A 113814-nucleotide genomic window follows, 5' to 3' on the forward strand; every position below is an offset into this window, starting at 1 on the left:
GAACCACATCGTTTTCTCCTCGAGCCTTTTGAGGCTCGCCGCTTCGCCAATCTGTGCGGGCAATTCGACGAGCATTTGCGCTTGATCGAACAGCGCCTGGCCATCGAGATCCGCAATCGCGGAAACCAGTTCGAGTTGATTGGCGATCCAAAACTCACCACGTCCGCGGAAAACCTGCTGCGCCGCCTGTACCGGGAAACCAAGGGTACCGAGCTGTCGCCAGACCTGGTGCACCTGTTCATTCAGGAATCAGCAGATATCGACAACCCGGCCCCTGCCGAAGCGACAGTCGCCCTGCGCACCAAGAAAGGCATGATTCGCCCGCGCGGCTTGAATCAGCAGCGCTACGTGAAGGAAATCCTCGGCAACGACATCAATTTCGGCATCGGCCCGGCCGGTACCGGCAAGACCTATCTGGCCGTGGCCTGCGCGGTGGATGCGCTGGAGCGCGAGCAGATCCGCCGCATCCTGCTGGTGCGTCCGGCAGTCGAAGCGGGAGAAAAGCTCGGCTTCCTGCCCGGCGATCTGTCGCAGAAGATCGACCCGTACCTGCGCCCGCTCTACGACGCGCTGTACGAAATGCTCGGTTTCGAATACGTCGCCAAGCTGATCGAGAAACAGGTGATCGAAGTCGCGCCGCTGGCCTACATGCGCGGTCGTACGCTGAACAACAGCTTCATCATTCTCGACGAAAGCCAGAACACCACCGTCGAGCAGATGAAGATGTTCCTCACGCGCATCGGCTTCGGCTCCACCGCCGTGATCACCGGTGACATCACCCAGGTCGACCTGCCGCGCGGCACCAAGTCCGGGCTGCACCATGTGATCGAAGTGCTCAAAGACGTGCCGGGCATCAGCTTCACCCACTTCCAGCCCAAGGACGTCGTGCGCCACCCGTTGGTGCAGCGGATTGTCGAGGCCTACGAGCGCTTCGAAACCCGTGCCGAAGCCGCGAAGGAAGCCTCGCGCGATGCTTGAGCTGGATCTGCAAATCGCCACTGAGGCCAGCGCGCCGAGTGAAGCCGAGTTCCGCCAGTGGTGCGAACTGGCCCTGCGCCAGCGCACCGCTGATTCGGAAATGACCATTCGTCTGGTCGACGAGGAAGAAGGCCGCGAGCTCAATCACACCTGGCGCCACAAGGACTACGCGACCAACGTGTTGTCGTTCCCGGCGGAAGTGCCTGACGAGTTTCTCGATATCCCGCTGCTCGGCGATCTGGTCATCTGCGTGGCCGTGGTCGAACGCGAAGCCGCCGAGCAGGGCAAGGAACTAAAGGCGCACTGGGCACATCTGGTCATTCACGGCTGCTTGCATCTGTTGGGTTACGACCATATAGATGACGACGAAGCCGAGGAAATGGAAGCACTGGAACGCGAGTTGCTTGCTGAACTGGGCTATCCCGATCCGTACGCGGACGACGAAACCGAACACTCCCCCATCGTTACAACAAAGGATTCAGAGTAATCGCTATGAGCGAAGATCGATCGAGCAACGGGCAGAAGTCATGGCTGGGTAAACTGACCCAGGCTTTTGCCCACGAGCCGAAGAACCGTCAGGAGCTCCTCGAGCTGCTGCGTGATGCACATCAGAACAAACTGCTGGACAGCGAAGCGCTGGCCATCGTCGAAGGCGCCATCCAGGTGGCTGACCTGCAAGTGCGCGACATCATGGTGCCGCGCTCGCAGATGGTCAGCATCAAGGCGACCCAGACACCCCGCGAATTCCTCCCCGCCGTGGTCGACTCGGCCCACTCGCGCTATCCGGTCATCGGCGAAAGCCATGACGACGTGATGGGCGTGCTGCTGGCCAAGGATCTGCTGCCGCTGATCCTCAAGGAGAACGGCGACAGCTTCAACATCAAGGACCTGCTGCGCCCGGCCACCTTCGTGCCGGAGTCCAAGCGTCTGAACGTGTTGCTGCGTGAGTTCCGCGCCAACCACAACCACATGGCCATCGTCATCGACGAATACGGCGGTGTGGCCGGTCTGGTGACCATCGAAGACGTGCTCGAGCAGATCGTCGGCGACATCGAGGACGAGCACGACGTCGAAGAAGACAGCTACATCAAGCCGCTGCCCAGCGGTGATTTCCTGATCAAGGCGCTGACGCCGATCGAGAACTTCAATGAGTTCTTCGACAGCGAGTTCTCCGACGACGAATTCGACACCGTCGGCGGCCTGGTGATGAGCGCGTTCGGGCACTTGCCAAAACGCAACGAAACCACTGAAATCGGCGCTTATCGTTTCCGCATCCTGAACGCCGACAGCCGTCGGATTCATTTGCTGCGACTGACGCCTATCGCTCGTTAATTCTAAGGACTGAAATGCGCTGGACAACCCGCCCCGGCTGGCCCGGTAACCTGCTGGCCGTGGCGGCCGGTGCAATCACCACATTCGCTCTCGCACCGTTCGACATCTGGCCGCTGGCATTGCTGGCGGTTGGTCTGTTCTATGCCGGTTTGCGTGAGCTGAGCCCGCGTCAGGCGCTCGGCCGTGGCTGGTGCTTCGGCTTCGGCCTGTTCGGTGCCGGCACCAGTTGGATCTATTACAGCATCCACCACTTTGGTGGCGCTTCGGTGTTGCTCGCCGGGTTCCTGATGCTGCTGTTCACCGCGGCGATTGCCTGGTTCTTCGCCCTGCCCGCGTGGCTGTGGGCACGCTGGTTGCGGCGTAACGAAGCACCGCTGGCGGATGCCTTGGCGTTTGCGGCGTTGTGGGTCGGCCAGGAAGCCTTTCGCGGCTGGTTCCTCACCGGTTTCCCATGGCTTTATTCCGGTTACAGCCAGCTCGACGGCCCGCTGGCCGGGCTGGCGCCGGTGGGCGGGATGTGGCTGGTCTCGTTTGTTCTGGCACTGACCGCAGCGCTGATCTACAACGCGCCGCGCTTGTTGCAGGCTCGTCGCAAGGTTTTCATCGCGGCCGGTGTGGTACTTCTGGCGGGGCCTTGGGTAGCAGGCATCGCCCTCAAAGGCCACGCGTGGACCAGCCCGTCCGGCGCACCGCTGACCGTGGCCGCAATTCAGGGCAACGTCGCGCAGAGCATGAAATGGGACCCGGCCGAGCTCAACGCGCAACTGGCGCTGTACCGTGATCTGAGCTTCCGCTCCAAACCGGTCGATCTGCTGATCTGGCCGGAAACCGCCGTGCCGGTGTTGAAGGAGTCCGCCGAGGGCTACCTGACGATGATGGGCAACTTCGCCGCCGAGCGTAAATCAGCGTTGATCACCGGTGTGCCGATCCGCCAGACCGTGCATCACGAACGGCGCTTCTTCAACGGCATCACCGTGGTCGGCGAAGGCGACGGCACTTACCTGAAGCAGAAACTGGTGCCGTTCGGCGAGTACGTGCCGTTGCAGGACGTGTTGCGCGGCTTGATCGCGTTCTTCGACCTGCCGATGTCGGACTTCGCCCGCGGCCCGTCGGATCAAGCGCTCTTGCAAGCCAAGGGTTACCAGATTGCACCGTTCATCTGCTACGAGGTGGTCTATCCGGAATTCGCCGCCGGGCTGTCGGCACGCAGCGACCTGCTGCTGACGATCAGCAACGACACCTGGTTCGGCACGTCGATCGGCCCGCTGCAGCATTTACAGATGGCACAGATGCGCGCGCTGGAAGCCGGACGCTGGATGATCCGCGCGACCAACAACGGCGTTACTGGCCTGATCAACCCGTTCGGGCAGATCACCGAACAGATTCCGCAGTTCGAACAAGGTGTGCTGTACGGCGAAGTGGTACCGATGCACGATCTGACGCCGTATCTGCAATGGCGCTCGTGGCCGTTGATCGCGTTGTGCCTGCTGCTGTTTGGCTGGGCGCTGATGGCCAGCCGGATGTCGAAGACCCTCTGAGAAATATGACGAGGGGATTTATCCCCGCTGGAGTGCGCAGCAGTCCCCTCTTCTGAAGGTAAGAGAGGGGTCGCTACGCGCCCCATCGGGGATAAATCCCCTCGCCACAATGATCTTCAGCGGTAAAACAACGAGTACCCCACCTGCCCCACCGCTTCATTGAGCAATTGCCCGCTCTGCCAGATCGACTTGAATTCCGGCAACCAGCCGCCAAACGGGCGAGCGTTATCCGTACCGAGGAAACCCACCGGCGCCGGCACCACCTCGAAACCCGCCTGCTCAAAGCTCCACACTGCACGCGGCATGTGCCACGCCTGCGTCACCACGACGACCCGCTTGATCCCCTGCGGCAAGAGGATATCTGCCGTCATCTTCGCGTTCTCCCATGTGGTGCGGCTCTCGCCTTCCTGCCAGCGCACCGTTACGTCGAAATCATCACGCAACGAATCTGCCATCAATTTCGCTTCGGTCGGCGGCGTGCCGTAGTGCAGGCCGCCGCTGGTCAGGATCGGCAAGCCCGAGGCCTTGGCCAGGCGCGCCGCGTAACGCTGCCGCTCCAGTCCGATGCCGGTTGGCTGGTCTTCGCCCCAGGCGATGTCACCGCGCTCGCGTCCCGAGCCCAGCACCACAATCGCATCGGCACGTTGCGCCAGGGTCGTCCATTCTGACCGCGCCAGCGGCGGCTCACGCTCCAGCGCCTTGGCGCTCCACTGCACGACCACCGGCAGGCTCATCAGCAGCAGGCCACCAAAACCGACGGCAAAACACACGCCAGCCAGGCGTGGCCGCGAACGGCGCAGCCACCAGGCGACCAGCAACAGCAGCAAAAGAATGCCGGGCGGCAATAAAAGTTGTTTGATGAAATAGCGAAAGGGCATCGGGCATCTCCAAAGATGCCCGAAGCCTAAAAGTGTTGATTACGCGTTACAACCATTAGGCGGGATCCTGTTGCAAAAGATCCGTTTCCTGACCTGCCATGTGCTTACTTGGCCTGTACAGAGCGCACCTTGCCGGTGTCTCTGCGCGGCGCCTTGTCCTTGAGCCAGATGACCTTGGCCGAATGTGCTGCATCGAGTTGCTTCACTGCTTGAGACAGGCATCCCTGCGTTTCACGTTCACTGCGATCCAGATAGGCCTTGACCAGTTTGAACTCGGCGGGGCTCAAGCCACGCAATTCCAGTTCCAGGGGGCGCTCGTCGCGCAGCCGGTCAGCGGTTTTCACGGCGTCCAGCGCCATGCCCAGACGATCGATCAACCTTTCATACAACTCGGGTTTCGTTACGTTCTTTTTCCGTTGCTCCACCATCCCTCACCTCATTGAAGATAAGACTCACTCCCCAATTAGAGCTTAGCTTCGCTGCACGAACCGGCTACACGCCGCGACCAACGGCCCTCGTCGTCCAAAAGGTCGGGCAAACAGCTGTAATCAGGGTTTCCCTCGGCCAAGCGCGGTCATGTATGCTACGGCGCTTCCTGTCATTCCACTTCCAGCGCACCCGGGCCATCCCGGATGCTGCCGTCGAAGAGGATTAGGCCACCCCTATCCAGTACAAAAGTAGCCATGCACGAACAATATCAGCCACGTGAGATCGAAGCCGCCGCCCAGTCGTTCTGGGATGAGCAAAAGTCCTTTGAAGTCAGTGAACAGCCAGGCAAGGAAACCTACTACTGCCTGTCGATGTTCCCTTACCCCAGCGGCAAGCTGCACATGGGCCACGTGCGCAACTACACCATTGGCGATGTGATCTCGCGCTACCAGCGCATGCAGGGCAAGAATGTTCTGCAGCCAATGGGTTGGGATGCGTTCGGCATGCCGGCGGAAAACGCCGCAATGAAAAACAACGTAGCGCCCGCCAAGTGGACCTACGAGAACATCGCCTACATGAAGTCGCAGCTGCGCAGCCTCGGCCTCGCGGTGGACTGGTCCCGTGAAGTGACCACCTGCAAGCCGGACTACTACCGCTGGGAACAATGGCTGTTCACGCGCCTGTTCGAAAAAGGCGTGATCTACCGCAAGAACGGCACGGTGAACTGGGACCCGGTCGACCAGACCGTTCTGGCCAACGAGCAAGTCATCGACGGCCGTGGCTGGCGCTCCGGCGCGCTGATCGAAAAGCGCGAAATCCCGATGTACTACTTCAAGATCACCGCTTACGCCGACGAGCTGCTGGAAAGCCTCGACGAACTGACTGGCTGGCCTGAACAGGTCAAGACCATGCAGCGCAACTGGATCGGCAAGTCCCGTGGCATGGAAGTGCAGTTCCCGTACAACGTCGATTCGATCGGCGAAGCCGGCACCCTGAAAGTCTTCACCACCCGTCCGGACACCCTGATGGGCGCGACCTACGTCGCCGTCGCTGCCGAGCACCCGCTGGCCACCCTGGCCGCGCAGAACAATCCTGAGCTGCAAGCGTTCATCGCTGAATGCAAGGGCGGCAGCGTCGCTGAAGCCGATGTCGCCACCCAGGAAAAGAAAGGCCTGCCGACCGGCCTGTTCGTCGAGCACCCGCTGACCGGCGAAAAGCTCCCGGTGTGGGTCGCCAACTACGTGCTGATGCATTACGGCGACGGCGCAGTCATGGCGGTTCCGGCGCACGACGAGCGCGATTTCGAGTTCGCGCACAAGTACAACCTGCCGGTGAAATCGGTGGTACGCACCAGCTCCGGTGACACCAACCCGGCGCCGTGGCAGGACGCCTATGGCGAGCACGGCACGCTGATCAACTCCGGCGACTTTGACGGCCTGGACTTCGCCGGCGCGTTCGACGCCATGGAAGTGGCCCTGATCAAGAAACAACTGGGCGCCTCGCGCACCCAGTTCCGCCTGCGCGACTGGGGCATCAGCCGCCAGCGCTACTGGGGCTGCCCGATCCCGATCATCCATTGCGCCGCGTGCGGCGACGTGCCGGTGCCGGAAGATCAACTGCCGGTCGTGTTGCCGGAAGACGTGGTGCCGGACGGCGCCGGTTCGCCGCTGGCGCGCATGCCCGAGTTCTACGAATGCAGCTGCCCGAAATGCGGCGCGCCGGCCAAGCGTGAAACCGACACGATGGACACCTTCGTCGAGTCGTCGTGGTACTACGCCCGTTACGCCTCGCCGCATTTTGAAGGTGGCCTGGTAGAAAAATCCGCAGCCGATCACTGGCTGCCGGTGGATCAGTACATCGGTGGTATCGAACACGCCATTCTCCACCTGCTTTACGCGCGCTTCTTCCACAAGCTGATGCGTGACGAAGGTCTGGTCAGCTCCAATGAGCCGTTCAAGAACCTGCTGACCCAAGGCATGGTGATCGCCGAGACCTACTATCGTCGCGAAGCCAACGGTGCTTACACCTGGTTCAACCCGGCAGACGTGGAACTGGAGCGTGACAGCAAAGCCAAGGTGATCAGCGCCAAGCTGAAATCCGACGGCCTGCCGGTGGAAATCGGCGGTACCGAGAAGATGGCCAAGTCGAAGAACAACGGCGTCGACCCTCAGTCGATGATCGACCAGTTCGGCGCCGACACCTGCCGCCTGTTCATGATGTTCGCCTCGCCGCCTGACATGAGCGCGGAATGGTCCGATTCCGGCGTTGAAGGCTCGCACCGCTTCCTCAAGCGCGTCTGGCGTCTGGCGCAGGCCCACGTCACCCTGGGCTTGCCGGGCAAACTGGATATCGCCGCGCTGAGCGACGAGCAGAAAACCGTGCGTCGTGCGATCCATCTGGCGATCAAGCAGGCCAGCCATGACGTCGGCCAGAACCACAAATTCAACACCGCCATCGCCCAGGTAATGACGCTGATGAACGTGCTGGAAAAAGCCGCCCAAGGCAGCGAACAGGACCGCGCGCTGCTGCACGAAGGCCTGGAAGCGGTGACCCTGCTGCTGGCGCCGATCACTCCGCACATCAGCCATGAACTGTGGAAGCAGTTGGGTCACGCCGATGCGGTGATCGATGCAGGCTGGCCGGCCGTGGACGAAAGTGCCTTGGTGCAGGACAACCTGACCCTGGTCATTCAGGTCAACGGCAAGCTGCGCGGGCAGATCGAAATGCCGGCCAGTGCCACTCGCGAAGAGATCGAAGCCGCCGCGCGCATCAACGAGAACGTGCTGCGTTTCGTCGATGGCCTGACCATTCGCAAAGTGATCGTGGTGCCGGGCAAACTGGTCAACATCGTCGCCAGCTAAATTGGATCGGGTGCCGGGCTCGCCTGGCACCCAGTAAAACCTTTCGGGCCGCAGAGTCGGCTCACCTGGTTTCAAGGGGAGCAACACAATGATCAAACGCAATCTGCTGGTGATGGGCCTCGCCGTTCTGCTGAGCGCCTGCGGTTTCCAGTTGCGTGGTACCGGCACCAACGAACTGTCGATCAAGGAAATCGACCTGAGCGCGCGTAACGCTTATGGCGAAACCGTAAGACAGCTGCGTCAGACGCTGGAGTCCAGCGGCGTCAAGGTTTACAGCGGCGCGCCGTACAAGCTGTATCTGGCTGACGAGCAGGAAAGCCAGCGCATCCTCAGCTATGCCGGTGCCGGGCGCACAGGCGAGTATCAGGTCAACACTGTGCTGAGCTATGACATCCGCGGCGACAAAGACCTGTCCCTGCTTAGCGATAAGCTCGAAGTGCAGAAGGTGTTCATTCACGACGGCAACAACCTCGTCGGCTCCGATCAGGAAGCCAACGACGCCCGTCATGAAATCCGTCGCGAGCTGGTGCAGCGCATGATGCTGCGCCTGTCGCAGCTGACCCCGGGCCAGTTGCAGCAACTGCAGCAAACCGCCAACGACCGCGCCAAGGCTGAAGCCGATGCGCTGGAAGCGGCGCAGAAGGCTGAGGCGGAAACTCCGCGTCAGTCGCCGCTCGAAATCCCGCAGCAGTAAGACGGCCGGGGCGCTCAGGCGCCCCGCTCGCCCTTTCTTATGAAGCTCGCTCCCGCGCAACTCGGCAAACACCTGCAAGGCGCACTTGCGCCGGTCTACATCATCAGCGGCGATGATCCGTTGCTGTGTCAGGAAGCCGCCGACGCCATCCGCACCGCTGCTCGCCAGCAAGGTTTCGACGAACGTCAGGTCTTCGCCGCCGACGCCAATTTCGATTGGGGTACGTTGCTGCAGGCCGGCGCAAGCATGTCGCTGTTCGCCGAAAAACGCCTGTTGGAACTGCGCCTGCCGTCCGGTAAGCCTGGCGATAAAGGCGCCGCCGCGCTGATCGAATATTGCTCACGTCCTGCGGAAGACACGGTTCTGCTGATCAGCTTGCCGAAGCTCGATGGCAGCGCGCAGAAAACCAAGTGGGGCAAGGCGCTGGTCGAAGGCCAACAGACCCAGTTTGTGCAGATCTGGCCGGTGGATGCCAATCAACTGCCGAGCTGGATTCGTCAGCGCCTGTCCCAGGCAGGTCTGTCGGCCAGTCAGGACGCCGTCGAATTGATTGCCGCGCGTGTCGAAGGCAACCTGCTCGCCGCCGCACAGGAAATCGAAAAGCTCAAGTTGATGGCCGAAGGTGGGCAGATCACCGTCGAAACCGTGCAGGCCGCCGTGGCCGACAGTGCCCGGTTTGACGTGTTCGGCCTGACCGACGCGGTGCTCAACGGCGAACCGGCGCACGCGTTGCGCATGCTTGAGGGCCTGCGCGGCGAAGGCGTCGAGCCGCCAGTGATTCTCTGGGCATTGGCGCGGGAGTTGCGCCTGCTGGCCAACATCTCCCTGCAATACAGTCAGGGCACGCCACTGGACAAATGCTTCAGCCAGTCGAAACCGCCCGTCTGGGACAAGCGCAAGCCGCTGATGAGCAAGGCGCTGCAACGTTACTCGGCGCAACGCTGGGCGCAGTTACTACTTGAAGCGCAGCGCATCGATGCGCAGATCAAGGGCCAGGCGGCGGGTTCACCGTGGATGAGCCTGAGTCGGTTGGCGCTGTTGATGGCTGGCCAGCGACTGTCTTTGCCTGCCGAGTAAGGCAGTCGACCGCGTAGCGTCCATTCGCGAGCAGGCTCGCTCCCACAGCTGACCGCGTACCAATGTGGGAGCGAGCCTGCTCGCGAAAGCGCCAGAATATTCCTACGCATTAGCTACTGGACAGATGCGCCACATCGGCAGATTATTCCCGGCGCAAAACCCACCACGCCGAGAGAACCCTCATGAGCAAAAAGCCAGCAAAGCATGGCCCCAACAAGGCCAAATCCATCGTCGCCCAGCCCTTGTTCCGCAGCCGCCAGGAACGACCAGCCAAGGGCAAAGGCAGCTACCGCCGCGAAGCCTTCCGGTCTGACAACCGGGAGGCTTTTTACTTTCTGGCTGCCTGAAGCGCACTACCCCTCGCTCATGTTAAGGTCTGCACCTGATTCGTTTCCCCTGGAACTGTGCATGCCCACAAGTCTTTCCCGTCGTTGGCCCGTGCGCCAATTGATCGCTGCCTCCAGCTTCATCCTGCTTGTCGCCTGCGCGGAAAAACCCACCGCCGCCGATGCACAACCGCTTCAAGCCGCCCCGGTCACCACGGCCCCAGCGATCATTCCGCCGGTAGTGCCGTCCGCCGACCCGCTCGATATTCAACCGACCCAGACCTTTGCCGAATGGCAGGCGGGTTTCCGCAAGGACGCCCTCGCCGCCGGGATTCGCCCCGAGCTGTTCGATCAGGCATTTGCCAATATCAGCTTCGACGCCAGCGTGATTCGCGCCGATCGCAGTCAGCCGGAGTTTTCCCGCCCGGTGTGGGAATACCTCGACGGCGCACTGTCACCGCTGCGCGTACGCAAAGGCCAGGCGTTGATCATCCAGTACGCCGACATTCTGCAAAGCATCGAGCAGCGCTATGGCGTTGATCGCCAGGCGCTGGTGTCGGTGTGGGGCATGGAAAGCAATTTCGGCCAGTTCCAGGGCAGCAAGTCGGTGATCAATTCGCTGGCCACACTCGCCTACGAGGGGCGTCGTCCGGGCTTTGCTCACGCGCAACTGATCGCCGCCCTGCAGATTCTGCAACAGGGCGATATCACCCCGGAGAAGATGCTCGGTTCCTGGGCCGGCGCGATGGGCCAGACCCAGTTCATTCCGACCACTTACAACACCCACGCCGTGGACTTTGACGGTGACGGCCGCCGCGACATCTGGGGCAGCCCGGCCGATGCGCTGGCCTCGACCGCCCATTACCTGCAAAGCTCGGGCTGGCAGCGTGGCCAGCCGTGGGGTTTCGAAGTGCAATTGCCGAGCGGCTTCAACTACACCCTGGCCGATGGCGCGATTCGCAAAAGCGTCGCCGAATGGCGGCAACTGGGTGTGAACCTGCCCAATGGTGCGCAGGTGCCAGCCGGCTCCGAACATCTGTCCGCTGCCCTGCTGCTGCCAGCCGGTTATCGCGGCCCGGCGTTCCTGATCCTCGACAACTTCCGGGCGATTCTCAAGTACAACAATTCGTCGTCGTATGCGCTGGCGGTGAGCCTGTTGTCCGAGCGTTTCGAAGGAGCGGGCCTGATCAATGGCGACTGGCCGAAAGATGATCTGCCGCTGAGCCGCACCGAACGCATCGAACTGCAGACGCTATTGAGCGCGCGTAATTACGACGCTGGCACGGCGGACGGGATTATCGGCGCCAATACGCGCAAAGCGATTCGCAGTGCCCAGCAGGCGCTGGGCTGGCCGGCGGACGGGTATCCGACGCACAAGTTGCTTGAGAGCCTGCGCGCCCAATAGAGCAAATCAAAAGATCGCAGCCTTCGGCAGCTCCTACAGGACGATCATCAATCCCATGTAGGAGCTGCCGAAGGCTGCGATCTTTTGCCTCCCGAATTATCGGATGACCACATCCTGCTCCAGCAGCAACTCCTGCTTCCCTGCATCCAGGCGCACCAGCGCGCCCAACGGCAGTGTCAGGTTCGGGTCGCAATGGCCACTGCGCCAACCCGACAGCACCGGAATCCGCAACGGCTCAAAGGTTTGCTTGAGCAGGCGATTCAGCGCGTCGACCTCCACCCCGGCGATATCACCGACCAGCACACCGCGCAGTCTGGCCAGCTTGCCGGCCAGACGCATCTGGGTCAGCAGCCGATCAATCCGATACAGCGGCTCGTTGATGTCTTCGATAAACAGAATCACCCCTTCGACATCAATCTCGTAGGGCGTGCCGAGGGTTGCAGCAATCATCGCCAGATTGCCGCCAAGCAACCGCCCGTGAGCGATGCCCGGTTCGACGGTTGATAATGGATAAGCCGCCGGATGGCTCAGCACACTCCCTGACTTCATTTGCCCGCGCAGCATGGCGAAGAATGACGTGACGGTCGGCGGCTCCTTGTCGCCCAGCAGGTCGGCGTTGAGCAGCGGCCCGTGAAAGGTCACAAACCCGGCGTAGCGACTGATGGCCAGGTGCAGCGCGGTGATATCGCTGTAGCCGATAAAGGGTTTGGCGTGCCGGCTGAGCAGGTCGTAATCGATTCGGTCCAGCAGGCGCGGCGTGCCGTAGCCGCCGCGCAGGCAAATGATCGCGTCGACTTCAGGATCAGCGAATGCCGCGTGCAGATCGCGCAGGCGTACGTCGTCACTGCCCGCCAGATAGCCGTCCTTCTCATAGACACCGGGAAACACCTTCAGCCCATAGCCGCGCGCGCGCATCCATTGCAGCGCTTTCTCAGTATCGAGAGTGCCGGGACCGGCAGGCGCGATGACGCCGATCGTCCCCTCAGCGGGCAGTGCCGGTACGGGTCGGTGGGCAACGAGGGTGTGGCTTGGTCGAACGGTCATCCTTGGGCTCCATCGGTAAAGTCATGCACACACAGTAGTCAGCTGAAGAGGCAAACAAAAGGCCCTTGTCTCAGGCAAAAAAATGCCCGCCGAGGAGCCGTCCTCGGCGGGCATTTTTACATCAGCAGTGAATCAGGAACCCAGCAGCTCGGCCTTGACCAGCTTCGCCTGCTCGTCGGCGTGGTACGAGGAACGTACCAGCGGGCCAGACGCAACGTTCTTGAAGCCCATCTTGTAACCTTCTTCGGCGAACCAGGCGAAGGTGTCCGGGTGCACAAAACGCTGCACCGGCAAGTGGCTGCGCGACGGCTGCAGGTATTGACCGAGGGTCAGCATGTCGATGTCGTGTTCGCGCATGCGCTTCATGACTTCGATGACTTCTTCGTCAGTCTCGCCCAGACCCAGCATCAGGCCGGATTTGGTCGGGATATGCGGCATCATCTGCTTGAAGCGTTGCAGCAGGGTCAGCGACCACTGGTAGTCCGAACCCGGACGCGCAGCCTTGTACAGGCGTGGCACGGTTTCCAGGTTGTGGTTGAACACATCCGGCGGCTCGGCAGCGGTGATTTCCAGGGCGATGTCCATGCGGCCACGGTAGTCCGGGACCAGGGTCTCGAGCTGCACGTTCGGCGACAATTTGCGGATTTCGCGGATGCAGTCGGCGAAGTGCTGGGCACCGCCATCACGCAGGTCGTCGCGGTCCACCGAAGTGATCACCACGTACTTGAGCTTGAGGTCGGCGATGGCGATGGCCAGGCTTTCCGGCTCGTTGACGTCCAGTGGCTTCGGACGACCGTGGCCAACGTCGCAGAACGGGCAACGACGGGTGCAGATGTCGCCCATGATCATGAAGGTTGCGGTGCCGCCGGAGAAGCATTCGCCGAGGTTCGGGCAGGACGCTTCTTCGCAGACACTGTGCAGCTTGTGCTTGCGCAGCAGGCTCTTGATGCGGTCGACTTCCGGCGAAACCGGGATGCGCACGCGGATCCAGTCGGGTTTCTTCGGCAGTTCGGTAGTCGGGATGATCTTGACCGGGATGCGTGCAACCTTCTCGGCGCCGCGCAGCTTGACGCCGGCTTCAACCTTGGGACGCGGGGCCGGGCGCTCGGTCACGTCGAGCGTCGGGATCATGGTTTGCACTGCATCAGTAGTCATATCAGTCGATTCCGCCCGTAAGGGTCGTCTGCTCAGCATAGTCGAGGTGTTTGACGAGCTGCGCGCGCAGCCGGGCACTTACCTCGGCAAATTCAATCGATCCTGCGTGATCGCTCAGCTGGGTCATGGCCAGCCCGGCGTAGCCGCAGGGATTAATCCGTCGAAACGGTTCCAGGTTCATATCCACGTTCAGGGCCAGGCCATGAAAGGAACAACCGTGGCGAATGCGCAAACCCAGAGAAGCGATTTTCGCTCCATCGACGTACACGCCGGGAGCATCTGGCTTGGCGGCGGCGCTAACGCCGTAGCTGGCCAGCAGTTCGATGAGGCAGGCTTCCATGCGGCTGACCAGATCGCGCACGCCGAAACCCAGCTTGCGCACATCCAGTAACAGATAGGCCACCAGTTGCCCGGGGCCATGATAAGTCACTTGGCCGCCACGATCGACCTGCACCACCGGAATATCTCCCGGCAGCAACAGATGCTCGGCCTTGCCGGCCTGGCCCTGGGTGAACACCGGCGGGTGTTCGACGAGCCAGATCTCGTCGGCTGCAGCATTGCCGCGTTCGTTGGTAAAGCGCTGCATGGCATGCCAGACCGGCTCGTAAGCCATCTGGCCCAGCTCGCGAAAGCCCAGCGTGCCGTGCATCACAACACCATGTGCACGATGCCGGAAGCCCGCAGTTCGCTGTTGATGTTGTACAGCTGATCCTGGTCGGTGGCGACGATGTGCAACTGGATGGTGGTGTACTTGCCGTTGCTGCTTTGACGCTCGTCGATGCGCTCATCATTGATGGTCGCGTGTTTCAGGACGATCGCGATGATCTTGTCCTTGTTGCCAACACCCGTATCACTGATCACCTTGATCGGATAATCGGTCTGGGGAAATTCGATCTTTGGCGCCTTTACTTCGGTATCGGTCATGGCGTAACGGCCTCTATAGCGCAAGCCGTGGTAACGCACATGGCCCCGCACCGGATCGGGGCGGGGCCATGCAGGTCAACACAAAATCAGTTGAACAAGCCGTAGAAGAATAGACGGATGCTATCCCACATGCGGCGGAAGATACCACCCTCCTCGACGCCATCCAGAGCGATCAGGTCGGCGCTGTGCACCACCTTGTCTTCCAGTTTGACTTCGACTTTACCGATCACGTCGCCCTTGGCGATTGGCGCAACCAGTTGCGGGTTCATGGTCATGCTGGCAGCGAGCTTCTTCAGCTGGCCTTTTGGCAGAGTCATGGTCAGGTCTTGCGCCAGACCGGCCTTGACCTGGCTGGTGGTGCCTTTCCATACCGGCGCCTGCGCCAGTTCAGTGCCCTTCTGGTAGAAGGTCTGGGTTTCGAAGAAGCGGAAACCATAGGTCAGCAACTTCTGGGTTTCAGCGGCGCGAGCCACTTCGCTGTTGGTGCCGAACACCACGGCGATCAGGCGCTGGCCATCACGTACCGCCGAGGACACCATGCAGTAGCCGGCTTCATCGGTGTGGCCGGTTTTCAGACCGTCAACGGTCTTGTCGCGCCACAGCAGCAGGTTGCGGTTAGGCTGCTTGATGCCGTTCCAGAAGAACTCTTTCTGCGAGTAGATCGCATAGTGAGCCGGGTCTTCGTGGATGATCGCACGGGCCAGAATCGCCATATCGTGCGCCGACGAGTAGTGCTCAGGGTTTGGCAGACCGGTCGGGTTCATGAAGTGGGTATTGGTCATGCCCAGTTCGGTGACGGTCTTGTTCATCAGATCGGCGAACGCGTCTTCGCTGCCGGCGATGTGCTCGGCCAGGGCGACGCTGGCGTCGTTACCGGACTGGATGATGATGCCGTGCAGCAGGTCGCTGACAGTCACCTGCGAACCGACCTTGATGAACATCCGCGAACCGCCGGTGCGCCAGGCGTTTTCGCTGACGGTCACCGGATCGTTTTCACCGATCTGACCGCGACGGATTTCCAGGGTTGCGATGTACGCGGTCATCAGCTTGGTCAGGCTGGCCGGTGGCAGACGCTGGTCGCCGTTGTTTTCGACCAGCACGTTGCCGCTGCTGGCGTCCATCAGAACATAGGCCTTGGCGGCCAGTTGTGGTGGCGACGGCATCATCTCGGCCGCGAAGGCGGCTGGCGAGAGGAGCAGCGGGACTAGCAGACACAGGCGTTTGGCAAAGGTGGTGATGTTCATCCGTCTCTCGAAATCGCTAATGGAAACTTGCCCGAAGGCAAAACTTATTCAGACAGCCTTCTAACGGGCCATCGCGTGTTCAGTTGCTCACTCCAGTCACCCTTGCCGGGCTTTTGTTCTTCGACGAGCCAACAACCTGGTTCACCCCCCGAATACCGCAAGTGAACCGTCAATCAAGGTCTACGTGTTACTCGGTGACCACGCTGGGCGAACCCAGATTGGCCAGCCGCACACTGTTCTGCACCTGGGCGATCTCACCCGGCGAGCCGATCGGCCCCAGGCGTACCCGGTGCAGGGTCTGCTGATTGCGCACGATCGAGCTGATGAACACCGGCGCGCTCACCATCCCGCTGAGCTTCGACCTCAGCAGCTCGGCAGCGTCCGGGTTGGCGAACGCGCCCACCTGCAGATACTGGCCAGACGCTGGTGCAGAAGCGTTTTTTTTTGCATCGATCTGCACGGGCACCACGGCCGCGGCGTGTTGCTGCGGCGGCGGCGTCCATTGCTCGACGGTACCGGCCGACGCGGTGATGACCGGGGCGCTATTCTGCGCCACTTGCGGCTCATTGAGCATCAGCGGCGCCGGACGGCCCTTGGCCGCCCACCACTGCTGCGGATCGATGCCTTCGACCTTGACCCGTGCGGTGCCGGTTTCGGCATAGCCGAGCTTCTTCGCCGCAGCATAAGACAAGTCAATGATGCGATCGGAATAGAACGGCCCACGGTCGTTGACGCGCAGGATCACGGTCTTGTTGTTGTCCAGGTTGGTCACCCGAACGTAACTTGGCAGCGGCAAGGTCTTGTGCGCGGCACTCATGCCGTACAGGTCATACACTTCGCCGTTGGCGGTGTTCTGGCCATGGAACTTGGTGCCGTACCAGGACGCTGTGCCCGAAGCCACGTAGGTCTTGGATTCCTGCAACGGAAAGTAGGTCTTGCCCAGCACGGTGTACGGGTTGGCCTTGTACGGGCCGGTGTGCAGGGTCGGTGTCGCATCCGGGATGCGCGAAACATCGACATCCCACCAAGGCGCGCCGTCTTTGTGCGCGCGGTTGATGTCCAGGCCCGGTTGGGCGCGGACAGCGGTGGACGGGGTTTTCTGCGTCGGCGTGCGGCTGGTCGTGCAACTGGCGACCAGGACTGCCAACGCAGCGAAAGCCACCAGCTTCAGGGGTTTATTGTTAGGCAATGCCTGCATTACTTGACGCCCCGTGCTTGTACCAGCTGTTCAGACAGTTGATGTACGGCCATGGCGTACATCACGCTGCGGTTATAACGCGTGATCGCGTAGAAATTCTGCAGGCCCATCCAGTATTCAGGGCCGTTGTCGCCTTCGAGGCGAAATGCGGTAACCGGCATATCATCGCGCAGCGCATCATGACTTGACCAGCCCAGCGCCCGCAACTCTGCGACCGTTTTCACCGGTTCGATACCAGTAGTCAGGCCTTCATCAACCTGCTCGCCGCGTACATCGGCACGGCTGACCACCGGTTCGCCGGCGACCCAGCCGTGACGCTTGAAGTAGCTGGCGACGCTGCCAATGGCATCGTCCGGGTTGTTCCAGATATTGATGTGGCCGTCACCGTCGAAATCCACCGCGTAGGCGCGAAAGCTGCTCGGCATGAACTGCGGCAGGCCCATGGCCCCGGCGTACGAGCCTTTCAGGGTCAGTGGATCGACCTGCTCTTCGCGGGCCAGCAGCAGGAACTCACGCAGTTCCTTGCGGAAAAATTCGGCACGGGGAGGATAGTCGAAGCCGAGGGTCGATAAAGCATCGATCACGCGGAAATTACCGGTATTACGTCCGAAAAAGGTCTCGACGCCGATGATCGACACGATCACTTGTGCCGGCACGCCGTATTCCTGCTCGGCACGGGCCAGGGTCGCCTCGTGCTGACGCCAGAAGTCGACACCACGGGCGATGCGCGCGTCGGTGATGAACATCGGACGATATTCGTTCCACTGCTTGACCCGTTCGGCGGGTCTGGAGATGGCGTCGAGAATCGACTGCTTGCGTTGCGCCTCGCGGAACACACCCATCAGTTGTTCACCGGCGAAACCGTAGTCGCGGGTCATTTCGCCGACGAATTCGGCCACCTGCGGCGAGCCTTCATAGTCGCCGGCCAGCGCTTCCTGCACGCTCCCCAGCAGGCCCACCAGGCCAACCAGCGGCGCGCATCGAGTCGCCCAGCCACGCATTACTTGCATTGCACTCTTCACCTTATTCAAACCTGTGCGATCCACTTGCGATGGGTATGGATCGACATCAAAACCCCAAACGCTGACAGCAGCGTCACCAGCGAAGTTCCTCCGTAGCTAATGAACGGCAACGGCACCCCCACGACCGGTAACAGGCCACTGACCATACCGATGTTGACGAAAACGTAAACAAAAAAAGTCATGGTCAACGCGCCGGCGAGCAATTTGCCGAACAGCGTTTGCGCCTGAGCGGTGATCACCAGCCCGCGACCGATCAACAACAGATAGATCAGCAGCAGCGCGCAAATCCCCACCAGACCGAACTCTTCGCCAAGCACGGCAATGATGAAGTCGGTGTGGCTTTCCGGGAGAAAGTCCAGGTGTGACTGGGTGCCGAGCAGCCAGCCTTTGCCGAATACGCCACCGGAACCGATCGCGGCTTTGGACTGGATGATGTTCCAGCCGGTGCCGAGCGGATCGCTTTCCGGGTCGAGGAAAGTCAGGACACGCTGCTTCTGATAGTCGTGCATGACGAAGAACCACATCGCCACCGACACCGGCACCGCCGCCGCCAATACGCTGAGAATCCAGCGCCAGCGCAGGCCGCCCATGAACAGGACGAAGGCGCCACCGGCAAGAATCAGCAACGAGGTACCGAGATCCGGCTGGCGCACGATCAGAATGAACGGCACGCCAATCAGCATCAGGCTGATGCCGACGTGCTTGAGCTGCGGCGGCAAGGTGCGTTTGGACAGATACCAGGCGATGGTCGCCGGCATCAGGATCTTCATGAACTCCGAGGGCTGGAAGCGGATCACCCCGGGGATGTTGATCCAGCGCGTGGCGCCCATGGCATTGTGGCCCATGATGTCGACAACGATCAGCAAGACCACGCCGATCACATAACCGAGCGGCACCCAACGCGCCATGAAACGCGGCTCGAACTGGGCGATGACAATCATCGCCACCAGGCCGATGCCGAACGACGTGGCCTGCTTGCCGAGCAGATCCCAGCTCTTGCCGCTGGCCGAATACAGCACGAACAGGCTGCCGGCGGCGAGGATCAGCAACAGGATCAACAGCGGGCCATCGATATGCAGTCTTTGCAGCAACGTCGCGCGGCGACGCATCACATCCTCGCTGGAGAGCATGCGATCGAAATTATTCATCACGGGCCGGGGCCTCCGCAGTGATAGGGCTGGCGTACTCGGCTTTCAGGTGGCCGTCCTGGTCGAGCAACCAGGCGTCCATGACCTGGCGCACCACCGGCGCGGCAACGCCGGAACCGGACTCACCGTTCTCGACCATCACCGACACGACGATTTTCGGATCATCGGCCGGGGCGAAGCCGACAAACAACGCGTGGTCGCGGTGGCGTTCCTGGACCTTGGAGCGGTCGTATTTCTCGCCCTGCTTGATCGCCACCACCTGCGCGGTACCGGACTTGCCGGCGATGCGGTATTGCGCGCCGATCGCCGCTTTGCGCGCGGTACCACGGGCACCGTGCATCACCTGCTGCATGCCATGGTTGACCTTGTTCCAGTCGGACGGGTCGCGCAGGATGATGTTCGGCATCGGGTTTTCATCCACCGGCTTGACCCCGTCGAGGGACTTGGCCAGATGCGGACGGTTCCAGATGCCCTTGTTGGCCACCAGCGCCGTGGCCTGGGCCAGTTGCAGCGGCGTCGACTGCATGTAGCCTTGGCCGATCCCGAGAATCAGGGTTTCGCCGGGGAACCACGCCTGTTTGCGCGTCGCCCGTTTCCATTCGCGGGACGGCATCAGGCCCGGGGACTCTTCGAACATGTCCAGCGAGACCTTCTGGCCGATGCCGAACTTGTTCATATAGGTCGACAGCCGATCGATGCCGAGCTTGTGCGCCAAGTCATAGAAGTAGGTGTCGTTGGAACGCATGATCGCCGTGTCGAGGTCGACGAAGCCGTCACCAGTGCGATTCCAGTTGCGATACTTGTGGTCGTAATTGGGCAGCATGTAATAGCCCGGGTCGAACACCCGGCTCGAAGCCGTGACTACGCCAGCGTCGAGACCGGCAATTGCCACCGCCGGTTTGATCGTCGAGCCCGGCGGATACAGACCACGCAGCACGCGGTTGAACAGCGGCCGGTCGATGGAATCACGCAACTCGGCGTAGGCCTTGAAGCTGATGCCGGTGACGAACAGGTTGGGGTCGAAACTCGGCTGACTGACCATCGCCAGCACTTCTCCGGTTTTCGGATCGAGCGCCACCACCGCGCCACGTCGCCCGCCCAGCGCGGCCTCGGCGGCTTCCTGCAACTTGATGTCGAGGCTCAGGACGATGTCCTTGCCGGGAATCGGATCGGTGCGCTTGAGCACGCGCAATACGCGGCCACGGGCGTTGGTCTCGACTTCCTCGTAACCGACCTGACCGTGCAATTCCGGCTCGTAGAAACGCTCGATGCCGGTCTTGCCGATGTGGTGGGTGCCGCTGTAGTTGACCGGATCCAGCGACTTCAGCTCTTTCTCGTTGATCCGCCCCATGTAGCCCACCGAATGCGCAAAATGCGCGCCCTGCGGGTAATGTCGGACCAGTTGCGCGACCACTTCCACCCCGGGCAGGCGGAACTGGTTCACCGCAATGCGGGCGATCTGCTCTTCGGTCAGCTCGAACAGGATCGGCACCGGCTCGAACGGCCGACGGCCCTGACGCATGCGTTTCTCGAAGATCACCCGGTCCTCGGGCGTCAGCTCCAGCACCTCGACGATGACGTCGAGCACCTGTTGCCAGTCGCCGGAGCGCTCGCGGGTCATGCTCAGGCTGAAGCTCGGCCGGTTGTCGGCCACAACTACGCCGTTGCGGTCGAAAATCAGCCCGCGCGTCGGCGGAATCGGCTGCACGTGGACGCGGTTGTTTTCCGACAGGGTCGAGTGGTACTCGTACTGGATCACCTGCAGGTAATACAGACGCGCGATCAGCACACAGATCAGCGCCACGATCACGATCGCACCGAACACGACACGGCTGCGCACCAGACGGGCGTCCTTTTCGTGGTCCTTGATGCGGATCGGCTGAGACATGAGGGCAGGCTTACTTGTGGTAAGGGTGGCCGGACAACACGGTCCAGGCACGGTACAACTGTTCGCCGATCAGGATCCGCACCAGCGGGTGCGGCAAGGTCAGCGGCGACAACGACCAGCGCTGGTCAGCGCGGGCACAGACTTCCGGTGCCAGCCCTTCCGGACCGCCGACCATGAAGTTGACCGTGCGCGAATCCAGGCGCCAGCGATCGAGTTCGACCGCCAGTTGCTCGGTGCTCCACGGCTTGCCGTGAACCTCCAGCGTGACGATCCGCTCGTTGTGCCCGACCTTGGCCAGCATGGCTTCGCCTTCCTGGCGGATGAAACGGGCCACGTCGGCATTCTTGCCACGGGTGTTGAGCGGAATTTCCACCAGTTCCAGCGCCAGCTCGGACGGAAGACGCTTGGCATATTCATGCCAGCCTTCTTCCACCCACTTGGGCATGCGTGAACCGACGGCGATCAGGCGCAGTCGCACAGCAATCCCTTAGAACTGGTCTTTGTTGAGCTTGGTGAAATGCTCGTGGGTGTTTTCCGGGCTGTGGTGCTTGGCATCGGCCGCACGGCTTTGCTCGGCACCGGCCCACAGGCGCTCTAGGTCGTAGAACTGACGCGCCGAGGCAGTCATCATGTGCACGATCACCAGATCGAGGTCGAGCAGTACCCAATCGCTGTCGCCCTTGCCTTCTTCGCCCAGCGGCTTGGCGCCCTGCTTTTTCACTTCCTCGCGGACCTTGTCGAGCATCGCGTTGATCTGGCGATTGGAGGTACCGGTGGCGATGATCATGTAGTCAGTGATGCTCTGCTTGTCGCGCACATCGATGATCTGGATGTCCTGGGCCTTGACGTCTTCCAGCGCGGCGACGGCAATCTTGACCAGTTCGTCGCCTTTGAGCGGCTCGTTGGTGTTGACGGCTTCCGGCAGTGGTGCGCTCTTGAACGTGCCTTTGCGCTTTACTTTCGGTAGATCTTTATCAGTCATATGTAACTCGTTTTGCTCATGTATTCGGCGGCTTGGGGATACGGTGATCCGTATCGGTGAAGCACGCCTTGTTCAGTTCGACGCACGGTACAGACCGTGCGCATCGATGTAGGCCAGGACCGCGTCGGGCACCAGGAAACGTACCGACTTACCGCTGGCCAGCAGTTGACGGATCTGGGTGGCGGAAACCGCGAGCGGTGTCTGCCAGACGAATGCAATCTGTCCGCTCGGCCCTTTCAGGGCCAGCGGGTCGCTCACCGAACGCGCTGCCAGCAGGTTGCGCAAGGCATCCGGCGGTTCGCTGTCGGCGTCCGGGCGCTGTAGCACCAGGATGTGGCAATGCTGGAGCAACTCTTCCCAGCGGTGCCAAGTGGGCAGGCCGCAAAATGCGTCCCAGCCCAAAAGCAGAAAAACCTGGGTCTCGGCGGGCATCTCTGCGCGCAGCGACTCCAGGGTATCGATGGTCCAGGACGGTTTGTCCCGCTGCAATTCGCGGGCGTCCACCACCAGCGGCGGCAATCCGGCCACCGCGCACTCGACCATCGCCAGCCGATCCTGCGCCGACACCTGGGGTGTACCGCGATGTGGCGGCCGCGCGTTCGGCATCAGGCGCAACTCATCCAGCGCCAGCGCTTCGACAACTTCCAGCGCGCCACGCAAATGACCGATGTGCACCGGGTCGAACGTACCGCCCAGCACGCCAATGCGTTGCGGGCGCGACTCGCTGCCGGTGTGCGGCGCTGTCAGGTCGAGGTCGGTCAAGTCAGACCGTCGCCTGGCCGCGCAACTGGCCATCGCCGACCACGATGTACTTCTCGCAGGTCAGCCCCTCGAGCCCGACCGGGCCGCGGGCGTGCAGCTTATCAGTAGAAATGCCGATCTCGGCACCCAATCCGTATTCAAATCCGTCGGCAAAGCAGGTCGGCGTGTTGATCATCACCGAGGCCGAGTCGACTTCCGCCACGAACCGGCGGGTGTCGGCGAGGTTTTCGCTGACGATCGAGTCGGTGTGATGGGAGCCATAATGGTTGATGTGTTCGATCGCCTGCTCCAGACCGTCGACCACGCGGATCGACAGAATCGGCGCCAGGTACTCGGTGTGCCAGTCGTCTTCGCAGGCCGCGACCGCTTCGATGATCGCCCGGGTGCGCTCGCAACCACGCAGTTCGACGCCTTTGTCGCGGAACTGCGCGGCCATCGAAGGCAGGAAATCCCTGGCAACAGCCTGATCGACCAGCAGGGTTTCCATCGCGCCGCAGATGCCATAACGGTAGGTCTTGGCGTTGAAGGCGATGCTTTGGGCTTTGGCCAGATCGGCATGTTCACTGACGTAAACGTGGCAGATGCCGTCCAGGTGCTTGATCACCGGTACGCGAGCATCGCGGCTGATGCGTTCGATCAGGCCACGACCGCCACGGGGCACGATGACGTCGACGTATTCCGGCATGCTGATCAGCGCGCCGACGGCGGCACGGTCGGTGGTTTCGACCACTTGCACCACGGCGGCGGGCAGTTCGGCCTCGGCCAGACCGCGCTGAATGCACGCGGCAATCGCGCGATTGGAATGAATTGCCTCGGAGCCACCGCGCAGGATGGTCGCGTTGCCGGACTTCAGGCACAGACTGGCGGCATCGATGGTCACGTTCGGACGGGATTCGTAGATGATCCCGATCACGCCCAGCGGTACACGCATCTTGCCGACCTGAATACCCGACGGACGGAAGCTCATGTCGCGGATCGCACCGACCGGATCCGCCAGTGCAGCAACCTGACGCAAGCCGACGATCATGCCGTCGATGCGTGCCGGGGTCAGTTCCAGACGCTCCAGCAGCGCCGGCTCCAGACCGTTGGCGCGACCGGCAGCCAGATCCAGCTCATTGGCGGCGGCCAGCTCGGCGCGCGCAGCGTCCAGAGCATTGGCGGCAGCCTGCAAGGCGCGGTTTTTCTGCGCGGTGCTGGCGCGACCGATGACCTTGGAGGCAGCGCGGGCGGCGCGACCCAATCGGGTCATGTAGTCAAGAACGGACTCAGTCATGGTCTGCTGGGGTCTTGGCAAAGAGGAAAGCGGCAGATTATAGCTGTCGCGTCCCGGGACTAACAGCGGTGACGGGCGGATGGTCGAAATGAGCTGCGTTTGGCCGGCGTTCAGACGTAATTAAGCTCAGCGTTGTTATCATCACGACCTCTTGAGCCTGGATAAACCTTGCCCATCATGACCAACGTGCCCCTTTGCCCCGAGTCCGCGCGCCTGCCCGTGGGCCTGCCGGACAGTTTTTTCGACCGCGACGCCCAGGTGCTGGCGCAGGCGCTGCTCGGCAAAGTCATCCGCCATCGCGTCGGCGATCTGTGGCTGAGTGCGCGAATCATCGAAACCGAAGCCTATTACTGCGCGGAAAAAGGCAGCCACGCCTCGCTCGGCTATACAGAAAAGCGTAAGGCTTTGTTTCTGGATGGCGGCCACATCTATATGTACTACGCACGCGGCGGTGATTCGCTGAACTTCAGTGCGCAGGGGCCGGGCAACGCGGTGCTGATCAAATCCGCCTATCCGTGGGTCGATGAAGTGAGCGGTCCGGCAAGTCTGGCGCAGATGCTGCTGAACAATCCCGATGCCCAGGGCCGACCGCGTCCGACACAGAAGCTCTGCGCCGGACAGACCCTGCTGTGCAAGGCGCTGGGTTTGAAAGTGCCGATGTGGGACGCCAAGCGTTTCGATCATGAACTGTTGCTGGTCGAGGACCCGGGACCGCCACCCGCGCAGATCATTCAAACCACCCGGTTGGGCATTCCGCTGGGCCGTGATGAACACTTGATGTATCGCTTCGTTGACGCTGCGTATGCGCAATGGTGCACGCGGAACCCGCTGCGACGGGGTCAGGTCGAAGGCCGGGATTATTTCCTTCTGTAAACGCTTACCCCTGTAGGAGCTGCCGCAAGCTGCGATCTTTTGATTCTGCTTTAAAGAAACAAGATCAAAAGATCGCAGCCTGCGGCAGCTCTTACCGGAATCATCAATAGTCTGGAGTTTTTCTGTATGGGCCCATGGCTCGATAGCATCACCGGATGGCTCGGCGCCAATCCGCAGTGGTTGGCCGCAGCGGTGTTCATCGTTGCGTGCGTGGAATGTCTGGCGATCGCCGGGCTGATCGTGCCGGGCACGGTGCTGTTGTTCGGCGTGGCGGTACTGGCCGGCAGTGGCGCGCTGTCATTGAGCGAAACGCTGCTGCTGGGCTTTCTTGGCGGCATCCTCGGCGACTTGATTTCGTACTTCCTGGGGCGGCATTTCCATCAGAACATCCGCCGCCTGCCGGGCCTGCGCCATCACCCGGAATGGATGGCCGGCGCCGAGTCGTACTTCCAGCGCTATGGCATCGCCAGCTTGCTGGTCGGGCGTTTCATCGGCCCGCTACGACCAATGCTGCCAATGGTCGCCGGGATGTGCGACATGCCCTTCCCGCGTTTTTTCGCCGTCAGCCTGTTGGCCGCTGCTGGCTGGAGCCTGGCTTATCTGCTGCCGGGCTGGGCCACCGGCGCGGCGTTCCGTCTGCCATTGCCTGAAGGGTTCTGGCTGGAGGCCGGGATTGTCGCCGCCAGCATCGCGGTGATGGTCGGCCTGAGCGTCAACAGCAGCGTGCGCCGCCATCGTCGCGCGACGATCTGGATCGGCGGCATGAGCCTGCTGATCCTGATCGGTCTGTTCATCGGCTATCCATACCTCACCGCGCTCGACAACGGCGTGATGACCCTGGTGCAGGAGCACCGCCAGCCAGCGCTGGACGAAATCGCCGTGACGCTGACCCTGATCGGCGAATTCCGCAACATGCTGCTGTTCAGCGCCCTGCTCGTCATATTGCTGTTGCTGTGCAAGCAGTGGCGCCAGGCAGTGTTCGCGGGCGCCACCATGCTGATCACCGCCATGGCCAACACCGGCACCAAGTATTTTTTCGCCCGGGTGCGCCCGGAAGTGCTCAGCGATCCATTGACCACCTACAGCATGCCCAGCGGCCACGCTTCTGGCGCATTCGCCCTGTTCCTGACGCTGGGTGTACTCGCCGGACGCGGTCAGCCGCCGCGCATGCGCCTGACCTGGCTGCTGATTGCCTGCATCCCGGCACTCTCTATCGCCCTGTCGCGGGTGTATCTGGGCGCGCACTGGCCAACCGACATATTGGCCGGGGCGATGCTCGCCAGTTGCGTGTGTGCTGCGATGCTGTGGTTGAGCCAACGGCAGGCGTCCCTTAATGCGATGCCGTTCAAGATCTGGTGGCTGATCCTGCCATCGATGGTTGCTCTGTTCGGCTTCTTCGTACTGCGCCACTTGCCACATACATTGTTGCGTTACGCCTACTAAAACAGACAACTCACAAGCCAGATTTTTTATACGCCGCTCTTTTGGAATATTCCGACAAGAGCGGCGTTGATTACCTACGCAAACTTCCCCTCCTGCGGTTAACTTTCCTGGTTATAAAACCGACGTTTCCGCATTCCCAATCGACGCCAAACTAGCGTTACATAGTCCAGCCGGTACACGGTGGCGAAGTATTTCGCGCAAAAGAAAATCCGTGAGTTCAATCCGCCCGGCTTGAGCACTTGCCAACAATCAATATTTATCCGGACCCGGCATTGAAGTTCTGCCGAGGCATTTATCAATTCATTCTTTGTCGAGTTATTCATGAGTCCAAAGATACCCCGCAAGACGCCTGTTACAACGCCGCATCAAACTGATCCGCACGCACCGGCACCACATCGCCCCTTGATCGATGCCAGCGCCGTTGAAATATCGAGAAGGACCGGTGGTCACGACCAGACGCTGCCCACAACAACTTCCGGCAGCCCCCTCGCCGATGCAAACCCGAGACTTTCGGCGATCGAAATCTTTCAGTTACCGACACACGGCGCTTATCGTTCGGAACATTCCACTTCAATAAACGATTACTGGTTGTCAGAGGCTTTTCTGCGTGGGATGAAGCCCGCTGACCCCGATGGATTTCGCTGGGTCGTTGGCAGAAAGTTCGTCGACGTCGAATATCAGGGCGCTTTGCAAACCACTCACGTCGGCGTGGATGAAACCGGCGCATGGCGCAGCAAGTTGCTGACCGAGCGCGTGCCCTCCGGACCGCTTTTGTATAAAAACGCAGACAGCCCCACCTGGCGCCTGACCGAACATCCAGCGCCGAAGCGAGCACGGCTCGCCCCCGCGACAACGCCCATCAATCAAAGCCGTTACAGTCCATCGGGGCGTTCGCCGGATGCTCAGGGTTACTACGAAATGCATCCGCTTTTTGCAGCGCGCACAGACGCCCCCCTGTTCGCCTTCAGGGATTCATTTGGCAATTTCATTCCGGTAGATCCTCCGTCGGGGGGATTCGCGGCGTCGCCGACCCACCTCAAACAGTGGACCGATCATGAGATCTGGCAGCTATATGGCTTGCAGGGCCAGGACATCGCGCGCTTTCGTGTCGAAGCTCAGGCCAGCGGCATGCCGCCACAGTGGGCACATCCCACAACCACCGGAAATCCGCTGACCGATCTGCTGCGCGACTCACTGCGCTGGCTGCATCCGCAGATGAGCCGTGCAGAGCGCGAAGCCTTTCTGCAATCGTTCAATCTGCTGCCCAGGCAATTGACCCGCTTGCAGCAGGAGATGAGCGACCATCTGGCGATTCCAGCCTGGGCACTGGCGCACAAGCGCCTGTTGGATGACGTCACCCACCCGCGACGCTTCGAGCAATTGGCCAAGGATGCGGTCGAGCAGCTCAACCTCAAGCACAATGCCCGCCACGACTGGTACGACGCCGAACAAGGCCTGACCCCCGAGGTCCGCGAGGCGCTGTTGAAACAGCTCGGTTACCTGCGCAACAAACACAATTGCCTGTATCGCACGGACATCCCGGCACTGTTTCGCGGTGACGAGCGCACGCCGTTCGAGCTGGCGAATGACGGCACCATGCTGCCCCGCTACCACCACAAACCCGGCGCCACCACGCACAAGCCGATCAGCGCGACGTTCAGTCTCGAGCAGGGCCAGATGTATGCCAGCGCCCCCGATCCCGCATACCTGCGCTTCAACAGCCAGACCCACAAATATCCGGGGCGCGACGCGGGTGACAGCAGCTCAGACAGCGGCGCAAGCGACGCCGATGATTCAAGCAGTTCCTCATCCGACTGGTCTGATCCTGAGAGTCCCGTAGCCTGGGATCACGAGCGGGGTTATCGGTCCTCGCGCACGCGGCAGACAGAAATGTTCATGTACGCCCTCGACACGCGCAATCTGGAAGTCGTCCCGCACGAAGAGAACATGGCGTTCAATTCCGCTGCGCGTGAGAACCCGCCGACCTGGTTTCCCTCCGACGATTTCGAGGGGCTGATTTCGGTCACCCGCAGCGGAGTTCCAGCCGAGCGTATCTGGTTACTGAACACAGACCTGAGCAAAGGCGCCAGAGTCGCAGACATCAAGGAACAGGCCGGCGCGGACGCTGAGCGTATCGAGGCGGCGACCCATGCCGGGCACGCCAACAAATTCCAATACGACCGACTGATCGACAAAGTGGAAGCGGCAGGACTGCCAATCCTCAGGCTGTCAGGCAATAAAAACGAGTTTGCATACGACATCGCCTGGCCCTGAACCGGGCACGCCCATACAACGCCGGAGAGGAGACCGGCATCCTCATGCACACCATTAAAGGATTAATACGTGTCGAAACTCATCGTCCCTGCGACCCATATCGCCCACGTTCGCGCACTTGAAGTTACCCCCATCGACGTCTCGGCGAATCCCCATGCGCCGCCCACCCATATGCGCAATCAGACGCAGGCGCCTGACATTGATCCGTCGCTTCGCAAAACCCTCAAAGCCCTGGACAAGCATCTGGGCCTGCTACGCATCGGTGAGATCATGATCAGTCGGGTCGAATTGCAAGCGCTGGGGGCGACCATTGACGGTCAACCGGTCAGTGCGGCGAACGCCCACATCAAGAGCGTGGATCAGGCATTTCTCGACGGACTCAATTTTCAATCGGCGCAGGTGCAGTCGCGCTTGCAGGCCGTGGATTTCCCAGACAATGACATGGCGGCAATGCTGTTTTACGAAATTGCCTGCAAGCGCTCGGTGGATGCCGGCCCACTGTTCATCAGTGATACGCCGCTGGTTTCCGGCAGCGCCATGGATCGCCTCAACAAGCTGGGCAAGGCTGCGCAAAAGCTGGAAATCCACCGCGCGGACGCGTTTGAAAACACACCGGGCTGGATCAACAAGAGCAAAAGCTATTTGATGAGCGGCGCGGGAGTCGGCATGCAAGCCTTCGGCATCTACAGCAGCTACATGGCGCTGACCGATGCGATCAAGAAAGGCGAGGCACTGGAAATGCTGTACTACGGCGGATCCATCGCTGCAGAACTCGGCTCGCTGATCATCGAGCAGGGCCTGACCAGAACAGGCCAGGCGATGCTGACTCAGGGCAGCAACGTGCTGAGGGGTTTTGCGCTGACCTCAATCGGCAAATACATGAGCCGTGGTGCGGGACTGTTCGCCAGCGCGATTACCTTGCCGTTCGACATCGTTGACGCGATCAAATCCTTCAACGCCGCCGCCGCGACATCGGGCAAACAAGCTCAGGATCATTATTTCAGCGGTGCCCTGAGTGTAGCGGGCGCGGGTATCAGCCTGGTGCTGGGCGTCGCCGCGCTGGCCGGCTTCGGCAGCGTTGCCGGCCCGCTCGGCCTTGCGGCCGCTGCGCTGCTCATCGGCGGATCGATGGTTTATCAGGCCGCCAGGGTCGTCGACGATATCGACGACTACATCGAACTGACGACACTCGAGCGCCTGCGCTCGGGATGGTTCGCCTTCACCGGCAAGGAACTGGACACCGAGGTGATGGATCGCTTCAAACTGTCCAGGCTTTACAGTGACTATGGAAAACAGCTCGAACTGTCGGCGAAAGACATGCTGGCCGGTGCTTACAAGGACTCCATCGCACAGGTAGTCAATGGCGCGTTTCGCGCTGAACTGCGCCCTGTCGAACTGTGGCGTTACCAGTGGGACGAAAGCGCCGGGCAGTTGCCGTTCAGACTCGACAGCCAAGCGGTGATCGTCGGCGGCGACGATGCAGTCGACGCAAGCCTCGGATTACCCGACAACCTCAAAGGCATGGTCAGCGGCAGCCCAGGCGAAGGCAAAGGCGTGTTCTGGCGCCTGGGTGATGGCAACGATCGCGTGGTTGGCGTCAAGGCGCGGCCCAACCTCTTCACCTACCGCGACGGCCATAAGGCACTGACGGGCGGCGACACAAATGATGCGTTCTACCAGGAAGTCTCTGATCAGGAACTGGATCGATCGAGCAAACCGCCGCACATCAATGTGCTGGATGGCGGCTCGGGCAACGACCTGGTTGCGTTCGAAGGCGTCCGCCCGATTACCGACACGCGTTACATCGGTCACGACGTCAACCTGCAAACCGGCAAGGTCTCACTTCGCAGCCCGGACTCTGCGAACGACACCCTCGAAGTCGCCCACCTGACCTCCATTGAAAACGTTGCGACCTTGCGCAAAGGCACGAGCACTATCACGGGCAATGAACAGCCCAACCAGATTTCCGCCAACGGTTACGACCGCATCAGCGCCGGCGACGGCAACGACACGATCGCAATCACTGGTACCGAGTGCACGGTTGAGGGCGGCGGCGGCGAAGATCGCTATTACATCGCCGACACCAATGCACGTACAACGATCATCGAATGTGGCGACCATTCGAGCCTGATCGAACTCGGCTGGCCGATGGCGGTCATTCAACGCTGGCAAATCATCGGCACCTCACTGGTGGTCAACTCCTTGCGCGGCAGGGACGGCAGCGACCCCGACCATGTGCTGACCCTTGAAAACGTCTACCAGACGGTCAACGGTCAGCGTCAATTGAGCAATGCTCGGTGGGTGTTCCGCACTCTCGATGGCTATGAACTGCGCGCGCAACTGCCCACTCGGCCTGGTGAAGCATTGAGTCAGGACATCGAGGTTGCCGTCACTGTCAGCGGACGGCCGGCACCCGCCCCGGCAATCGTCAACGGTGGCACGGTGGCGCTGGACGGTCAGGGCGTGCAGCGCCACTTCGTCGCACGTACCGAGCACAGGGTCGAATTCGTCGCCACAGGCAACGCTACCGGCGCCCGCACCATTTACCTGGATTACCAGGACAGCGAGATTGTCGACGTGGTGGTCAGCTATGGCCTGGAAGTGCGCCAGGGTGTTTCGGGCAATACGCACCTGACCTACAACAACATCAGCCTGTCGATTCTGCTGCCATCCAAGGTGCTGGCCTTCAAAGGCGTGATCCAGACGATTGCCGCCGCGACGGGCTACAGTGGCCAAAACAGCCTGAAGGTCACGACACCGCTTCTGGCCCGGGACATCATGCTGGTCATGCAGGATGACGTTTCATACCGCGTGCAGGTGCCCGCGTTCGATTACCGGGACGACGCCAGAAATCCCGGCATCCGAGTGCTCAGCTCGCGGAGCTGGTTGAAGCGGCGCAACGGAAAATATCCATTCATCCGTCCGCTGGTCAGCGAGAAACCATCACTGGGCACCCAGAACAGCAAAGTGGTCATCGAATCGCGGCCGCACACCGGGATTTATCTGCTCGAAGGCAAAAGCGCGACCTACGACGTTTATCTCGCCAGCAACAGCATCCTGCGTCTGGCCACACCGGGCGCTGCGGCAAAAACGGCCAATGCATCGAGATGGAATCTGTTCACCCGTGCCCTGACAGAAACCGTCACGCGCGCCGATATTCAGCTCCAGGGCAACCGCCTGCGCATTGCCAGCGTCACGGTGGAGTTGCCGGACATCTTGGATGACACTCCGGTGGAGTGCATCGGTGTGGTGACGTCAGCCGGCAACATTTATGAAGTGTCGCTGCTGTTTGAGGTGTTGCAGCTGTATGTGATCGATGCTCGTGGCTACGCCAGTGTCGAGGCATTGCTGACGGATATCGACAAGCACAAACAACGCCACGAACTGGCCGCGCGGGTCTACGTCACCCACATCGGCTACAAACCCGAGACAGTGGGCACGCTGGTTTACAACTCGGTGAGCAATCAATGGCGCCTGCTCAATGATCCGCAAGAGCGCGTCAACCGCGAAGGTCTGTTCATCCCGGTCAACATGAGCTGACGGTGCGCTGCCGGTTTCAACATCGTGCCAGGGTGGGCCTGCGCTGATCTTCGTTTGCGCCTTGAGTCATGCGTTTTGCAAGTGAAACTAGGCGAACAGTTCGCCCTGCAACTCGTCGAGTAATGCCTGGATCGCATCCAGCCGTTGCTGAGGGTCGTCGAGTTGCAGCAGATCGATCTTGTCTTCTTCGGCGAACGGCAACAGGTAGGCAAGCTGATTGGCCAGTGACTGTTGACCGGCGGCTTCAGTGCCCATGTCCAACGCTTCGACCATCGGGTGTTCGGCCAGCGCCTTGAGCAGCGCGACCAGATCGGCGTCCTCGTCCTGCAACGGTTGCTCAGGCTCATCGTCCAGCCATTCGACGTCGGCGACAATCAACTGATCGCGCTGCACTTCGGTGCGCAACACCGTGAAACGCCGCCCGCCCTGGACACGAATGCCGAGCAGGCCGTTGTCCTGTTGCTGGAAATCGGTGATCCGCGCTTCGCAGCCAACCAGCGCAAAACCTTCCGGCGCGACGCCGACTTCGCTGCCCTCAAGGATGCACACCACCCCGAAGCCGACGCCCTGTTTCATGCAGCGGCCGATCATGTCGAGGTAGCGCGCCTCGAAGATCTGCAGATCGAGGTTGCAGCCGGGGAACAGCACTGTGTTCAGCGGAAAAAGCGGCAGACTCATAGACATTTCCTTACACCACCATCGACACCGCCAACGGCAGGAACACCGCCGTGGCCACACCCATCAGACTCATTGCCAGCGCGGCGAACGCGCCGCACTCATCGTTTTCCTGCATCGCCACCGCCGTGCCGACCGCATGCGCTGTCATGCCCAGCGCCATGCCGCGCGCTTCAGGGCTGTGCACACCGAGGCGGGTCAGCAGCGCCGGGCCGAAGATCGCGCCGATGACCCCGGTGATCAGTACAAACACCGCTGCCAGCGCCGCCACACCGCCGATCTGCTCGGCAACCAGCATGGCGATCGGCGACGTCACCGATTTAGGCGCCATGGTCATCAGGATCATGTGATCGGCACCGAACCACCAGCCCAGCGCCACGCCCATGCCCGTTGCGACCACCCCGCCTATCACCAGCGTAGTAAAAATCGGCCAGAACAATTGCCGGATGCGGCGCAGATTCAGGTAGAGCGGCACCGCCAGCGCCACCGTGGCCGGCCCCAGCAGAATGCTGAGGATTTCGGTGCTCTTGCGATACTCCGCGTAGGTCAGGCCGCAGCCGACCAGCACACCGATCACCAACAACATGGAGACCAGCACCGGTTGCAGAAAGATCCAGCGGGTTTTCTCGAATGCCGCCAGCACCAGTTGATAAGCGCCTAGCGTGATGCCAATGCCGAACAGCGGATGATGAATCACCGAGGTCCACGCGCCTTGCCAGTCGAACAGCATCAGGATTCCTCCGCCGGCGGCGCATGACGTTTGACCAGCCGTTGCATGAGCACGCCGGCAAACGCCATCGACAGGATCAGCGAGACCACCAGCGCGCCGACGATCGCCCAGAAATCGGCGGCAATCGCCGTGGCATACACCATCACGCCCACCGCTGGCGGCACCAGCAGCAACGGCAGATAACGCAGCAGGCTGCCCGCCGCCTGATTCAGCGGCTCGCCGACTTCACCGCGAATGATCAGGAACACCAGCAACAGCAGCAGCCCGATGATCGGCCCCGGCAATATCGGCAACAGCAAATGATTGAGCGCCGTGCCGAGCAGTTGGAACAGCACCAGCAGGGTCAGGCCACGTAACAACATCTGACATCTCCGTCTTCTATTTCACCCAGCAGGGGCTCGGCATTATAAGCATGCCGGCGCTATGGACCGGCATTCGCCAAAAGCATGGTCGGTTGACCTGAGCAAATCGCCATGATGATCTACAGTGGTTCGCAGGCCGGTCAAATCCGCCCCCTGAAAAACTATAAAACCGATGAACCCAAGGAGAGTCTCAATGCCCTATGTTCCCGTTGCAGAGCTCAAAGATTATGTCGGCAAGGAACTTGGACGTTCCGAATGGCTCACCATCGATCAGGAGCGCATCAACCTGTTCGCCGAAGCCACTGGTGATTTTCAGTTCATTCACGTCGATCCGGTCAAGGCTGCGCAAACGCCGTTTGGCAGCACGATTGCCCATGGTTTCCTGTCGCTGTCGCTGATGCCGAAACTGATGGAAGACATCCTCGTGCTGCCCGAAGGCGTGAAGATGGTCGTCAACTATGGCCTGGACAGCGTGCGTTTCATCCAGCCGGTCAAGGTCAATTCGAAAGTCCGACTGAAGGTCGACATGGTCGAAGTGACCGAGAAAAAACCCGGTCAGTGGCTGCTCAAGGCCACCGCGACACTGGAGATAGAAGGCTCGGACAAACCGGCCTACATCGCCGAGCCGCTGTCACTCTGCTTCGTCTGATCATCCCGGATGCGAAGCAGCGCACGCTGTTTCGCGTCACGTCTGTATATATGCGACGCATAGCTGCGGCATACTCGGTCGCCTAATTGCCCGGATCCCGCTATGCGCTCAATCGCTCGACTTGCACCCCTTGCCCTGACCCTGATGCTCACCGCTTGCGGCGACGGCGAATCGCTGTTGCCGCCGGATGCGCGCCTGCCCGATGGCGGACGCTATCGCGGTGAACTGGTCGACGGCTTGCTGCAAGGTCAGGGCCGCGTCGACTACCCCAACGGCAGCTGGTACGCCGGGGAGTTCGACAAGGGTCAGTGGCACGGGCAAGGCGAATGGCATGGCAGCAACGGCGAGGTCTATCGCGGCCAGTTCCAGCAAGGTCTGTTTGATGGACAGGGCAGCCTGAGCACCAATGCCAGCAGTTATGCCGGTGGTTTCAAGCAGGGCCGGCGCGATGGCGAAGGTACGCTGAAAGAAAACGGCATGACCTATCGCGGCGAGTTCAAGGCTGACCAGTATTCCGGCCTCGGCCGCCTGGAAATGGACGACGGCAGCTCCTATCAAGGCCAGTTCGCCCACGGCAAACCCAACGGCGAAGGCCAGCGCGGCGATGCCAGCGGCAATTCGTTCACGGGTCATTTCGTCAACGGTCAACTGGAAGGCAACGGCACTTACAACAGCGCCGACGGCGATATCTACGTCGGCGGCTTCAAGAACAATCAATTGCACGGCAAAGGCCGCTACGAGAACGCAGACGGCGACGTCTGGCTCGGCCAGTTCAAGGAAGGCGCGCTGACCGGCAAGGGCGAACTGATCGGCGCTGATGGCAGCCATTACATCGGTGTATTCAATGACTGGCGCTTCACCGGCCAGGGCCGTTTGAACCTTGCCGATGGCAGCTTCTACATCGGCGGCTTCGACAACGACAGCTATTCAGGACGCGGTACTCTGGTGCTGACCGATGGCAGCGTGCTCAGCGGCACCTGGATCAACGGCCAACGCGTACGCGACGCCGACGGCAAATTACTCCCCGACACTCTCGAACTCGGTTTGCTCGCCCAGGGTCGTCTGCTCGACGAGGCACTGGCGGCGATCCCCGCTTCGACTCCGGCAGTCGAGTTGTACACCCTGACCCTCGGTGGCGACGGCAAGCAAAGCGTGTTCCTGCGTGAATCCGATTACGTCGCCAACATGCTCAGTACGCGCTTCGGCGCCTACGGCCAGATCCGCCTGGTCAATCATCGCGATCATCTCGGCGACCGGCCGATGGCCACCCGCGAAAACCTGCGCCGCGCCGCGCAAGCCCTTGCCGAACGCAGCGGGCCGGAAGACCTGCTGTTCATTTATCTGACCAGCCACGGCACCGCCGAACATGAACTGGTGCTCGATCAGCCACGCATGGAACTGGCCGACCTGCCAGCCGATGAGCTCGCCGCCGTGCTCGCGCCGCTGAAGCATCGCGACAAGGTCATCGTGATTTCTTCGTGCTATTCCGGCGGTTTCATCCCGGCGCTGAAAGACGAACGCACGCTGATCATGACTGCCTCGCGCGCCGATCGGGTGTCGTTCGGTTGCTCGGAAGAAGCCAACTTCACTTATTTCGGCGATGCGCTGTTTGCCCAGGCACTGAACCAGACCGACGACCTTGAGCAGGCATTCAAACTGGCCAAGGCCACCGTTGCCGAACGCGAGCTGGCCGACGGTTTCGAAGCCTCGGAGCCGCAGATCTGGGCGCCGAAAACCGTGCTGTCGCATTGGCAACTGCTGCGCAAACAGCAAGCACGCAAAGCGTTGCAAAGCAGCGCATTGAACGACGCGGCGAAAAAAGGCAACTAAGCTGAACAGTATCAAGGGAGAGACACTATGTACTTGACGCCTCAGCACGTATTGCTTGCCGGAGCCACCGGACTGACCGGTGAACATCTGCTCGACCGTTTGCTCAACGAGCCAACCATTACCCGTGTCCTCGCCCCTTCGCGCCGGCCGCTGGCCGAGCATCCGCATCTGGAAAACCCGGTCGGTGACCCGCAGGCGTTTCTGCCGCAGCTCAGTGGCCGGGTCGATATCGCCTACTGCTGCCTAGGCACCACGATCAAGCAGGCCGGCTCCGAAGAAGCCTTTCGCGCAGTCGATCTGGACATGGTCGTGGCGTTCGCCAAGCGCGCGCGGGAGATGGGCGCGCGGCACCTGATCGTGATCAGTGCGATTGGCGCCGATCCGAATTCCTCGGTGTTCTACAACCGGGTCAAAGGTGAAATGGAACAGGCCCTGCGCGCGCAGAACTGGCCGCAGCTGACCATTTGCCGACCTTCGCTGTTGCTTGGCGAACGCACCGAACCACGCCTGGTCGAGCAACTGGCCGGGCCGTTATCGAAGCTGATTCCGGGGAAATATCACGGCATCGAAGCGTGCCAGTTGGCGCGAGCGATGTGGCGCCTGGCGCTGGAAGAACAGGATGGGGTGCGGGTGATCGAATCGGATGAACTGCGCAAGTTAGGCAAATAACTCCGGGACTTTCAGAACCAAAAGATCGCAGCCTTCGGCAGCTCCTACAGAAGCCCCCATTCCCCTGTAGGAGCTGCCGAAGGCTGCGATCTTTTGACCTTTACAATCCACCAGTCGCCTGAAAGCCCACGCCAATCACGGTGAGCAATGACAACGGCAACAACAGCGTATCGAGCAACGCGCTGGCCGGCAGGTCCACTCCCGGATAGCTCGGCGCCTCGGCACCGAACCGGTCCATCGCACAACACCCGCCGTTCAACGCATACAAATCCAGCCGCGTCCCGGCATACACCACCGGCGCGCCGGGTTTGGCCGCATCCAGCGTGCGCACGGTAGCGCATCCACCCAATTGCAGCGCCAGCACAAGCACCAGCAGCTTATTCATCGCTGCTCAAGTGATGCTCGCCCCAACGCGGCAGCATGTCCTGCGGGATGCCGAGCAGATTGAGAATCCGCGCCACAACGAAGTCGATCAAATCATCGATGGTCTGCGGCTGGTGATAGAAGCCCGGCGAGGCCGGCAGAATCGTCACGCCCAGATTCGACAGCTTGAGCATGTGCTCCAGATGGATGCTCGAGTACGGCGCCTCGCGCGGCACCAGAATCAACTGGCGGCGCTCTTTCAGCGTAACGTCCGCCGCGCGTTCGATCAGGTTGTTGCAGGCGCCGGTGGCAATCGCCGACAGCGTGCCGGTCGAACACGGCACCACTACCATGGCTGCCGGCGCGCCGGAGCCCGAAGCCACCGGCGACATCCAGTCTTCCTTGCCATACACGCGAATCTGCCCGGCAGCGGCGCCGGTGTATTCGGTCAGAAACGCCTGCATCATCTGCGGCTTGTTCGGCAGGGACACGTCGGTCTCGGTGGCCATTACCAGTTGCGCAGCCTTGGAGATCAGGAAGTGCACTTCGCGATCCTCGCGCACCAGGCAATCGAGCAGGCGCAAGCCGTACTGCGCGCCCGAGGCGCCGGTCATCGCCAGGGTGATGCGTTCCGGGCCGCCGGCCTGGGAAAAACTGTTCATTGCAGTGCCTCGGCGAGCTTGCCGTGCAGGCCGCCGAAGCCGCCGTTGCTCATGATCACCACGTGAGTACCGGGCTGCGCCTGGCTCTTCACGCGCTCGATGATGCCTTCCAGCGAATCGCTGACGATGGACGGCACGGTGCATAACGCTGCGGTGGCGCCGAGGTCCCAGCCGAGGTTGGCCGGGGCGTACCAGATCACCTGATCGGCATCGACCACGCTGTCCGGCAGACCGTCACGGTGGGCGCCGAGCTTCATCGAATTGGAGCGCGGCTCGATGATCGCAATCAGTGGCGCGTCGCCGATGCGTTTGCGCAGGCCATCAAGCGTGGTGGCGATGGCGGTTGGGTGGTGAGCGAAGTCGTCGTAAATGGTGATGCCGCGCACCTCGGCGACTTTCTCCATACGCCGTTTGACGTTCTTGAACGCGCTCAACCCGGCGATGCCCATGGACGGCACCACGCCAACGTGACGCGCTGCGGCCAGAGCAGCCAAGGCGTTGGCGACGTTGTGTTGACCGGTCAACTCCCACTCGACGGTGCCCTGGGACACGCCTTCGAACATCACTTCGAACGCCGAGCCGTCCTCGCTCAGTAGTTTGACCTGCCACTGACCGCCGGCGCCGGTGGTTTGCACCGGCGTCCAGCAGCCCATTTCGATCACGCGCTGCAACGCTGGCTCGGTGGTCGGGTGGATGACCAGACCTTCGCTCGGAATGGTGCGCACCAAATGGTGGAACTGACGTTCGATTGCTGGCAGATCGGGGAAGATGTCGGCGTGATCGAACTCAAGGTTGTTCAGGATCGCGGTGCGCGGACGGTAGTGGACGAATTTCGAGCGCTTGTCGAAGAAGGCGCTGTCGTATTCGTCAGCCTCGATCACAAAGAACGGCGTACCGCCCAGGCGCGCCGACACCGAGAAATTCTGCGGCACGCCGCCGATGAGGAAACCCGGGCTCATCCCGGCATGCTCCAGCACCCAGGCGAGCATGCTGCTGGTGGTGGTCTTGCCATGCGTACCGGCCACGGCCAATACCCAGCGACCTTGCAGCACGTGGTCAGCCAGCCACTGCGGGCCGGAGACGTACGGCAGGCCTTTGTTCAGCACATATTCCACCGCCGGGTTGCCACGGGACATGGCATTGCCGATCACCACCAGATCCGGCGCCGGATCGAGCTGTGCCGGGTCATAACCCTGCGTCAGCTGAATGCCCTGGGCCTCGAGCTGCGTGCTCATCGGCGGATAGACGTTGGCGTCGGAGCCGGTGACGTGATGACCCAGCTCTTTGGCCAACACTGCCATCGAGCCCATGAAAGTCCCGCAGATACCCAGAATATGAATGTGCATAGTCGACCTCGTAAAACATGGCCGCAGGTTAGCGTAGGGAGGGGGAAATGGCACTCTTTAGCTGAAGGATGGAGACGGGTTGGCGGCTACATCTGCGCACGGCTTCAGACCGCAGCCCCTCACCCCAGCCCTCTCCCGAGGGAGAGGGAGCCGATCTCGGTCGCTTTCAAATTTTTAGTTCGGCTCGATATTTCAGGTCGGCGTAAATCGCCAAAACACCTCGGTCAGTCCCCTCTCCCTCTGGGAGAGGGCTAGGGTGAGGGCCTTCTAGCTGACACGCCGTTCAATTCCATGCTTGCGAAGCTTTCTGTACAGCGTGTTGCGGCTGACGCCCAACTGTTCAGCGGTACGGGTCATATGCCAGCGCGTCTGCTCCAGCGCACTGAGCAAGGCCAGTCGTTCGGCATCTTCCAATGGCTGCGCCGCCACAACCGCCGGCCGCGCCTGCCGAATCATCACCGGCAAATCCTCAACGCCGACCCGCCCGCCATCACACAACGCCGCCAGGGTGCGCAGGACATTGCGCAACTGCCGCACATTGCCCGGCCAGTTGAATGCCAACAACGCCTGCCGCGCCGGTTCGTCGATCAGAATCGTTTCGCCCCCTGCCTCCTCGGCCAGGAGAAAATCCAGCAACTGCGATTTATCACTGCGCTCACGCAATGCCGGCAACGCCACTTCCAGCCCGTTCAAGCGGTAATACAGGTCTTCACGGAAACTGCCGTCCTCGACTCGTTCGAGCAAATTGCGGTGCGTCGCACTGATGATGCGCACGTCCACCGCTTGCGGTTCACCGCCAATCGGCACCACTTGCCGATCTTCCAGCACCCGCAGCAAACGCGTCTGCAACGCCAGTGGCATGTCGCCGATTTCGTCGAGGAACAAAGTGCCGCCATCGGCCTGTTGCAGCTTGCCGCGCATGCCGTCCTTGCGTGCGCCGGTGAAGCTGCCGCCGCGATAGCCGAACAGTTCGCTCTCGATCAGGCTTTCCGGAATGGCCGCGCAATTGAGTGCGACAAAGGCGTTGCCGGAGCGCTGGCTGGCCTGATGCACTGCCTTGGCAAACGCTTCCTTGCCCGAGCCGGTTTCGCCGTTGATCAACAGCGGCACGTCGCGCTCGAACACGCGCAGGGCTTTGCGAAACTCCGCCTGCAACGCTTCGTCGCCGAGGCAAATGCCGGACAGGCGGGGCGCTGGAGCAGTGATTGGCGTTGGAACAATGGCAGTAGGTTTGCGCGATTCACCGCGCAACACGGCAAACAGATGCCGGCCATCACGGGTGCGCAGCGGCCAACTGGCGCTGGCGTTGGCACTCGCGCGACCAAGCAGGTCATCCAGCGAACAATCGAAAAACGCTTCCACCGATTTACCGAGCAAACCGCCGCGAATATGCCCGAGCAGGTTCAGCGCACTCTGGTTGACTGCGCTGATCCGCCCTTCGCCGTCAAACGCCAGCAGCCCTTCACTGAACAGGCCGACGGACTCGGCCTGCAGATGAAAACGCAGCAACCACTGATTGTCGAAACAGCGCAGGAAGTAGCAGCTCTCGATCATTTTCGCCGACAGGTTGACCAGCGCCATGGTGTGGAACTGGCTCTGCCGCGAGACGTCCGGCCGCGCCGAAGACACATCGAGTACCGCCAGCAATTCACCATGGGGATCGAACACCGGGCTCGCCGAGCAGGTCAGCCCGGTGTGGCGGCCGCGAAAATGCTCGTCCTGGTGAATGGTCAGCGCCTGACGCTCGACCAGGCAGGTACCGATGCCGTTGGTGCCTTCGCAGGCTTCGCTCCAGTCAGCGCCGAGCCAGAGACCGGCGCGCTCGAAAATCTTCCGTTCGGCCGGCGCGGTCACGCAATTGAGGATCACACCGCGCGCGTCAGTCAGCAGCACCGCATGGCCGGCGCCGGACAGTTGCTGATGCAGGCTGCTCATCTCGGTGCCGGCGATTTGCAGCACTTGTTGCAGACGTTCGCGACTTTCCAGTACTCGGCCATGCTCGAGCACGGTCGGCGCCATGGTCACAGAAGGATCGAGGTGATAGTCCTCAAGGCAACGCAGCCACGAACGGGCGATCGATGGATCGGCGCCGGGGCCGTGCAGGTGCGGTTTGCCCTGGGTGACGGTGAGAACCTGGCGGGCATGGCGACTCAAATGGTTGTCGTGCATTTCTTATTGTTCTCCCCGGGGCGCGATGGCCCAAAGCATGAGGTGACGCCCAGCATCCTCCAGCGGCTCCGGCATTGCAATGCCGGCAAGACCGTCCGGTCAAGGGCTGTGCCGCAAGCGGTACAAACTGTCACTCGCGCTGTACCGAAACCGTCACAGCGCCACTCCATTCGTCCGAGACAAACCGGCCAAGCCCTTGATTTGCCTGACCTGCACGGCAGTGGCCCGAGCCTTGCTCTACGCTTATAGCAAGCGCACTTGCGCGTTTCTCTAATAAGTACAAAGCCAAGGAGAACATCATCATGCGTTACGCCCATCCCGGTACCGACGGCGCCAAAGTCTCGTTCAAGAGCAAGTACGGTAACTACATCGGCGGCGAATTCGTCGCGCCGGTCAAAGGTCAGTACTTCACCAATACCTCGCCAGTCAATGGCCAGCCAATCGCCGAATTCCCCCGCTCCACCGCCGAAGACATCGACAAAGCGCTGGATGCTGCCCACGCCGCTGCCGATGCGTGGGGCGCCACTTCCGTGCAGGCACGCTCGCTGATCCTGCTGAAAATCGCCGACCGCATCGAAGAGAATCTCGAACTGCTGGCGATCACCGAAACCTGGGACAACGGTAAAGCCATCCGCGAAACCCTCAACGCCGACATCCCCCTGGCCGCCGACCATTTCCGTTACTTCGCCGGTTGCCTGCGCGCCCAGGAAGGCAGCGCTGCGGAAATCGACGGCAACACTGTGGCCTATCACATCCATGAACCGCTGGGCGTGGTCGGCCAGATCATTCCGTGGAACTTCCCGCTGCTGATGGCCGCGTGGAAACTTGCGCCAGCGCTGGCCGCCGGTAACTGCGTGGTGCTCAAACCTGCCGAGCAAACCCCGCTGGGCATCTGCGTGCTGATGGAACTGATCGGCGACCTGCTGCCGCCGGGCGTGCTCAACGTCGTGCAAGGCTTCGGCAAAGAAGCCGGCGAGGCGCTGGCGACCAGCAAGCGCATCGCCAAGATCGCTTTCACCGGCTCGACTCCGGTCGGCTCGCACATCATGAAATGCGCAGCGGAAAACATCATTCCGTCGACCGTGGAACTGGGCGGCAAGTCGCCGAACATATTCTTCGAAGACATCATGCAGGCCGAGCCGAGCTTCATCGAAAAAGCCGCCGAAGGCGTGGTGCTGGCGTTCTTCAACCAGGGCGAAGTGTGCACCTGCCCTTCCCGCGCGCTGGTGCAGGAATCGATCTACGACGAATTCATGCAAGCAGTGATGAAGAAAGTCAGCCAGATCAAACGTGGCGACCCGCTGGACACCGACACCATGGTCGGCGCCCAGGCATCGGAGCAGCAATTCGACAAGATCCTCTCGTACCTGGAAATCGCCAAGGGCGAAGGTGCGGAGCTGCTGACCGGCGGCAAGGTGGAAAAACTCGAGGGCAGCCTGGCCACCGGTTATTACATCCAGCCGACCCTGCTCAAGGGCACCAACAAGATGCGCGTGTTCCAGGAAGAAATCTTCGGCCCGGTGGTGAGCATCACCACCTTCAAGGACGAAGCCGAAGCCCTGGCGATTGCCAACGACACCGAGTTCGGCCTCGGCGCCGGCCTGTGGACCCGCGACATCAACCGCGCCTACCGGATGGGCCGGGCGATCAAGGCCGGTCGCGTGTGGACCAACTGCTACCACCTGTACCCGGCGCATGCCGCGTTCGGCGGTTACAAGAAGTCCGGCGTCGGGCGTGAAACCCACAAAATGATGCTCGACCATTATCAGCAGACCAAGAACCTGCTGGTGAGCTACGACATCAATCCGTTGGGATTCTTCTGATCCTGCGATGCTGATCGTTCCCACGCTCTGCGTGGGAATCCAGCCCGGGACGCTCCGCGTTCCTTCAAAGCCGAACGCGGAGCGTCCGTTGATACATTCCTATGCTGCGCGTGGGAACGATCAGGTTCCTGGCTGTAGCCGGGCCAATAAAACAATAAAAATGGTGAACCCTATGCCAAGCGAATCCCCGGCCGGCGCTCCGGCGACCGGCTCCTCCGTCGACTTCGAAAAAGTCGGCACCGATTACTTCCAACAACGCGAACTGAAAAAAGGCGCCGCCGGCTGGGTCCTGCTGGTGGGCCTCGGCGTCGCCTATGTGATTTCCGGCGACTACGCCGGCTGGAACTTCGGCCTCGCCCAAGGTGGCTGGGGCGGGATGTTTCTCGCCACGCTGCTGATGGCGACCATGTACCTGTGCATGTGTTTTTCCCTGGCCGAATTGTCGTCGATGATTCCCACCGCTGGCGGCGGCTACGGTTTCGCCCGCAGTGCGTTCGGGCCGTGGGGCGGGTTTCTCACCGGCACCGCGATCCTCATCGAGTACGCCATCGCCCCCGCCGCCATCGCGGTGTTCATCGGTGCCTACTGCGAGTCGCTGTTCGGTATTGGCGGCTGGATGATCTATCTGGCGTTCTACATCATCTTCATCGCCATCCACATTTTCGGGGTCGGCGAAGCGCTCAAGCTGATGTTCATCATTACCGCCGTCGCCGCGCTGGCGCTGGGGGTGTTTCTGGTGGCGATGGTGCCGCACTTCGACGTTGCCAACCTGCTCGACATCCCGGTGACCACTGCGGTCGGTGCCAGCCCGTTTCTGCCGTTCGGCTACGTCGGCGTGTGGGCGGCGATTCCCTATGCGATCTGGTTTTTCCTCGCCGTCGAAGGCGTGCCATTGGCCGCAGAAGAAACCAAAAACCCCAAGCGCGATCTGCCGCGTGGCCTGATAGGGGCAATGCTGGTGCTGCTGATGTTTGCCCTGCTGATTCTGATCGTCGGTCCCGGCGGCGCTGGTGCGAATTCGCTGCTGACCTCCGGTAATCCACTGGTCGAAGCATTGAGCAAGGCCTACGGTGGCTCGACCTGGATGGGCAGCTTCGTCAATCTCGTCGGTCTGGCCGGGCTGATCGCCAGTTTCTTCTCGATCATCTACGCCTACTCGCGGCAGATCTTCGCGCTGTCGCGGGCCGGTTACCTGCCGCGCAAACTGTCGCAGACCAACAAGAGCAAGGCACCGGTGCTGGCTCTGGTGATTCCCGGCATCATCGGCTTTGGTCTGTCGCTGACCGGCCAGGGCGATTTGCTGATTCTGGTCGCGGTGTTCGGCGCGACCATTTCCTATGTGCTGATGATGGCCGCGCACATCACCCTGCGTATCCGGCGCCCCAAAATGGACCGGCCGTATCGCACGCCGGGCGGCATTTTCACCTCGGGTGTGGCGCTGGTATTGGCGTGCATCGCCGTGGTGGCGGGTTTCCTCGTCGATCCACGGGTGGTGATCGGCGCCGCGATCATCTATGGAGTGTTAATTGCTTACTTTGCTTTCTACAGTCGGCATCACTTGGTAGCGGGCACGCCGGAAGAAGAATTCGCGGCGATTCAAAAAGCTGAACAAGCCTTGCACTGATTGTCGAAAACCACGGCGCAGAGCTGTTCTGCGCCGTCACGGAGAACGCTGAATGGCCAGTTTTGCTCACACGGTCGGCGCGCAGACTTACCGCTTCGACAGCCTCAAAGACGTCATGGCCAAGGCCAGCCCCGCCCGCTCGGGGGATTTTCTCGCCGAGATCGCCGCGCTCAACGACGGCGAACGGGTGGCTGCGCAAATGGCCCTGGCGGACATCCCGCTCACGCACTTCCTGCAGGAAGCGCTGATTCCCTACGAAGCCGACGAAGTCACCCGGCTGATCATCGACACCCACGACAAACAAGCCTTCGCCGTGGTCAGTCACCTCACCGTTGGCGGCTTTCGCGACTGGCTGCTCAGTGACGCGGCGGACGAAACCAGCCTGCGTGCCCTCGCCCCCGGCCTGACCCCGGAAATGGTCGCCGCCGTGTCGAAAATCATGCGCGTGCAGGATCTGGTGCTGGTCGCGCAGAAAATCCGCGTGGTCACCCAGTTTCGCGGCACCCTCGGTTTGCGCGGGCGCCTGTCGACCCGCCTGCAACCCAACCACCCGACTGACGAGCCGTCCGGCATCGCCGCGAGCATTCTCGACGGCCTGCTCTACGGCAACGGCGATGCGATGATCGGGGTCAACCCGGCCACCGACAGCATCGCTTCGATCTGCGCGATGCTGGAGATGCTCGACGCAATCATCCAGCGCTACGACATCCCGACCCAAGCCTGCGTGCTGACCCACGTCACCACCTCGATCGAGGCGATCAACCGTGGCGTGCCGCTGGATCTGGTGTTCCAGTCGATTGCCGGCACTGAGGCGGCCAATGCCAGTTTCGGTATCAATCTGAATGTCTTGCAGGAAGGCTACGACGCCGGGCTCAGTCTCAAGCGCGGCAAACTCGGGCAGAACCTGATGTATTTCGAAACCGGTCAGGGCAGCGCGCTGTCGGCCAACGCCCACCACGGCGTCGATCAACAGACTTGCGAGACACGGGCCTACGCCGTGGCGCGACATTTCAAGCCGTTCCTGGTGAACACCGTCGTAGGATTTATCGGCCCGGAGTACCTCTACAACGGCAAGCAGATCATCCGCGCCGGCCTTGAAGATCACTTCTGCGGCAAGCTGCTCGGCGTGCCGATGGGCTGCGACATCTGCTACACCAACCACGCCGAAGCCGACCAGGACGACATGGATACCCTGCTGACGTTGCTCGGCGTCGCCGGGATCAACTTCATCATGGGCATCCCCGGCTCCGACGACATCATGCTCAATTACCAGACCACTTCGTTTCACGACGCCTTGTACGCCCGCCAGACCCTGGGCCTGAAACCGGCGCCGGAGTTCGAACAATGGCTGGCCAACATGGGCATCTTCACTCAGGCGGACGGCAAGGTTCGCTTCGGCAACAACCTGCCGCCGGCCTTCCGCCAGGCCTTGGCGCACTTGGGATAAGTCTTATGGAAAAACCACCGGTCGATCCGCAAAACCCCTGGCTGGAACTGCGCCGCCTGACCCCGGCGCGGATTGCCCTGGGCCGCACCGGCACCAGTCTGCCGACGCGGGCGCAGCTGGATTTTCAGTTTGCCCACGCCCAGGCCCGTGATGCCGTGCACCTGGCCTTCGATCACAGCGAAATCCGCGCACAACTGAGCGAGCGCGGGCGGGAAACCTTGGCACTGCAAAGCGCCGCGCCGGACCGACACACCTATCTGCAACGCCCGGACCTGGGGCGCAAGCTCAGCGATGCATCGGCGCAGGTCTTACGCGATTACGCCAGCGAACACCCGGGCGGCGTCGATCTGGTGATGGTCGTCGCGGATGGCCTGTCGGCGCTGGCGGTGCATCGGCACACGCTGCCGTTCCTGACGCGCCTGGAAGAGCAGATGAGCGGCGACGGCTGGTCCGTGGCACCGGTGGTGCTGGTGGAACAGGGCCGCGTCGCCATCGGTGACGAGATCGGCCAGTTGCTAGGGGCGAAAATGGTGGTGATGCTGATCGGCGAGCGCCCGGGCTTGAGTTCACCGGACAGCCTCGGGCTGTATTTCACCTACGCGCCGAAGGTCGGCCTCACCGACGCGTATCGCAATTGCATTTCCAATGTTCGGCTTGAAGGTTTGAGCTACGGCATGGCGGCGCATCGCTTGCTGTATCTGATGCGCGAGGCCTGTCGGCGCCAGCTGTCGGGGGTCAACCTGAAGGATGAAGCTCAGCTGCACACATTGGAGGCGGACGACGCTGTCGACATGAAAGGCAACTTCCTGCTCGATCCACCGCCAGCCTGAACCGTTTCCGCATTGCCTTTCTGCGCTGCTTTCAGGCAGGATCGACGCACGGCCGCCCGGGTTTCCCATCGCCGTCAGAGCAGTTGAAGACAGCCACTTGAAGACGAGACCTATCATGCGGATTATTCAAGCGACCCTCGAACATCTGGATTTGCTGACTCCTTTGTTCGTCAAATATCGCGAGTTCTACGGCTCCCTGCCTTACCCGGATTCCTCCCGCGCGTTCCTCGAAAAGCGCTTGCGCCGCAAAGAGTCGGTAATCTATCTGGCCCTGGCCGACGATGACGACAAGAAACTCATGGGTTTCTGCCAGCTCTATCCGAGCTTCTCTTCGTTGTCGCTCAAACGCGTGTGGATTCTCAACGATATCTACGTTGCCGAAGATGCGCGCCGGCAACTGGTCGCTGACAACCTGATCCGCACCGCAAAGAAAATGGCCAAGGAAACCCAGGCCGTGCGCATGCGCGTCTCGACCAGCGCGAACAACGAAGTGGCGCAGAAAACCTACGAATCGATCGGCTTCAAGGAAGACACCGAGTTCAAGAACTACGTACTGCCGATCAGCGACGAGCTCTGACTCCAACGGCTTCGGTGATGAGGGAGTTCGCTCCCTCGCCACGGCCACCTTTTCCCTGACAATTGCTCACTTCGCGACACTCCCCGCTACAAAACCGACGCGCTTTTCATCGCTCAGACCGTATAATCCCGATCTTTCCGGCTTGTAAGAAAAACTACACCCCGCTGTAGGCTTACACGAAGTCATCCGCACAGGCCTGCCGAGTCGGGCCGTCATACAGGTGCCCCCATGGATTTCAACCCGCTCGACCTTATCCTGCATCTCGATGTGTATCTCGATTTGCTGGTGAACAACTATGGGCCATGGATCTACGCCATCCTGTTTATGGTGATCTTCTGTGAAACCGGGCTCGTGGTGATGCCGTTCCTGCCGGGTGACTCGCTGCTGTTCATCGCTGGCGCAGTGGCGGCCGGCGGCGGCATGGATCCGGTGCTGCTCGGTGGCCTGCTGATGCTGGCGGCGATCATGGGCGACAGTACCAACTACGTGATCGGACGCACGGCCGGGGAGAAGCTGTTCAGCAACCCGAACTCGAAAATCTTCCGTCGCGACTACCTGCAAAAAACCCACGATTTCTACGACAAGCACGGCGGCAAAACCGTGACCATGGCGCGTTTCCTGCCGATCATCCGCACCTTCGCGCCGTTCGTCGCGGGCGTGGCGCGGATGCCGTACCCGCGTTTCTTCGGCTTCAGCGTGCTCGGCACCATCCTCTGGGTCGGCGGTCTGGTCACTCTGGGTTACTTCTTCGGCAACGTGCCGTTCATCAAGAAAAACCTCTCGCTGCTGGTGGTGGCAATCATTCTGCTGTCGCTGGTGCCGATGATCATCGGCGTGGTGCGCAGCCGGTTCGGCGGCACCAAAGTGCAATCGCACTGATCCGATGTGGTCACTGAGCGCCTGGCGACGCCGGCGCCTCTTGGCCAGGCACCCGATTGCCGACGACCTGTGGCAACGGGTGCGCCATCAACTCTCCTTCCTCGATGGCATCAGCGCTGCTGAAGACCAGTGGTTGCGCGAAGCCTGCGTGCTGTTTCTCGACGACAAACACCTGACCGCCCTGCCCGGTGTCGAACTGCATCAGGAGCAACGCCTGCTGCTCGCCGCGCAAGCACAGTTGCCGCTGATGCATCTCGGTGATCTGAACTGGTACCAGGGTTTCCACGAGATCGTGCTGTACCCGGACGACTTCCTCAGCCCGCAACGCCATCGCGATGCCAGCGGCGTCGAGCATGAGTGGGACGGCGAACACAGTGGTGAAGCCTGGCAGCAGGGGCCGGTGATTCTCGCCTGGCCCGGCGTACAGGCCAGCGGTGGCTGGGAAGGCTACAACCTGGTGATCCACGAACTGGCGCACAAGCTCGATATGCTCAACGGCGACGCCAACGGCCTGCCGCCACTGCACTCCGACATGCGCGTCAGCGACTGGGCCAAAGTGATGCAGGCCGCTTACGACGACCTCAACCACCAACTCGACCACGATCCAGACGCCGAAACCGCCATCGATCCCTACGCCGCCGAGAACCCGGCAGAGTTCTTCGCCGTCACCAGCGAATACTTCTTCAGCGCCCCGGATCTGCTGCATGAGGCTTATCCACAGGTCTACTTGCAACTGCAGCTTTTCTACCGGCAGGATCCGTTGGGCAGACTGCGGCAACTTCAGGCCACAGACCCGGTCTATCAGGCGCACGACTGAGCTCTGCACGACTTCTGGTACGTGGCGTCGGCGTAGGAATGTGCCTATAATCGCCGCCACTTTTTGGTCAATCCGGCCAAGTGTTTTTGGTCAACTACGGGGGCAACGCCCAATGAGCTACAGCAAGATTCCGGCTGGCAAAGACCTGCCGAACGACATCTACGTCGCGATCGAGATCCCGGCCAACCACGCGCCGATCAAATACGAAATCGACAAAGACAGCGATTGCCTGTTCGTTGACCGTTTCATGGCCACCCCAATGTTCTACCCGGCCAACTACGGTTACATCCCGAACACCCTGGCTGACGACGGTGATCCCCTCGACGTGCTGGTCGTAACCCCTTACCCGGTTGCTCCAGGCTCGGTAATCCGCGCCCGTCCGGTCGGCATCCTGAACATGACCGACGACGGCGGCGGCGATGCCAAAGTCATCGCCGTGCCACACGACAAGCTGTCGCAGCTGTACGTCGACGTGAAGGAATACACCGACCTGCCACCCCTGCTGATCCAGCAGATCGAGCACTTCTTCGCGAACTACAAGGATCTCGAGAAGGGCAAGTGGGTCAAGATCGAAGGCTGGGCCGGTGCAGACGCCGCCCGCGAAGCGATCACCAAGTCGGTTGCCGCCTACAAGGGCTAAGCAATTGCGCCTTGCGTGACGCTTGAAAAAAACCCCGGATTTCCGGGGTTTTTTGTTATTGGCGTCTGCATAATCGACTCGGTTGTTCAGGTCGATGTAACTCGAAATACACCTTGGTCGGCCCCCTCTCCCTCCGGGAGAGGGTTGGGGTGAGGGGCTCTTGAAAAAGCCCGACTAAACAAACCGTTTAAATTCCTACATGCAGTTTTAATCTGTTTAATTTCCCACAAGTACGTCTTACATCCCGTCGCAAAATACAGGCTTTTTTTGAACGCCCGGTTTATTCAAACCGCTCTAGTCCGGCCGTAGACTCCGTGTTTATGAGAAAGAACACTAGCGGTCCACGATTCAAGGCACTCCTGGAAGCAGCGAACATCAGCACCACGGATTTCGCAAGGTTCTGGGGCACGGAAGCCCAAAACGTTCATAACTGGTACACCCGGGGCGTCCCGGCGTATCGCATGGAAGAAGTCTCACGCCTGTTGTCGGTCAATAGTGAATGGCTGAAAACCGGGGAAGGCGTCAAGGAGGTCGCGCGCCTGCACCCACCCGCCAGCAATGGCGACACGTTCGATGCCCAGGCCATCTGCGGCGTCTACACCGTCATCAACCCCAGCGACATCGACCTGGCATTTTTCAAGGAAACCCCGATCGCCAACGGCGACGGTAAAACCCACGTCATCCTCGACCCCGACCAATCCCTGCGCCTGCCCCGCGCCCACCTCGATCAACTCGACATCCAGCACGCCAACGCCATCTGCGCGCACATGATCGGCAACAGCATGGCCGATCGCATCGAAGACGGCTCCATCGTCGCCATCGACCGCGGCCTGACCCAGGTCGTCGACGGCGAAATCTACGCCGTAGAGCACGACGGCATGCTGCGCATCAAATACCTGCACCGCATGCCCGGCAACGGCCTGCGCATGCGCAGCCACAACAGCGCCGAATACCCCGACGAGGTCTTCCGGCCGGCGCAGATCGAAGAGCAGCGGATTCATATTCTTGGCTGGGTGTTCTGGTGGTCGACACTGGGCAAGCGCCGGCCGGTGGTGCCGTTTCTGTGATTGTTTGCCAGAACCTGTGGGAGCGGGCTTGCCCGCGAAAAGGCCCTGACAACCGGTACAAATCCGGAGTTTGTAGCGCTTCAGTCGCTCTAAACCGCACTTGAGACTGGGAATCCAAAGCAAAACTCAGTATCCTGCGCCCCACATTCGCGCATCGACCCGCCCAGCGGCTCGAATGACGCCCGACGCGGCAGACCAACGTCTGACCAAGTCCCACAGCCGGACGCAGATCCGGATGTACGTTTTGAAGGCTGGCGCGGTTTACCAAAAATAAACCAAGCCAGTCCCCGAGAAGCCGGCCACAAGCCGGCTTTTTAATGCCTGCAACAAACCATATCCATTGCTGAAATTGCATTCCAGCTTGTATAGCGCCCAATGCACTGGTTACCGTCCCGCCAAATATCGCAGGAAACACCAAATGCCCAAAACCTCATTCCCCATTGAGGACGCGCTGAAGCGCGCCGCCGAACGAGGCGAGCCGCCTGCCGAAGATAAGTTGGCCAGTGAAGAAGATGACGAACTTGCCGCCATCGTTCACGAGCGCCTCGCCGCTCCTCAGCGAATGCAGGTCAGTCTGGCTGATCTGTAAGCTGTTCGAGCGCCCAGCTACAGTTGCTGAATTTGTCCAACAACCCGTTGGACAAATTCCCCTCACGGATAACTGAACGACTTCACCAGCGTCAATTCCCCCGCCGTCCGCATCGGCACTACAAACGTCTCCATCTTCTCGCTCGGCGTGCCTTCTTCAGTAATCACCGTCACCTGCGCCGTGGTCAGCGCCTGAACCGCTTCATCCCCACCTTCGTCATCTCCGCGATATCCACCGCCGTAATAATTCACATACACCAGATACTGCCCCTTGATCGGCGCGGCCATGGCGGCGATTTCCGGGCCGTAGCCGGTGGTGACGTCGACGTCGAGGGCGGCGCCGTTGGCGGCGCTGCGGTTGCCGTACCAGATGTGGGCGCCGTCGGGGGTGATCAGGTGCAGGTCGAGGTCGGTGCCGTCGCTGTCCCAGGCCAGCAGGACGCGCAGTTTGGCCGGGGTGGAGCCGCCGCGGGCGTTGAGGAATTGCGTGCGGTGGCGTTGCTGGCCGTCGGCGCTGCGCACTTCGACGCTGTTGCTGCCGTTGGGGAAGGAGAACGGGCGATCGAAGCCGCCGGCGGGGTCGATTTTCAGCGGCATGCTGACGCCGTTGACGATCAGGCGGCCGGGTTCGTTGTTCTTCGGCACGGCTTTGATCTGGCCGCTGATTCTGGCGGTATTGGCCTGGCCAAGCGGTGTGTTGACCGACGAGGCCGGGTAGTTGACGGTCTGGCGAAAGCTCTCGCCCTCGCCTTGCGGTGCGCCGCTGCGCCAGCCGCCCACCGGGGTGTCGAGTTTGACGCCATCGGCGGCGAACGCTTGCGGCAGCACGTTGAGGGCACAGAGCAGCAGCAAGACCTGTGGATAACGGAGTGTCATGGTCTATTCCAGCAAAAGGTGACGGGCGAGCCCTTCGATGTAGGTTTCATCCTGGCCGTTGGGGTGTGCTTCGAAGGCCAGGTGCAGATATTCGTGGGTCAGATCGAGGCGATCCTGCAGGCTCAGCACGCCGCGCACGTATATGCGCTGGCGTTCGCGGTCGACGAAGGGCCGGCCGAAGGCAAGTTTGCATACGGCGAAAGTGCTGACTTCGTTGTAGCCGGTTTCGCTTTCGAGCCTCGGACGCCAGCCGCGTCGCTGCTTTTGCAGCCAGTCTTGCGCGGCGGGTAATGCTTCGCAGGAGGCGACCGGGTTGTCCCAGCGGCTGAGGCTGGCGCGTGGATAGGCGTGCAGCAGAATCGCGTCGTAGCGCTGGCCGGCGTTCGCTTGCTCGACGGCTTGCTGCCAGGCGAGTTTGTCCGGGCCGGGCTGGTCGGAGTGATAGGTGACGGTGCTGCCGGCCAGTACCAGATCCGCCGTCCACGCCGCGATGTTGCGTGACGCGGCAGAGGCTGGACGCGGGGCGACGCGCTGGCGATTGCTGCTGTCGTCGATGCTCAGGCAATCGCCGTTGCGTGTGGCGTTTTGCAGCAGATAAGTGCGGATCGCTACGGCTAGCGCCTTGGCGGCTTCGGCGGGTTGCGGTTTGGCTTCGCGCTCAAGAACGCGGGCGACATATTCTTCGCGATCAAGCCTTGCGACGAGTTTGTCGTTGAGCAGAAAAAGCTCGCCATCGCTGTGGATGTCCAGCGCGTTGCCGTTGGCGAATTCGACGCGGTAGTCGCCGCGCAATGGCCCGGACGTGGCGACACGATCGCCGGCCAGAACTTTCGAAACCGGGTATTTCGAGAACAGCCCGACTTCCACACAACGCCCTGCGTCCGCTGGCCACGCCGTCGGCAACACGCTGGCCAGCGCCTGAGCGTAGTGCCGCAGAACCATTTGACTGGTACCGCGTCCACCCGCCCAGATCGGTGTGCCGTCGGCGCTCCAACCGGCGAATCCACCTTGCCGCGATTGTGCATCCTGGTCGCCGAGCCAACTCCAGGTTTTCACCCGCAGGCGCCCGCCCAACTCGCCGACGACATTGCCGTCCGCCGCGTTCAGCACGACATCGAGCAGCACGCGGCGCGTCTGATCCTGCGCTGGCAGCAATGCCAGAACGCTCAATAACTCGGCAACCGAAACCCTTGTTGCCGGTTGCACGGCTGGCAAATCCAGCAACCACGACGGTGCCTGCCGCGCCTGCCAATACGCTCGCCAATCCTTCGCTGCAATGCCCAACCGCGCGGGGTCGAAATACAGACCGCAGGATTTCACCAGTGCCTGATCCCGCTCGATCTTGCCGCCCGCCGAGCAGCAATAAACTTCTTCTTTGGACTGCCCGCGACATTCATAAGCCGGCTCCCGCGCACCGGTATCCACCAGCCAGGCGTAGACGAACAACTTCCACAGACTGCCCAGCGGCGCATCCAGCGACGCTGGCAACGGTTCGCGCTTGATCAGTTGCGTCTGACTCAACGACAACAACTCGCCCTGATAGGCCACGCGCAACGGCTCATCCTGCGCTGTCGCCAGCGCAGGCATCACACCCATCAGCAGCCACAACAGCGGCCGGCGCATGTCAGTTGACCGTGACCTGACCGAGGGCAGCTTTAGCCTCCTGGGCCTGATGCTGCGGTGCATACACTTGCTTGAAGCGTACCGGCGGCAGGTTGAACTGGCCCTTCTGCGAGAAGCGCACCAGATGGCGCAGGTGCAATTCGCCACTCAGCGCGTCAACCGGCACCGTGTAAGCCAACTGACCCGGTTCAAAGCGCGCCTTCTCCAGCGCGGTCGGTTCGGTGCCGTCCTTGCCCTGCAATTTGATGCCCCATGTCGTGCGCTCGACATCTGCGCCCGGTGGCAGCGGCACTTCAAGCATGCCGTAGCGCAGCGGTTTCGGTGCCTTGCTGGTGAGGATCACCTCGTCCAGGTACAGGCTGTCGCTGGACAACGGTTTAGTGCCGACCGGCTCGAGTTTGAAGGTGAACGCCTCGTCGCCCGGCACCAGCCGCGACAGACGCCGAGTGACGCTCACGGCCATCGGATCGACCTGCGGCTGTTGAGTCTGGAAGCTCAGAGCTGCACGCAACGGCCGCTCTTGCGTGCCGGACACGCTCAGTACGTTCGGCAAAGGCGTCGCGCCTTGCCATGTCCAGTACATCTCGCCGCTGGCCCCGTAGTTTTTCTTCCAGCCTTCACCCGGCATCAGCGCGATGGTCGGCGAAGCCTGAGCGATGCTGCGTTGCAGCCAAGTCAGCGCCAGTGCACGTTCCAGTGTCGATTGCTGCGGCAACAGACGTTGCAGCAGCGCTGTCGCACGAGCCTGATCAAACGGTTGCAGCGACAGGTTCAGTGCTTCAACGAAGGGCTGCGAGCTGACCGCCAGACGTTGTTGCGCTGCGCCCAGTTGCCGATTGAACGCCTCCGGCAAAGCAACTTTCGCCTGCGTCGCCAACGATGCAGTGAGTACCCGCGCCGCCGCCAGACCGAGCGCCGAATCCGGGTCGTTCATCACCAGACTGTCCTGGCCGTCGTCGAGCAAGGTTTCGGCAGCGCCTTCACCGGCCATGGCCAGATCGTCGATCAAACCGCTGAGCAGCGTGTTCACTGGCAGCTGCATCTGTTTGGCGAACGACAGAATCAGCGCCCGTTGCAGCAATGGCGTATTCGGCGCTTGCTTGGCATAAACCTCCAGCACCCGCTGCCAGTGCTCCGGCGGCAGGGTCAGGTCGAGTACGCGGCTGGCGTTCCAGTCGGCGTAATAGGCATAAGCGGTGAGAAAGGCATCGGGCTCGCCGTCGTAGCCCCACCAGGTGAAGCTCGCCGACGGCCCGGCCATTTGCACCAGGCGCAGACGACTGTTCTGCATGATCAGGCGCAAGCGATCGCGAATCTGCGGGTTCGAAGCCAGCGATGGATAGGCGATGCTCAACGGCAGCAAGCGACTGGCCGTCTGCTCGACGCCGCCGTACGGGTAGCTGAGCAGATCATCGAGGGCGGAACGGAACAGCGCTTGCGGACTGTCATCCAGACGCAGGCGAATATCCGTGGCATCCGCCGGCAAACTCAAGGGTGTATCGCCGCTGACCACATCGAGACTTTGCGTTTGCGTGACTTGCCAGCCTTCACCGGTGGCACTCAAGCGCACAGCCAGGGCATCGGCGACTTTGCCGTCCTGCACCAACTCCGCCGTCCACTCGCCAGAGGCCAAAGCGAACGCCGGCAGTGGCAGGTAATTGATGCCGCTGTTCAGGGTCACCGGCAGACGTTGTTCGGTACCGGCATAGTGAGTCACGAGTTCCGCCTTGACCGGTTTCTCTGCCTGACTGAACGCAAACACGCCCAGTTGCGGCTGATCGCCCTTGCGGAATTTGCTCGGCCCGCTCCACTTCAGGTAAAGCGGTTTTTCCGAACGGACAAACTGCTTCTTCTGCCCGACCTGACCGTCATCGGCAATCGCCCGAGCGGTGATGCGCCAGCGGGTCAGCGAGTCCGGCATCTTGAAGGTGAAGCGGGTTTTGCCGTCGTCGCCGGTCAACAGCTCCGGCTGCCACGCAGCGGTGTCGACGTCTTCACGGCGCGGACGCTCAAGCACCTTCACGCCGCGTTCGCTGCGATTGGCTTTACCCGGGGCGCCGGGGCTACCCGGCAATGCCACGTCGTAGCTGATGAATGACAGGCTGGCACTGGTGCGCACGTTGTTGCGCCGAGGGTGATAGAAGAACTGGTCGATGCTCGGCGCGACTTCCGGTTGCAGCGCGTAGATCATTTCGTCGACCACACTGACCGTCAAGTGTGCCGGAACCGCTTTGCCGGCGAACTGCGTGGTCAGGTCGACCGTGACCGTATCGCCCGGCAGGTACACCGCTTTGTCGGTGCTGATCGCCACGTCGATTTGCGGCGCGACCACTTTGATCCCGGCGTTCTGAAAGCTGTACTGACCGCCCTTGGTGTAGAGCACGGAGAAGGTCAGGTTCGGCGCGAAGCTGTCTTTCACCGCAATGCGCGCGCGGTATTGGGTGTCGCTGAGTTTTTCCAGTTTCAGCCAGTCGGCGCCCTTGGCCAGCAGCGCAGTGGCCTCGACCTTGTCACGCTCCAGCGACAGCAGTGCGTCGCTGACCGGCTCAGGGAAGGTGATCAGCGCCAGCGCTTCTTCGCCCGCCTTGTACTCGGGCTTGTCGAGGACGATTTCCACTGTGCCCGGCACCGCTTTCACACCGTCGCCGGTGACCGAATGGCCGGTGGCGCCGAGGACGCGACCGTGTTGATCCTTCAGCGTCAGGTTGTACGTGCCCGGACGTTCGAAGGTCATGCTGAAGCCTTTGTCATTCGCCGCGAGTTTGCCCTCGCCTGTGCTCTGGTCTTCCAGACGCACCCAACCATACGTGCTTGGGGTCACCGCTTTGCTTTGCTCAGTGCCGCCCTCGTTGGCGTAGCTGAACGCAACCTTGTCACCGACTGCACTGAAGCGTTGCGGCGCGCTCAAGCGAAAACTCGCCGCGCCACGGTCGATGAGGATTTCCTTGGTGGTCTTGACCCGATACGCCGCGCCATCGCTGGCGAACACGGTGAGCATGTAGCGGCTCGGTTTATCGGCTGCCGGCAAATCGAGGGTCGCGTTGCCTTTGCTGTCGGTAGTCAGTTCGGTGCTGGTCAACTCCACCGGGAATTGCCCGAGGTATTGCAGCTCGTTGTCGACCATCGACAATTGCTGGGCGCGCAGGCTCAGGCTCAATTTTGCATTGGCCACCGGTTTGCCGTCTGGGTAGAGCAGCACCAGACTGCCTTTCACCGGCTCACCGGTGCGGTAATCCTGCTTGGCCAGATTCAGCGAGATTTCGAAGTGCGGCTTGATGTATTCGGCAACGCGGAAAGCACTGCTGTAGGCCTGATCCTTGTAGTTGAAACGGATCTCGTAACCACCGGCCACGGCGTTATCCGGCAACTGGAAGCGACCCTGGGTACCTGCTTTCGAATCAAGCTCCAGATTGAGGGTTTGCAGTTCGGTCCCCGTGGCATCGAGCACGCTGACACTGACATCCGCCGCACCCGGCAGCACCGAATCCCGGGCATTCTTGAACTCGCGACCGACGATTTTCAGCGACACCCAATCGCCCGGGCGATACAGCGGCCGATCGGTGAAGGCATACAGTTTGGTGTCGTAGATTTCGCTGTCGTAATAGAAGTTTTCCGAGACGAACACGCCGCCCTCTTCGTCCTCGCCAATGACGAACGAACGCTCCGGGCTGACGTGTTTCAGACGCAGCAGACCGTCGGCATCGGTAGCACCGCTGCTCATTACGCCAAGGCCATCGGTCCACAGCACATTGACCTTCGGCACCGAGCTGCCTTCGTGTTTGCGCGCGGCCCAGACCAGCAATTCATCACCGGCAATCTTGCTCACCGCGACGGTGTTGGAGACGAACACCATGGTGGTCGCGCGGTACTTGCCGATCAGCGCTTCAACCAGATACAGCCCCGGTTTCAGGTTACCCAACGGGATGTAAACGTTGCCCGGCGCGACGCTGACGAAGTCACTGGACGAGCCGGCCAGATTGACCCCGGTCGGTGGCTGGATCGGCTTGGCCTGCCACAGTGGATAACGGAACTGGCTGACCACCGGCAGACCCGGGATCAGCGCAAATTGCGGCTGCGCGTCGTACGGCGTCGGCGCGGCCATGGCCTCGCCCATTTTCAGTTCCGGCACTTCTTCGGTGACCTGCTTGCGCGATTCGTAAGAGAACGCACGCTGCATCACCCGCCGGGATTTGCGATACCAGTTGTCCCACAGATACGCGAGAGTGTTGGACAAACCTTCGCCCTTGAACTGGCCGTCACTGACGACGCGGTGCAGGTTCTTCTGGCGCTTGAGGAAATCCAGCGGCTTGTCGATGCGATATACGCGAATGTCGGCGCCGCCGTACGGTTCCATGCGAAAGCGCCGGTAGTCACGACCCGGGGCTTCGAGGCGGACCATCGCCGGCTCGTCGCTGGCAAAACTGCTGTCGGCGAGCAGGAAAAAACTCTCACCGGCCACCGGCGTGTAATTGCTCGGCTCCACCGAGTCTTCGGCATTGACGCAGGAAAACGGCAGCAACAACGCCAACAGCAAGGAAATTCGCGAACAGATACGCAACATGCGGGCACCGGTCATTGGGAGAGAAAGTTCAGTCGATAGACGCCGATGAAGTTGGGGTTGGCTGCGTCGGGTATCCATCGGGTGTCCTTCCATGTCATGAGTTGCTGCAGGCTTGCCGAACGCATGCCGTTGTCAGTTGGGGTGGTGGTGCCGGTGTGATAGGCGATGTAGCGGCCCATCCAGATCATCAGGTGCTGATCGTCGCCCTGATCGAAAAACATCAGGTCACCGGGCCGCGCCTGCGCCACATCGCGGCCGACCAGATGGCTGTTGAACTGAATCAGTTTGATCGCGTTGACGTACGGCCCGACCTTGCCGCCGCCCTGCTGCCACTGTTGCGCGAGCTTGCGTTGCTCGTTGCTCAGCGTCAGTTCCGGCGGCAGGTAGCGATTGGACAGACCATTGCTGCGCAGCCATTTGTCGTCGTGGACTTTCAGCGCTTCGTTGGCGGCAAAGCGCACCAGGCCGGCGCAGTCCTGCTGATACCAGCGCGGGCTTGGGCCTTGGCTCAATTGCTCTTGAGCAATACGCACAAACCAGGCGCGAAACACCTGGGATTGCGCCGGGTCGAGCGCTGGCGCTTCAACCGCACGGGCGCCGGCGCTCAGCAGCAAAGCAAGCAAGCCGAGGCTGCGGATCAGTGCGCTCACAGCGCCTTCCATTCCAGCGGCAGCCATTGCCAGTGGCCGTCAGGCTCGCTGCCTTCGGGCAGGGTCAGGGCATATTTGCCGTAGCCGCCAAGGGTGCGCAGTTTTGGTATCAGGTAGGTTTGTGCGGCGTTGTAGAACACCGGCTCCATGTCCTGCGGCAGGCTGTCGAGGGTTTCGCGCTGCATCAGTTGCGCCATCGCGTCCGGGCCGAAGTAGATCGGCATCAATACGTCTTTTGGCAGCACGTCGGCCATCGGCGGGAAGCGCTTGTCGAGGGTGCCGAGGGCTTTGTCGACGAGTTTGTCGTCGAGGGAAAACAGCAGCGTCGAGCCATGACGGGCGAGGCTGACTTTCATGAACGCCTTGCCGGAAATCGCCTCCGGGTTCTCGGCGGTCTTCGCCGCGTACGGCCCGAAACTGGAACTGACCTGACGCTGCCAGACGTGGCTCTGGCCTTCCTGCTTGTCGATCACCGGGAATACGCTTTCGGCGACATTGGCTTCGAACGCGCCGACCATCGAGCCGAACAACTTGCCCAGATCACCATCAAGCTTGCTGCTGTCCTCGTCTTTGAGGCTGGCGACCAGCAATGGCGTGTACAGCCGCGAATCGGCGTACCAGCACAGGCCGGCCGCGCCGGCGATATGTTCGGTGAGGGTCTGCGCCACCGCTTCTTCGGCGCCGAGTTTGATCAATATCGGCTTCTGCGGTTCGGCCGCTACTGGCAGGGTCACGCAAGCGCTCGCCCCCAGCGGCATCGCTTGCCAGACCGGTTTGAAATCGAAGTCCGGCTGGTTTTCCAGCTCATCCATGGCCAGATAGCTGTGCCAGCCCTTGTCGTCCATGTCGAAACGCAGCCCGGCGAAATTCGGGATGAAGCGCTGATAGCCCATCGCGAGCACGCTGGAATTGACCGAAAGACGCTGCTTGGTTTCCGGACTTTTCGCTGGCAAGCCGAACGCTTCGGGGAAGAGTTTTTCACCGTTGAGCAACGCCGCCAGCGCTTGCGCGGAAACGCGGCCCGACTCCTCCGAGACGCCGCTCTCGGGGTCGTAGTACTTGGCTGGATTGGACAGCACCACCAGTTTGTCGCCGCGCGACGCGAACAGCAGCGATTTGCTGGCGTTGTAGCTGAGTTGATACAGCGGCACTTCGTCGCTGCCGACTTTGAGAGTGCCGAAGACGCTGAGCTGGGTGTCATCCAGCGCCACTTTCGCCAATGGCTCGAGCAGCTTGGCCAGCCCGCCGCGATCCATCACCAGCAGGAAATCCTTCAAACGACCATCGGCGCCACGCCACAGCGCAACATCGGCCGGTTGATCGAAAAGCTGCTCGATCAGGCTGTCCTGCAACTTCAGGTCATGCTCGTAGATGATCCGCCGCAGGCTGCCGATCAGGCCGAGGCGATCGGCGTGGGTTTCGTAATAGAAGACGAAATCCTCGGTAAGCGTGGCCTTGAGGAACGGCACCGTCAGCAGGTCCTTGGGCAACTGGCTCAGTGAACGGGTTTCGAGCAAGGCATCCGGACGGCCGAGGCCGAGCCTGTCACTGGCCAGTGCCGCTGGCGGCGCTTTGGGCTTGAGCAGCAGCCAGCCGAAACCGCCCGCCACACCGGCCACCAGGCACAGGCCGAGCACGACCAGCGGCCAGCGCCGCGAAGGTTTGGCCGCCGGTGTCGCGGCAGCTGGAGTCACAGTGTTATCGCTCATGTTCACAACATCCGAGTTCATCCGTGGCGGGATGCTTAATAGTTGAAAGTCTTGACCAGCAACAAATCACCGATCGCCCGCAGGGGCACGATGAAGGTTTCGCGTTTTTCGTCGACGGTGTTTTCGTTGAGCACCAGGGTGATCTGCGAAGTGATCACCTCGTTCTGATTGCTGGTCTCCTCGAAGTTATAGCCACCATTGCCGTAGTTGCCCCAATAATTGACGTAGACCAGATACGCGCCGTGCAGCGGCGCGGTCATGGTGAACATTTCCGGGCCGGGGCCGTCGACGCCATCCGGGTCGAGACCGCCGCCATTGCTCAGCGCCGGCCGTGCCCAAAAGGCATGCTGACCGTCGGGGGTGACAATATGCAGATCCAGCTCGGCTTTCGGGTCGTCCCATCCCAAGACAAGACGAATCTTCGCCGGCGTGCGCAGATTATTTGCTTCATAAAATTGCACGCGCTTGAGCGACTGGCCCTCGGCGCTGATCACTTCAACGCTGTTGGAGCCGGCGCCGAAGGCGTAAGGCCGGGCAAAACGTCCCTGATCATCGGTGTACAGATTCAATGGATTGCCGTTGACGGCGAGGCTGTGCGGCGGGCGCATTTGGCCGAGGGCTTTGAGCTGGCCCTGGATCATCGTGCGATTGCGCTGGATGCCGCGATCGATCGGCGGCGTCGGGTAGGCGACCTGCGGATGTTCCGAGCGATCGAGCAAGCCGTGATAACGCCAGCCGCCCACTGGCTCGGACAATTGCGCAGTCGGCGCGGCCCACAGCGCAGGCGCGCAGGCAAGGCCTATCAGCAGCAAAAGAAATGAACGCATGTGACGCCTCCTGCCATGCCTTGAACGAAACCTTGCACCCGATCCTCGGTACTTCACAGCGGTGAACTGCGTTTCGTCTGAATGCCCCGCAACTGTCGGGGCCGTAGAAGCGGCGAAGATTAGCGATTCGGCAGTTTTTTAACAATCGGATACATGTGTGATTGCTGTAGGAATCTCGCTTTCGAGAGGGCGTGAGCCGAATAGCGAAGTTATTCGGCTCACAAAATGAGCCGAATAAGCCTCAGCCCCGAAACTTCACATTAACTTTGTGACGAGGGGATTTATCCCCGCTCGGCTGCGCGGCAGTCGTAAAACCGGCGACTTCGATTTTCCTGAGAGTATCGGTTGTCTGGTTTTAGGGTTGCTACGCAACCCAGCGGGGATAAATCCCCTCGCCACAGGGGTCATGTGCGCGGCTTTGGGCGGGGCGCCTCATTTGCCCATACCCCCCCTATCTGCTAGTGTCGCGCCGGTTTAACGTCTACCGGAAATTGCCGCCATGGCCCGCAAAAAAGCTGCACTGGATTTCGAACAATCCCTCGCCGACCTGCAAACACTGGTCGAGCGTCTGGAGAACGGTGAATTGTCGCTGGAAGACTCGCTGACCGCTTTCGAGCAGGGCATCGGCCTGACCCGTGACTGCCAGGCGGCGCTGGCCCAGGCCGAGCAGAAAGTGCAGGTGCTGCTGGAGCGCGATGGCGAGCTCGCCGAGGAACCCTTCGACGCGGATGAGCCAGAATGATCGCGGCGTATTCGGCGAGCAGTCAGGCCCGGGTCAACGCGGCGCTGGAAACGCTGTTCGACGCGCCGCTGCCGGAACTGGCGCGGCTCTACGAAGCGATGCGCTACAGCGTGATGAACGGCGGCAAGCGCGTGCGCCCGTTGCTGGCTTACGCCGCGTGCGAAGCCCTCGGCGGAAAGGCTGAACAGGCCAGCGGCGCGGCGTGTGCGGTCGAGCTGATCCACGCCTACTCGCTGGTGCATGACGATTTGCCGGCGATGGACGATGACGATCTGCGTCGCGGCCAGCCGACCACCCACAAGAAATTCGACGAAGCCTGCGCGATCCTCGCCGGTGACGGCTTGCAGAGCCTGGCCTTCAGCGCCCTGCTCGACCCGCGCCTGAGCGATTGCAGCAGCGAAATCCGTCTGCAGATGGTCACGGCGCTGGCGCACGCAGCCGGTCCGGCGGGCATGGTCGGTGGCCAGGCCATCGACCTCGGCTCGGTCGGTCTCAAGCTCGATCAAACGGCCCTCGAGCAGATGCACCGACACAAGACCGGCGCGCTGATTGAAGTCAGCGTCAAGCTTGGTGCCCTGGCCAGCAGCCGCGCCCAGCCTGATCAGCTGCAGGCATTGCAGACTTATGCACAGGCCATTGGTCTGGCCTTTCAGGTGCAGGACGACATCCTCGACGTGGAAAGCGATACCGCAACTCTCGGCAAACGCCAGGGCGCCGACATTGCCCGCGACAAGCCAACCTACCCGGCGCTGCTCGGCCTCGACGCCGCCAAGGCCTACGCTCTGGAACTGCGCGATCAGGCCCTGCAGGCGCTGCGACCGTTTGACGCGGCCGCCGAGCCGCTGCGCGAGCTGGCGCGGTATATCGTCGAGCGGCGCAACTGACGGCGTATCGGCCAAAAAAGACCAACGCGTGGGCAGGGGCCGATGCATCAGGTAAACTGCCGCATCTTTTATACCTATAACGATTCGCCTGATGCCCACGACGTTTCATGAGATTCCCCGCAAGCGCCCGACCACGCCCCTGCTCGACCGCGCGAACACGCCGGACGGCCTGCGCCGGTTAGGCGAAGCCGAGCTGGAAACCCTGGCCGATGAGTTGCGCCTGGAATTGCTCTACACGGTCGGCCAGACCGGTGGGCATTTCGGTGCCGGCCTGGGCGTGATCGAGCTGACTATCGCGCTGCATTACGTCTTCGACACCCCGGACGACCGTCTGCTGTGGGACGTCGGGCATCAGGCGTATCCGCACAAGATCCTCACCGGTCGCCGCGAGCGCATGGCCAGCCTGCGTCAGAAGGACGGCATTGCCGCATTCCCGCGCCGCTCCGAGAGCGAGTACGACACCTTTGGCGTCGGCCACTCCAGCACTTCGATCAGCGCCGCGCTGGGCATGGCCATTGCCGCCCGCCTGCAGGACAGCGATCGCAAGGCCATCGCCGTGATCGGTGACGGCGCGCTGACCGCCGGCATGGCCTTCGAGGCGCTCAACCATGCGCCGGAAGTCAACGCCAACATGCTGGTGATTCTCAACGACAACGATATGTCGATCTCGCGCAACGTCGGCGGGCTGTCGAATTATCTGGCGAAGATCCTTTCCAGCCGCACCTACGCAAGCATGCGCGAGGGCAGCAAGAAAGTCCTTTCGCGCCTGCCCGGCGCCTGGGAAATCGCCCGTCGTACCGAAGAATATGCCAAAGGCATGCTGGTCCCCGGCACCCTGTTCGAAGAGCTGGGCTGGAACTACATCGGCCCGATCGACGGCCACGATCTGCCAACCTTGATCGCCACCCTGCGCAACATGCGCGATCTCAAAGGCCCGCAGTTCCTGCACATCGTCACCAAAAAAGGCAAAGGCTTCGCCCCGGCGGAAGTCGACCCGATCGGCTACCACGCCATCACCAAACTCGAACCTCTGGACGCCCCGGCCGCTGCGCCGAAAGCCGCCAGCGGGCCAAAGTATTCGGCGGTGTTCGGCGAGTGGCTGTGCGACATGGCGGCGGCTGACGCGCGCCTGGTCGGGATCACCCCGGCGATGAAGGAAGGCTCGGATCTGGTGGCGTTCAGCGAGCGTTTCCCGGAGCGTTATTTCGACGTGGCGATTGCCGAGCAGCACGCGGTAACGTTCGCCGCCGGCATGGCCTGCGAAGGCGCGAAACCGGTGGTGGCGATCTATTCGACATTCCTGCAACGCGGTTACGACCAACTGGTACACGACGTCGCCGTGCAGAACCTTGACGTGCTGTTCGCCATCGACCGTGCCGGCCTGGTTGGCGAAGACGGCCCGACCCACGCTGGCAGCTACGACCTGTCGTACCTGCGCTGCATCCCGGGCATGCTCATCATGACCCCGAGCGATGAAAACGAATTGCGCAAAATGCTCACCACCGGCCACCTCTACAACGGCCCGGCGGCAGTGCGTTACCCACGTGGCAGCGGCCCGAATGCAGTCATCGAAAAAGATCTCGAAGCGATCGAAATCGGCAAGGGCATCGTCCGTCGTCAGGGCAGCACAGTCGCCATGCTGGTGTTCGGCGTGCAACTGAGCGAAGCCTTGAAAGTCGCCGAGAAGCTCGACGCCACCGTGGTCGACATGCGTTTCGTCAAACCGCTGGATGAAGCGCTGGTGCGCGAGATCGCCGGCAACCACGAGTTGCTGGTGACTATCGAAGAGAACGCAATCATGGGCGGCGCCGGTGGCGCGATCAGCGAATTCCTCGCCCGCGAGAACATCCTCAAGTCGATGCTGCATCTGGGCTTGCCGGACATTTACGTCGAACATGCGAAACCGGCGCAGATGCTTGCCGAGTGCGGGCTGGATGAGGCCGGGATCGAAGCGTCGGTTCGCCAGCGCCTGGCATTGCTCGCCCAATAAACGCAATACCCTTGTGGGAGCGAGCCTGCTCGCGAAAGCGGACTGTCAGTCACAGACGAACTGACTGATACACCGCCTTCGCGAGCAGGCTCGCTCCCACATTTGATTTGTGTACACCTGAAACTCCCGTTGGACTGTCCATGAACCTCTCCCGCCTCGCCCTGCCCTTCCTCCTGCTGCCAACCGTCAGTGCCGTCGCCGACACCTTCGAGCGCGATCAGGCGCTGAAGCTGCCGGACACGCTGATCAGCGCCAATCGTCAGGTCGAGGCGCGCAACGACAGCAGCGCCGCCAACACCGTGTTCACCCGCGAAGACATTGATCGCCTGCAACCAAGCGACGTGCCCGATCTGCTGCGTCGCGTGCCCGGCGTGCAAGTGGCGCAGACTGGCGGGCGCGGCAGTCTGCCGGGGATCTACATTCGCGGCACGCAATCGGCGCAGAGCCTGGTGCTGGTCGATGGCCAGCGCATCGGCAATTCGACTTCCGGCGACAGCAATCTGCAACATCTGAACATCGAGCAGATCGAGCGCGTCGAAGTGCTGCGTGGTTCACGCTCGGTGATTTACGGCAGCGACGCGATTGGCGGGGTGATCCAGATCTTCACACGACGTGGCACTGGGCAAGGCTTGCAGCCACGCCTGCACTTCGGCTTCGGCAGCCAACAGAGTTGGCAGCGCAGCCTCGGCTTGTCCGGCGGCGACGACAAAACCCGCTTCAACCTCGGCGCCAGCCTCGACGAAACGGCCGGGATCGACCGTACCCACGAGTCGTATCCAAGCGACAGCGACCATGACGCTTACCGCAACAAATCCCTGAGCCTGAGCCTCAGCCACGCGCTGAACGAGGACATCGAAGTCGGCGCCAATCTGCTGGATAACCGTGGCAGGAGCGAATTCGACAATCCGTTCGGCCGCTTCGACATGGACACGTTTGAGTCGGTGCAACAGCAGCCGTACAGCGACTTCAATATCAGTAGCGTGAGCAGTTACGTCGATGCGCGGGTCAACGAAACCTGGAAAACCCGCGTCGAATTCGGCCACAGCGAAAACCGCGAGAAGACTTTCGACAAGCTCAGTGACGAGCGCACGGTGTTCAACACCTATCGCGACTCAGTGAACTGGCAGAACGACCTGACGCTCGACCCGCGCAACAGCCTGATGCTCGGTGGTGACTGGTACGAAGACCGGATCAACAGCAGCACTGCGTTCGACGAGGACAGCCGCTGGAATCGCGCAGCGTTCATCCAGCATCGCTATCAGGCCGACAGCTTCTCCACCGAGATCGGCGTGCGCCACGACGACAACCAGCAGTTCGGCAGCCAGAACACTTGGAGCGGTACTTTCACCCTGCCGCTCAATCCGGATAACGACGTGCTGCTGAGCTACAGCGAAGGTTTCCGCGCGCCGACCTTCAACGACCTGTACTACCCGGATTTCAGCAATCCCGACCTGAAACCGGAAACCTCAAAAAGCTACGAACTGCAATGGCGCAGCCAATTGAGCGACAGCGCGCGGCTGGAGGCCTCGATTTACCGCACCGATCTGCAAGACGCGATCATCTTCGGTAGCAACTCACGCCCGCAGAACGTTGCGTCAGCGCGCATCAACGGTTTTGAAGCAGCGCTGAAGCAGGAGCTGTTTGGCTGGCAGAGCAATCTCGGCGTGGCGATCATTGACCCGCGAGATCGCGATACCGGGCATACCCTGGCGCGACGGGCGCGGCGCACGGCCAGTTGGGATCTGGATCGGCAGTTCGATCGCTTGGGTCTCGGCGCCAGTTGGCAGTTGGTCAGTGGCAGTTACGATGATTTGAACAACACCCAGTCGCTGGGCGGCTACGGCACGCTCGGGCTGCGCAGCAGTTGGGCGTTGAGCCGTGAGATCAAGCTGGATCTGAAGGTGGATAACTTGCTGGACAAGGGTTACAGCCGGGCGAACTACAGCTATGAAGGTGCGCAGTATGGCTATCGTGAGGAAGGTCGGGCATGGATGTTCGGGGTCACCTGGACTCCTGAACTCTGAACTGACATTTGTGTTGGTTGGCAGGCCTCTTCGCGAGCAGGCTCGCTCCCACAGTAGATTGAGTGCGGCCACACATTTTGTTTTCAGCGAAAATCCAGTGTGGGAGCGAGCCTGCTCGCGAATACAGGCGATGCGGTCTACCGATCCGGCGCGATCAATTGGCAAAGCTTGGCAGTCGCGCTGATCATCTGCCCGCTCGGTCGCTCAAGGCCTTTGTCAGTGACCAATAGCAGTCTCCCCTGCCTGACTGCTGCCACCTGCGGCCAGGTCTTCCACGCCCCTAGCTGGACCTGATCACCGGCGACAATAACCTCGGGATCACGCTGCAATACCGCCTCGATACTCACTTGTGGTGCCGGCAGATTCAGCTCGGCGAAAATATTGCGCGCGCCGCACACCTCAAGCGCATCGCTGATGATCTGCCCGCCACCGACGGTGTACAGCGGCTTGTCCCAGACCTGATAAAACACCCGCAGCGGCACATCACGACGATAACGCTGGCGCAGATCATTCAGCTGCTCGCGCAATTCGGCCGCTCGTTTCGCCCCACGCTCAGGGCGCCCGAGCTGTTCGGCAATGGCTTCGATCTGCGTCGCCAGTTGCGTCAACGTGTGCGGCTCGGCGACGAAGGTTGGAATGTTCAGACGTTTGAGCTGATCACGCTGCCCGGCGCCGACGCTGCCGGGCCAGAGCAGCAGCAAATCCGGTTTCAGGCTGAGCAAGCGCTCCATGTCGAGCTGACCGTAGCGCCCCACAGACGCAACATCGGCAATTGCCGGCGGCCGCTCGCCCGCATCCAGCACGCCGACCAACAGGTCGGCAGAGTCAAGTTCAACGACGATTTCAGACAGCGACGGCGCGAGGCTGACCACCCGCAATGCGGCCGGCACCTGACTGCTCAGGGCGAGCAGCAGAACCGCCAGCCACAGGCGAGGCATCAACCGAGTTGACGCGGAATACGGTAGAGGTAGAACAGCACGGCGGTGGACAGCGCCAGCAGCATCAACGGCACGGCTTCGAGGCCGACGAACACCGCCAGTGCGCCAATCCAGGCCGGCAAGGACGCTACTAGCAACGCCGTACGCCGACGCGCCGCAAGGGCAATCCAGGCGGCGGGTTCTTCGGCGGTATCGAGGGCTTTTTGCGTGGCGATCAGGGCGTGTTTGTAGCGGGCGAAATACTTCAGGCTGACAAACATCGAGGCGACGCCGGCGATGAACAACGGCATTGCCAGCACTGGCAACAGGCCCTGGCCTTCACCGAACAGCGCGTTGAGCACGAACAGCGGCAACAGCGCCAGCGCCAGGTATTGCCACCAGGCCACCGCCAACCGCCGCCGCACCTGGCCGCGGGTCACGCGCGGTCGGCCTCGCCCTGATGCTCGTTGCCCATCATGTGGTCGAGCTTGCTGGCCTTGGTGGCCAGGTAGAGTTTGTTGTGCGGATTGTGGCCGGTGTGCAGCGGCACGCGTTCGGCGACGACGATGCCCATGTCCGTCAGCGCTTTGACCTTGCGCGGGTTGTTGGTCATCAGACGCAGGGATTTCACGCCCAAGTGTTCGAGCATCGGCAGGCACATGGCGTAGTCGCGCTGATCGGCAGCAAAGCCCAGACGCTCGTTGGCTTCCACGGTGTCGGCGCCGCCGTCCTGCAATTCGTAGGCGCGAATCTTGTTCAGCAGACCGATGCCACGCCCTTCCTGACGCAGATACAGCAGCACGCCCCGGCCTTCGCGGGCGATCGCCTGCAACGCGGCTTCCAGTTGCGAGCCGCAGTCGCAACGCTGGCTGAACAAGGCATCGCCGGTCAGGCATTCGGAATGCAGGCGACCGAGTACCGGGGCGCCATCGGCAATTTCACCGAGGCTCAGCACGACGTGCTCACGCCCGGTGCTCTCATCGAGAAAGCCGTGCATGGTGAATTGCGCAAAAGGCGTTGGCAGCTTGGAAGCGGCGACGAAGACGACAGGCACCGATGTGCTCCTGATCTAGAAGACTGAAAATTCGCAGGCGGGCATTGTAACAGCAGGTTCCTGTAGACGCTTAGGCTGAATTATCGGGCATAACCATCAAAAAGTTTGATGACAGCTGCCATGCGCTCCCACAGGACATTGTGATCATTTTGGATCAAACGGATACGGCTGCTGCCACTTCTCGAAGACCGGCTTCAACTCTCCGCTCTTGACCAGCTCCGCCATGCGCCGGTCATACAGCGCCATCAACGCGCGAGCCTGTGGGGTATCGGCGAAACCGAGAAACAGCGGCAACTCAGCCAGATGCGAATAGCGATACTGCGCTGGATCCGCGGCATCGCGCACGACCGCTTCAATCTCGGTCAGCGCATCGATGTAGTAATCCGCCCGGCCCTGCTTGAGCATCAGCAGAATGCCGGTACGTCGTTCGATCTGGTTGAAGCGCTGGATGTTCGGCAAGTAGTTCTCGTAGCGGTAGCCGCGCACCCAGGCCAGACGATATTTGCCCAGGGTCGCCTGGGTCGGCGGCGGGCTGCTGGACAGGCCCAGCGCGTAGATGTGATCAGAATCGAACTTCGATTGCGGGTACAGCACATGCTCGGCTTCGTCGCGGTAGGAGCCGACCAGCGCGTCGACTTCCTTCAACTGCACCAGCCCGATCGACCGGGTGTACGGCACCGTGCGGATATCCAGCTTGACCCCGGCCGGCTCGAACACTTTGCGCAACACGTCCCAGGCCAGACCATGGCCGTCGGCGGCGGTGTAATTCTCCCAGTCTTCGCTGGCCAGATGGATCACCCCAGGCACAGGCGCGGCGGCCTGCGCATGGGCGAACGTGCCCAGCAGAGCCAGAAGCAGCAGCGCCAACCCGCGTCGCAGCATTGCGTGGTTCCTCACGTGAGTCGAATCAGGCGAATACCCATACCAGCCCTTGCATCGCCAGCCAGGCGAACACACCGGCCAGCACGTCGTCGAGCATGATGCCGACGCCGCCATGCACATGCTTGTCGATCCAGCGGATCGGCCACGGCTTGAGAATATCGAAGAAGCGGAACACCAGAAAACCCGCGAGCAACCAGTACCAGCCTTCCGGCACCAGCCACAGGGTGATCCACATGCCGACCATTTCGTCCCAGACGATGCCTTCGTGGTCGTGAACGCGCAAATCGTCAGCGACTTTGCCGCACAGCCAGAAGCCGAACAGCATGGTGATGCCGAGCATCAGCCAGTAGCCCCAGTCGGGCAGCATCTGCCACAGCGGAATGAACGGCAGCGCCACCAGCGAACCCCACGTGCCCGGGGCTTTTGGCAAGGTGCCGGAGCCGAAGCCGAACGCGAGGAAATGCCACGGATTGCGCCAGACCGAAGGAGGCACGAATTCGGCAGGAACCTGTTTCGGGTGATCTGTCACGGTGTCTCCTGAAAATGTTGGTAGCCGCGAATCTGCGGAGTGATGTCGCGTCGGTCGCGGTCCAGCAGCACCACGCCCTGGCCCGGCAGCACTTGCCCGATCACATGGATCGGCCAGCCGTCGGCCAGCAGTGCCGGCAACTCGGCGGACGGCAAGGTGAAGGCCAGTACGTAATCATCACCACCGCTCAATGCCGCGCGCTCGGCACCGCGCTGGCCGAGAAACGCGACTAAAGCATCCGACAACGGTACACGCTCGCGTTCAATCTCAAGTCGCACCTTCGACGCCAGCGCGATATGCCCGCAATCGGCGAGCAGGCCGTCGGAGATGTCCAGTGCCGCCGTGGCCTTGCCGCGCAGGGCCTGACCGAGCGCCAGTTGCGGTTGTGGCGACCAGTAATGATCGAGCAGCGGCTGGGCGATATGCGCTTCGGCATCACGTTGAGCCAATACCAGCGGCAAGGCGCCGGCCGCATTGCCCAGTTCGCCGCCGACGCAGAGCAGATCACCGGCCTGCGCACCGCTGCGGGTCAAGGCCTGGCCTGCGGGTACGCGGCCGAACACGGTGACCGTCAGGCTCAACGGCCCGCGCGTGGTGTCGCCGCCGACCAGGGCAACGCCGCAGCTTTGCGCCATGCGGTTCAAACCCCGGGCATAGGCTTGCAGCCAATCGGCAGTTACCGTCGGTAAGGTCAGGGCAAGGGTAAAGGCAACGGGCGCGGCGCCCATGGCGGCCAGGTCACTGACCGCGACGGCCAGCGAGCGCTGACCGAGCAGAAACGGATCGCAGGGGTCGGCGAAATGCACACCGGCCACCAGCGTATCGGTGGAAACCGCCAGCTGTTCCCCAACGGGAACTGCCAGCAAGGCGCAGTCGTCGCCGATCCCCAAAGCAACGCCCTCGCCGCCCTGCGCACAAGGCGCGGCGGCGAAGAAATTGCGGATCAGCTCAAACTCGCCCATGGCCGAGAAAAAGTATTCAAGCGCCGATCAGCGCTTGAACGCCTTCACTTCAGCTTCACGCAGGCGCGGGGCCAGCTTGTCGAGCACACCGTTGACGAACTTGTGGCCGTCGGTCGAACCGAACACCTTGGCCAGTTCGATACCTTCGTTGATCACAACGCGGTAAGGCACGTCGACGCGCTTGAGCAGTTCCCAGGTCGACAGGCGTAGAACCGCCAGTTCAACCGGGTCGAGCTCTTCGATCGCCAGATCCAGGCAAGGCGTCAGGGCAGTGTCGATTTCGGTCTTGAACTGCGGAACCCCGTGAAGGATTTCACGGAAGTAGGCGCCGTCGACATCGGTGAAATCGTTATCAACGCGAAACTGCGCTTCGATCTCGTTCAGCGATTGCCGGGCCATGTGCCACTGGTACAGCGCCTGGGTCGCGAGCTGACGGGCTTCGCGACGCTTGGCGCTCTTCGACGGCTTGCCGGCATCCGCAGGTTTCGGATCGCGCGGGTTGAAACGATCGCTTTCGTCGCTAATCACTTGGCCTCCAACTGTGCCAGCAGGCTGACCATTTCCAGAGCGGACAGGGCAGCTTCGGCACCTTTGTTACCGGCCTTGGTGCCGGAACGTTCGATGGCTTGTTCGATGGAATCAACGGTCAGCACACCGAACGCAACCGGTACGCCGAATTCCATGGAAACCTGGGCCAGGCCTTTGGTGCACTCGCCAGCCACGTATTCGAAGTGCGGAGTACCGCCACGAATGACCGCGCCAAGGGCGATGATCGCTGCGAACTCGCCTTTCTGGGCGACTTTCTGCGCAACCAGCGGGATTTCGAAGGCGCCCGGTGCGCGGATGATGGTGATGTCGCTTTCGCTCACGCCGTGGCGAACCAGGGCATCAACGGCACCGCTGACCAGGCTTTCAACCACGAAGCTGTTGAAGCGGCCCACTACCAGAGCGTAGCGGCCTTTAGGGGCGATGAAGGTACCTTCGATGGTCTTCAGGGTCATTCGTCAGTTCTCTTAAAGAGCCGGGACGCGTCTGCTACGCGCCCCTCAGTGATTATTTGCCGCGAATCGGAGTCCGGAAACAGCCGGTCATTATTCGGAGGGCACGTATTCTACAACTTCCAGATCGAAACCGGATATCGCATTGAACTTCATTGGTGCCGACATCAAGCGCATTTTGCGCACGCCGAGGTCACGCAGGATCTGCGAACCGGCCCCGACAATGCTGTAGGTGGTCGGTTTTTTCGGCGCTGCCTGCTCGCCGGTTTCACGGATATGCGCCAGCAGCACGTCACCATCAAGCGGGTGACCGAGCAGCAGCACCACACCGCTGCCGGCCTCGGCGACCGCAGCCATGGCGGCGCGCAGGCTCCAGCGGCCCGGTTGCTTGACCATCAGCAGATCGCGCAGCGGATCCATGTTGTGCACGCGAACCAGCGTCGGCTCCTCAGCGCAGACAGTGCCCAGCGTCAGGGCCATGTGCACGTCGCCTTCCACCGAATCACGATAGGTCACCAGGTTGAATTGGCCCAGTTCGCTGTCCAGCGGCTGCTCGGCAATCCGCTGAACGGTACGTTCGTGGATCATCCGGTAGTGAATCAGGTCGGCGATGGTGCCGATCTTGATGTTGTGTTCGGCGGCGAATGCTTCGAGTTCAGCGCGACGGGACATGGTGCCGTCGTCGTTCATCACTTCGCAGATCACTCCGCTGGGCTCGAAACCGGCCATGCGCGCCAGGTCGCAAGCGGCTTCGGTGTGGCCGGCGCGAGCTAGGGTGCCGCCGGCCTGGGCCATCAGCGGGAAAATGTGGCCCGGGCTGACGATGTCTTCAGCCTTGGCGTCTTTGGCGGCTGCCGCTTGCACAGTGCGCGCGCGATCGGCGGCGGAGATGCCGGTGGTCACGCCTTCGGCGGCTTCGATCGAAACGGTGAACTTGGTGCCGAAACCGGAACCGTTGCGTGGCGCCATCAGCGGCAGCTTCAACAGTTCGCAGCGCTCGCGGCTCATCGGCATGCAGATCAGGCCACGGGCGTGCTTGGCCATGAAGTTGATGTGTTCGGCCTGGCAGCATTCGGCGGCCATGATCAGGTCGCCTTCGTTCTCGCGGTCTTCGTCATCCATGAGGATGACCATCTTGCCTTGGCGGATGTCTTCAACCAGTTCTTCGATGCTATTGAGCGCCACAAGGCACCCCCTTCTTTTGAATTATTTGAGGTAGCCGTTTTGGGCCAGAAAGCTTTCGGTGATGGTGCTGCCGGCGGTCTTTTCTGCAGCCTTGTCACCCAGCAGCAGACGCTCCAGATAACGCGCCAGCAGGTCGACTTCCAGATTCACCCGGCGGCCCGGCTTGTAAGAAGCCATGATGGTTTCGCTGAGGGTGTGCGGAATGATCGTCAGCATGAATTCGGCGCCATCGACTTCGTTCACGGTCAGGCTGGTGCCGTCGACGGTGATCGAGCCTTTATGGGCGATGTACTTGGCCAGTTCTTTCGGCGCACGGATGCGAAATTCCACGGCACGGGCATTGTCGCTGCGCGATACCACTTCACCGACGCCGTCGACGTGACCGCTGACCAGATGCCCGCCAAGGCGAGTGGTCGGGGTCAGGGCTTTTTCCAGATTGACCGGGCTGCCGCTTTTCAGATCATTCATGGCGGTGCAATCAAGGGTTTCGCGGCTGACGTCGGCGGCAAAGCCGTCGCCCGGCAACTCGACGGCGGTCAGGCAAACGCCGTTGACCGCGATGCTGTCGCCGAGTTTGACGTCACTCAGATCGAGCTTGCCGGTTGCGACGTGCACCCGCACATCACCGCCCTTTGGGGTCAGTGCGCGGATACTGCCGATGGATTCGATGATGCCGGTGAACATGGGGTTCTCCTTGAGAACGAGGCCAGCGCTAACGCAATGGCCGGGAATTATACGCGGGCTGAAGGGACAGGGATCGCAGTGACTCGCCAGTCATCGCCCACCGCGCGGATTTCAGTGATTTTCAGCTCTGGCGCGTCTTTCATCTGCGCCAGCGGCCAGTCGAGCAGCGGACGCGCCGTGGAGCCGAGGAATTTGCCGGCAATGAAGATCACGAATTCGTCGACCAACCCCAATTGCGCAAAGGCACCGGCCAGACGCGGCCCGGCCTCGACCAGCACCTCGTTGGTGCCTCGATTGGCCAGTTCGATAAGCAATTGATGCAGATCGACCTGGCCGTCGGCACCCGGCACTATCAGGCATTCCGGGCCATTGGCGTATTGCTCCTCGACCGCGACACAGGTGGCGACCAGTGCCGGCCCGGCCTTGAAGAACGGCGCATCCAGCGGCACTCGCAGGCGGCCATCGATCAATACGCGCAATGGTGGGCGACTCATGGCCAGCGCTGTTTGCTCGCTGTCGAGACCGAGTTCGTCCGCGCGTACGGTCAAGCGTGCGCCATCGGCCAACACCGTGTCGGCGCCGGTCAGCACCACCGCCGCCTCAGCGCGCAAACGCTGCACCGCCGAACGCGCCGCCGGGCCGGTGATCCATTGGCTCTCGCCGCTTTCCATCGCTGTGCGACCGTCGAGGCTCATGGCCAGCTTGACCCGCACGAATGGCAAGCCATGCTCCATGCGTTTCAGAAAACCTTGATTGAGCTTGCGTGCTTCTGCTTCCAGCACCCCGCTTTCAGTGGCGATACCGGCCTCGGCCAAGCGCTGCAAACCGCGCCCGGCGACCTGCGGATTGGGATCACGCATCGCCGCCACGACCCGGGCAACGCCAGCAGTCACCAAGGCATCGGCACACGGCGGCGTGCGGCCATGGTGGCTGCAAGGTTCGAGGGTCACGTACGCCGTGGCGCCCCGGGCCTGCTCGCCGGCGGCGCGCAGGGCGTGGACTTCGGCATGGGGTTCGCCGGCGCGCTCATGCCAGCCTTCGCCGACAATCTGGCCGTAACGCACCACCACGCAACCGACCCGCGGATTGGGATGGGTGGTGTAGTGGCCCTTGCGCGCCAGTTCCAGCGCGCGGGCCATGAAATGGGCGTCGAGGATCGCCTGCTCGGCGGCGGTGGTCATTCTTTCACCGGTTCGCGGGCGAGGCGGTCGATCTCTTCGCGGAATTCATTGAGGTCCTGGAAGCGCTTGTACACCGAAGCGAAGCGGATGTAGGCGACTTCATCAAGCTTTTGCAGCTCGGCCATCACCAGCTCGCCGACCACGAGGGACTTGACCTCGCGTTCGCCGGTGGCGCGCAGCTTGTGCTTGATGTGGACCAGAGAGGACTCGAGGCGCTCGACGCTGACCGGACGTTTCTCCAGCGCGCGTTGCATGCCGGCGCGGAGTTTTTCTTCGTCAAACGGTTGGCGGCTGCCGTCGGTTTTGATCAGGCGCGGCAACACCAGTTCGGCCGTCTCGAACGTCGTGAAACGTTCGCCGCAGGCCAGGCATTCACGCCGGCGGCGCACCTGTTCGCCCTCGGCGACCAGACGCGAGTCGATGACCTTGGTGTCGTTGGCACCGCAGAAGGGACAGTGCATGGTGGCTGGCAACAAAAAATGGGAGGGCCATGGTAGCGCATCCCCGTGGCAAGACAAGCCATAGGCTTTGCGGTATACAGAACGGCATGATCGTCTGATCCATGGAATTCATTCTGCCGGAGCCTCCAATGCCGTTACGTCCGCTCGTTCTGCTCAGTCTTTTCAGCCTGCTGGTGGCCTGTGGCAGCGACGCACCCAAGCCGCAACCGCCGACGCCAGGCCCCGCGCCGCAGCAGGCGCAGAAAAAAGCCAAAGAGGCTGCCGAACTCGGCCCGCTGCCGGCGCATCAGCGCGAATTGAGCGGCAGCCTGCAAGGGGTGCCGGCCGGCGCCGAAGTCGAACTGGCGCTGCTGGTGATCGATGAAAAGGACCGCCCACAGCAACTGCTCGCCAGTTCCAGCCTGATCGGCAACAACCAGATTCTGCCGTTCCACCTGCGGTTCAACCCCGAGGCGTTTCCGGCCGGCGCACGGGTCGAGCTGCGCGGTCGCGCCAGCCAGTCCGGGCAATTGATCCTGCACCTGCCGTCGCAGACCATCACTCAACCGACCACTCAGGCTTTGGGCCAGCTGCAATTCGTCAAAGCGCCATGACAGCACCGCTCGACCTGCAACAGGCCTTGGGGGAATTGCTCGGCGACGCCAGACTGAAAGCCTGCGCGTTGCCCGGCACCGATTTGCAGCTGTGGCTGATCGACGGTGACAACATGGCCCGCGAATTCAGCCAGGAAGAAACCCAGCGCATCCTGCATGAACCGCCCTATTGGAGCTTTTGCTGGGCCAGCGGCTTGGCCGTGGCGCGTTATCTGGCACAGTTTCCAGAGTGGGTGCGCGGCAAGCGCGTGCTGGATTTCGGCGCCGGTTCCGGGATCGCCGGGATCGCAGCGGTCAAGGCCGGAGCGCTGGAAGTGGTGGCCTGCGATCTCGATCCGCTGGCGATTTCCGCGTGCAAGGCGAACGCCGAGCTCAACAATGTGCAGATGAGCTACTCGACGGACTTCTTTGCCGAGGCCGATCGCTTCGATCTGATCCTGGTCGCCGACGTGTTGTACGACCGGGCGAACTTGCCGCTGCTCGACGCGTTTCTCAGTCGCGGACGCGAGGCGCTGGTGGCGGATTCACGGGTGCGGGATTTTCGGCATCCGTTGTATGAACGGATCGAGATGCTGGAGGCGATGACCCTCCCCGATCTGGCCGAGCCCGAAGAATTCAGACATGTCAGCCTCTACCATGCACGGCGCTAGCTAAAAGCTTCGCGAGCAGGCTCGCTCCCACACTGGATCTGTGTCGTTCATAAATCCCCTGTGGGAGCGAGCCTGCTCGCGAAGGCGTCCGCCCATGCAACACACCTCTCGACCCGCCCCGCTTCCGGCCACCCCCACCAAGCCTTATAGTTGCCCCATCCACGCTTTGACGAGATCCCCCATGAGTGAGCAAACGCCGTACATCTTCGACGCCACGACTGCCGATTTCGACCAGTCGGTGATCGAAGCCTCCTTCAACAAACCGGTGCTGGTGGATTTCTGGGCCGAATGGTGTGCGCCGTGCAAGGCGTTGATGCCGATGTTGCAAGGCATTGCCGAGAGCTATCAGGGCGAGTTGCTGCTGGCCAAGGTCAACTGCGACATCGAGCAGGACATCGTCGCCCGCTTCGGCATCCGCAGCCTGCCGACCGTGGTGCTGTTCAAGGATGGTCAGCCGGTCGACGGCTTTGCCGGGGCACAACCGGAATCCGCCGTGCGCGCCCTGCTCGAACCGCATGTGCAGATGCCGCCACCGGCCGCTGCCGACCCGTTCGAACAGGCTCAGGCGATGTTCGACGAAGGCCACTTCGCCGAGGCGGAAGCGGTGCTGGTGACCCTGCTCAATGAAGACAATACCAACGCCAGGGCGCTGATCCTTTACGCACGCTGCCTGACCGAGCGCGGTGAGCTGGGCGAAGCGCAAACCGTGCTCGACGCGGTCAAGAGCGATGAGCACAAAGCCGCACTCGCTGGGGCCAAGGCGCAGATCCAGTTCCTCGGCCTCGCCCGCGACCTGCCGGACGCCGCCGACCTGAAAAGCCGCCTGGCGCAAAATCCGCAGGATGATGAAGCGGTGTACCAACTGGCGATCCAGCAACTGGCGCGCCAGCAATACGAAGCGGCGCTGGACGCCTTGCTGAAGCTATTCATCCGCAACCGCAGCTACGGCGAAGGCTTGCCGCACAAGACCTTGCTGCAGGTGTTCGAACTGCTGGGCAATGATCATCCGTTGGTGACGGCTTACCGTCGCAAAGTGTTTGCGGCGCTGTATTAAGGCCTTACCCGATCCAGCTATAGAGCGGCGTATCCCCGCCGCTCGCCACTTTCACATCGGAACTGTGGCGCAGACGCACGAGCAAACGCTTGCCCGCTGCCGCACTGCCGGTGAGCGCTTCCAGTTGATCGAGCAGATCCGGTCCACTGAGTTGCCCGGCCTTACGCAGCAAGTCTTTGGCCACCTGCCACAGCGCATCGTCCTGATTCACCGGCTTCGCCGCCGGGGCCGACGCCACTGCCTCGGACTGCGCGACCGGCGCCTGCCCGCTCAGCGCCGAACCCAGCCTGGCCCAATCGCTGTCATCCAGCTCCACCGTCAAATCCACCGGCACCTCGCCGACCGTTCCGCGTATCCGCAACATCAAGTTCGCTCCTGCACTTTTCTGACCTGCATGCTCCCACGGGACTTGTGCAACGCCAAGTAAAGGGCGCCAAACACATCTGGTAATTCCCGGTTGATCGGCTAAATTAATCTCTTTTTGCGGGAAGGATTCCCAATGTCTTCAGGACGAAAACTGGCCTCTAAAGGAGGCCCGACCTCTACAGGTGGCGTGATACTTGAAGGAAATGAGAACCTCAATATCGAAGGAAGAATAATCGCTTCCATTGGACAACTCGCCAGTTGTCCGGTCTGTGGGCCTGGCAAAGGCCCCATCGTAGCAGTGGGTGAAAGAACGCTGATTTTACCTGCCGGACCAGCTGCGCTAGAGGGTGACTACGTCGCCTGCGGTTGTCCGCCCATGACCAATAAGCTGCTCACTCAGCAACACAGTGGTTTCGCAGGAATTGGCCGGCCCGCTCCAATTGACATGGGGCCACCGATTGCTGCCCTGACCTCTTATCGCTACTTGCAGGTCATCATCGAACGCCTTGATGACACGGAAAAGCCAGGTTTGGCTTACAAACTCAAGGACAAGGCGAAGGTTGCCGTTTTACAAGACAGCACTTGCAACCTCACAGGCGAAGGCTGCGAACACCCGGTAAAAAACGCTTCGGATTACGACACCCTGTTGGTAGGGGAAGATTCCGAATGGACTTTCTATGCCTATGAAGAGCCCCTGACACAGGATTTGTCATGAAATCGGAAATCAAACTCATCTTTAAAGACTTTCTGATGCAGCCACCGCCAGGCGTAAAATTTCAGCTGCTTATCGACGGTCAGGTCGTAGATGACAACATCGTTCAAAACGATGACAGGCCTCGCATTTATTCATTGATATCCAAAAACGGCCAGATCGCTATAACGCTCGCGGGCAAGGAACTACCGTCGATCAAAACCCGAGACACCCACGAAGTGACGGTTCAGATTGTGGGGAACTCCGGTACAAAAAAAGGTATGCACACTGCTACGTTGAATCCAGGGAAGTCTCTTTCGATCGTAGCGATATCACCGTGGGTAAAAGTCCCGCTAACGACCAGCGGCGCTGTCTCGAACGACGCATTCTACGAAGTCGAACATGGTGTGAAACGTACAAATGAAACCCGAACGGTGAAAGTCGTCATTCAGGACATGCCGCGCAGGATACTGATGGAGGCGCTGTCACACCGGGGATCAACACAGTGGGCAGGGAATAAAAGCAAAAAGTCGCTGCCACACCCTACTCTCAGCCAGAGCGTGGAATTTCCACCAAACACAAATAAATGCAATCTGTTCGTCTACGACGTGCTGACCGCAATTGGGGTCAACGTGGCGTTGATTGAACATGGCAAATCGAAATACCTGCCATATTTCTCCAAGGTTAGTCCTCCGCTCGCGGGTGAATGGGCGAATGGACAACGATTGCTCAACAGCTGGAAAGTCGAGCGCACGCCGTTGCCCGGGGACGTCGGCGCTTACGCAATGAATTATTCCGACGCCAGCGGCCATGTCGGCTTCGTTCTAACGAAGGGCGTATGCATTTCTGCAGGGTGGGAAAAAGTTGAAGTTAACGACGCAGGTTTTCGCCATGCGACCGGCAATGCAAATCCCAGCGACCATGACTTCACTATTTTCCGACGCTACAAACACAGCACGCCACAATGAAACGCCCTTATTCGCTCCTCCTCATAATTCCGTTTTTGCTCATCGTGGCATGGCGCATCTGGTTGCCTGCCGATCTTTCGGCTTGTCCCGCTGACGGGGAAACTGCAGGTCCACTGACCCTTGTTATTCGTGATTACTTTGAGCGCAATAGCCGGACCGACTGGCGAGACATGGATGATCGTTTCGACATACTTTCAACCCCCGAAGGCCAGAGCATAGCGAGTCAACCGAATTCACACACTTGCGAAGCATTGCGGGTACTGCAGAGTCCGGCGTTCAGTCAGAGTGAAAAAATCTTCACCATGGCACTTATGTTCAGACTGCCAATCGACCAGTACATGGCCCTGATGGATCGCAGTCATCAACTCTACACGCAGGGCAAAATGGATAAGGAGGTGCTGACTCTGGTGGTATTTCCGCGCGGAACAGCCATCAACTACTGGTGGCTTCCGGCTTGGCGACAGCGTTTCAGTCGCGATGCCCCGAGCGTGCTCGACGCAAATCTGATCAACGATGTTCTTTCGGGACACTATTGGTTCGACTATCCCGGCGCAGGCTTCTGATTCTGCAAGCATGACATCCAATCCCAGCACCGCCCGCGAACTCATCCCGGGCGGTGCTTAGCCATGTCTTGCGCAATCTCAAGCGCACGGGCACACTCTGCGCACTTTCGTTATAAGATTACATAACAAACTTTTCATTTTTCTCGGAGTCCGTCATGCGTCGTCTGTTGCTCGCTTTGCCGTTTGCCCTGTTGCCGCTGGCCGCTGCTCATGCGGTGGATGAGCACGATCACGATCACGATCATGAGCACGGCAGCCTCGGCGCTCACGAACATGGTGTGGGTCGTCTGAATGCCGCGCTCGACGGTCAGACCCTGGAGCTGGAGCTGGAAAGCCCGGCGATGAATCTGGTGGGTTTTGAACACGCCGCGACGTCGGATGCCGACAAGGCCAAAGTCGCTGCCGCTCGTGCGCAGCTGGAAAAACCATTGGCCCTGTTCAGCCTGCCCGCTGCGGCCGGCTGCAAGGTGGTCAGCCAGGAACTGGAAAGCCCGCTGTTCGGCGACAAGCCGGACGCCGACGATCACGACGAAGATGAAGCGGACAAGGACGGTCACGAGCATCACCACGACCACAGCGAAATCCATGCGCATTACCAATTCAGCTGCGCCACACCGGGCGCGCTGAGCACGCTGAACCTGACGAACATCTTCAAGACCTTCCCGGCGACGCAGAAGATTCAGGTACAACTGATCAGCGCGACCGGCCAGCAAGGTACCGAAGTGACGGCGAAATCGGCTGCGCTGAAATTCTAGGATCCACCGAAATCCCCTGTGGGAGCGAGCCTGCTCGCGAAGGCGGCGTGTCAGTTGACAGGTGGGTGTCTGACCCAGCGCTTTCGCGAGCAGGCTCGCTCCCACAGGGTTATGTGTTCACTTCATGAAAATCGGTGCCATGACCCAAGCACTCATCGAACTTTCCGACCTTGGCTTCAACTGGCCCGGTCACCCGCCGCTGCTGGACATCTCGGCGTTTCGTCTGGAAGCCGGCGAAACCCTGTTTCTCAAAGGCCCCAGCGGCAGCGGCAAGACCACCCTGCTCGGCCTGCTTGGCGGGGTGCAGAAGCCCAATCGCGGCAGCATTCGCCTGCTCGGCCAGGAGCTGACCGAGCTTTCTGCCGGCAAGCGCGATACGTTTCGTGTCGATCACACTGGCTACATTTTCCAGCAATTCAACCTGCTGCCGTTTCTCTCGGTGCGCGAGAACGTTGAGTTGCCGTGTCATTTTTCAAAACTGCGTGCGCAACGGGCGAAACAGCGCCACGGCAGCGTCGATCAAGCCGCCGCCACGTTGCTCGCGCACTTGGGTCTGAAAGACGAAAGCATCCTCAGCCGCCGCGCCGACTCGCTGTCGATCGGCCAGCAACAACGGGTCGCCGCCGCACGCGCATTGATCGGCCAACCGGAGCTGGTGATCGCCGACGAACCGACCTCGGCGCTGGATTACGACGCCCGCGAAAACTTCATTCGCCTGCTGTTTGCCGAGTGCCGCGAGGCCGGATCGAGTCTGTTGTTCGTCAGCCATGACCAGAGCCTGGCGCCGCTGTTCGACCGTCATCTGTCCCTGGCCGATCTCAATCGCGCCGCCACGTCCGCCGAGGTCTGAGATGTATCTGTTTCGTCTGGCCATGGCCAGCCTGGCCAACCGCCGTTTCACCGCATTGCTCACCGCCTTTGCCATTGCCCTGTCGGTGTGCCTGCTGCTCGCCGTCGAGCGCGTGCGCACCGAAGCCAAGGCCAGTTTCGCCAGCACCATCAGCGGCACTGACCTCATCGTCGGCGCTCGTTCGGGGTCGGTAAACCTGCTGCTGTATTCGGTGTTCCGCATCGGCAACGCTACCAACAACATCCGTTGGGACAGCTTTGAACACTTCGCCAACAACCCGAAAGTGAAGTGGGCAATCCCCATGTCCCTAGGCGATTCCCATCGCGGCTATCGCGTGATGGGCACCACCGAAGCCTATTTCCAGCACTACCAGTACGGGCGCCAGCAACACCTGGCGCTGGCCGACGGTCGCGCGTTTGCCACCGATCCTTTCGAAGTGGTGCTCGGTGCCGAAGTCGCCGAAGCGCTGCACTACAAGCTCGGCGACAAACTGGTACTGGCCCACGGCGTGGCGGCGATCAGCCTGGTCAAGCACGACGACAAACCGTTCACCGTGGTCGGCATCCTCCAGCGCACCGGCACCCCGGTGGACCGCACGTTGCACATCAGCCTCGGCGGCATGGAGGCGATCCACATCGACTGGCACAACGGCGTGCCGGCGCGCGGCAACGGCAGGATCAGCGCTGATCAGGCGCGCAACATGGACCTGACGCCACAAGCGATCACCGCGTTCATGCTCGGCCTCAACAGCAAGATTTCCACCTTCGCCTTGCAGCGCGAGATCAACGAATACCGTGGCGAACCGATGCTGGCGATCCTGCCGGGCGTGGCCTTGCAGGAATTGTGGAGCCTGATGAGTACGGCCGAGAAAGCCTTGTTCGTGGTCTCGCTGTTCGTTGTGCTGACCGGGTTGATCGGCATGCTCACGGCGATTCTCACCAGCCTCAACGAACGTCGCCGCGAGATGGCGATTCTGCGTTCGGTGGGGGCGCGGCCGTGGCACATCGCAAGCCTGCTGGTGCTGGAAGCCTTTGCGTTGGCGCTGACTGGAGTCATCGCCGGACTGGCATTGCTGTACGTCGGCATCGCCGCTGCGCAAGGGTACGTGCAGGCCAATTACGGTTTATACCTGCCGCTGGCATGGCCGAGCGAGTATGAATGGACGCTGCTCGGTGGCATTCTGGCGGCCGCGCTGCTGATGGGCAGCGTGCCGGCCTGGCGCGCGTATCGCCAATCATTGGCCGATGGCCTGTCGATCCGTTTATGAGGATGTTCACCATGCCCCGCGCCCTGCTTGCGCTGCTGATGCTGGTCGCCCTGCCCGTGTGGGCGGCGGCGCCGAGAGACCTGACCTGGTCGGAAATGATCCCGCCGGACGCCGCGCCGGAAGTGCCGAACATGACCCCGCTGCACGACCTGTCGAAGATGGGCGACGCACTCTCTGCCGAGTCCGCGCCGGCGGCCAAGCAGGACATGCCCAACGCTCCGGTAGTGAAAAGCCTCGACGGGCAGAACATTCGCCTGCCGGGTTACATCGTGCCGCTGGAAGTCAGCGAAGAGGGGCGCACCACGGACTTCTTGCTGGTGCCATATTTCGGCGCCTGCATCCACGTCCCGCCACCGCCGTCGAACCAGATCGTCCACGTGAAAAGCGAACTGGGCGTGAAGCTTGATGAGCTGTATCAGCCGTACTGGGTCGAAGGACCGTTGCAGGTGAAAGCCTCAAGCAGTGAGCTGGCCGATGCCGGGTATCAGATGGAGGCGGAGAAGATTTATGCGTATGAACTGCCGGAGTAATTCCCGGTAATTTTGTATTGGCTGGTCTATCGTCTTCGCGAGCAGGCTCGCTCCCACAGGTGATCACATTCCAAGGTGGGAGCGAGCCTGCTCGCGAATAGGCCCTCAAAGGTTCCACAAAACCCCGCCCCTTCACTGTTTCATTGAGCTGAGTCAAAACACCGTATCAGACGGCTTCGTACCCTAGGACATCGATTTTTTATGTCCTTTCGGAGCCCCCATGAACAAGTCCTTGCTCAGCGCCTCGCTGTTTGCCCTCGCGCTCGCAGCCCCGCTCGCCCACGCCCACGAAGCCGGTGACATTCTCGTGCGCGCCGGCGCGATCACCGTCAACCCGAAGGCCGACAGCTCCAGCGTCAAGGTCGATCAGGGTCCGCTGAGCGGCACTGATCTGGGCGGCAAGGCGACCATGAGCAGCGACACCCAACTGGGTCTGAACTTCGCTTACATGCTCACCAACAACATCGGTATCGAGCTGCTGGCAGCCACGCCGTTCGAGCATGACGTCAAGCTCAAGGGCACCGCCCTGCCCGCCGCCAACGGCAAGCTCGGCACCCTGAAACACCTGCCGCCGACCCTCAGCGTCGTCTACTACCCGCTTGATTCGAAATCGGCTTTCCAGCCGTATGTCGGCGGTGGCATCAACTACACCTGGATCTACGACGAACACGTCGGCAGCGAAGCCAGCGCCAACGGCTTCAGCAACTTCAAGGCGAAAAACTCCTGGGGCCTGGCCTGGCAGGTCGGCGCCGACTACATGATCACCGACAACATCATGCTCAACGCCCAGGTGCGCTATATCGATATCGATACCCGCGCGACCGTCGAGAACAACGCCGTCGCACCGGGCACCCGTGCACGGGTGAATGTGGATGTCGATCCGTTCATCTACATGGTCGGTTTGGGCTATAAGTTCTAAGTCGATTTTTTACTGAACGTTCACGTGGTGGTGAATGAGGCTTGGTGGCGGGCAGGCACAGACCTGACGACGACCGTACGCAGTCGATCGGGGAATAACATTCCCTCGCCACAGGAATAGCGATATTCCGGCCGTGAAAAAGGCGCCTGTTGCAGGGCGCCTTTTTCATTTGGTGCTGAGTCATGTGGGGCGTTGGAGGCCCGGGCCCCTCACCCCAGCCCTCTCCCGGGGGAGAGGGAGCCGATTTGTGTGTTGTTCAAAACCTGAGTTCGACTGGGTATCGCAAGTCGGCGTACTTCTCACAAACACCTCAGTCAGTTCCCTCTCCCCCTGGGAGAGGGCTAGGGTGAGGGGCTTCTCAGGAGCGCCCGAGCAAGCGCGCCAGGCCCACACTCATCGGCGTCTGCGGCGGCATTTCAAAGCGCTGAAGCAAGCGTCGGTTGTCAGCCCGCGAATGGCGGATATCACCCGAACGCGCCGGCCCGTAGCTCACGGGCGGCAGTTCACCGACCACTGATTTCAACGCTTCGAGCATCTGCTTCAGGCTCATCGCCTGATTCCAGCCAACATTGACCGCGCCTTCCTGTACATCAGGCTTTTCCAGCGCCTGCACCAGCAAATCGACCAGATCACCGACATAGAGGAAATCGCGAGTCTGCTCGCCATCGCCAAACACGGTGATCGGCAAACCCTTCGAGGCGCGTTCGCTGAAGATGCTGATCACCCCGGAATACGGCGAGGACGGATCCTGGCGTGGGCCGAAGATGTTGAAGAAGCGAAAAATTGCCGGTTCCAGGCCATGCTGGCGACGGTAGAAATCGAAGTATTGCTCACCGGCCAGTTTGTCCGAGGCATAGGGTGTCAGCGGCGCTTTTGGCGTGTCTTCATCAATCGACTCGCCCTCGCCATTGTTGCCGTACACCGCCGCGCTGGAGGCATACACCACGCGCTTGACCCCGGCCAGACGCATGGCTTCGCAGACATTCAGGGTGCCGATGAAATTGCTCTGATGGGTTTTCACCGGATCGTCCACCGAGGCCTGCACCGAGGCCACGGCCGCCAGATGCGCGACAGCGTTGCAACCTTGCATGGCGCGGGCGACCAAAGCGGCATCGGCGACATCGCCGACCACCAGTTCAACCTTGGGATTGTCCAGCGGCAGGTTGCTGCGCTTGCCGGTCGACAAATCGTCAAGCACGCGTACCGCATAGCCCTTGGCGAGCAAGGCATCGGTCAGGTGCGAGCCGATGAATCCGGCTCCGCCAGTGATTAAAACCGTTGCTTCAGCCATGTCGGTAGAACCTGTCCAGTAGACCCGGGAGTGCGGCACGCCAGGCGCGCGGTTTGATCCCGAAAGTGTGGAGAATTTTCTTGCAGGCCAGCACTGCATGTTGCGGCTCTTCGGCGGCGTCCGGGCGCGCGGCGTGAGCCTGCGCGGTCGGTGCTTCGATCGCCAACGGATGCAGGCTGCGTGCTTCGGTGAGAATCGCCTGGCCCAGCGCCAGCGGTGTGGTCGCTTCGTGGCCGGCGTAATGGTAAGTGCCCCACAGCGGCGCGGCGCAGTCGAGTTGCTTGAGCACGGAGATGATCACTCGCGCGGCGTCATCGACCGGAGTCGGATTGCCGCGCCGATCATCGGCCAGCAGCAACTCTTCGGGTTTTTCCGCGCGGGCGAGGAAGCGTCCGAGGGTGCCGTCCGGGCTGTCGTCGAGCAGCCAGCCGAAACGCAGCAGTACATGTTGCGGGCAGGTCGCGCGCACACTTTGCTCGATGCGCCACAAGGCCTGACCGCGCAGGCCCAGCGGCACCGGTTCGTCTTTTTCGCTGTAAGCGGTAGCACGTGAGCCGTCGAACACGCGATAGCTCGACGGCTGCACGAGGACAATGTTGTGGTGCTGGCACAGTTCGGCCAGACGCTCGATGGCGCGTTCCTGGCCGATCATGCGGCTTTCGCTGACGCTCTCGGCCTGGAACCAGTCGAAATAGTAGGCGAGGTTGATCAACGCATCGGGACGGGTGTCGTCGAGCAATTGGGTGAGGCTCGCGGCATCCCAGCCGTTTTCGGGCGGGCGGGGGGCGAGGAAACCGATGTCTTCTTCCGCACCGAGGCGAATCAGCGCCTGCCCAAGGGCATTTCCGCCGCCCAGTAACATAAGGCGCATTCGCATAGAGTCAGCAGGCCCAGTCTGATTGGAACGATGGCTTTAGCGACAGTTCTTGTGGAACCGTCGTCGATAATTGCCGGAATCGTTGCATTTTGCGGGTTTAGTGCGCAACCGTCATCCGTAAAGTGTAGATCCGCGAATTTGCGCCGTCCTGGCCGGCCCCTTCGCGAGCAGGCTCGCTCCCACAGGGGACCGCATTCCAAGGTGGGAGCGAGCCTGCTCGCGAAGGCGTCCGAACGGTACTTGCATCTTCCCGCCCCCGCCCGCATAACTCCAGTCATGAATCTGCCCCTCCCCGCCAACAGCGCGCTGGCCGGTTTTCACCCCGCCGTCAGCGCCTGGTTCAACAAGACTTTCCCGGCGGTCACCGCCGCTCAGGCCCGTGCGTGGCCGTTGATTCGCCAGCGCCGGTCGACGCTGATCGCCGCGCCCACTGGCTCCGGCAAAACCCTGACCGCGTTCCTCGCCGTGCTCGATGAGCTTGTCCATCGTGGTCTGGAACACCCCGACGGTCTGCCCGCCGAAACCCTGGTGGTCTATGTCTCGCCGTTGAAGGCACTGTCCAACGACATCCAGATCAACCTGCAGAATCCGCTCGCCGGCATTACCGCGCAATTGCGCGAAATGGGCCTGCCGGAGCTGACCATCACCACCGCCGTACGCACCGGCGACACGCCGCAAAAAGACCGCGCCGCGATGCGCAAGAGCGCGCCGCATATTCTGGTGACCACCCCGGAATCGCTGTACGTGCTGCTCGGCTCGGAATCCGGGCGCAGGATGCTCGGCAACACGCGCACGGTGATCATTGACGAAATCCACGCCATGGCCGCCGGCAAGCGCGGCAGTCATCTGTCCTTGAGCCTTGAACGGCTGCAAGCGTTGTGCGCCGAACCGCTGACCCGCATCGGCCTGTCCGCCACGCAGAAACCGGTGGAAGCCGTGGCGCAGTTCCTGGTCGGTCACGATCGCCCCTGCGAAATCGTCGACATCGGCCACGCCCGCCCTCGGGATCTGGGCATCGAGGTGCCGCCGGTACCGTTGTCGGCGGTGATGGCCAATGATGTCTGGGAACTGGTGTATGAGCGCCTCGCCGAACTCGCCCGCGAGCATCGCACCACGCTGATTTTCGTCAACACCCGACGCCTTGCCGAACGCCTCAGCCGGCATCTGAGCGAGCGCCTCGGCAAGCAGGCCGTGGCGGCGCACCACGGCAGCCTGGCCAAAGAGTTTCGCCTCGATGCGGAACAGCGCCTCAAACGCGGCGAGCTGCAAGTGCTGATCGCCACTGCATCACTGGAGCTGGGCATCGATATCGGTGAAGTCGACCTGGTCTGCCAGATCAGTTCACCGCGTTCGATTGCTGCGTTTCTGCAACGAGTCGGTCGCTCCGGACACCAGGTCGGCGGCACCCCCAAGGGGCGTTTGTTCGCCACCACCCGCGACGACCTGATCGAGTGCGCCGCCCTGCTCGACTGCGTGCGCCGGGGCGAGCTGGATACGCTGCACATTCCGGAAAAACCGCTGGACGTGCTGGCGCAGCAGATCATTGCCGAGGTCAGTTGCCAGGAATGGTCGGAGGACGCGTTGCTGGCGATGTTCCGCCGAGCCTGGCCCTATCGCGACCTCGATGAAAAACACTATCAGGCCCTGCTGAGCATGCTCGCCGAGGGTTACAACGGTCGCCAGGGCATCCGCAGCGCCTACCTGCACCGCGACGCCGTCAGTCGCACCTTGCGTGGCCGGCGGGGCGCGCAACTGACCGCCGTGACCAGTGGCGGCACCATCCCGGACAACGCCGACTACAGCGTATTGCTAGAACCCCAGGGCTTGAACATCGGCAGCGTCAACGAAGATTTCGCCGTGGAAAGTATCGCCGGCGATGTGTTCCAGCTCGGCAATACCTCGTACCGCATCCTGCGGGTGGAAAGCGGCAAGGTGCGGGTCGAGGATGCGCAGGGCATGCCGCCGACCATTCCGTTCTGGCTCGGCGAAGCGCCGGGGCGCAGTGATGAACTGTCGGCGGCCGTCGCGCGCCTGCAAGCGCAGTTGGACGAATTGCTCAGCGCCAGGCCCGGGAATCTGCAACCGGCGCTCGACTGGCTGACCACCACACTCGGCCTCAACCTCGCCAGCGCCGAGCAACTGGTCGAATATCTGGCGCGCGCACGGCAAACCCTCGGCGCCCTGCCCTCGCAGGACACGCTGTTGATGGAACGGTTTTTCGACGAGTCCGGCGGCACCCAACTGATCATTCACACGCCGTTCGGCAGCCGCATCAACCGCGCCTGGGGCCTGGCCCTGCGCAAGCGTTTCTGCCGCACCTTCAACTTCGAGTTGCAGGCCGCCGCCAGCGAAGACGCGATCGTGCTGTCGCTGTCCACCAGTCACAGCTTCGAGCTCGACGAAGTCTGGCGTTACCTGCACAGCAACAGCGCCGAACACACCCTTATTCAAGCCGTGCTCGATGCGCCCTTGTTTGGCGTGCGCTGGCGCTGGAATGCCGGGGTGGCGCTGGCGTTGCCGCGTTTTACCGGCGGGCGCAAAGTCGCTCCGCAACTGCAACGGATGAAAAGCGAAGACCTCATCGCCAGCGTGTTTCCCGACCAGATCGCCTGCCTGGAAAACCTCGCCGGCGAGCGCGAAGTCCCCGAACATCCGTTGGTGGAACAGACCCTCGACGATTGCCTGCACGAAGCTATGGACAGCGAAGGCTGGCTGACCCTGCTGCGGCGCATGGAGCGTGGCGAGGTGCGCCTGATCGCCCGGGATTTGCCGGCGCCGTCGCCACTGGCGGCAGAAATCCTCAGCGCCCGGCCGTACACGTTTCTCGACGACGCGCCGCTGGAGGAACGCCGCACGCAAGCGGTGATCAATCGACGCTGGAGCGATCCGCAATCGACCGATGATCTCGGCGCGCTCGATGCCGATGCGATCACCGCAGTGCGCGAAGAAGCCTGGCCGTCGCCCAACTCCCTGGATGAAATGCATGAAGCGCTGATGAGCCTCGCCTGCATCAGCGATGCCGAAGCCCGCGCCAATGCGGGTTGGCCGGACTGGCTGCAAACGCTGATGGCCAGCGGCCGCGCCTGCCTGTTGCAGATCGACGCCGAGCATCAGTTGTGGCTGGCTCGCGAACGCTTGAGTTGCCTGCAGGCACTTTATCCACAAGCCACGCTGCTGACTGAAGCAGTCGCGCTGCCCGGGTTCGACGAAGCGTGGACATTCGATGAGGCGCTGGTCGAAGTGATCCGCGCCCGCCTCGGCGCCTTTGGGCCGACCCCTTTGCCAGCCATTACCGAGCCGCTCGCCCTGCCCGCCGCGCAAGTGAGTCAGGCCCTCGCCCGATTGGAGCGTGAAGGCTACGTATTGCGCGGCCAGTTCACGCCGAACAGCGCGATTGAAGAATGGTGCGAACGCCATCTGCTGGCGCGCATCCATCGCTACACGGTCAAGCGCCTGCGCCGGGAAACCGAACCGGTGGCATTGCAGGACTTCATGCGTTTTCTGTTCGACTGGCAGCATCTGACGCCGGCCACCCAAGGTCAGGGCAGTGCGGTGCTGCCGGCGATTGTCGGCCAGTTCGAAGGCTACCCGGCGGCAGCTTCGGCGTGGGACAGCGACATCCTGCCGGCACGCCTCAAGGACTATTCGCCGAGCTGGCTGGATGAACTGTGCCGCAACGGCAAACTGGTGTGGACGCGCATCAGCGCGCGGCAGAAAGTCAGCGGCTCGGCATTGCGCAGTACACCGATCGTGCTGCTGCCGCGCAGTCAGGTGGGTTTGTGGAGTGCGTTGGCTGAACAGACGCCGGTGAGTGAGTTATCGCCGAAAACGCAGAAAGTCTTCGAGGCGCTGAGTCAGCATGGCGCGCTGTTTTTCGATGAGTTGATTCATGAAGCGCGCCTGCTGCGCAGCGAACTGGAAATCGCCCTGCAGGAACTGGTCGCCGCAGGTTTGGTGAACGCCGACAGCTTCGCCGGTCTGCGCGCGCTGATCACGCCGGCAAGCAAGCGCCAGCAGCGCAGTAGCCGACGCGGGCGCGGCGCGTTTATCGGCGGCATGGACGATGCCGGGCGCTGGGCATTGCTGCGCCGGGGTTCGTCAGCCGATGCCGCCGAGACACTCGAACACGTCGCCATGACCCTGCTGCGCCGCTACGGCGTGGTGTTCTGGCGCTTGCTCGAACGCGAAGCGGACTGGCTGCCGAGCTGGCGGGAATTGCTGCGCACCTTTCATCGTCTGGAGGCGCGGGGCGAGATTCGTGGCGGGCGGTTTGTCAGTGGTCTGGCTGGCGAGCAGTTTGCCTTGCCCGAAGCCATTCCCTTGCTGCGCGAAGTACGCCGCCGCCCGCAGGACGGCAGCCTGGTGGCGGTGTGCGGAGTTGATCCATTGAATCTGGCCGGAACCTTGTTGCCGGGGGCGAAGGTGCCGGCGCTGGTGAGCAATCGGCTGGTTTATCGCGATGGAGTGTCCGTGGCCGCGGTGATTGCCGGCAAGCAGCAGGTTTGGGTAGAGCTGGATCCGATAGCCATGGGACAACTGCATGCCAAGCTGATCCGGCATTGAGAGTGTTCGCACCGGCGTCTTCGCGAGCAGGCTCGCTCCCACAGTCCAATCCCATTGCCCCTGTGGGAGCGAGCCTGCTCGCGAAAGCGCCGGCCCTGTCTCTACACAAACAGGCGTCAGGTCCGTGACTCCTGCGGTACCTCATCCGCAACCACCGCCCCCTCCTCCTGCCGCTTCGGCAACAGCACCTGTTGTGGATAAGTCTGCGCAAAATGCACATTGGGTGTGTTATCCACAAGCTTCTTCAAGCGCTGGTTGAACGCGCGGCTCACCGCATATTGCCCACCTGACACCGTGCGAAATTGCGCCGTCAACACCACGCCGTTCAAGTCCATTTTGTCCACGCCAAACACATCCAGCGGCCCTTGCAGGTTGTACTTGAGGAACGGGTCTTCGCGGATCGAATCACCGGCCTCGCGAATCAGCTCAATGGCTTTGTCGACATCGGTGTCGTAGGTGAACTGCACCGAGAAAAATGCGAAGGCGAACTGGCGTGATTGGTTGGTCACAGCCTTGATCTGGCCGAACGGCACCGAGTGCACAAAACCCTTGCCGTCCCGCAGGCGCAAGGTGCGGATGGTCAAACCTTCCACGGTGCCGGCGTGGCCGGAATCGAGCACCACCCAGTCGCCGATCGACAGGGTGTCTTCGATGATGATGAACAACCCGGTGATGACGTCCTGCACCAGTTGCTGCGAACCGAAACCGATCGCCAGACCGACCACGCCCGCACCGGCTAGTAGCGGCGCGACGTTGATGCCGAGGTTGGCCATGGTGGTAATCGCGCAGATCACCACGAGGATGATTTTGATCGCGTTGCGCAGCAGCGGCAGGATGGTTTTCACCCGCGTGCTCGGCTGGCGTGCCGCGCGTTTGCTCAGCGGCGGTTTCAGCGCTTCCTGAATCGCCGTGTCGAGCACCACCCACAGCAGCCACGTCACCAGGAAGATCAGGCCGATGCTGCTCAAGGCGTTGCTGATCGCTCGACCGACGGTGCTGCTCTGGGCGAAATCGAGCAACGACACGCCCCAGATCCGCCCGAGAATATCGATGAACACAATCGCCATGACGATGCGCAGCAACGCATGCAACAGGCTGAGAAAGCGTTCCTTGTAGGCACTGCTGCGCTGGATCGCCTCAGCCTTGCGTGATTTGAACAAATGCTGCAACACGGTGCTGAGAAACACTGTGGCGATCAGCAGCACGGTGGTGAACAAGGCACAGCGCAGGGCTTTCTGATTGTCCTCGCCGATGCCGATCAGGCTGACTGCCGAGACCAGCACCATCAGCACGATCGGCCAATACCACAGCCCGGAAAATATCCGCAGCGACTCCTGCAGCGACGGTTGTTTCAAACGCTGACTGAGCGGGCGATTGCGGATCAGATGCGCCACGGGCCGGCGCAGGCGAATCACCAGCAAACCGAAAATCACCGAGGCGATCAGCCCGGTGAACACGGCGATGCTGCTGGTGATATTGCCGCCCAGTTGCCGGGCGATCTGCGGGCTGGTCAGGGCATCGCTGAGCGCGGCGAGAAAGCCGATGAGGAACAGCGGGCGCGGGCAGTATTCACGGATGATTCGCGCGGCGGCGCGCTTGTGCCCGACGTTGAACATCACCACCACGCACAACAACATCGATGTGGAGAAGATACCGCTGCTGGTGGCATAGGCCAGACACAGCGCCAGCGCACGGCCCACCGAAGCTTGCAGAAAATGGCTGACATACAGCGTCAAAGGCAGGCAGATCAGCGCCGGCACGGTGTACGGCAGCACGTAGCCGAGCAGATCCTGACTGCGCTGGCGGGTGCGCAACCAGCGGCCCTCACGCAGACGCTTGGCCAACAGACTGCCGAGCACGGTGAGCAGGGCGAAACTGCCCAGCCAGACTCCCGACAGCGTGAGGAAATCCCCTGCCACGCTCCAGCCCGAGCGATTCGACGGTTGCTTGACCAGCCGATCGACCTCATCCGCCGCGCGGTCGGCGCGCAGCCGCCAGGCATCGACCAGGTGTTCGTTGAGATCGAGTTTTTCCTGCACATCGTCGATGCTCGTACTGATCGCCCCGAGCAGACCACCCTGCACCAGCGGTTCCGGTTCGGCGGGTTTCTCTGCCGTGTCGGCGGCAGCCGGAACGCCCGGTAGCGCGACGGCTTGCGATGTGTTGACGCCCAAGCACAGCAGCGCTCCCAGCAGAATGGCGATCCTGAAATTGCGCAAAGCTCCGATCTCCCGTGGCTGACCCTGGTAAGGAACTGATCGGTAATTGCGCGGCAAGTTCAAGAGCCCCCTCACCCCAGCCCTCTCCCCCAGGAGAGGGAGCCGACCGAGTTGCATGACCAAAATCACCAACTGCACGTCTTGAGTCGAACTCAAGTCCTGAAAACCATGAAAATCTGCTCCCTTCACAGTCGTACGCGATTTCAGGAGGCATGAAGATCTGCTCCCTTCCCCCTCGCCCCCTTGGGGGAGAGGGTTGGGGTGAGGGGGTAAGCTCTTGATCTTCGCTTCACCCGCGACCGTCCGTAACGCCACCGAAACTTTCCCGCCCCCGCCGCAGTCATCACAGAACATCGGCAACACGAGGACTTTCTACGGGAGGATGGGATGGCGACGATTCACATCGGTATTTCAGGCTGGCGCTACGCCCCGTGGCGCGGGGATTTCTACCCGAAGGGACTGGCGCAGAAGCGCGAATTGCAGTTCGCCTCCCGCGCGGTCAACAGCATTGAAATCAATGGATCGTTCTACGCCCTGCAACGACCCGAACGTTACGCCCAGTGGTACGCCGAAACCCCCGATGACTTCGTCTTCAGCGTCAAGGCGCCGCGCTTCATCACCCACGTGCGCCGCTTGCGCGAAATCGAAAAACCGCTGGCGAATTTCTTCGCCTCGGGCGTTCTGGAACTGAAGGAAAAACTCGGGCCGATCCTTTGGCAGTTTCCGCCGAATTTCAAATTCGACGCCGAGCGCTTCGATCACTTTCTCGCGCAACTGCCCCACGATACCCAAGCCGCAGCCGCCCTCGCCCGCCAGCACGACTCGCATCTTCCCGGCCACGCCAGCGTCAAAGCCTGGCGCAAGAAACCGCTGCGCCATGCCGTGGAAATCCGTCACGAGAGCTTTATCGACCCGGAGTTCGTGCGCCTGCTCAAGCGCCATAACACCGCGCTGGTCATTGCCGACACCGCCGGCAAATGGCCGTACCGCGAAGACCTCACCAGCGACTTCGTCTATCTGCGCCTGCACGGCGCCGAAGAGCTCTACGCCAGCGGTTATTCCGAACAAGCGCTCAAGCGCTGGGCAGAGCGCATCGACGCCTGGCATCACGGTAAACAGCCAGAGGACGCCCACCTGATAGCCCCACGCCTGAAACCCCGCGCGCGCAAATCCCGCGAAGTGTTCTGCTACTTCGACAACGACATCAAAGTCCGCGCGCCCTACGACGCACGCAACTTGTTGCAGCGCTTGGACCTCGACAAAGACCTCGCCACAACTCCCGGGCAAGTCGCCGCAGAAGGAGTTCTGTCATGAGCATTCCCGAACCGGTCGGTTTCACCGACGAAGGCTCCGTGGTTGCGCCCTCGGTGCGCACCTTCACCGTACTGACTGTCAACACCCACAAGGGCTTCACCGCGCTGAACCGGCGTTTCATTCTGCCGGAGCTGCGTGAAGCAGTGCGCAGCGTCGCCGCCGACGTGGTGTTTCTGCAGGAAGTCCACGGCACGCACGAGCAGCATCCGAAACGCTACGACAACTGGCCGACGATGCCGCAATACGAATTCCTCGCCGACAGCCTCTGGCCGCAATTCGCCTACGGGCGCAATGCCGTGTACCCGGCGGGCGACCACGGCAATGCGCTGCTGTCGAAATTCCAGATCATCCGCCACGACAACCTCGACGTGTCGATCAGCGGCCATGAAAACCGTGGCCTGCTGCATTGCGTGCTGCGCCTGCCTGGCGACGGCACCGAAGTGCACGCGATCTGCGTGCATCTGGGCCTGCGCGAGAGCCACCGCAATGCGCAACTGGATCTGCTGATGCAACGTCTCGCCGAACTGCCCGCTGATGCCCCGGTGATCGTCGCTGGCGATTTCAATGACTGGCGCCAGCGCGCCGACGCGCAGCTCAAGCCCTGTGGCCTGCGCGAAGTGTTCGCCGAGCAGTACGGCAAGCCGGCGCGCAGCTTTCCCGCGCGGCTGCCAGCGCTACGACTCGACCGCATCTACGTACGCAACCTCAAGGCCAGCCGGCCGAAAGTTTTGACCAACCGGCCCTGGTCCCACCTTTCCGACCACGCACCGTTATCGGTGGAGATTGAACTATGAACAGTGCGCCACTGGAAAAATCCGCCGTCGACCCGGTCCCGCTGAACCCGCCGGTGCGCGAGCCCGGCCACGTGGACGTCGAGTATCAATGGCACAGCAATAACCGCGTAGAGCTGCTGGAGAACGGCGAGGAATATTTCCCCCGGGTATTCGAAGCGATGCGCGCAGCCAAGAGCGAGATCCTGCTGGAGACCTTCATCGTCTTCGAAGACAAGGTCGGCGCCGAGTTGCAGCAAATCCTCATCGAAGCCGCCCAGCGCGGCGTGCGCACCACGGTCAGCCTCGACGGCTTCGGCTGTGGCGAGCTGAGCACCGGCTATCTGTCGGCCTTGAGCGATGCCGGCGTGCATCTGCAAATCTTCGATCCGGCGCCGAAGCATTTGGGCATCCGCACCAACTGGTTCCGCCGCTTGCACCGCAAGATCGTGGTGGTCGACGGCTTGATCGCGTTCATTGGCGGGATCAACTTTTCCGGCGATCACCTGGCCGACTTCGGCCCTGAAGCCAAGCAGGATTACTCGGTGGAGATCCAGGGCCCGGTGGTCGCCGATATCCATCACTTCGCCCTGCTGCAAAGCGGTCGTCCCGGGCGCGCGCGGTTCTGGTGGCAGCGCCGGCGCCAGCGCCTGGAGGAAATGGCCTTCACCGATCACGACGGCCAGGTGCGCCTGGTGTTCCGCGATAACGATCAACACAACACCGATATCGAAGACGTGTATCTGCAAGTACTGCGCAAGGCCAAGCGCCGGGTGATCATCGCCAACGCCTACTTCTTTCCCGGTTACCGGCTGCTGCGTGAAATCCGCAACGCCGCCCGCCGTGGCGTCGAGGTGCGGCTGATCCTGCAAGGCCAGCCGGACATGCTCGTGGCGAAACTGGCGGCGCGCATGACCTACGATTATCTGCTGCGTGCCGGCGTGCAGATTCACGAATACTGCCAACGCCCGCTGCACGGCAAAGTCGCGCTGGTCGACGATGACTGGAGCACCGTGGGCTCAAGCAATCTCGACCCGCTGAGCCTGTCGCTGAATCTGGAAGCCAACGTACTGATCCGCGACCGCGCGTTCAATCAGCACCTGTACGAACGCCTCGAAGATCTCAGCCAGAACCACTGCAAAGCCATGGACGCCAAGCTGTTGCCGCGCGGGCGCATCTGGCACATGACCGTGGGCTTTCTGGTGTTCCACTTCCTGCGGCACTTCCCGGCCATGGCCGGTTGGCTGCCGGCGCATAAACCGCGTCTGAAGCCTTTCCGAGGTGCGCGTCCATGAGTCATTCCGAAGTGCACTCCGATAGCCATTCGACACAAGCGGCGCCGTCGAAATGGAGCCGCTGGAAACGTCCGCTGACCATCCTGTTTTTCCTCGCGCTGATCGTCCTCCTGACGATGTTCGCCACCCGCATCGAATGGGCCGAGGTGCTGGAGACCCTCGCCGATTTCAAGGTGCGCACGCTGATCATCGCCGCCAGCCTGACGTTGCTGAGCTTTCTGGTGTACGCCAGTTTCGACCTGATCGGCCGCACTTACATTCGGCAAGACCTGACCTGGAAGCAGATCCTGCCGGTGGGCATCATCAGCTACGCCTTCAATCTCAACCTTAGCGCCTGGGTCGGCGGCATCGCCATGCGCTATCGCCTGTATTCGCGGCTGGGCGTGAGCAAAGGCAACATTGCCAAGATTCTCGGCCTGAGCCTGGCAACCAACTGGTTCGGCTACATGACCATCGCTGGCGTAGTATTCAGCAGCGGTCTGGTGACTATGCCGCCGGGCTGGAAACTCAGCAGTTCGGCCTTGCAACTGGTCGGGGTGTTATTGCTGTTGGTCAGTGCCGGCTATCTGGCGGCGTGTCAGTTCTCCAAGCGCCGCGAGTGGTCGATACGCGGCGTGGAAATCAACCTGCCGTCGCTGCGCATGGCGGTGCTGCAATTGCTCTTGGGCGCGTTGAACTGGTCGCTGATGGCGGCGGTGATCTTCACTCTGCTGCCGAGCAAACTGGATTATCCGCTGGTGCTTGGGGTGCTGTTGATCAGCGCGATTGCCGGGGTCATTACGCACATTCCGGCGGGGCTGGGTGTGCTGGAGGCGGTGTTCGTGGCGTTGCTGCAGCATGAGGCATCGCGCGGCAGTCTGGTCGCGGGATTGCTGGCGTATCGGGCGATTTATTTTCTGCTGCCGCTGTTGATCACGGTGGTGATGTATCTGGTGGTGGAGGCCAAGGCCAAGGCGCTGCGGATCGAGAAGAAACCCACACATTAGAATCAACATCAAAAGATCGCAGCCTTCGGCAGCTCCTACATTTGAAATGCGTTCAACCTGTGGGAGCGAGCCTGCTCGCGAAGGGGCCGGTACATGCGACAGAATCATCTGGATTGGATAATGCTCAACCGCTCCCCCACCACCATCTCGGTAATCCAGTCCACCAGGATCGAGGTGTAGGCCTGCTGCGACACCGGATCACTCAATGCATGATCGGCGCCATCAATAATCCGATGGGTCAATGAGTGAGTCTGCTGACAGGCGGCGCGGTAACTCATGATCGTCGCGTGGGGCACGAAGTCGTCGGTTTCCGATTCCACCAACAGCACGTCGCCCGTGAATTGCGAACAGGCATGCAGGGCGCGATTGCTGTCGGCGCGCACCAGCGTATTGCGATAATCGCGCAGGTCGGCCTTGTCCAGATCGCGTTTGGGCGTGTGCCATTGCTCGTCGCGGTACAGCGCCGGCACGCGCAGCGCCAGCCAGCGCACCGGGCGCAATGACGTCAGGATCGAGGCCAGATAACCGCCATAACTGGTGCCGACCACGGCGATCGCCGAGGTATCCAGCGCCGGGTGCGCCAGCAGGCGATCGTAGGCCGCCAGCAAGTCACGCAGATTGTCTTCACGGGTCACCCGGGTCAGCGGGATTCCGGTGCCGCCGGTGTGCCCGCGCAGGTCGAAGGTCAGGCATACGCAACCCAGGCCGGCGATGCCTTTGGCCCGTTCCAGATCACGCTCCTGACTGCCGCCCCAACCGTGCACGAACAACACCCCCGGGACTTTCGATTTGGGACTGAGAAAGGTCCCGCTCATCTGTTCGTCATCAATGTCGATTTGAATGCATTCGCTTCTAGCCGTCATAGGATTGGACCGTCACATATTTGAGAAGAAATGCGCTGTTTTCCGCCGGGCCGCGATAGACCTCGATGGCGTCCGCCGGCAGCGCCTGATCGGTATAGGTTTCCACCGACGACACGCGAATCGCGCGCATCTGTGGATCGTTGACGAAGCTCTGCAACGCGGCCACTTCAGCGCTGCTGGCACCGCCCATGCGCCAGGATTGTTCGAGCACGCCGCTGCGCGGGTTGCCGCTGGCGTCGAGGCCTTGGCCGATATCGTAATTGCGCCGCGAGGCGAAGAAGCGTGGGTAGGCTTCGTTGGCGGCACTGTCGAAGACCTGCGCCTGCTCGATGGCCAGACGCACATCGTCAGGCAGATCCAGCGCGAGCAACTCGTCATAGCCACCCTGCACCACCAGCAAGTTCGAACCGCCGTAGACCTCTTCGCCCTGACCGTCCTCGGTCAAGTATTGATCACCGCAATAGCTCAACACTTTGCCGCCGATGAACGACTGGCCGACGCTGTGGGTGACGACGTTGCTCAAGTCCTGCTCCAGCACTACGCCGTCGCTGAACAGGCTTTGCGCTTCGGGACGAGCGAGGATTTCATCGAACGCATCGAGGCTTTTGATCACTTCCTGACCGCGACCGGCGCAAGCGTGAATCGGCTTCAAGCGAATCGGCCCGGCGTACAACAGATGCTCGGCGGCGGGCCGCGCATCTTCCAAGGCGAATACGCTGAGACCGTCGAGCACAACGTTGCGCACCCGCTCCGAAAACAGCGGCGACCAGCCTTGCGGCGCGTGCGCCAGATGGCTGCGCAAGCCGTGGCTGATGGCTTTGGTGCAGATGAAATCGTATTCGACGTAACCGCCCCACAAGTCATCGGGGCCTTTGATGCCCAGCGCTTGAGCGTGGGCGGCGCCAACGATGGTTTGCGTTGGCAGCAGATACAGCTCGCGGCCCTGATGTTTGGCCGGATCGAAACTGCCGCCGAATTTGCAGCCGAGAATCTGCGCCAGCCAACGCGCCAGTGCCTTGTTGGTCTCGACTTCATGTTGCGGCGCCTCGGCACGCACCGAATGGGCCACGACGATTTTGTTGCTGGGTGTCGGGGTCATGCGTTCCCCTTGCATCAGTCGATGGGTTCACTCAGGGAATTTGCAGAGATCAGGCCAATCAACGATCCCCACGAACCGCCCGATAATCGGGAGCTTGCCGTGACTGTGCTGGCATCACGCCTGTTTCAAACTGCACGACAGCGCGCAAAACTCCGGCAAATTGCACGATCTCTCACCCTCGCCGCGATCATTGTGGGAGCGAGCCTGCTCGCGAAAGCGTAGTGTCAGCCGACTACAATTCTGTAGATCCAGCGCCTTCGCGAGCAGGCTCGCTCCCACATTAGTTCATCGTCGTTCTGGGAGCGGGATTCACACCAAACCGCCCACGGTAATCACTCGGCCCCAGCCCGGTAATCTTCTTGAAGATCGCACGAAACGCGCCCGGATCCTGATAGCCGACAGTCCAGGCAATGTGGTCGATCGTGCCATTGGTGAACTCGAGCATTTCTCGCGCTTTGCCAACCCGCAGGTGCTGGCAATACTCGGTCGGTTTCAAGCCTGTCGCGGCGCGGAATCGGCGCAGGAAAGTACGCTCTTCAAGTCCCGCACGCTCGGCCATCGCGTTCAGCGAAACATCCGTCGCCCCGGTGCTTTGCAGCCAGTGCTGGACCTTGAGAATCGCCGCGTCGCCATGGCTGAGGATCGGTGCGAAATTGCTTCCGCATTCACTGGCGCTGTCGCTGTGTTCCATCACCAGAAAACGCGCGGTCGCGGTGGCGATGCTCGGGCCGAGCAAGCGATCGACCAGACGCAGTCCCAGTTCCGACCAGGCCATCAGCCCGGCCGTGGTGATCAGGTCGCCGTCGTCGACAATCGGCGTGTCGGCCTTCAGCTTGATCTTCGGGTAACGCTCGGCGAAAGCCTGGGCCGAGGTCCAGTGCGTGGTGGCGCTGCGACCGTCGAGCAAGCCGCTTTCGGCGAGCATCAACGAGCCCACACAGACACCGCCAAGGGTTGCGCCGCGCGCATGCTGATCGCGCAGCCATTGCGCAAGACTCACGGTCATCTGCGCCGCATCGAACCCGCCGAGGGACGGCGGAATCAGCACGGCGAGCAAGGCGTCTTCGGCGCCGGGATGACTGTCATAGACCCGCGTCGGCAGCTGCTCGCCCTCAACCTGCCAGTGACTGACCCGCAGCACGGGCAATTGCACAGCCTGATACTCGGCAGCGATGCGATTGGCCACGGCGAACAGGTCGGTCAGACCGTGCACCGCCGCCAGTTGCGCGCCGGGGTAAATCAGCACGCCCAGTTCAGCGGTGGCGGCTCTTTGTGCAGCCATTGTCAGTTTTCCCCTGCCTATTGTCGGTGCGGCCAATCCTCGAATCCTCGGCCAGCGTCAATACTGAGGCCACACCCAATCACCGTCTCGAGGACAATCTCATGGCCAAGCAAGCGCTCATCGTAGTCGATATCCAGAACGACTACTTCCCCCAAGGCAAGTGGCCGCTGGTCGGCGCCGACGCCGCTGCCGATAACGCCGCACGGCTGATCGCAGCCTTTCGCGAAACGGGCGATCCGGTGGTGCACATTCGGCATGAATTCACCTCCGAAGACGCGCCGTTTTTCACTCCCGGCTCCGAGGGCGCGAAACTGCATCCGAAAGTGCTCAACCGCGCCGACGAGCCGGTGGTGCTCAAGCACTTCGTCAACTCGTTCCGCGAAACCGAACTGAAAGCGGTGCTCGACGAACACGGGATCAACGGCCTGGTGGTGGTCGGCAGCATGAGCCATATGTGCGTCGATGGCATCGCCCGCGCGGCGGCGGACATGGGTTACAGCGTGACCGTGATTCACGATGCCTGCGCCAGCCGTGACCTTGAATTCAACGGCCTGACGGTGCCGGCCGCCCATGTGCACGCAGCATTCATGGCCGCGCTGGGTTTCGCCTATGCCAGCGTGGTATCCACTGAAGAGTTCCTGAGCAGCAACGCCTAGCAACAACTGCGCAATCCCCTGGCCCGCCGCGTTGCGGGCCTTTTTGCGTCTGTCATGAAAATCTCACGCGTGAGTCATTGATGGCACTTTGCATTGGTTGTAGTGTGGCCCACGCGTGAGACGCTCATAACCGGATTCCAGCCATGACAAGCCGCACTCCGACGCCTGCCGCAGCCAGCCCCAAGGGCGAGCGTGGCAAGACGTCAGCGAAAAAACCGTCGAGCTTCTACATGAAGCAGATGCGCGCAGGCCTGGCCGCCGCCGGTTATGTGAAACACGAAACTTGGGTGCTTCCGGAAAACCGAAGCTTGCTCAAGCAAATGGAGCAACAGCTACGCCAACCGATTCTGGCTGGCTCTTTCATGTCGGAGAAATACATGAGCGCAGGCAACAACTGGACCATCGACAGCCTCTTCAATGCCCTCAAGGCGCTGGACGAGGTGGCTTCCCAAGAGATTTCGCTGTCCCTGATCCAGAGCTCCGAACCGAGCATCAAGCTGGAAATGAATGAATTCGGTGGTCTGCCGATTCACATCGCCCTGGCCGGCCAGCAGATCATCGTCGACACCGTGCTGGTGGACATCGATTCGATCAGCAACGTCCAGGCGTTCAACGATGCCGTACTGCGCAGCCGCGAGATGTTCCCGCTGTCTTCGATCGGGATCGAATCGATGCCGAACGGGCAGACCGTCTACAACATGTTCGGCGCGCTCAGTGCTGATTCGAGCCTGACCAACGTCGTCACCGAGGTGAAAACCCTGGTCGACAACGTGCAGCGCGCCAGCGAAGCCTTCGAACACTTCTTCAAGTAATCAACAGGGAATATCCAATGACTCAGTCCATCTGGAGCAAGTTGTTCACCGCACTGCGCGGCGGCGCCAATGAAGTTGGCGAAGCCATCGCCGACCAGCAGGCCCTGCGCATCCTCGATCAGGAAATCCGCGACGCGGACACCGCGCTGTCCAATGCCCGCCGCGAACTGGTAACGATCATGGCCAAGCACAAACTGGCCGCCGACCGCGTCAGCGAATACGACGCCAAGATCAAGGACCTCGAAGCCAAGGCTGTGGCCGCGTTGAATGCCGGCCGTGAAGACCTGGCGCTGGAAGTGGCCGAAGCGATTTCGACCCTGACCAACGACCTCGCTGCCGAGAAGAAACTCAGCGATGAATTCGGCGCCTACGCCGACAACATGCGCAAAGACATCAGCAAAGCCGAATCGCGGATCAAGAGCCTGCGCCAGCAAGTGGACATGGCCAAGGCCCGCGACAGCGTGCAGAAAGCCCAGGTCAGCGCCTCGATTGCCAGCGGCGGCGCCAACGGCAAACTGGAAACCGCGGTCGGCACCCTGAACCGCCTGCAAGCCAAGCAGCAGCAACGCGCTGCCGAGCTGAGCGCAGCGGACGAACTGGCCGACGCCTCTACCGGTAACGACCTGGAACGCAAACTGCGCGACGCCGGCATCACGCCGAACGAAGGCAGCGCCAATGCGATCCTTGAGCGCCTGAAGCAGAAGTCCGCGCAGTAATGACTGAACGGTAACTTGTGGGAGCGAGCCTGCTCGCGAAAGCGTCGTGACAGTCAAATAATCGAGTGACTGACACAACCCATTCGCGAGCAGGCTCGCTCCCACATGGTTTTGCGGCGTAATTGCCCCTGCTCGTTCACCGCTTCGCCCGTTACACTACCGCCACTTTTTCACCCGAACACCTCCACCCGCTTCAAGGAACGTACCCATGGGATGGTTTAAAGACTTGCTCGGCACCAGCAATTGGCAGACCGCTGCGCCAACGACCACCGGCGCCAGCGGCCCACTGGGCATGGCTCAAGGCAAAGGCGTGCGCTTCGACACGACCCTGGCGTTGCTGCTGGAAGGCTCGACTTCGGTGCGGGTGCCATTCGATCAAGCGGTGTGGAGCGCCGGCTGGGTCGATCTCGGCCAGTCCAACAAACTGCACCGCTATTACATGAACGACGAGGATTTCTGGGTGCAGATCCACGTCACCGGCGATGATCAGGTCGAGTCGGTCACCCTGTTCAATTACCTCAGCTACGTGACGGTCAACAGTGACGCCGAACTGCAGCGTCTGGCCGGCCCCAACAGCCTGATCGGTCTGCCGACCTACAACCACGACGGTGTTGAATACGCCCGCGAATGGGGCACCGAACTGCAGCAGACTGAACTGGTGCCAATGACCGAACACGTGGTCAATCCGGACGAGTCCTACACCATCAAGCACCACGCCATGCTGTATGCCCGCGACACCGGTCTGACCGATCGCCGCGAACTGCTGCTGTTCTCAGTCGAACAGGACGAAGAAGGCACCGTCAGCCTGAGCACCTCGCTGGGCATCTCGCTGTACACGACTGATTTGAGCGCCATTTAAAAAAGGAAGTTTTTCATGCTGGAAGTCTTGGCCGTTTCTCTGAACAAAACCGCGCTGGTCGGTTTTGTCGTCTACCTGATCGGCGCCGTGTTGCTGTTCATGCTGTTTCAATTCGTCTACACGCGGATCACCGCGCACAAGGAATTCGAGCTGATCCGCGCCGGCAACACTGCCGCCGCCATTGCCCTGTCCGGGGCAATCATCGGTTTCGCGATTCCGGCGAGCAACGTGATCGCCTACTCGGTCAACGTGCTCGACTTCGTCCTCTGGGCGGTCATCGCCGCCGTCGTGCAATTGCTGGCGTTTGTCGCTACCGGGCTGGTGCTCAAGGGCACTTCCCAGCGCATCGCCAACGGCGAAGTGGCGGCCGGCATCTATGTGGCTGCCGTGGCGATCAGCGTCGGCATGCTCAATGCCGCGTGCATGACCCCGTCCCACTGACCGGCAGGAAGCCTCTCGATGAAACGCAGCAAATACGTGCAATTGTCCCTCGCCGCATCGGTGGCGATGGCGATTTCCGGTGAAGCAGCGGCGCTGGATCAGCCGCGCAACTTCCAGAGCGTTGAACAGTGTGTCGACGCCGAATTGGCCGCCGATCTCTGCTCCAGCGCCTACGTCGCCGCCCTGAACGAACACCGGCGCATCGCCCCGGCCTACAACGACAAGGCCAAGTGCGACGCAGACTTTGCCGCTGGCTGGTGTCAGAAAAATTCCGATGGCCGTTTCGTGCCGAAACTCGGCGGCTTCAAAGTGCCGGGCAATGCCGAGACGCCGCAGGATCTCGATGCCATCGCCAATTCGCAAATGCCGGCGGGAGACACCACCAGCAGCAGTGCCAGCCACGGCGGCTCGCACTATTCCGGTGGCTCAGGTGGCGGCGGCAATGGCTGGCTGACCGGCTGGCTGATCGGCAACGCAATGAGCAACAACGCCGAACGCACCGTTTACCGTGATCGCGAAACGCGCCAGCCGTACAACACCTCAACGCAGTACCGCCGAGCTGACACAACCTCGCGCAGCCAGTCGGATTACGAGAGCAGCAAGAGCAAACCGGTGAACGTTGCCTCGTCGACTTCGCGCGGCGGCTTCGGCAGCCAGTCCAGCGCCCGCAGCGGTTGGGGTGGCTGGGGCAGCAGTTCCGGACGCTCGAGCAGCTGACATGAAAAAGATCCACTGCGCCGAGCGCCCCGACTGGAAACACACCGCTGAAAGCCTCGGTTTCCTGTTCCACACCATCGACGACGAACCGTACTGGGACGAAAGCGCCTACTACCAGTTCAGCCTCGCGCAGATCGAAAACGATCTGGAAGACCCGACCACCGAACTGCATGAGATGTGCATGGACCTGGTGGATCGCGTCGTCAACAGCGAGGAGTTGCTCGATCGCCTGAGTATCCCGGCGGCGTACTACGACATGATCCGCACCTCCTGGCGCGAGGGTCATCCGCATCTGTACGGTCGCATGGACTTTTCCTACAGCGGCAACGGGCCGGCGAAACTGCTGGAGCTCAACTACGACACGCCGACCAGCCTCTATGAAGCGGCAGCCTTTCAATGGGGCTGGCTGGAACAGTGCATCGAGCGTGGCACGCTGCCGCCGCATGCCGACCAGTTCAACAGCATCGACACCAAGCTGCATCAGGCCTTCGCCGAGTTGCAGTTGAAGCGGCCGTTCTACTTTGCGTCGATGAAGGATTCGGTCGAGGACAAAGGCACCACCGATTACCTGCGGCTGATCGCGGAAAAGGTCGGCATCGAATCACGCCACATCGATATCGAAGACATTGGCCTGACGGCTGAAGGTCGTTTCGTCGATCTGCAGGATCGCTGGATCCCGCACCTGTTCAAGCTGCACGCCTGGGAATTCATCTTCCACGAGCCGTTCGGCGCAGCGATCGCCGAATGCGATACGCAGTTTTTCGAACCGGCGTGGAAGGCGATTCTGTCGAACAAAGGTGCCCTGCCGCTGCTGTGGGAATTGCACAAGGGCCATCCGAATCTGCTCGCTGCGCACCTTGATCCGAATCCGCAGAGTGCGGTGCCGAAGGGCTGGGTGCGCAAGCCGTACTTTTCCCGCGAAGGCGCCAACATCGAGCTGCAAACGACGGAAGGTCTGATCGTCAAAGAGGACGGGCCTTACACCGATGCGCCGTTCATCCTGCAGGAGTTCGCACCGCTGCCGAAGTTTGGCGACAGCTACACGCTGATTGGCTCGTGGGTGATTGGCGATGAGGCAGCGGGGATTGGTGTGCGTGAAGACAATAGTCTGATCACCAAGGATTCAAGTCGATTTTTGCCGCACCTGATCCTCGACTGAAACAATTCCTCATGTAGGAGCTGACGAGTGCAACGAGGCTGCGATCTTTTGATCTTCAGAAGCAACGTCAAAAGATCGCAGCCTCGTTGCACTCGTCAGCTCCTACAGGTGATAGGGGTCGCGCTGAAATAGCCTCACAAAAAAGGCCCGTCGTTTAAGCGACGGGCCTTTTTCATTCAAGACGGTTACAGCGGCAAATCAGAACGGAATATCGTCATCGAAGCTGTCGAAATCCGGAGCCGGTTGCGGTGCGGCCTGCTGCGGTGCTTGCGGAGCCGAACGCTGCTGTGGAGCCGACTGCTGCGGGCGCGGTGCCTGCTGACGTGGCGCCTGCTGCTGGTAGTTGTTGCCGCCGCCTTGCTGGTCGCCCTGTTGTGGACGGCCGCCGAGCAGTTGCATGGTGCCTTGCATGTCGACCACGATTTCAGTGGTGTAACGCTTGATGCCGTCCTTTTCCCACTCGCGGGTCTGCAGCTTGCCTTCGATGTAGACCTGCGAACCCTTGCGCAGGTATTCACCGGCGATCTCGGCAACCTTGCCGAACATCGACACACGGTGCCACTCGGTTTTCTCGACCTTCTGACCGGTCTGCTTGTCGGTCCATTGTTCGCTGGTGGCCAGACTCAGGTTGGTCACGGCATTACCGTTAGGCAGGTAGCGAACTTCGGGATCCTGGCCGCAAGTGCCGACCAATATGACTTTGTTAACCCCACGGGCCATAACGTTCTCCTAAGCGTCGCACGCAGCCCCGGCCGGGTTGTTGACCAGGCGTTCGAGGGTGGTGCGATCCACTAATTCTTTGTCCAGTTTGATGTAAACAGCCGCCTCTTCGGCGACTATCACTGCATCTGTTACCCCTACCAGGGCCTTGAGGCGCTCGACCAGACCCGCTTCGCGGATCGCTTCGGGCGACAACGGCAAGCGCAGGCTCGTCACGTAGGGAGGTTCGCGCATGGTAACAGCAAAGGCCAGCCAAAGTGCAGCCAGCGCGGCGCATCCGAGGAACACAACCGACAGACCGCCATGCTGGAACAACCAGCCGCCGAGTATCCCGCCGAGTGCCGAACCGAGGAACTGGCTGGTGGAGTACACGCCCATGGCCGTGCCCTTGCCGCCTGCCGGTGAAACCTTGCTGATCAGCGACGGCAACGATGCCTCGAGCAGATTGAACGCGGTGAAAAACACCACCGTACCGATCACCAGAGCACGCAGGCTGTCGCCGAACTGCCAGAAGAATAGTTCAGTCAGCATCAATGTCATGACGGCGCCGAGCAAAACTCGTTTCATTTTGCGTTTCTTCTCGCCGTAGATAATGAACGGGATCATGGCGAAGAACGAAATCAGCAGCGCGGTGAGGTAGACCCACCAGTGCTGTTCCTTGGGCAAACCGGCTTTTTCCACCAGTGCCAGCGGCAAGGCCACGAAGCTCGACATCAACATGGCATGTAACACAAAGATGCCCAGATCCAGGCGCAGCAGGTCCGGGTGTTTGAGCGTCGGCATCAGTGCCTGCCGGGCGACGCCGGACTCACGGTGCTGCAACGGCCCGGTGGATTGCGGCACCATGAACATGATGATCAGGATGCCGACCAGCGCCATGGCGCCAGTGGCGAGGAACAGCCCGGACAGCCCGAACGCACTGGTCAGTAACGGCCCGACCACCATGGCCACGGCAAACGACAGGCCGATGGTCATGCCGATCATCGCCATGGCTTTGGTGCGATGCTGCTCGCGGGTCAGGTCGGAAAGCAGCGCCATCACCGCTGCGGAAATCGCCCCGGCGCCCTGCAGGATCCGCCCGGCGATCACACCCCAGATCGAATCGGCCTGGGAAGCCAGAACACTGCCGAGAGCGAACACGATCAGGCCGAGGTAGATCACCGGCCGGCGACCGATGCGGTCGGAAATGATCCCGAACGGAATCTGGAAAATTGCCTGGGTCAGACCGTAAGCGCCAATCGCCAGCCCGATCAGGGCCGGGGTCGCTCCCGCCAGATCCATGCCATAGGTCGCCAGCACCGGCAACACCATGAACATGCCAAGCATACGGAAGGCGAACACCAGGGCCAGACCGCTCGCCGCGCGGGTCTCGCTGCCACTCATGCGTTCGCTGTGGGGATCGTGCATGGAAAAACCTCGTGTGAACCGGCGGCGATTCTACCAGTCCCATCGGAAGACGGGGTATATCGCGACGCTATGACGCGTATAGATGAAACTCTCTTCATGAACGGCAAAACGCCCTTCGTTGGATAGTGTGCATCCATCCAGTATTTGCCCGTATACTCCTACGTTTTCGACGCCCGCCAAGCGAGGCCACTTTGGACAAGATCCTGATACGTGGGGCCCGTACCCACAACCTGAAGAACATCGACCTGACCCTGCCACGGGACAAGCTGATCGTCATCACCGGCCTGTCCGGATCCGGCAAGTCGTCCCTGGCGTTCGACACGCTGTATGCCGAAGGTCAGCGCCGCTATGTCGAATCGCTGTCGGCTTACGCTCGGCAGTTCCTGTCGATGATGGAAAAACCCGACGTCGACACCATCGAAGGCCTGTCGCCGGCGATCTCCATCGAACAGAAGTCGACCTCGCACAACCCGCGTTCCACGGTCGGCACCATCACCGAAATCTACGACTACCTGCGCTTGCTCTATGCCCGCGTGGGTACGCCGCGTTGCCCGGATCACGACATTCCACTGGAGGCGCAGACCGTCAGCCAGATGGTCGATCTGGTGCTGGCGCAGCCGGAAGGCAGCAAACTCATGCTGCTGGCGCCGGTGATCCGCGAGCGCAAGGGCGAACACCTGTCGGTCTTCGAGGAATTGCGTGCGCAAGGTTTCGTCCGCGCCCGGGTCAACGGACGCATTTGCGAGCTCGACGAGCTGCCGAAGCTGGATAAACAGAAGAAGCATTCGATCGATGTGATCGTTGACCGCTTCAAGGTCCGCGCCGATCTGCAGCAACGTCTGGCCGAGTCTTTCGAGACTGCGCTGAAACTCGCCGACGGCATTGCCTTGGTCGCGCCGATGGACGACGAGCCGGGCGAAGAAATGATCTTCTCCGCACGCTTCGCCTGCCCGATCTGCGGCCATGCGATCAGCGAGCTGGAACCCAAGCTGTTTTCCTTCAACAACCCGGCCGGCGCCTGCCCGACCTGTGATGGCCTGGGTGTGAAGCAGTTCTTCGACATCAAGCGTCTGGTCAATGGCGAGCTGACCCTGGCCGAGGGCGCGATCCGTGGCTGGGACCGGCGCAACGTCTATTACTTCCAGATGCTTGGCTCACTCGCCTCGCACTACAAGTTCAGCCTGGACAAGCCCTTCAACGAGCTGAGCGCCGAGCAGCAGAAGTTCATCCTGCATGGCAGCGGCTCGCAGAACGTCGACTTCAAATACCTGAACGACCGTGGCGACATCGTCAAACGCTCGCACCCGTTCGAAGGCATCGTGCCGAATCTTGAGCGCCGCTATCGCGAAACCGAATCGGCGAGCGTGCGTGAAGAGCTGGCCAAGTTCCTCAGCCATCAGGCCTGCCCGGATTGCCGTGGCACGCGTCTGCGCCGCGAAGCCCGGCACGTCTGGGTCGGCGAGAAAACCCTGCCGGCAGTGACCAATCTGCCGATCGGCGATGCCTGTGAATACTTCGGTGCGCTGAAGATGACAGGGCGACGCGGCGAGATCGCCGACAAAATCCTCAAGGAAATCCGCGAGCGTCTGCAATTTCTGGTCAACGTCGGCCTCGACTATCTGTCGCTGGATCGCAGTGCCGACACATTGTCCGGTGGCGAGGCGCAACGGATTCGTCTGGCAAGCCAGATTGGCGCGGGCCTGGTCGGCGTTCTGTATATCCTCGATGAACCATCCATTGGCTTGCATCAGCGCGACAACGACCGGCTGCTCGGTACGCTCAAGCATTTGCGCGATATCGGCAACACGGTGATCGTGGTCGAGCATGATGAAGACGCGATTCGTCTGGCTGACTATGTCGTCGATATCGGCCCGGGCGCCGGTGTGCACGGCGGGCAGATCGTTGCCGAGGGCACGCCGGACGAAGTCATGGCACACCCTGATTCGCTGACCGGCAAATACCTGTCCGGCCGGGTGAAGATCGAAGTGCCGGCCAAACGCACCCCACGCAACAAGAAGCTCAACCTGTCGCTCAAGGGTGCGCGCGGCAACAATCTGCGCAATGTCGATCTGGACATCCCGATCGGCTTGCTGACTTGCGTGACTGGCGTATCCGGTTCGGGCAAATCGACACTGATCAACAACACGCTGTTCCCGCTGAGCGCCACGGCGCTCAATGGTGCGACCACGCTGGAAGCGGCCGCACATGACAGCATCAAAGGTTTGGAACATCTCGACAAAGTCGTCGACATCGACCAGAGCCCGATCGGTCGTACGCCGCGCTCCAACCCGGCGACCTATACCGGGCTGTTCACGCCGATCCGCGAACTGTTTGCCGGCGTGCCCGAGTCGCGCTCCCGGGGTTACGGCCCGGGGCGTTTCTCGTTCAACGTCAAGGGCGGTCGCTGCGAAGCGTGCCAGGGCGACGGCCTGATCAAGGTGGAAATGCACTTTCTGCCGGACATCTACGTGCCCTGCGATGTGTGCAAGAGCAAGCGCTACAACCGCGAAACCCTTGAAATCAAGTACAAGGGCAAGAGCATCCACGAGACCCTCGAAATGACCATCGAGGAAGCTCGGGAGTTCTTCGATGCAGTGCCGGCACTGGCGCGCAAGCTGCAAACGCTGATGGATGTCGGCCTGTCCTACATCAAGCTCGGGCAGTCGGCGACGACCCTGTCCGGCGGTGAAGCTCAGCGGGTCAAGTTGTCGCGCGAGCTGTCCAAACGCGATACCGGCAAGACCCTGTACATCCTCGACGAGCCAACCACCGGCCTGCACTTCGCCGATATCCAGCAATTGCTCGACGTCCTCCATCGTCTGCGCGACCACGGCAACACCGTGGTGGTCATTGAGCACAACCTCGATGTGATCAAGACCGCTGACTGGCTGGTGGACCTCGGTCCTGAAGGCGGTTCCAAGGGCGGGCAGATCATTGCCACCGGTACGCCGGAGGAAGTCGCCGAGATGAAGCAATCTCACACCGGCCATTACCTCAAGCCACTGCTGATCCGCGATCGGGCTTAACTGCCAGGCATGAAAAAGCCCCTGTCACCGTTGAGGTGCCAGGGGCTTTTTTGTAGCTGGTGCAATCAGGACGCGTGGGATTGCAGGTAGTTCTCGAGACCGATCAGCTTGATCAGGCCCAACTGCTTTTCCAGCCAGTAGGTGTGATCTTCTTCGGTGTCGTTGAGCTGAACCCGCAGAATTTCGCGACTGACGTAGTCCTTGTGTTGCTCGCAAAGTTCGATGCCTTTGCACAGCGCAGCGCGGACTTTGTACTCGAGGCGCAGATCAGCTTCGAGCATCGTAGGCACGGTGGTGCCGACATCCAGATCATCCGGACGCATGCGCGGCGTGCCTTCGAGCATCAGAATCCGCCGCATCAATGCATCGGCGTGGCCGGCCTCTTCTTCCATCTCGTGGTTGATGCGCTCGTAGAGCTTGGTAAACCCCCAGTCCTCATACATCCGCGAATGAACGAAATATTGGTCACGCGCGGCCAGCTCGCCGGTCAGCAACGTATTGAGGTAATCGATTACATCTGGGTGGCCTTGCATCGCCCTACATCTCCCTTCCTGAAAGTCTGTAGTTTGAACCAACCTGACTGGAAGGTCACTCACCGCACGCAATAAAAGCGAAGATATTCTGAGAAAAGCAGGCCAAATAACGCAAAAACCGCCCAAATGAGGGCGGTTCTGCTTCTCGTTTAGACTACGTTAAGCTGTCAGTTGAGCAGCTTTGCGATTGCTTCTCCATACGCTGGATCGGCTTTGTAGAAATGCTGCA

General features: G+C 61.4%; 105 protein-coding genes (2 of these 105 only partly in view). 54 read left to right on the plus strand and 51 right to left on the minus strand.

The features are described from left to right. The 4 genes in view from AC0Z5Z_RS15045 to lnt are tightly spaced (at most 14 nt apart) and all read left to right on the plus strand, a layout consistent with a single transcriptional unit that may run on beyond the window. Positions 1–978: the 3' portion of a PhoH family protein gene (locus AC0Z5Z_RS15045; protein WP_016773043.1), read on the plus strand. The gene continues 15 nt to the left of window position 1, outside the view; 978 of the gene's 993 nt are visible here — the last part of the coding sequence; its start codon lies off the left edge, out of view; it ends in the stop codon at positions 976–978. After that, positions 971–1465, plus strand: coding sequence for an rRNA maturation RNase YbeY (gene ybeY / locus AC0Z5Z_RS15050; RefSeq protein ID WP_252868341.1), 495 nt, complete (start codon positions 971–973; stop codon positions 1463–1465). The genes AC0Z5Z_RS15045 and ybeY overlap by 8 nt, the downstream gene beginning before the upstream one ends. Before the next feature lie 5 nt (positions 1466–1470). After that, the gene (locus AC0Z5Z_RS15055; RefSeq protein WP_024014438.1) at positions 1471–2310 is read left to right on the plus strand and encodes a CorC family transporter; all 840 of its coding nucleotides are present in this window, start codon (positions 1471–1473) and stop codon (positions 2308–2310) included. 14 nt (positions 2311–2324) lie between these two features. Further along, positions 2325–3848, plus strand: coding sequence for an apolipoprotein N-acyltransferase (lnt, locus tag AC0Z5Z_RS15060; protein WP_476249876.1), 1524 nt, complete (start codon positions 2325–2327; stop codon positions 3846–3848). A 116-nt stretch (positions 3849–3964) separates the two neighbouring features. On the opposite strand, the gene AC0Z5Z_RS15065 is transcribed toward lnt, so the two are convergent. Both AC0Z5Z_RS15065 and AC0Z5Z_RS15070 read right to left on the minus strand, forming a co-directional pair. Then, entirely contained in the window at positions 3965–4726 is a 762-nt protein-coding gene (locus AC0Z5Z_RS15065) for a YdcF family protein (protein ID WP_095181895.1), read from the minus strand. A gap of 104 nt (positions 4727–4830) precedes the next feature. Next, positions 4831–5154, minus strand: a complete 324-nt coding sequence (locus AC0Z5Z_RS15070; RefSeq protein WP_024014441.1) for a hypothetical protein — start codon at positions 5152–5154, stop codon at positions 4831–4833. A gap of 255 nt (positions 5155–5409) precedes the next feature. On the opposite strand from AC0Z5Z_RS15070, the gene leuS reads away from it, so the two are divergent. The 5 genes from leuS to AC0Z5Z_RS15095 all read left to right on the plus strand — a co-directional run bounded on the left by leuS (position 5410) and on the right by AC0Z5Z_RS15095 (position 11518). Next, positions 5410–8016 (plus strand): leucine--tRNA ligase, encoded by a 2607-nt coding sequence (gene leuS, locus AC0Z5Z_RS15075; RefSeq protein ID WP_485611259.1) that lies wholly within the window; start codon positions 5410–5412, stop codon positions 8014–8016. Between the two features lie 88 nt (positions 8017–8104). Then, on the plus strand, positions 8105–8710 hold the full coding sequence (locus AC0Z5Z_RS15080; protein ID WP_073475660.1) for an LPS-assembly lipoprotein LptE: 606 nt from the start codon (positions 8105–8107) through the stop codon (positions 8708–8710). Positions 8711–8749: 39 nt separating this feature from the next. Then, complete coding sequence (gene holA / locus AC0Z5Z_RS15085; protein WP_041477726.1) at positions 8750–9787, plus strand: DNA polymerase III subunit delta; 1038 nt, start codon at positions 8750–8752, stop codon at positions 9785–9787. A gap of 182 nt (positions 9788–9969) precedes the next feature. Further along, positions 9970–10134 (plus strand): alternative ribosome rescue factor ArfA, encoded by a 165-nt coding sequence (gene arfA, locus AC0Z5Z_RS15090; protein WP_016773035.1) that lies wholly within the window; start codon positions 9970–9972, stop codon positions 10132–10134. Between the two features lie 61 nt (positions 10135–10195). Continuing rightward, positions 10196–11518, plus strand: a complete 1323-nt coding sequence (locus tag AC0Z5Z_RS15095; RefSeq protein WP_252876956.1) for a lytic murein transglycosylase — start codon at positions 10196–10198, stop codon at positions 11516–11518. Positions 11519–11614: 96 nt separating this feature from the next. Here the strand turns inward: AC0Z5Z_RS15095 and AC0Z5Z_RS15100 are convergent, their stop codons facing one another. From AC0Z5Z_RS15100 to AC0Z5Z_RS15160, 13 genes are all read right to left on the minus strand, one after another. Continuing rightward, positions 11615–12562, minus strand: coding sequence for a S66 peptidase family protein (locus tag AC0Z5Z_RS15100; RefSeq protein WP_406227567.1), 948 nt, complete (start codon positions 12560–12562; stop codon positions 11615–11617). A gap of 132 nt (positions 12563–12694) precedes the next feature. Beyond that, on the minus strand, positions 12695–13693 hold the full coding sequence (gene lipA / locus AC0Z5Z_RS15105) for a lipoyl synthase (RefSeq protein WP_160768663.1): 999 nt from the start codon (positions 13691–13693) through the stop codon (positions 12695–12697). 25 nt (positions 13694–13718) lie between these two features. Further along, positions 13719–14366, minus strand: coding sequence for a lipoyl(octanoyl) transferase LipB (lipB, locus tag AC0Z5Z_RS15110; RefSeq protein ID WP_076564273.1), 648 nt, complete (start codon positions 14364–14366; stop codon positions 13719–13721). After that, positions 14366–14641 (minus strand): DUF493 domain-containing protein, encoded by a 276-nt coding sequence (locus tag AC0Z5Z_RS15115; RefSeq protein ID WP_024014446.1) that lies wholly within the window; start codon positions 14639–14641, stop codon positions 14366–14368. Before AC0Z5Z_RS15115 ends, lipB begins: the two co-directional genes overlap by 1 nt. Before the next feature lie 86 nt (positions 14642–14727). Further along, complete coding sequence (locus tag AC0Z5Z_RS15120; RefSeq protein ID WP_016773028.1) at positions 14728–15885, minus strand: D-alanyl-D-alanine carboxypeptidase family protein; 1158 nt, start codon at positions 15883–15885, stop codon at positions 14728–14730. Between the two features lie 187 nt (positions 15886–16072). Beyond that, on the minus strand, positions 16073–17083 hold the full coding sequence (locus tag AC0Z5Z_RS15125; RefSeq protein ID WP_016773027.1) for a septal ring lytic transglycosylase RlpA family protein: 1011 nt from the start codon (positions 17081–17083) through the stop codon (positions 16073–16075). After that, a complete protein-coding gene (gene mltB / locus AC0Z5Z_RS15130; RefSeq protein WP_041477722.1) occupies positions 17083–18093 on the minus strand; it encodes a lytic murein transglycosylase B in 1011 nt (336 codons plus the stop codon). The genes AC0Z5Z_RS15125 and mltB overlap by 1 nt, the downstream gene beginning before the upstream one ends. Positions 18094–18110: 17 nt before the next feature. After that, positions 18111–19214, minus strand: coding sequence for a rod shape-determining protein RodA (rodA, locus tag AC0Z5Z_RS15135; protein ID WP_051600793.1), 1104 nt, complete (start codon positions 19212–19214; stop codon positions 18111–18113). Positions 19215–19245: 31 nt separating this feature from the next. After that, positions 19246–21141 (minus strand): penicillin-binding protein 2, encoded by a 1896-nt coding sequence (mrdA, locus tag AC0Z5Z_RS15140; protein WP_041477721.1) that lies wholly within the window; start codon positions 21139–21141, stop codon positions 19246–19248. Between the two features lie 10 nt (positions 21142–21151). Further along, complete coding sequence (gene rlmH / locus AC0Z5Z_RS15145) at positions 21152–21619, minus strand: 23S rRNA (pseudouridine(1915)-N(3))-methyltransferase RlmH (protein ID WP_011063671.1); 468 nt, start codon at positions 21617–21619, stop codon at positions 21152–21154. Between the two features lie 9 nt (positions 21620–21628). Beyond that, entirely contained in the window at positions 21629–22123 is a 495-nt protein-coding gene (rsfS, locus tag AC0Z5Z_RS15150; protein ID WP_016773024.1) for a ribosome silencing factor, read from the minus strand. 72 nt (positions 22124–22195) lie between these two features. Then, positions 22196–22918 carry a nicotinate-nucleotide adenylyltransferase gene (gene nadD / locus AC0Z5Z_RS15155; RefSeq protein WP_024014451.1) on the minus strand — a complete coding sequence of 241 codons (723 nt, stop codon included), beginning with the start codon at positions 22916–22918 and terminating at the stop codon, positions 22196–22198. Further along, positions 22887–24158 carry a glutamate-5-semialdehyde dehydrogenase gene (locus tag AC0Z5Z_RS15160; RefSeq protein ID WP_056790655.1) on the minus strand — a complete coding sequence of 424 codons (1272 nt, stop codon included), beginning with the start codon at positions 24156–24158 and terminating at the stop codon, positions 22887–22889. The genes nadD and AC0Z5Z_RS15160 overlap by 32 nt, the downstream gene beginning before the upstream one ends. Positions 24159–24335: 177 nt before the next feature. Here AC0Z5Z_RS15160 and AC0Z5Z_RS15165 point away from each other — a divergent pair, with 177 nt between their 5' ends. The 4 genes from AC0Z5Z_RS15165 (at position 24336) to AC0Z5Z_RS15180 (ending at position 32288) form a co-directional block, all read left to right on the plus strand. Beyond that, positions 24336–25031: a DNA-3-methyladenine glycosylase gene (locus AC0Z5Z_RS15165; protein WP_041477719.1), complete on the plus strand. Its 696-nt coding sequence runs from the start codon at positions 24336–24338 to the stop codon at positions 25029–25031. A 126-nt stretch (positions 25032–25157) separates the two neighbouring features. Then, the gene (locus AC0Z5Z_RS15170; RefSeq protein ID WP_485611260.1) at positions 25158–26474 is read left to right on the plus strand and encodes a bifunctional DedA family/phosphatase PAP2 family protein; all 1317 of its coding nucleotides are present in this window, start codon (positions 25158–25160) and stop codon (positions 26472–26474) included. 321 nt (positions 26475–26795) lie between these two features. Beyond that, positions 26796–28748: a hypothetical protein gene (locus AC0Z5Z_RS15175; protein ID WP_485611261.1), complete on the plus strand. Its 1953-nt coding sequence runs from the start codon at positions 26796–26798 to the stop codon at positions 28746–28748. Positions 28749–28817: 69 nt separating this feature from the next. Next, positions 28818–32288, plus strand: coding sequence for a calcium-binding protein (locus AC0Z5Z_RS15180; RefSeq protein WP_485611262.1), 3471 nt, complete (start codon positions 28818–28820; stop codon positions 32286–32288). Between the two features lie 87 nt (positions 32289–32375). Here AC0Z5Z_RS15180 and AC0Z5Z_RS15185 read toward each other — a convergent pair whose 3' ends face one another. From AC0Z5Z_RS15185 to AC0Z5Z_RS15195, 3 genes are read right to left on the minus strand one after another with little or no spacing between them, the layout of a single operon-like run. Further along, entirely contained in the window at positions 32376–32966 is a 591-nt protein-coding gene (locus AC0Z5Z_RS15185; RefSeq protein ID WP_095181907.1) for an LON peptidase substrate-binding domain-containing protein, read from the minus strand. 10 nt (positions 32967–32976) lie between these two features. Beyond that, positions 32977–33693, minus strand: a complete 717-nt coding sequence (locus AC0Z5Z_RS15190) for an LrgB family protein (protein ID WP_236168742.1) — start codon at positions 33691–33693, stop codon at positions 32977–32979. Further along, complete coding sequence (locus tag AC0Z5Z_RS15195; protein WP_016773012.1) at positions 33693–34055, minus strand: CidA/LrgA family protein; 363 nt, start codon at positions 34053–34055, stop codon at positions 33693–33695. The genes AC0Z5Z_RS15190 and AC0Z5Z_RS15195 overlap by 1 nt, the downstream gene beginning before the upstream one ends. 193 nt (positions 34056–34248) lie before the next feature. Here AC0Z5Z_RS15195 and AC0Z5Z_RS15200 point away from each other — a divergent pair, with 193 nt between their 5' ends. From AC0Z5Z_RS15200 to AC0Z5Z_RS15210, 3 genes are all read left to right on the plus strand, one after another. Next, the gene (locus AC0Z5Z_RS15200) at positions 34249–34704 is read left to right on the plus strand and encodes a MaoC family dehydratase (RefSeq protein ID WP_016773011.1); all 456 of its coding nucleotides are present in this window, start codon (positions 34249–34251) and stop codon (positions 34702–34704) included. 102 nt (positions 34705–34806) lie between these two features. After that, positions 34807–36534: a C13 family peptidase gene (locus AC0Z5Z_RS15205; protein ID WP_375122737.1), complete on the plus strand. Its 1728-nt coding sequence runs from the start codon at positions 34807–34809 to the stop codon at positions 36532–36534. A 27-nt stretch (positions 36535–36561) separates the two neighbouring features. Further along, positions 36562–37203, plus strand: coding sequence for an oxidoreductase (locus AC0Z5Z_RS15210; protein WP_016773010.1), 642 nt, complete (start codon positions 36562–36564; stop codon positions 37201–37203). Between the two features lie 100 nt (positions 37204–37303). Here the strand turns inward: AC0Z5Z_RS15210 and AC0Z5Z_RS15215 are convergent, their stop codons facing one another. The 4 genes from AC0Z5Z_RS15215 to AC0Z5Z_RS15230 form a co-directional block, all read right to left on the minus strand. Then, positions 37304–37588, minus strand: a complete 285-nt coding sequence (locus tag AC0Z5Z_RS15215; protein WP_095181909.1) for a YceK/YidQ family lipoprotein — start codon at positions 37586–37588, stop codon at positions 37304–37306. Continuing rightward, complete coding sequence (gene ubiX, locus AC0Z5Z_RS15220) at positions 37581–38228, minus strand: flavin prenyltransferase UbiX (RefSeq protein WP_071173708.1); 648 nt, start codon at positions 38226–38228, stop codon at positions 37581–37583. Before ubiX ends, AC0Z5Z_RS15215 begins: the two co-directional genes overlap by 8 nt. Next, the gene (mpl, locus tag AC0Z5Z_RS15225; protein ID WP_016773007.1) at positions 38225–39574 is read right to left on the minus strand and encodes a UDP-N-acetylmuramate:L-alanyl-gamma-D-glutamyl-meso-diaminopimelate ligase; all 1350 of its coding nucleotides are present in this window, start codon (positions 39572–39574) and stop codon (positions 38225–38227) included. The genes ubiX and mpl overlap by 4 nt, the downstream gene beginning before the upstream one ends. A gap of 267 nt (positions 39575–39841) precedes the next feature. Further along, the gene (locus AC0Z5Z_RS15230; RefSeq protein ID WP_485611263.1) at positions 39842–41743 is read right to left on the minus strand and encodes a sigma-54-dependent Fis family transcriptional regulator; all 1902 of its coding nucleotides are present in this window, start codon (positions 41741–41743) and stop codon (positions 39842–39844) included. 302 nt (positions 41744–42045) lie between these two features. Between AC0Z5Z_RS15230 and exaC the strand changes: the two genes are divergently transcribed. The 10 genes from exaC (at position 42046) to AC0Z5Z_RS15280 (ending at position 52036) form a co-directional block, all read left to right on the plus strand. Then, entirely contained in the window at positions 42046–43566 is a 1521-nt protein-coding gene (gene exaC, locus AC0Z5Z_RS15235) for an acetaldehyde dehydrogenase ExaC (protein ID WP_485611264.1), read from the plus strand. A gap of 172 nt (positions 43567–43738) precedes the next feature. Continuing rightward, the gene (gene eat, locus AC0Z5Z_RS15240) at positions 43739–45190 is read left to right on the plus strand and encodes an ethanolamine permease (protein WP_024014466.1); all 1452 of its coding nucleotides are present in this window, start codon (positions 43739–43741) and stop codon (positions 45188–45190) included. A gap of 52 nt (positions 45191–45242) precedes the next feature. Next, entirely contained in the window at positions 45243–46637 is a 1395-nt protein-coding gene (locus AC0Z5Z_RS15245; RefSeq protein WP_485611265.1) for an ethanolamine ammonia-lyase subunit EutB, read from the plus strand. Positions 46638–46642: 5 nt separating this feature from the next. Next, complete coding sequence (gene eutC, locus AC0Z5Z_RS15250) at positions 46643–47467, plus strand: ethanolamine ammonia-lyase subunit EutC (RefSeq protein ID WP_485611266.1); 825 nt, start codon at positions 46643–46645, stop codon at positions 47465–47467. A 115-nt stretch (positions 47468–47582) separates the two neighbouring features. Then, a complete protein-coding gene (locus AC0Z5Z_RS15255) occupies positions 47583–48044 on the plus strand; it encodes a GNAT family N-acetyltransferase (protein WP_016773002.1) in 462 nt (153 codons plus the stop codon). A gap of 228 nt (positions 48045–48272) precedes the next feature. Next, positions 48273–48923, plus strand: coding sequence for a DedA family protein (locus tag AC0Z5Z_RS15260; protein ID WP_095181915.1), 651 nt, complete (start codon positions 48273–48275; stop codon positions 48921–48923). A 4-nt stretch (positions 48924–48927) separates the two neighbouring features. Further along, the gene (locus AC0Z5Z_RS15265; RefSeq protein WP_485611267.1) at positions 48928–49740 is read left to right on the plus strand and encodes a M90 family metallopeptidase; all 813 of its coding nucleotides are present in this window, start codon (positions 48928–48930) and stop codon (positions 49738–49740) included. A 112-nt stretch (positions 49741–49852) separates the two neighbouring features. Next, positions 49853–50380: an inorganic diphosphatase gene (gene ppa, locus AC0Z5Z_RS15270; protein WP_003205933.1), complete on the plus strand. Its 528-nt coding sequence runs from the start codon at positions 49853–49855 to the stop codon at positions 50378–50380. Positions 50381–50700: 320 nt separating this feature from the next. Beyond that, positions 50701–51447: a S24 family peptidase gene (locus AC0Z5Z_RS15275; protein ID WP_041477707.1), complete on the plus strand. Its 747-nt coding sequence runs from the start codon at positions 50701–50703 to the stop codon at positions 51445–51447. A 418-nt stretch (positions 51448–51865) separates the two neighbouring features. After that, the gene (locus AC0Z5Z_RS15280) at positions 51866–52036 is read left to right on the plus strand and encodes a hypothetical protein (RefSeq protein ID WP_016772997.1); all 171 of its coding nucleotides are present in this window, start codon (positions 51866–51868) and stop codon (positions 52034–52036) included. Positions 52037–52098: 62 nt separating this feature from the next. On the opposite strand, the gene AC0Z5Z_RS15285 is transcribed toward AC0Z5Z_RS15280, so the two are convergent. Genes AC0Z5Z_RS15285 through AC0Z5Z_RS15310 form a run of 6 tightly spaced genes read right to left on the minus strand, consistent with a single transcriptional unit; the run spans position 52099 to position 62281 of the window. Next, a complete protein-coding gene (locus tag AC0Z5Z_RS15285; RefSeq protein WP_095181917.1) occupies positions 52099–52911 on the minus strand; it encodes a YfaP family protein in 813 nt (270 codons plus the stop codon). Positions 52912–52914: 3 nt separating this feature from the next. Then, positions 52915–54534, minus strand: coding sequence for a DUF2300 domain-containing protein (locus AC0Z5Z_RS15290; RefSeq protein WP_485611268.1), 1620 nt, complete (start codon positions 54532–54534; stop codon positions 52915–52917). A gap of 1 nt (position 54535) precedes the next feature. Further along, positions 54536–59110 carry an alpha-2-macroglobulin family protein gene (locus AC0Z5Z_RS15295; RefSeq protein ID WP_485611269.1) on the minus strand — a complete coding sequence of 1525 codons (4575 nt, stop codon included), beginning with the start codon at positions 59108–59110 and terminating at the stop codon, positions 54536–54538. Then, a complete protein-coding gene (locus AC0Z5Z_RS15300; protein WP_041477701.1) occupies positions 59107–59757 on the minus strand; it encodes a DUF1175 domain-containing protein in 651 nt (216 codons plus the stop codon). The genes AC0Z5Z_RS15295 and AC0Z5Z_RS15300 overlap by 4 nt, the downstream gene beginning before the upstream one ends. Continuing rightward, positions 59742–61454: a DUF2138 domain-containing protein gene (locus AC0Z5Z_RS15305; protein WP_485611270.1), complete on the minus strand. Its 1713-nt coding sequence runs from the start codon at positions 61452–61454 to the stop codon at positions 59742–59744. The genes AC0Z5Z_RS15300 and AC0Z5Z_RS15305 overlap by 16 nt, the downstream gene beginning before the upstream one ends. 35 nt (positions 61455–61489) lie before the next feature. Continuing rightward, the gene (locus tag AC0Z5Z_RS15310) at positions 61490–62281 is read right to left on the minus strand and encodes a YfaP family protein (RefSeq protein WP_485611271.1); all 792 of its coding nucleotides are present in this window, start codon (positions 62279–62281) and stop codon (positions 61490–61492) included. A 499-nt stretch (positions 62282–62780) separates the two neighbouring features. Between AC0Z5Z_RS15310 and AC0Z5Z_RS15315 the strand changes: the two genes are divergently transcribed. From AC0Z5Z_RS15315 to AC0Z5Z_RS15330, 4 genes are all read left to right on the plus strand, one after another. Next, positions 62781–63023, plus strand: a complete 243-nt coding sequence (locus tag AC0Z5Z_RS15315; protein ID WP_016772991.1) for an exodeoxyribonuclease VII small subunit — start codon at positions 62781–62783, stop codon at positions 63021–63023. Next, positions 63020–63907 carry a (2E,6E)-farnesyl diphosphate synthase gene (ispA, locus tag AC0Z5Z_RS15320; RefSeq protein WP_485611272.1) on the plus strand — a complete coding sequence of 296 codons (888 nt, stop codon included), beginning with the start codon at positions 63020–63022 and terminating at the stop codon, positions 63905–63907. Before AC0Z5Z_RS15315 ends, ispA begins: the two co-directional genes overlap by 4 nt. Before the next feature lie 91 nt (positions 63908–63998). Then, a complete protein-coding gene (gene dxs, locus AC0Z5Z_RS15325; protein ID WP_485611273.1) occupies positions 63999–65897 on the plus strand; it encodes a 1-deoxy-D-xylulose-5-phosphate synthase in 1899 nt (632 codons plus the stop codon). A gap of 140 nt (positions 65898–66037) precedes the next feature. After that, complete coding sequence (locus AC0Z5Z_RS15330) at positions 66038–67921, plus strand: TonB-dependent receptor domain-containing protein (protein WP_485611274.1); 1884 nt, start codon at positions 66038–66040, stop codon at positions 67919–67921. A gap of 137 nt (positions 67922–68058) precedes the next feature. On the opposite strand, the gene AC0Z5Z_RS15335 is transcribed toward AC0Z5Z_RS15330, so the two are convergent. The 12 genes from AC0Z5Z_RS15335 to nrdR form a co-directional block, all read right to left on the minus strand. Continuing rightward, a complete protein-coding gene (locus AC0Z5Z_RS15335; protein WP_252868359.1) occupies positions 68059–68859 on the minus strand; it encodes a cobalamin-binding protein in 801 nt (266 codons plus the stop codon). Beyond that, positions 68859–69278 carry a hypothetical protein gene (locus AC0Z5Z_RS15340; protein ID WP_041477693.1) on the minus strand — a complete coding sequence of 140 codons (420 nt, stop codon included), beginning with the start codon at positions 69276–69278 and terminating at the stop codon, positions 68859–68861. Before AC0Z5Z_RS15340 ends, AC0Z5Z_RS15335 begins: the two co-directional genes overlap by 1 nt. Beyond that, positions 69275–69892, minus strand: a complete 618-nt coding sequence (gene ribA, locus AC0Z5Z_RS15345; RefSeq protein ID WP_041477692.1) for a GTP cyclohydrolase II — start codon at positions 69890–69892, stop codon at positions 69275–69277. Before ribA ends, AC0Z5Z_RS15340 begins: the two co-directional genes overlap by 4 nt. A 144-nt stretch (positions 69893–70036) precedes the next feature. Continuing rightward, positions 70037–70774 (minus strand): substrate-binding periplasmic protein, encoded by a 738-nt coding sequence (locus AC0Z5Z_RS15350; RefSeq protein ID WP_485611275.1) that lies wholly within the window; start codon positions 70772–70774, stop codon positions 70037–70039. Positions 70775–70799: 25 nt separating this feature from the next. Then, entirely contained in the window at positions 70800–71303 is a 504-nt protein-coding gene (locus AC0Z5Z_RS15355) for a phosphatidylglycerophosphatase A family protein (RefSeq protein ID WP_039761886.1), read from the minus strand. Beyond that, positions 71300–72265 carry a thiamine-phosphate kinase gene (gene thiL / locus AC0Z5Z_RS15360; RefSeq protein ID WP_375122750.1) on the minus strand — a complete coding sequence of 322 codons (966 nt, stop codon included), beginning with the start codon at positions 72263–72265 and terminating at the stop codon, positions 71300–71302. The genes AC0Z5Z_RS15355 and thiL overlap by 4 nt, the downstream gene beginning before the upstream one ends. 27 nt (positions 72266–72292) lie before the next feature. Further along, positions 72293–72793, minus strand: coding sequence for a transcription antitermination factor NusB (gene nusB / locus AC0Z5Z_RS15365; RefSeq protein ID WP_024014489.1), 501 nt, complete (start codon positions 72791–72793; stop codon positions 72293–72295). Next, on the minus strand, positions 72790–73266 hold the full coding sequence (gene ribH / locus AC0Z5Z_RS15370) for a 6,7-dimethyl-8-ribityllumazine synthase (protein ID WP_003228649.1): 477 nt from the start codon (positions 73264–73266) through the stop codon (positions 72790–72792). The genes nusB and ribH overlap by 4 nt, the downstream gene beginning before the upstream one ends. A 90-nt stretch (positions 73267–73356) precedes the next feature. Next, a complete protein-coding gene (ribBA, locus tag AC0Z5Z_RS15375; RefSeq protein ID WP_039761895.1) occupies positions 73357–74448 on the minus strand; it encodes a bifunctional 3,4-dihydroxy-2-butanone-4-phosphate synthase/GTP cyclohydrolase II in 1092 nt (363 codons plus the stop codon). 21 nt (positions 74449–74469) lie between these two features. Next, entirely contained in the window at positions 74470–75132 is a 663-nt protein-coding gene (locus tag AC0Z5Z_RS15380) for a riboflavin synthase (protein WP_016772981.1), read from the minus strand. A 47-nt stretch (positions 75133–75179) separates the two neighbouring features. Continuing rightward, positions 75180–76313, minus strand: a complete 1134-nt coding sequence (gene ribD, locus AC0Z5Z_RS15385; RefSeq protein WP_485611276.1) for a bifunctional diaminohydroxyphosphoribosylaminopyrimidine deaminase/5-amino-6-(5-phosphoribosylamino)uracil reductase RibD — start codon at positions 76311–76313, stop codon at positions 75180–75182. Then, entirely contained in the window at positions 76310–76774 is a 465-nt protein-coding gene (gene nrdR, locus AC0Z5Z_RS15390; RefSeq protein ID WP_007910946.1) for a transcriptional regulator NrdR, read from the minus strand. The genes ribD and nrdR overlap by 4 nt, the downstream gene beginning before the upstream one ends. 128 nt (positions 76775–76902) lie before the next feature. Between nrdR and AC0Z5Z_RS15395 the strand changes: the two genes are divergently transcribed. The 3 genes from AC0Z5Z_RS15395 (at position 76903) to trxA (ending at position 79071) form a co-directional block, all read left to right on the plus strand. Further along, complete coding sequence (locus AC0Z5Z_RS15395; protein ID WP_024014493.1) at positions 76903–77367, plus strand: YbaY family lipoprotein; 465 nt, start codon at positions 76903–76905, stop codon at positions 77365–77367. Then, positions 77364–78017: a class I SAM-dependent methyltransferase gene (locus AC0Z5Z_RS15400; RefSeq protein ID WP_485611277.1), complete on the plus strand. Its 654-nt coding sequence runs from the start codon at positions 77364–77366 to the stop codon at positions 78015–78017. The genes AC0Z5Z_RS15395 and AC0Z5Z_RS15400 overlap by 4 nt, the downstream gene beginning before the upstream one ends. Before the next feature lie 181 nt (positions 78018–78198). After that, entirely contained in the window at positions 78199–79071 is an 873-nt protein-coding gene (gene trxA / locus AC0Z5Z_RS15405) for a thioredoxin (protein ID WP_336342507.1), read from the plus strand. A 4-nt stretch (positions 79072–79075) separates the two neighbouring features. Here the strand turns inward: trxA and AC0Z5Z_RS15410 are convergent, their stop codons facing one another. Further along, positions 79076–79435 carry a hypothetical protein gene (locus tag AC0Z5Z_RS15410; protein WP_485611278.1) on the minus strand — a complete coding sequence of 120 codons (360 nt, stop codon included), beginning with the start codon at positions 79433–79435 and terminating at the stop codon, positions 79076–79078. 135 nt (positions 79436–79570) lie between these two features. Here AC0Z5Z_RS15410 and AC0Z5Z_RS15415 point away from each other — a divergent pair, with 135 nt between their 5' ends. The 8 genes from AC0Z5Z_RS15415 to AC0Z5Z_RS15450 all read left to right on the plus strand — a co-directional run bounded on the left by AC0Z5Z_RS15415 (position 79571) and on the right by AC0Z5Z_RS15450 (position 85980). Further along, positions 79571–80152: a PAAR domain-containing protein gene (locus tag AC0Z5Z_RS15415; RefSeq protein WP_225930982.1), complete on the plus strand. Its 582-nt coding sequence runs from the start codon at positions 79571–79573 to the stop codon at positions 80150–80152. Continuing rightward, positions 80149–81096 carry a CHAP domain-containing protein gene (locus AC0Z5Z_RS15420; protein ID WP_485611279.1) on the plus strand — a complete coding sequence of 316 codons (948 nt, stop codon included), beginning with the start codon at positions 80149–80151 and terminating at the stop codon, positions 81094–81096. Before AC0Z5Z_RS15415 ends, AC0Z5Z_RS15420 begins: the two co-directional genes overlap by 4 nt. Next, on the plus strand, positions 81093–81659 hold the full coding sequence (locus AC0Z5Z_RS15425; RefSeq protein ID WP_024014498.1) for a hypothetical protein: 567 nt from the start codon (positions 81093–81095) through the stop codon (positions 81657–81659). Before AC0Z5Z_RS15420 ends, AC0Z5Z_RS15425 begins: the two co-directional genes overlap by 4 nt. 155 nt (positions 81660–81814) lie before the next feature. After that, a complete protein-coding gene (locus AC0Z5Z_RS15430) occupies positions 81815–82414 on the plus strand; it encodes a DUF2796 domain-containing protein (protein WP_485611280.1) in 600 nt (199 codons plus the stop codon). 139 nt (positions 82415–82553) lie between these two features. Further along, positions 82554–83264 (plus strand): ABC transporter ATP-binding protein, encoded by a 711-nt coding sequence (locus AC0Z5Z_RS15435; RefSeq protein ID WP_236168763.1) that lies wholly within the window; start codon positions 82554–82556, stop codon positions 83262–83264. A 1-nt stretch (position 83265) separates the two neighbouring features. Continuing rightward, a complete protein-coding gene (locus AC0Z5Z_RS15440; RefSeq protein ID WP_056790749.1) occupies positions 83266–84531 on the plus strand; it encodes an ABC transporter permease in 1266 nt (421 codons plus the stop codon). Between the two features lie 11 nt (positions 84532–84542). Then, a complete protein-coding gene (locus tag AC0Z5Z_RS15445; RefSeq protein WP_056790810.1) occupies positions 84543–85061 on the plus strand; it encodes a DUF3299 domain-containing protein in 519 nt (172 codons plus the stop codon). 220 nt (positions 85062–85281) lie between these two features. Further along, complete coding sequence (locus AC0Z5Z_RS15450) at positions 85282–85980, plus strand: OmpW/AlkL family protein (RefSeq protein ID WP_150638354.1); 699 nt, start codon at positions 85282–85284, stop codon at positions 85978–85980. 358 nt (positions 85981–86338) lie between these two features. Here AC0Z5Z_RS15450 and AC0Z5Z_RS15455 read toward each other — a convergent pair whose 3' ends face one another. Beyond that, positions 86339–87271, minus strand: coding sequence for an NAD-dependent epimerase/dehydratase family protein (locus AC0Z5Z_RS15455; RefSeq protein ID WP_485611281.1), 933 nt, complete (start codon positions 87269–87271; stop codon positions 86339–86341). Continuing rightward, complete coding sequence (locus tag AC0Z5Z_RS15460; RefSeq protein ID WP_095181938.1) at positions 87264–88148, minus strand: sugar nucleotide-binding protein; 885 nt, start codon at positions 88146–88148, stop codon at positions 87264–87266. The genes AC0Z5Z_RS15455 and AC0Z5Z_RS15460 overlap by 8 nt, the downstream gene beginning before the upstream one ends. 276 nt (positions 88149–88424) lie before the next feature. Between AC0Z5Z_RS15460 and AC0Z5Z_RS15465 the strand changes: the two genes are divergently transcribed. After that, positions 88425–92711 (plus strand): DEAD/DEAH box helicase, encoded by a 4287-nt coding sequence (locus tag AC0Z5Z_RS15465; protein ID WP_485611282.1) that lies wholly within the window; start codon positions 88425–88427, stop codon positions 92709–92711. Between the two features lie 116 nt (positions 92712–92827). Here the strand turns inward: AC0Z5Z_RS15465 and AC0Z5Z_RS15470 are convergent, their stop codons facing one another. Continuing rightward, positions 92828–94930 carry a mechanosensitive ion channel family protein gene (locus AC0Z5Z_RS15470; protein ID WP_256810178.1) on the minus strand — a complete coding sequence of 701 codons (2103 nt, stop codon included), beginning with the start codon at positions 94928–94930 and terminating at the stop codon, positions 92828–92830. A 387-nt stretch (positions 94931–95317) separates the two neighbouring features. On the opposite strand from AC0Z5Z_RS15470, the gene AC0Z5Z_RS15475 reads away from it, so the two are divergent. The 4 genes from AC0Z5Z_RS15475 to AC0Z5Z_RS15490 are packed head-to-tail and all read left to right on the plus strand — an operon-like array spanning position 95318 to position 99295. After that, a complete protein-coding gene (locus AC0Z5Z_RS15475) occupies positions 95318–96244 on the plus strand; it encodes a DUF72 domain-containing protein (RefSeq protein WP_056790764.1) in 927 nt (308 codons plus the stop codon). Continuing rightward, a complete protein-coding gene (locus AC0Z5Z_RS15480; RefSeq protein ID WP_056790768.1) occupies positions 96241–97038 on the plus strand; it encodes an endonuclease/exonuclease/phosphatase family protein in 798 nt (265 codons plus the stop codon). The genes AC0Z5Z_RS15475 and AC0Z5Z_RS15480 overlap by 4 nt, the downstream gene beginning before the upstream one ends. Continuing rightward, entirely contained in the window at positions 97035–98309 is a 1275-nt protein-coding gene (clsB, locus tag AC0Z5Z_RS15485; RefSeq protein ID WP_016772961.1) for a cardiolipin synthase ClsB, read from the plus strand. The genes AC0Z5Z_RS15480 and clsB overlap by 4 nt, the downstream gene beginning before the upstream one ends. Next, the gene (locus tag AC0Z5Z_RS15490; protein ID WP_041477676.1) at positions 98306–99295 is read left to right on the plus strand and encodes a lysylphosphatidylglycerol synthase domain-containing protein; all 990 of its coding nucleotides are present in this window, start codon (positions 98306–98308) and stop codon (positions 99293–99295) included. The genes clsB and AC0Z5Z_RS15490 overlap by 4 nt, the downstream gene beginning before the upstream one ends. Positions 99296–99399: 104 nt before the next feature. Here the strand turns inward: AC0Z5Z_RS15490 and AC0Z5Z_RS15495 are convergent, their stop codons facing one another. The 3 genes from AC0Z5Z_RS15495 to AC0Z5Z_RS15505 form a co-directional block, all read right to left on the minus strand. After that, complete coding sequence (locus AC0Z5Z_RS15495; protein ID WP_041477675.1) at positions 99400–100158, minus strand: alpha/beta hydrolase family protein; 759 nt, start codon at positions 100156–100158, stop codon at positions 99400–99402. Further along, the gene (locus tag AC0Z5Z_RS15500) at positions 100148–101257 is read right to left on the minus strand and encodes a DUF3182 family protein (protein WP_485611283.1); all 1110 of its coding nucleotides are present in this window, start codon (positions 101255–101257) and stop codon (positions 100148–100150) included. Before AC0Z5Z_RS15500 ends, AC0Z5Z_RS15495 begins: the two co-directional genes overlap by 11 nt. Before the next feature lie 280 nt (positions 101258–101537). Continuing rightward, positions 101538–102539: a GlxA family transcriptional regulator gene (locus AC0Z5Z_RS15505; protein WP_485611284.1), complete on the minus strand. Its 1002-nt coding sequence runs from the start codon at positions 102537–102539 to the stop codon at positions 101538–101540. A 101-nt stretch (positions 102540–102640) separates the two neighbouring features. On the opposite strand from AC0Z5Z_RS15505, the gene AC0Z5Z_RS15510 reads away from it, so the two are divergent. From AC0Z5Z_RS15510 to AC0Z5Z_RS15540, 7 genes are all read left to right on the plus strand, one after another. Beyond that, a complete protein-coding gene (locus AC0Z5Z_RS15510) occupies positions 102641–103195 on the plus strand; it encodes a cysteine hydrolase family protein (protein ID WP_485611285.1) in 555 nt (184 codons plus the stop codon). A gap of 230 nt (positions 103196–103425) precedes the next feature. Next, positions 103426–104007 carry a YjfI family protein gene (locus tag AC0Z5Z_RS15515; protein WP_225914461.1) on the plus strand — a complete coding sequence of 194 codons (582 nt, stop codon included), beginning with the start codon at positions 103426–103428 and terminating at the stop codon, positions 104005–104007. 17 nt (positions 104008–104024) lie between these two features. Next, on the plus strand, positions 104025–104723 hold the full coding sequence (locus tag AC0Z5Z_RS15520; protein ID WP_041477670.1) for a PspA/IM30 family protein: 699 nt from the start codon (positions 104025–104027) through the stop codon (positions 104721–104723). 208 nt (positions 104724–104931) lie between these two features. Continuing rightward, the gene (locus tag AC0Z5Z_RS15525) at positions 104932–105582 is read left to right on the plus strand and encodes a DUF2491 family protein (protein WP_252886877.1); all 651 of its coding nucleotides are present in this window, start codon (positions 104932–104934) and stop codon (positions 105580–105582) included. 15 nt (positions 105583–105597) lie between these two features. Beyond that, the gene (locus AC0Z5Z_RS15530; protein ID WP_016772952.1) at positions 105598–106023 is read left to right on the plus strand and encodes a DUF350 domain-containing protein; all 426 of its coding nucleotides are present in this window, start codon (positions 105598–105600) and stop codon (positions 106021–106023) included. A gap of 18 nt (positions 106024–106041) precedes the next feature. Continuing rightward, entirely contained in the window at positions 106042–106740 is a 699-nt protein-coding gene (locus AC0Z5Z_RS15535; RefSeq protein WP_056790788.1) for a DUF1190 domain-containing protein, read from the plus strand. A gap of 1 nt (position 106741) precedes the next feature. Continuing rightward, positions 106742–107899: a glutathionylspermidine synthase family protein gene (locus tag AC0Z5Z_RS15540; protein ID WP_252876986.1), complete on the plus strand. Its 1158-nt coding sequence runs from the start codon at positions 106742–106744 to the stop codon at positions 107897–107899. 198 nt (positions 107900–108097) lie between these two features. Here AC0Z5Z_RS15540 and AC0Z5Z_RS15545 read toward each other — a convergent pair whose 3' ends face one another. After that, entirely contained in the window at positions 108098–108619 is a 522-nt protein-coding gene (locus AC0Z5Z_RS15545) for a single-stranded DNA-binding protein (RefSeq protein WP_041477666.1), read from the minus strand. 9 nt (positions 108620–108628) lie between these two features. After that, positions 108629–110026 (minus strand): MFS transporter, encoded by a 1398-nt coding sequence (locus AC0Z5Z_RS15550; RefSeq protein ID WP_041477665.1) that lies wholly within the window; start codon positions 110024–110026, stop codon positions 108629–108631. A gap of 191 nt (positions 110027–110217) precedes the next feature. Here AC0Z5Z_RS15550 and uvrA point away from each other — a divergent pair, with 191 nt between their 5' ends. Further along, positions 110218–113052, plus strand: coding sequence for an excinuclease ABC subunit UvrA (gene uvrA, locus AC0Z5Z_RS15555; protein WP_041477664.1), 2835 nt, complete (start codon positions 110218–110220; stop codon positions 113050–113052). Between the two features lie 65 nt (positions 113053–113117). Here uvrA and bfr read toward each other — a convergent pair whose 3' ends face one another. Together bfr and AC0Z5Z_RS15565 are read right to left on the minus strand one after the other, a co-directional pair. Then, positions 113118–113585, minus strand: coding sequence for a bacterioferritin (gene bfr / locus AC0Z5Z_RS15560; RefSeq protein ID WP_016772947.1), 468 nt, complete (start codon positions 113583–113585; stop codon positions 113118–113120). Positions 113586–113752: 167 nt separating this feature from the next. Beyond that, a protein-coding gene (locus tag AC0Z5Z_RS15565) for a catalase (protein ID WP_485611286.1) crosses the window boundary here: on the minus strand, positions 113753–113814 show its 3' portion. 1375 nt of this gene lie beyond the right edge of the window; 62 of the gene's 1437 nt are visible here — the last part of the coding sequence; its start codon lies off the right edge, out of view; its stop codon occupies positions 113753–113755.

This window comes from Pseudomonas sp. 1L-E-NC-VB-C3 (assembly GCF_057291535.1).

Excerpts from the sequence above, each read along its gene's own strand:
- AC0Z5Z_RS15450 (WP_150638354.1), top strand. The coding sequence starts at position 85,282 with ATGAACAAGTCCTTGCTCAGCGCCTCGCTGTTTGCCCTCGCGCTCGCA.
- AC0Z5Z_RS15165 (WP_041477719.1), top strand. The coding sequence starts at position 24,336 with ATGACCAACGTGCCCCTTTGCCCCGAGTCCGCGCGCCTGCCCGTGGGC.
- mrdA (WP_041477721.1), bottom strand. The coding sequence starts at position 21,141 with ATGTCTCAGCCGATCCGCATCAAGGACCACGAAAAGGACGCCCGTCTG.
- AC0Z5Z_RS15065 (WP_095181895.1), bottom strand. The coding sequence starts at position 4,726 with ATGCCCTTTCGCTATTTCATCAAACAACTTTTATTGCCGCCCGGCATT.
- AC0Z5Z_RS15285 (WP_095181917.1), bottom strand. The coding sequence starts at position 52,911 with ATGACACTCCGTTATCCACAGGTCTTGCTGCTGCTCTGTGCCCTCAAC.
- AC0Z5Z_RS15185 (WP_095181907.1), bottom strand. The coding sequence starts at position 32,966 with ATGAGTCTGCCGCTTTTTCCGCTGAACACAGTGCTGTTCCCCGGCTGC.
- ppa (WP_003205933.1), top strand. The coding sequence starts at position 49,853 with ATGAGCTACAGCAAGATTCCGGCTGGCAAAGACCTGCCGAACGACATC.
- AC0Z5Z_RS15095 (WP_252876956.1), top strand. The coding sequence starts at position 10,196 with ATGCCCACAAGTCTTTCCCGTCGTTGGCCCGTGCGCCAATTGATCGCT.
- AC0Z5Z_RS15330 (WP_485611274.1), top strand. The coding sequence starts at position 66,038 with ATGAACCTCTCCCGCCTCGCCCTGCCCTTCCTCCTGCTGCCAACCGTC.
- AC0Z5Z_RS15535 (WP_056790788.1), top strand. The coding sequence starts at position 106,042 with ATGAAACGCAGCAAATACGTGCAATTGTCCCTCGCCGCATCGGTGGCG.
- AC0Z5Z_RS15115 (WP_024014446.1), bottom strand. The coding sequence starts at position 14,641 with ATGACCGATACCGAAGTAAAGGCGCCAAAGATCGAATTTCCCCAGACC.
- AC0Z5Z_RS15410 (WP_485611278.1), bottom strand. The coding sequence starts at position 79,435 with ATGTTGCGGATACGCGGAACGGTCGGCGAGGTGCCGGTGGATTTGACG.
- ubiX (WP_071173708.1), bottom strand. The coding sequence starts at position 38,228 with ATGAACAGTTTTTCCCAGGCCGGCGGCCCGGAACGCATCACCCTGGCG.
- AC0Z5Z_RS15255 (WP_016773002.1), top strand. The coding sequence starts at position 47,583 with ATGCGGATTATTCAAGCGACCCTCGAACATCTGGATTTGCTGACTCCT.
- AC0Z5Z_RS15100 (WP_406227567.1), bottom strand. The coding sequence starts at position 12,562 with ATGACCGTTCGACCAAGCCACACCCTCGTTGCCCACCGACCCGTACCG.
- dxs (WP_485611273.1), top strand. The coding sequence starts at position 63,999 with ATGCCCACGACGTTTCATGAGATTCCCCGCAAGCGCCCGACCACGCCC.
- mltB (WP_041477722.1), bottom strand. The coding sequence starts at position 18,093 with ATGCAAGTAATGCGTGGCTGGGCGACTCGATGCGCGCCGCTGGTTGGC.
- AC0Z5Z_RS15435 (WP_236168763.1), top strand. The coding sequence starts at position 82,554 with ATGACCCAAGCACTCATCGAACTTTCCGACCTTGGCTTCAACTGGCCC.
- AC0Z5Z_RS15265 (WP_485611267.1), top strand. The coding sequence starts at position 48,928 with ATGTGGTCACTGAGCGCCTGGCGACGCCGGCGCCTCTTGGCCAGGCAC.
- AC0Z5Z_RS15205 (WP_375122737.1), top strand. The coding sequence starts at position 34,807 with ATGCGCTCAATCGCTCGACTTGCACCCCTTGCCCTGACCCTGATGCTC.
- AC0Z5Z_RS15195 (WP_016773012.1), bottom strand. The coding sequence starts at position 34,055 with ATGTTGTTACGTGGCCTGACCCTGCTGGTGCTGTTCCAACTGCTCGGC.
- AC0Z5Z_RS15315 (WP_016772991.1), top strand. The coding sequence starts at position 62,781 with ATGGCCCGCAAAAAAGCTGCACTGGATTTCGAACAATCCCTCGCCGAC.
- AC0Z5Z_RS15475 (WP_056790764.1), top strand. The coding sequence starts at position 95,318 with ATGGCGACGATTCACATCGGTATTTCAGGCTGGCGCTACGCCCCGTGG.
- AC0Z5Z_RS15520 (WP_041477670.1), top strand. The coding sequence starts at position 104,025 with ATGACTCAGTCCATCTGGAGCAAGTTGTTCACCGCACTGCGCGGCGGC.
- clsB (WP_016772961.1), top strand. The coding sequence starts at position 97,035 with ATGAACAGTGCGCCACTGGAAAAATCCGCCGTCGACCCGGTCCCGCTG.
- AC0Z5Z_RS15505 (WP_485611284.1), bottom strand. The coding sequence starts at position 102,539 with ATGGCTGCACAAAGAGCCGCCACCGCTGAACTGGGCGTGCTGATTTAC.
- AC0Z5Z_RS15415 (WP_225930982.1), top strand. The coding sequence starts at position 79,571 with ATGTCTTCAGGACGAAAACTGGCCTCTAAAGGAGGCCCGACCTCTACA.
- bfr (WP_016772947.1), bottom strand. The coding sequence starts at position 113,585 with ATGCAAGGCCACCCAGATGTAATCGATTACCTCAATACGTTGCTGACC.
- AC0Z5Z_RS15440 (WP_056790749.1), top strand. The coding sequence starts at position 83,266 with ATGTATCTGTTTCGTCTGGCCATGGCCAGCCTGGCCAACCGCCGTTTC.
- AC0Z5Z_RS15230 (WP_485611263.1), bottom strand. The coding sequence starts at position 41,743 with ATGCACGACAACCATTTGAGTCGCCATGCCCGCCAGGTTCTCACCGTC.
- AC0Z5Z_RS15510 (WP_485611285.1), top strand. The coding sequence starts at position 102,641 with ATGGCCAAGCAAGCGCTCATCGTAGTCGATATCCAGAACGACTACTTC.
- AC0Z5Z_RS15550 (WP_041477665.1), bottom strand. The coding sequence starts at position 110,026 with ATGCACGATCCCCACAGCGAACGCATGAGTGGCAGCGAGACCCGCGCG.
- AC0Z5Z_RS15425 (WP_024014498.1), top strand. The coding sequence starts at position 81,093 with ATGAAACGCCCTTATTCGCTCCTCCTCATAATTCCGTTTTTGCTCATC.
- AC0Z5Z_RS15260 (WP_095181915.1), top strand. The coding sequence starts at position 48,273 with ATGGATTTCAACCCGCTCGACCTTATCCTGCATCTCGATGTGTATCTC.
- AC0Z5Z_RS15540 (WP_252876986.1), top strand. The coding sequence starts at position 106,742 with ATGAAAAAGATCCACTGCGCCGAGCGCCCCGACTGGAAACACACCGCT.
- AC0Z5Z_RS15120 (WP_016773028.1), bottom strand. The coding sequence starts at position 15,885 with ATGAACATCACCACCTTTGCCAAACGCCTGTGTCTGCTAGTCCCGCTG.
- AC0Z5Z_RS15125 (WP_016773027.1), bottom strand. The coding sequence starts at position 17,083 with ATGCAGGCATTGCCTAACAATAAACCCCTGAAGCTGGTGGCTTTCGCT.
- AC0Z5Z_RS15310 (WP_485611271.1), bottom strand. The coding sequence starts at position 62,281 with ATGCGTTCATTTCTTTTGCTGCTGATAGGCCTTGCCTGCGCGCCTGCG.
- AC0Z5Z_RS15160 (WP_056790655.1), bottom strand. The coding sequence starts at position 24,158 with ATGACTGAGTCCGTTCTTGACTACATGACCCGATTGGGTCGCGCCGCC.
- lipB (WP_076564273.1), bottom strand. The coding sequence starts at position 14,366 with ATGCACGGCACGCTGGGCTTTCGCGAGCTGGGCCAGATGGCTTACGAG.
- AC0Z5Z_RS15515 (WP_225914461.1), top strand. The coding sequence starts at position 103,426 with ATGAAGCAGATGCGCGCAGGCCTGGCCGCCGCCGGTTATGTGAAACAC.
- exaC (WP_485611264.1), top strand. The coding sequence starts at position 42,046 with ATGCGTTACGCCCATCCCGGTACCGACGGCGCCAAAGTCTCGTTCAAG.
- AC0Z5Z_RS15245 (WP_485611265.1), top strand. The coding sequence starts at position 45,243 with ATGGCCAGTTTTGCTCACACGGTCGGCGCGCAGACTTACCGCTTCGAC.
- ribD (WP_485611276.1), bottom strand. The coding sequence starts at position 76,313 with ATGACCACCGCCGCCGAGCAGGCGATCCTCGACGCCCATTTCATGGCC.
- AC0Z5Z_RS15445 (WP_056790810.1), top strand. The coding sequence starts at position 84,543 with ATGCCCCGCGCCCTGCTTGCGCTGCTGATGCTGGTCGCCCTGCCCGTG.
- lipA (WP_160768663.1), bottom strand. The coding sequence starts at position 13,693 with ATGATCCCGACGCTCGACGTGACCGAGCGCCCGGCCCCGCGTCCCAAG.
- holA (WP_041477726.1), top strand. The coding sequence starts at position 8,750 with ATGAAGCTCGCTCCCGCGCAACTCGGCAAACACCTGCAAGGCGCACTT.
- AC0Z5Z_RS15545 (WP_041477666.1), bottom strand. The coding sequence starts at position 108,619 with ATGGCCCGTGGGGTTAACAAAGTCATATTGGTCGGCACTTGCGGCCAG.
- AC0Z5Z_RS15070 (WP_024014441.1), bottom strand. The coding sequence starts at position 5,154 with ATGGTGGAGCAACGGAAAAAGAACGTAACGAAACCCGAGTTGTATGAA.
- AC0Z5Z_RS15280 (WP_016772997.1), top strand. The coding sequence starts at position 51,866 with ATGCCCAAAACCTCATTCCCCATTGAGGACGCGCTGAAGCGCGCCGCC.
- AC0Z5Z_RS15175 (WP_485611261.1), top strand. The coding sequence starts at position 26,796 with ATGAGTCCAAAGATACCCCGCAAGACGCCTGTTACAACGCCGCATCAA.
- AC0Z5Z_RS15420 (WP_485611279.1), top strand. The coding sequence starts at position 80,149 with ATGAAATCGGAAATCAAACTCATCTTTAAAGACTTTCTGATGCAGCCA.
- AC0Z5Z_RS15500 (WP_485611283.1), bottom strand. The coding sequence starts at position 101,257 with ATGACCCCGACACCCAGCAACAAAATCGTCGTGGCCCATTCGGTGCGT.
- ybeY (WP_252868341.1), top strand. The coding sequence starts at position 971 with ATGCTTGAGCTGGATCTGCAAATCGCCACTGAGGCCAGCGCGCCGAGT.
- AC0Z5Z_RS15275 (WP_041477707.1), top strand. The coding sequence starts at position 50,701 with ATGAGAAAGAACACTAGCGGTCCACGATTCAAGGCACTCCTGGAAGCA.
- AC0Z5Z_RS15495 (WP_041477675.1), bottom strand. The coding sequence starts at position 100,158 with ATGACGGCTAGAAGCGAATGCATTCAAATCGACATTGATGACGAACAG.
- AC0Z5Z_RS15210 (WP_016773010.1), top strand. The coding sequence starts at position 36,562 with ATGTACTTGACGCCTCAGCACGTATTGCTTGCCGGAGCCACCGGACTG.
- eutC (WP_485611266.1), top strand. The coding sequence starts at position 46,643 with ATGGAAAAACCACCGGTCGATCCGCAAAACCCCTGGCTGGAACTGCGC.
- AC0Z5Z_RS15455 (WP_485611281.1), bottom strand. The coding sequence starts at position 87,271 with ATGGCTGAAGCAACGGTTTTAATCACTGGCGGAGCCGGATTCATCGGC.
- AC0Z5Z_RS15490 (WP_041477676.1), top strand. The coding sequence starts at position 98,306 with ATGAGTCATTCCGAAGTGCACTCCGATAGCCATTCGACACAAGCGGCG.
- mpl (WP_016773007.1), bottom strand. The coding sequence starts at position 39,574 with ATGCACATTCATATTCTGGGTATCTGCGGGACTTTCATGGGCTCGATG.
- AC0Z5Z_RS15430 (WP_485611280.1), top strand. The coding sequence starts at position 81,815 with ATGCGTCGTCTGTTGCTCGCTTTGCCGTTTGCCCTGTTGCCGCTGGCC.
- AC0Z5Z_RS15465 (WP_485611282.1), top strand. The coding sequence starts at position 88,425 with ATGAATCTGCCCCTCCCCGCCAACAGCGCGCTGGCCGGTTTTCACCCC.
- ribH (WP_003228649.1), bottom strand. The coding sequence starts at position 73,266 with ATGACCCTGAAGACCATCGAAGGTACCTTCATCGCCCCTAAAGGCCGC.
- trxA (WP_336342507.1), top strand. The coding sequence starts at position 78,199 with ATGAGTGAGCAAACGCCGTACATCTTCGACGCCACGACTGCCGATTTC.
- AC0Z5Z_RS15525 (WP_252886877.1), top strand. The coding sequence starts at position 104,932 with ATGGGATGGTTTAAAGACTTGCTCGGCACCAGCAATTGGCAGACCGCT.
- AC0Z5Z_RS15350 (WP_485611275.1), bottom strand. The coding sequence starts at position 70,774 with ATGCTGCGACGCGGGTTGGCGCTGCTGCTTCTGGCTCTGCTGGGCACG.
- AC0Z5Z_RS15295 (WP_485611269.1), bottom strand. The coding sequence starts at position 59,110 with ATGACCGGTGCCCGCATGTTGCGTATCTGTTCGCGAATTTCCTTGCTG.
- AC0Z5Z_RS15460 (WP_095181938.1), bottom strand. The coding sequence starts at position 88,148 with ATGCGAATGCGCCTTATGTTACTGGGCGGCGGAAATGCCCTTGGGCAG.
- lnt (WP_476249876.1), top strand. The coding sequence starts at position 2,325 with ATGCGCTGGACAACCCGCCCCGGCTGGCCCGGTAACCTGCTGGCCGTG.
- ispA (WP_485611272.1), top strand. The coding sequence starts at position 63,020 with ATGATCGCGGCGTATTCGGCGAGCAGTCAGGCCCGGGTCAACGCGGCG.
- AC0Z5Z_RS15400 (WP_485611277.1), top strand. The coding sequence starts at position 77,364 with ATGACAGCACCGCTCGACCTGCAACAGGCCTTGGGGGAATTGCTCGGC.
- AC0Z5Z_RS15215 (WP_095181909.1), bottom strand. The coding sequence starts at position 37,588 with ATGAATAAGCTGCTGGTGCTTGTGCTGGCGCTGCAATTGGGTGGATGC.
- AC0Z5Z_RS15080 (WP_073475660.1), top strand. The coding sequence starts at position 8,105 with ATGATCAAACGCAATCTGCTGGTGATGGGCCTCGCCGTTCTGCTGAGC.
- AC0Z5Z_RS15305 (WP_485611270.1), bottom strand. The coding sequence starts at position 61,454 with ATGAGCGATAACACTGTGACTCCAGCTGCCGCGACACCGGCGGCCAAA.
- leuS (WP_485611259.1), top strand. The coding sequence starts at position 5,410 with ATGCACGAACAATATCAGCCACGTGAGATCGAAGCCGCCGCCCAGTCG.
- eat (WP_024014466.1), top strand. The coding sequence starts at position 43,739 with ATGCCAAGCGAATCCCCGGCCGGCGCTCCGGCGACCGGCTCCTCCGTC.
- AC0Z5Z_RS15200 (WP_016773011.1), top strand. The coding sequence starts at position 34,249 with ATGCCCTATGTTCCCGTTGCAGAGCTCAAAGATTATGTCGGCAAGGAA.
- AC0Z5Z_RS15530 (WP_016772952.1), top strand. The coding sequence starts at position 105,598 with ATGCTGGAAGTCTTGGCCGTTTCTCTGAACAAAACCGCGCTGGTCGGT.
- arfA (WP_016773035.1), top strand. The coding sequence starts at position 9,970 with ATGAGCAAAAAGCCAGCAAAGCATGGCCCCAACAAGGCCAAATCCATC.
- AC0Z5Z_RS15480 (WP_056790768.1), top strand. The coding sequence starts at position 96,241 with ATGAGCATTCCCGAACCGGTCGGTTTCACCGACGAAGGCTCCGTGGTT.
- AC0Z5Z_RS15300 (WP_041477701.1), bottom strand. The coding sequence starts at position 59,757 with ATGGAAGGCGCTGTGAGCGCACTGATCCGCAGCCTCGGCTTGCTTGCT.
- nadD (WP_024014451.1), bottom strand. The coding sequence starts at position 22,918 with ATGGCCAGTTGCGCGGCCAGGCGACGGTCTGACTTGACCGACCTCGAC.
- nrdR (WP_007910946.1), bottom strand. The coding sequence starts at position 76,774 with ATGCACTGTCCCTTCTGCGGTGCCAACGACACCAAGGTCATCGACTCG.
- AC0Z5Z_RS15380 (WP_016772981.1), bottom strand. The coding sequence starts at position 75,132 with ATGTTCACCGGCATCATCGAATCCATCGGCAGTATCCGCGCACTGACC.
- AC0Z5Z_RS15290 (WP_485611268.1), bottom strand. The coding sequence starts at position 54,534 with ATGCGCCGGCCGCTGTTGTGGCTGCTGATGGGTGTGATGCCTGCGCTG.
- AC0Z5Z_RS15395 (WP_024014493.1), top strand. The coding sequence starts at position 76,903 with ATGCCGTTACGTCCGCTCGTTCTGCTCAGTCTTTTCAGCCTGCTGGTG.
- AC0Z5Z_RS15055 (WP_024014438.1), top strand. The coding sequence starts at position 1,471 with ATGAGCGAAGATCGATCGAGCAACGGGCAGAAGTCATGGCTGGGTAAA.
- rodA (WP_051600793.1), bottom strand. The coding sequence starts at position 19,214 with ATGCGTCGCCGCGCGACGTTGCTGCAAAGACTGCATATCGATGGCCCG.
- AC0Z5Z_RS15170 (WP_485611260.1), top strand. The coding sequence starts at position 25,158 with ATGGGCCCATGGCTCGATAGCATCACCGGATGGCTCGGCGCCAATCCG.
- AC0Z5Z_RS15335 (WP_252868359.1), bottom strand. The coding sequence starts at position 68,859 with ATGCCTCGCCTGTGGCTGGCGGTTCTGCTGCTCGCCCTGAGCAGTCAG.
- AC0Z5Z_RS15190 (WP_236168742.1), bottom strand. The coding sequence starts at position 33,693 with ATGCTGTTCGACTGGCAAGGCGCGTGGACCTCGGTGATTCATCATCCG.
- rsfS (WP_016773024.1), bottom strand. The coding sequence starts at position 22,123 with ATGACTGATAAAGATCTACCGAAAGTAAAGCGCAAAGGCACGTTCAAG.
- thiL (WP_375122750.1), bottom strand. The coding sequence starts at position 72,265 with ATGGGCGAGTTTGAGCTGATCCGCAATTTCTTCGCCGCCGCGCCTTGT.